The 107,805-nt window shown below is 69.3% G+C and carries 115 protein-coding genes, 4 tRNA genes, 1 pseudogene and 1 riboswitch (2 of these 121 cut by a window edge); of the genes and pseudogenes, 44 read left to right on the top strand and 76 right to left on the bottom strand.

The annotated features are described in order from the left end of the window. The 7 genes from E8A49_RS06610 to E8A49_RS06580 all read right to left on the bottom strand — a co-directional run. Positions 1 to 1,172 carry the 5' portion of a Do family serine endopeptidase gene (locus E8A49_RS06610; RefSeq protein ID WP_293377921.1) on the bottom strand. It extends 316 nt beyond the left edge of the window, so 1,172 of the gene's 1,488 nt are visible here — the first part of the coding sequence; the start codon lies at positions 1,170 to 1,172; its stop codon lies off the left edge, out of view. A 163-nt stretch (positions 1,173 to 1,335) separates the two neighbouring features. After that, positions 1,336 to 1,638, bottom strand: a complete 303-nt coding sequence (locus E8A49_RS06605; RefSeq protein ID WP_293377917.1) for a hypothetical protein — start codon at positions 1,636 to 1,638, stop codon at positions 1,336 to 1,338. A gap of 100 nt (positions 1,639 to 1,738) precedes the next feature. Further along, positions 1,739 to 2,374 (bottom strand): MarC family protein, encoded by a 636-nt coding sequence (locus E8A49_RS06600; RefSeq protein WP_293377914.1) that lies wholly within the window; start codon positions 2,372 to 2,374, stop codon positions 1,739 to 1,741. Between the two features lie 12 nt (positions 2,375 to 2,386). After that, a complete protein-coding gene (locus E8A49_RS06595; RefSeq protein WP_293377911.1) occupies positions 2,387 to 2,719 on the bottom strand; it encodes a hypothetical protein in 333 nt (110 codons plus the stop codon). Between the two features lie 98 nt (positions 2,720 to 2,817). Further along, complete coding sequence (locus tag E8A49_RS06590) at positions 2,818 to 3,489, bottom strand: hypothetical protein (protein WP_293377908.1); 672 nt, start codon at positions 3,487 to 3,489, stop codon at positions 2,818 to 2,820. Between the two features lie 87 nt (positions 3,490 to 3,576). Beyond that, on the bottom strand, positions 3,577 to 4,059 hold the full coding sequence (locus tag E8A49_RS06585) for an Hsp20 family protein (RefSeq protein WP_293378030.1): 483 nt from the start codon (positions 4,057 to 4,059) through the stop codon (positions 3,577 to 3,579). A 370-nt stretch (positions 4,060 to 4,429) separates the two neighbouring features. Further along, positions 4,430 to 5,113 carry a hypothetical protein gene (locus tag E8A49_RS06580; RefSeq protein WP_293377905.1) on the bottom strand — a complete coding sequence of 228 codons (684 nt, stop codon included), beginning with the start codon at positions 5,111 to 5,113 and terminating at the stop codon, positions 4,430 to 4,432. A 469-nt stretch (positions 5,114 to 5,582) separates the two neighbouring features. Between E8A49_RS06580 and E8A49_RS06575 the strand changes: the two genes are divergently transcribed. Further along, on the top strand, positions 5,583 to 6,314 hold the full coding sequence (locus E8A49_RS06575; protein WP_293377902.1) for a hypothetical protein: 732 nt from the start codon (positions 5,583 to 5,585) through the stop codon (positions 6,312 to 6,314). Positions 6,315 to 6,369: 55 nt separating this feature from the next. On the opposite strand, the gene E8A49_RS06570 is transcribed toward E8A49_RS06575, so the two are convergent. The 3 genes from E8A49_RS06570 to E8A49_RS06560 are packed head-to-tail and all read right to left on the bottom strand — an operon-like array spanning position 6,370 to position 8,487. Further along, the gene (locus E8A49_RS06570; RefSeq protein WP_293377899.1) at positions 6,370 to 6,822 is read right to left on the bottom strand and encodes a hypothetical protein; all 453 of its coding nucleotides are present in this window, start codon (positions 6,820 to 6,822) and stop codon (positions 6,370 to 6,372) included. Positions 6,823 to 6,831: 9 nt separating this feature from the next. Continuing rightward, a complete protein-coding gene (locus E8A49_RS06565; RefSeq protein WP_293377896.1) occupies positions 6,832 to 7,959 on the bottom strand; it encodes a HigA family addiction module antitoxin in 1,128 nt (375 codons plus the stop codon). 12 nt (positions 7,960 to 7,971) lie between these two features. After that, positions 7,972 to 8,487, bottom strand: coding sequence for a ParA family protein (locus E8A49_RS06560; RefSeq protein ID WP_293377894.1), 516 nt, complete (start codon positions 8,485 to 8,487; stop codon positions 7,972 to 7,974). A 38-nt stretch (positions 8,488 to 8,525) separates the two neighbouring features. Here E8A49_RS06560 and E8A49_RS06555 point away from each other — a divergent pair, with 38 nt between their 5' ends. Then, a complete protein-coding gene (locus E8A49_RS06555; protein ID WP_293377891.1) occupies positions 8,526 to 9,152 on the top strand; it encodes a hypothetical protein in 627 nt (208 codons plus the stop codon). Between the two features lie 11 nt (positions 9,153 to 9,163). Here E8A49_RS06555 and E8A49_RS06550 read toward each other — a convergent pair whose 3' ends face one another. Further along, positions 9,164 to 10,273, bottom strand: coding sequence for an S-(hydroxymethyl)glutathione dehydrogenase/class III alcohol dehydrogenase (locus E8A49_RS06550; protein ID WP_293377888.1), 1,110 nt, complete (start codon positions 10,271 to 10,273; stop codon positions 9,164 to 9,166). Positions 10,274 to 10,436: 163 nt separating this feature from the next. On the opposite strand from E8A49_RS06550, the gene E8A49_RS06545 reads away from it, so the two are divergent. From E8A49_RS06545 to E8A49_RS06530, 4 genes are all read left to right on the top strand, one after another. Then, entirely contained in the window at positions 10,437 to 10,709 is a 273-nt protein-coding gene (locus tag E8A49_RS06545) for a hypothetical protein (RefSeq protein ID WP_293377886.1), read from the top strand. 16 nt (positions 10,710 to 10,725) lie between these two features. Then, a complete protein-coding gene (locus E8A49_RS06540; protein ID WP_293377884.1) occupies positions 10,726 to 11,418 on the top strand; it encodes a hypothetical protein in 693 nt (230 codons plus the stop codon). Between the two features lie 148 nt (positions 11,419 to 11,566). Continuing rightward, on the top strand, positions 11,567 to 11,854 hold the full coding sequence (locus E8A49_RS06535; protein WP_293377882.1) for a hypothetical protein: 288 nt from the start codon (positions 11,567 to 11,569) through the stop codon (positions 11,852 to 11,854). Positions 11,855 to 11,962: 108 nt separating this feature from the next. Then, positions 11,963 to 12,193: a sulfurtransferase TusA family protein gene (locus tag E8A49_RS06530; protein WP_293377879.1), complete on the top strand. Its 231-nt coding sequence runs from the start codon at positions 11,963 to 11,965 to the stop codon at positions 12,191 to 12,193. Here the strand turns inward: E8A49_RS06530 and E8A49_RS06525 are convergent. Then, positions 12,168 to 13,118, bottom strand: a complete 951-nt coding sequence (locus E8A49_RS06525; protein WP_293377876.1) for a YihY/virulence factor BrkB family protein — start codon at positions 13,116 to 13,118, stop codon at positions 12,168 to 12,170. The genes E8A49_RS06530 and E8A49_RS06525 overlap by 26 nt on opposite strands. Before the next feature lie 149 nt (positions 13,119 to 13,267). Between E8A49_RS06525 and E8A49_RS06520 the strand changes: the two genes are divergently transcribed. Next, positions 13,268 to 13,708, top strand: coding sequence for a YciI family protein (locus E8A49_RS06520; RefSeq protein ID WP_293377873.1), 441 nt, complete (start codon positions 13,268 to 13,270; stop codon positions 13,706 to 13,708). 158 nt (positions 13,709 to 13,866) lie between these two features. On the opposite strand, the gene E8A49_RS06515 is transcribed toward E8A49_RS06520, so the two are convergent. Then, positions 13,867 to 15,012, bottom strand: coding sequence for a CaiB/BaiF CoA-transferase family protein (locus E8A49_RS06515; RefSeq protein ID WP_293377870.1), 1,146 nt, complete (start codon positions 15,010 to 15,012; stop codon positions 13,867 to 13,869). Between the two features lie 80 nt (positions 15,013 to 15,092). Further along, positions 15,093 to 15,869: an SDR family NAD(P)-dependent oxidoreductase gene (locus tag E8A49_RS06510; protein WP_293377867.1), complete on the bottom strand. Its 777-nt coding sequence runs from the start codon at positions 15,867 to 15,869 to the stop codon at positions 15,093 to 15,095. A 127-nt stretch (positions 15,870 to 15,996) separates the two neighbouring features. Between E8A49_RS06510 and E8A49_RS06505 the strand changes: the two genes are divergently transcribed. Both E8A49_RS06505 and E8A49_RS06500 read left to right on the top strand, forming a co-directional pair. Continuing rightward, a complete protein-coding gene (locus E8A49_RS06505; RefSeq protein WP_293377864.1) occupies positions 15,997 to 17,322 on the top strand; it encodes a diguanylate cyclase in 1,326 nt (441 codons plus the stop codon). Positions 17,323 to 17,355: 33 nt separating this feature from the next. After that, complete coding sequence (locus E8A49_RS06500) at positions 17,356 to 17,868, top strand: CcdC protein domain-containing protein (protein WP_293377861.1); 513 nt, start codon at positions 17,356 to 17,358, stop codon at positions 17,866 to 17,868. 6 nt (positions 17,869 to 17,874) lie between these two features. Here E8A49_RS06500 and E8A49_RS06495 read toward each other — a convergent pair whose 3' ends face one another. The 3 genes from E8A49_RS06495 to E8A49_RS06485 all read right to left on the bottom strand — a co-directional run bounded on the left by E8A49_RS06495 (position 17,875) and on the right by E8A49_RS06485 (position 24,264). Further along, on the bottom strand, positions 17,875 to 20,370 hold the full coding sequence (locus E8A49_RS06495) for an ATP-binding protein (RefSeq protein WP_293377858.1): 2,496 nt from the start codon (positions 20,368 to 20,370) through the stop codon (positions 17,875 to 17,877). Between the two features lie 107 nt (positions 20,371 to 20,477). Next, positions 20,478 to 23,933: a transcription-repair coupling factor gene (mfd, locus tag E8A49_RS06490; RefSeq protein WP_293378027.1), complete on the bottom strand. Its 3,456-nt coding sequence runs from the start codon at positions 23,931 to 23,933 to the stop codon at positions 20,478 to 20,480. 43 nt (positions 23,934 to 23,976) lie between these two features. Beyond that, the gene (locus E8A49_RS06485) at positions 23,977 to 24,264 is read right to left on the bottom strand and encodes a succinate dehydrogenase assembly factor 2 (RefSeq protein ID WP_293377855.1); all 288 of its coding nucleotides are present in this window, start codon (positions 24,262 to 24,264) and stop codon (positions 23,977 to 23,979) included. 60 nt (positions 24,265 to 24,324) lie between these two features. On the opposite strand from E8A49_RS06485, the gene recG reads away from it, so the two are divergent. After that, on the top strand, positions 24,325 to 26,403 hold the full coding sequence (gene recG / locus E8A49_RS06480) for an ATP-dependent DNA helicase RecG (protein ID WP_293377852.1): 2,079 nt from the start codon (positions 24,325 to 24,327) through the stop codon (positions 26,401 to 26,403). Between the two features lie 67 nt (positions 26,404 to 26,470). Further along, a complete protein-coding gene (locus tag E8A49_RS06475) occupies positions 26,471 to 26,821 on the top strand; it encodes a YciI family protein (protein ID WP_293377849.1) in 351 nt (116 codons plus the stop codon). 66 nt (positions 26,822 to 26,887) lie between these two features. Here E8A49_RS06475 and E8A49_RS06470 read toward each other — a convergent pair whose 3' ends face one another. Genes E8A49_RS06470 through kdsA form a run of 4 tightly spaced genes read right to left on the bottom strand, consistent with a single transcriptional unit; the run spans position 26,888 to position 31,350 of the window. Further along, a complete protein-coding gene (locus E8A49_RS06470; RefSeq protein ID WP_293377847.1) occupies positions 26,888 to 27,991 on the bottom strand; it encodes a DUF3089 domain-containing protein in 1,104 nt (367 codons plus the stop codon). A gap of 2 nt (positions 27,992 to 27,993) precedes the next feature. After that, complete coding sequence (gene rfaD, locus E8A49_RS06465) at positions 27,994 to 28,995, bottom strand: ADP-glyceromanno-heptose 6-epimerase (RefSeq protein WP_293377844.1); 1,002 nt, start codon at positions 28,993 to 28,995, stop codon at positions 27,994 to 27,996. Then, positions 28,992 to 30,518, bottom strand: a complete 1,527-nt coding sequence (gene rfaE2, locus E8A49_RS06460) for a D-glycero-beta-D-manno-heptose 1-phosphate adenylyltransferase (protein ID WP_293377841.1) — start codon at positions 30,516 to 30,518, stop codon at positions 28,992 to 28,994. The genes rfaD and rfaE2 overlap by 4 nt, the downstream gene beginning before the upstream one ends. Further along, positions 30,496 to 31,350, bottom strand: a complete 855-nt coding sequence (gene kdsA, locus E8A49_RS06455) for a 3-deoxy-8-phosphooctulonate synthase (RefSeq protein ID WP_293377838.1) — start codon at positions 31,348 to 31,350, stop codon at positions 30,496 to 30,498. The genes rfaE2 and kdsA overlap by 23 nt, the downstream gene beginning before the upstream one ends. 290 nt (positions 31,351 to 31,640) lie before the next feature. On the opposite strand from kdsA, the gene E8A49_RS06450 reads away from it, so the two are divergent. The 3 genes from E8A49_RS06450 to sseA are packed head-to-tail and all read left to right on the top strand — an operon-like array spanning position 31,641 to position 34,696. Continuing rightward, the gene (locus tag E8A49_RS06450; RefSeq protein WP_293377835.1) at positions 31,641 to 32,807 is read left to right on the top strand and encodes a cyclopropane-fatty-acyl-phospholipid synthase family protein; all 1,167 of its coding nucleotides are present in this window, start codon (positions 31,641 to 31,643) and stop codon (positions 32,805 to 32,807) included. Between the two features lie 45 nt (positions 32,808 to 32,852). Next, complete coding sequence (locus E8A49_RS06445; RefSeq protein WP_293377832.1) at positions 32,853 to 33,854, top strand: cysteine synthase A; 1,002 nt, start codon at positions 32,853 to 32,855, stop codon at positions 33,852 to 33,854. Then, positions 33,851 to 34,696 (top strand): 3-mercaptopyruvate sulfurtransferase, encoded by an 846-nt coding sequence (gene sseA, locus E8A49_RS06440; RefSeq protein ID WP_293377829.1) that lies wholly within the window; start codon positions 33,851 to 33,853, stop codon positions 34,694 to 34,696. The genes E8A49_RS06445 and sseA overlap by 4 nt, the downstream gene beginning before the upstream one ends. A 9-nt stretch (positions 34,697 to 34,705) precedes the next feature. Here sseA and E8A49_RS06435 read toward each other — a convergent pair whose 3' ends face one another. Next, positions 34,706 to 35,797 (bottom strand): amino acid ABC transporter substrate-binding protein, encoded by a 1,092-nt coding sequence (locus tag E8A49_RS06435; RefSeq protein WP_293377826.1) that lies wholly within the window; start codon positions 35,795 to 35,797, stop codon positions 34,706 to 34,708. A gap of 81 nt (positions 35,798 to 35,878) precedes the next feature. Between E8A49_RS06435 and metC the strand changes: the two genes are divergently transcribed. The 3 genes from metC to E8A49_RS06420 all read left to right on the top strand — a co-directional run bounded on the left by metC (position 35,879) and on the right by E8A49_RS06420 (position 38,532). Further along, the gene (gene metC / locus E8A49_RS06430; RefSeq protein ID WP_293377823.1) at positions 35,879 to 37,048 is read left to right on the top strand and encodes a cystathionine beta-lyase; all 1,170 of its coding nucleotides are present in this window, start codon (positions 35,879 to 35,881) and stop codon (positions 37,046 to 37,048) included. A gap of 112 nt (positions 37,049 to 37,160) precedes the next feature. After that, complete coding sequence (locus E8A49_RS06425; RefSeq protein WP_293377820.1) at positions 37,161 to 38,012, top strand: kinase; 852 nt, start codon at positions 37,161 to 37,163, stop codon at positions 38,010 to 38,012. Positions 38,013 to 38,103: 91 nt separating this feature from the next. After that, positions 38,104 to 38,532, top strand: a complete 429-nt coding sequence (locus E8A49_RS06420; protein ID WP_293377817.1) for a hypothetical protein — start codon at positions 38,104 to 38,106, stop codon at positions 38,530 to 38,532. A 28-nt stretch (positions 38,533 to 38,560) separates the two neighbouring features. Here E8A49_RS06420 and E8A49_RS06415 read toward each other — a convergent pair. The 8 genes from E8A49_RS06415 to recJ form a co-directional block, all read right to left on the bottom strand. Further along, positions 38,561 to 38,637, bottom strand: a tRNA-Arg gene (locus E8A49_RS06415). Positions 38,638 to 38,683: 46 nt separating this feature from the next. After that, a complete protein-coding gene (locus E8A49_RS06410; RefSeq protein WP_293377814.1) occupies positions 38,684 to 38,989 on the bottom strand; it encodes an ETC complex I subunit in 306 nt (101 codons plus the stop codon). 28 nt (positions 38,990 to 39,017) lie between these two features. Beyond that, positions 39,018 to 39,094 (bottom strand) — tRNA-Pro (locus tag E8A49_RS06405). A 69-nt stretch (positions 39,095 to 39,163) separates the two neighbouring features. Next, a complete protein-coding gene (locus E8A49_RS06400; protein ID WP_293377811.1) occupies positions 39,164 to 39,604 on the bottom strand; it encodes a PaaI family thioesterase in 441 nt (146 codons plus the stop codon). Beyond that, positions 39,601 to 40,365 (bottom strand): glutaminyl-peptide cyclotransferase, encoded by a 765-nt coding sequence (locus E8A49_RS06395; protein ID WP_293377809.1) that lies wholly within the window; start codon positions 40,363 to 40,365, stop codon positions 39,601 to 39,603. Before E8A49_RS06395 ends, E8A49_RS06400 begins: the two co-directional genes overlap by 4 nt. A gap of 90 nt (positions 40,366 to 40,455) precedes the next feature. Continuing rightward, complete coding sequence (locus E8A49_RS06390; protein WP_293377806.1) at positions 40,456 to 41,055, bottom strand: cold-shock protein; 600 nt, start codon at positions 41,053 to 41,055, stop codon at positions 40,456 to 40,458. Between the two features lie 152 nt (positions 41,056 to 41,207). After that, positions 41,208 to 41,282 (bottom strand) — tRNA-Glu (locus tag E8A49_RS06385). Positions 41,283 to 41,347: 65 nt separating this feature from the next. Continuing rightward, positions 41,348 to 43,147 (bottom strand): single-stranded-DNA-specific exonuclease RecJ, encoded by a 1,800-nt coding sequence (gene recJ / locus E8A49_RS06380; RefSeq protein ID WP_293377803.1) that lies wholly within the window; start codon positions 43,145 to 43,147, stop codon positions 41,348 to 41,350. 245 nt (positions 43,148 to 43,392) lie between these two features. Between recJ and E8A49_RS06375 the strand changes: the two genes are divergently transcribed. Genes E8A49_RS06375 through E8A49_RS06365 form a run of 3 tightly spaced genes read left to right on the top strand, consistent with a single transcriptional unit; the run spans position 43,393 to position 44,988 of the window. Further along, on the top strand, positions 43,393 to 43,746 hold the full coding sequence (locus E8A49_RS06375; protein WP_293377800.1) for a metalloregulator ArsR/SmtB family transcription factor: 354 nt from the start codon (positions 43,393 to 43,395) through the stop codon (positions 43,744 to 43,746). A 19-nt stretch (positions 43,747 to 43,765) separates the two neighbouring features. Further along, the gene (locus E8A49_RS06370) at positions 43,766 to 44,275 is read left to right on the top strand and encodes an arsenate reductase ArsC (RefSeq protein ID WP_293377797.1); all 510 of its coding nucleotides are present in this window, start codon (positions 43,766 to 43,768) and stop codon (positions 44,273 to 44,275) included. After that, positions 44,275 to 44,988, top strand: coding sequence for an MIP/aquaporin family protein (locus E8A49_RS06365; protein ID WP_293377795.1), 714 nt, complete (start codon positions 44,275 to 44,277; stop codon positions 44,986 to 44,988). The genes E8A49_RS06370 and E8A49_RS06365 overlap by 1 nt, the downstream gene beginning before the upstream one ends. A gap of 117 nt (positions 44,989 to 45,105) precedes the next feature. Here the strand turns inward: E8A49_RS06365 and E8A49_RS06360 are convergent, their stop codons facing one another. Then, complete coding sequence (locus tag E8A49_RS06360) at positions 45,106 to 45,657, bottom strand: TetR/AcrR family transcriptional regulator (RefSeq protein WP_293377792.1); 552 nt, start codon at positions 45,655 to 45,657, stop codon at positions 45,106 to 45,108. A gap of 219 nt (positions 45,658 to 45,876) precedes the next feature. Here E8A49_RS06360 and E8A49_RS06355 point away from each other — a divergent pair, with 219 nt between their 5' ends. Continuing rightward, positions 45,877 to 47,952, top strand: coding sequence for a hypothetical protein (locus tag E8A49_RS06355; RefSeq protein ID WP_293377790.1), 2,076 nt, complete (start codon positions 45,877 to 45,879; stop codon positions 47,950 to 47,952). 19 nt (positions 47,953 to 47,971) lie between these two features. On the opposite strand, the gene E8A49_RS06350 is transcribed toward E8A49_RS06355, so the two are convergent. After that, positions 47,972 to 48,625 carry a hypothetical protein gene (locus E8A49_RS06350; RefSeq protein ID WP_293377787.1) on the bottom strand — a complete coding sequence of 218 codons (654 nt, stop codon included), beginning with the start codon at positions 48,623 to 48,625 and terminating at the stop codon, positions 47,972 to 47,974. Positions 48,626 to 48,769: 144 nt separating this feature from the next. On the opposite strand from E8A49_RS06350, the gene E8A49_RS06345 reads away from it, so the two are divergent. Both E8A49_RS06345 and E8A49_RS06340 read left to right on the top strand, forming a co-directional pair. Continuing rightward, entirely contained in the window at positions 48,770 to 49,108 is a 339-nt protein-coding gene (locus E8A49_RS06345) for an autorepressor SdpR family transcription factor (RefSeq protein WP_293377784.1), read from the top strand. Beyond that, positions 49,105 to 49,527, top strand: a complete 423-nt coding sequence (locus E8A49_RS06340; RefSeq protein ID WP_293377781.1) for a hypothetical protein — start codon at positions 49,105 to 49,107, stop codon at positions 49,525 to 49,527. The genes E8A49_RS06345 and E8A49_RS06340 overlap by 4 nt, the downstream gene beginning before the upstream one ends. A gap of 13 nt (positions 49,528 to 49,540) precedes the next feature. Here E8A49_RS06340 and E8A49_RS06335 read toward each other — a convergent pair whose 3' ends face one another. Beyond that, positions 49,541 to 50,116 carry a TetR/AcrR family transcriptional regulator gene (locus tag E8A49_RS06335; RefSeq protein ID WP_293377778.1) on the bottom strand — a complete coding sequence of 192 codons (576 nt, stop codon included), beginning with the start codon at positions 50,114 to 50,116 and terminating at the stop codon, positions 49,541 to 49,543. Positions 50,117 to 50,260: 144 nt separating this feature from the next. Here E8A49_RS06335 and E8A49_RS06330 point away from each other — a divergent pair, with 144 nt between their 5' ends. Then, the gene (locus tag E8A49_RS06330) at positions 50,261 to 51,235 is read left to right on the top strand and encodes an SDR family NAD(P)-dependent oxidoreductase (RefSeq protein WP_293377775.1); all 975 of its coding nucleotides are present in this window, start codon (positions 50,261 to 50,263) and stop codon (positions 51,233 to 51,235) included. Here E8A49_RS06330 and glpX read toward each other — a convergent pair. The 4 genes from glpX to E8A49_RS06310 all read right to left on the bottom strand — a co-directional run bounded on the left by glpX (position 51,232) and on the right by E8A49_RS06310 (position 55,317). Next, positions 51,232 to 52,185 carry a class II fructose-bisphosphatase gene (gene glpX / locus E8A49_RS06325; protein ID WP_293377772.1) on the bottom strand — a complete coding sequence of 318 codons (954 nt, stop codon included), beginning with the start codon at positions 52,183 to 52,185 and terminating at the stop codon, positions 51,232 to 51,234. The two genes, E8A49_RS06330 and glpX, sit on opposite strands and share 4 nt — an antisense overlap. A 58-nt stretch (positions 52,186 to 52,243) precedes the next feature. Then, complete coding sequence (locus E8A49_RS06320) at positions 52,244 to 53,536, bottom strand: homoserine dehydrogenase (protein ID WP_293377769.1); 1,293 nt, start codon at positions 53,534 to 53,536, stop codon at positions 52,244 to 52,246. Then, positions 53,533 to 54,753 carry an LL-diaminopimelate aminotransferase gene (locus E8A49_RS06315; RefSeq protein WP_293377766.1) on the bottom strand — a complete coding sequence of 407 codons (1,221 nt, stop codon included), beginning with the start codon at positions 54,751 to 54,753 and terminating at the stop codon, positions 53,533 to 53,535. The genes E8A49_RS06320 and E8A49_RS06315 overlap by 4 nt, the downstream gene beginning before the upstream one ends. A gap of 129 nt (positions 54,754 to 54,882) precedes the next feature. Then, positions 54,883 to 55,317 carry a hypothetical protein gene (locus tag E8A49_RS06310; RefSeq protein ID WP_293377764.1) on the bottom strand — a complete coding sequence of 145 codons (435 nt, stop codon included), beginning with the start codon at positions 55,315 to 55,317 and terminating at the stop codon, positions 54,883 to 54,885. Positions 55,318 to 55,416: 99 nt separating this feature from the next. Here E8A49_RS06310 and phaC point away from each other — a divergent pair, with 99 nt between their 5' ends. The 5 genes from phaC (at position 55,417) to E8A49_RS06285 (ending at position 60,094) form a co-directional block, all read left to right on the top strand. Next, a complete protein-coding gene (gene phaC, locus E8A49_RS06305; RefSeq protein ID WP_293377761.1) occupies positions 55,417 to 57,420 on the top strand; it encodes a class I poly(R)-hydroxyalkanoic acid synthase in 2,004 nt (667 codons plus the stop codon). 54 nt (positions 57,421 to 57,474) lie between these two features. Next, a complete protein-coding gene (locus E8A49_RS06300) occupies positions 57,475 to 58,260 on the top strand; it encodes a CatB-related O-acetyltransferase (protein ID WP_293377758.1) in 786 nt (261 codons plus the stop codon). Between the two features lie 111 nt (positions 58,261 to 58,371). After that, the gene (locus tag E8A49_RS06295) at positions 58,372 to 58,698 is read left to right on the top strand and encodes a PadR family transcriptional regulator (protein ID WP_293377755.1); all 327 of its coding nucleotides are present in this window, start codon (positions 58,372 to 58,374) and stop codon (positions 58,696 to 58,698) included. Next, positions 58,695 to 59,276, top strand: coding sequence for a DUF1700 domain-containing protein (locus tag E8A49_RS06290; RefSeq protein WP_293377751.1), 582 nt, complete (start codon positions 58,695 to 58,697; stop codon positions 59,274 to 59,276). Before E8A49_RS06295 ends, E8A49_RS06290 begins: the two co-directional genes overlap by 4 nt. Continuing rightward, on the top strand, positions 59,273 to 60,094 hold the full coding sequence (locus E8A49_RS06285) for a DUF2807 domain-containing protein (RefSeq protein WP_293377748.1): 822 nt from the start codon (positions 59,273 to 59,275) through the stop codon (positions 60,092 to 60,094). Before E8A49_RS06290 ends, E8A49_RS06285 begins: the two co-directional genes overlap by 4 nt. Positions 60,095 to 60,206: 112 nt before the next feature. Here the strand turns inward: E8A49_RS06285 and msrB are convergent, their stop codons facing one another. The 8 genes from msrB to E8A49_RS06245 form a co-directional block, all read right to left on the bottom strand. Further along, a complete protein-coding gene (gene msrB, locus E8A49_RS06280; RefSeq protein WP_293377745.1) occupies positions 60,207 to 60,698 on the bottom strand; it encodes a peptide-methionine (R)-S-oxide reductase MsrB in 492 nt (163 codons plus the stop codon). A gap of 72 nt (positions 60,699 to 60,770) precedes the next feature. Then, positions 60,771 to 61,205, bottom strand: a complete 435-nt coding sequence (locus E8A49_RS06275; protein WP_293377742.1) for a GNAT family N-acetyltransferase — start codon at positions 61,203 to 61,205, stop codon at positions 60,771 to 60,773. Positions 61,206 to 61,207: 2 nt separating this feature from the next. Beyond that, positions 61,208 to 61,744, bottom strand: coding sequence for a hypothetical protein (locus E8A49_RS06270; protein WP_293377739.1), 537 nt, complete (start codon positions 61,742 to 61,744; stop codon positions 61,208 to 61,210). 39 nt (positions 61,745 to 61,783) lie between these two features. Next, a complete protein-coding gene (gene argC / locus E8A49_RS06265; RefSeq protein WP_293377736.1) occupies positions 61,784 to 62,764 on the bottom strand; it encodes an N-acetyl-gamma-glutamyl-phosphate reductase in 981 nt (326 codons plus the stop codon). An 83-nt stretch (positions 62,765 to 62,847) separates the two neighbouring features. Continuing rightward, positions 62,848 to 63,354: a 30S ribosomal protein S9 gene (rpsI, locus tag E8A49_RS06260; RefSeq protein WP_293377733.1), complete on the bottom strand. Its 507-nt coding sequence runs from the start codon at positions 63,352 to 63,354 to the stop codon at positions 62,848 to 62,850. A gap of 2 nt (positions 63,355 to 63,356) precedes the next feature. After that, positions 63,357 to 63,830, bottom strand: a complete 474-nt coding sequence (gene rplM / locus E8A49_RS06255) for a 50S ribosomal protein L13 (RefSeq protein WP_293377730.1) — start codon at positions 63,828 to 63,830, stop codon at positions 63,357 to 63,359. Positions 63,831 to 63,976: 146 nt separating this feature from the next. Further along, positions 63,977 to 64,588, bottom strand: coding sequence for a cytochrome P460 family protein (locus tag E8A49_RS06250; RefSeq protein ID WP_293377727.1), 612 nt, complete (start codon positions 64,586 to 64,588; stop codon positions 63,977 to 63,979). A 94-nt stretch (positions 64,589 to 64,682) separates the two neighbouring features. Continuing rightward, positions 64,683 to 65,714 (bottom strand): COX15/CtaA family protein, encoded by a 1,032-nt coding sequence (locus tag E8A49_RS06245; RefSeq protein WP_293377724.1) that lies wholly within the window; start codon positions 65,712 to 65,714, stop codon positions 64,683 to 64,685. A gap of 90 nt (positions 65,715 to 65,804) precedes the next feature. Here E8A49_RS06245 and E8A49_RS06240 point away from each other — a divergent pair, with 90 nt between their 5' ends. Beyond that, positions 65,805 to 65,999 (top strand): DUF2842 domain-containing protein, encoded by a 195-nt coding sequence (locus E8A49_RS06240; RefSeq protein WP_293377721.1) that lies wholly within the window; start codon positions 65,805 to 65,807, stop codon positions 65,997 to 65,999. On the opposite strand, the gene E8A49_RS06235 is transcribed toward E8A49_RS06240, so the two are convergent. Beyond that, entirely contained in the window at positions 65,996 to 66,460 is a 465-nt protein-coding gene (locus tag E8A49_RS06235) for a hypothetical protein (protein ID WP_293377718.1), read from the bottom strand. The genes E8A49_RS06240 and E8A49_RS06235 overlap by 4 nt on opposite strands. A 71-nt stretch (positions 66,461 to 66,531) precedes the next feature. Between E8A49_RS06235 and E8A49_RS06230 the strand changes: the two genes are divergently transcribed. Continuing rightward, positions 66,532 to 66,608, top strand: a tRNA-Pro gene (locus E8A49_RS06230). Positions 66,609 to 66,668: 60 nt separating this feature from the next. Here E8A49_RS06230 and E8A49_RS06225 read toward each other — a convergent pair. The 6 genes from E8A49_RS06225 to E8A49_RS06200 form a co-directional block, all read right to left on the bottom strand. Further along, entirely contained in the window at positions 66,669 to 67,070 is a 402-nt protein-coding gene (locus E8A49_RS06225) for a MerR family transcriptional regulator (RefSeq protein WP_293377715.1), read from the bottom strand. 14 nt (positions 67,071 to 67,084) lie between these two features. Further along, entirely contained in the window at positions 67,085 to 67,387 is a 303-nt protein-coding gene (locus E8A49_RS06220; protein ID WP_293365954.1) for an integration host factor subunit alpha, read from the bottom strand. A gap of 95 nt (positions 67,388 to 67,482) precedes the next feature. Further along, entirely contained in the window at positions 67,483 to 68,463 is a 981-nt protein-coding gene (locus tag E8A49_RS06215; RefSeq protein WP_293377712.1) for a beta-ketoacyl-ACP synthase III, read from the bottom strand. Next, complete coding sequence (gene plsX, locus E8A49_RS06210) at positions 68,460 to 69,533, bottom strand: phosphate acyltransferase PlsX (RefSeq protein ID WP_293377709.1); 1,074 nt, start codon at positions 69,531 to 69,533, stop codon at positions 68,460 to 68,462. Before plsX ends, E8A49_RS06215 begins: the two co-directional genes overlap by 4 nt. Before the next feature lie 89 nt (positions 69,534 to 69,622). Next, positions 69,623 to 70,141, bottom strand: a complete 519-nt coding sequence (locus E8A49_RS06205; RefSeq protein WP_293377706.1) for a DUF177 domain-containing protein — start codon at positions 70,139 to 70,141, stop codon at positions 69,623 to 69,625. Continuing rightward, positions 70,138 to 70,698, bottom strand: coding sequence for a ubiquinol-cytochrome C chaperone family protein (locus tag E8A49_RS06200; RefSeq protein ID WP_293377703.1), 561 nt, complete (start codon positions 70,696 to 70,698; stop codon positions 70,138 to 70,140). The genes E8A49_RS06205 and E8A49_RS06200 overlap by 4 nt, the downstream gene beginning before the upstream one ends. A gap of 106 nt (positions 70,699 to 70,804) precedes the next feature. On the opposite strand from E8A49_RS06200, the gene bamE reads away from it, so the two are divergent. Beyond that, the gene (gene bamE / locus E8A49_RS06195; RefSeq protein ID WP_293377700.1) at positions 70,805 to 71,311 is read left to right on the top strand and encodes an outer membrane protein assembly factor BamE; all 507 of its coding nucleotides are present in this window, start codon (positions 70,805 to 70,807) and stop codon (positions 71,309 to 71,311) included. A 101-nt stretch (positions 71,312 to 71,412) separates the two neighbouring features. Here the strand turns inward: bamE and E8A49_RS06190 are convergent, their stop codons facing one another. The 11 genes from E8A49_RS06190 to glyA all read right to left on the bottom strand — a co-directional run bounded on the left by E8A49_RS06190 (position 71,413) and on the right by glyA (position 80,936). After that, complete coding sequence (locus E8A49_RS06190; RefSeq protein ID WP_293377697.1) at positions 71,413 to 73,539, bottom strand: sodium-translocating pyrophosphatase; 2,127 nt, start codon at positions 73,537 to 73,539, stop codon at positions 71,413 to 71,415. A gap of 226 nt (positions 73,540 to 73,765) precedes the next feature. Then, positions 73,766 to 74,227 carry a hypothetical protein gene (locus E8A49_RS06185; protein WP_293377694.1) on the bottom strand — a complete coding sequence of 154 codons (462 nt, stop codon included), beginning with the start codon at positions 74,225 to 74,227 and terminating at the stop codon, positions 73,766 to 73,768. A gap of 59 nt (positions 74,228 to 74,286) precedes the next feature. Next, complete coding sequence (locus tag E8A49_RS06180) at positions 74,287 to 74,793, bottom strand: isoprenylcysteine carboxylmethyltransferase family protein (RefSeq protein ID WP_293377691.1); 507 nt, start codon at positions 74,791 to 74,793, stop codon at positions 74,287 to 74,289. After that, complete coding sequence (locus E8A49_RS06175) at positions 74,790 to 75,842, bottom strand: 3-oxoacyl-[acyl-carrier-protein] synthase III C-terminal domain-containing protein (RefSeq protein ID WP_293377688.1); 1,053 nt, start codon at positions 75,840 to 75,842, stop codon at positions 74,790 to 74,792. The genes E8A49_RS06180 and E8A49_RS06175 overlap by 4 nt, the downstream gene beginning before the upstream one ends. A gap of 73 nt (positions 75,843 to 75,915) precedes the next feature. Continuing rightward, positions 75,916 to 76,857 carry a thiamine-phosphate kinase gene (gene thiL / locus E8A49_RS06170; RefSeq protein ID WP_293377685.1) on the bottom strand — a complete coding sequence of 314 codons (942 nt, stop codon included), beginning with the start codon at positions 76,855 to 76,857 and terminating at the stop codon, positions 75,916 to 75,918. Beyond that, positions 76,857 to 77,324 (bottom strand): transcription antitermination factor NusB, encoded by a 468-nt coding sequence (nusB, locus tag E8A49_RS06165; protein WP_293377682.1) that lies wholly within the window; start codon positions 77,322 to 77,324, stop codon positions 76,857 to 76,859. Before nusB ends, thiL begins: the two co-directional genes overlap by 1 nt. Then, complete coding sequence (gene ribH, locus E8A49_RS06160) at positions 77,321 to 77,785, bottom strand: 6,7-dimethyl-8-ribityllumazine synthase (protein WP_293377679.1); 465 nt, start codon at positions 77,783 to 77,785, stop codon at positions 77,321 to 77,323. The genes nusB and ribH overlap by 4 nt, the downstream gene beginning before the upstream one ends. Positions 77,786 to 77,818: 33 nt before the next feature. Continuing rightward, the gene (locus tag E8A49_RS06155) at positions 77,819 to 78,409 is read right to left on the bottom strand and encodes a riboflavin synthase (RefSeq protein ID WP_293377676.1); all 591 of its coding nucleotides are present in this window, start codon (positions 78,407 to 78,409) and stop codon (positions 77,819 to 77,821) included. After that, a complete protein-coding gene (locus E8A49_RS06150; RefSeq protein WP_293377673.1) occupies positions 78,409 to 79,053 on the bottom strand; it encodes a RibD family protein in 645 nt (214 codons plus the stop codon). The genes E8A49_RS06155 and E8A49_RS06150 overlap by 1 nt, the downstream gene beginning before the upstream one ends. 102 nt (positions 79,054 to 79,155) lie before the next feature. After that, positions 79,156 to 79,623, bottom strand: a complete 468-nt coding sequence (gene nrdR, locus E8A49_RS06145) for a transcriptional regulator NrdR (RefSeq protein ID WP_293377670.1) — start codon at positions 79,621 to 79,623, stop codon at positions 79,156 to 79,158. A 29-nt stretch (positions 79,624 to 79,652) separates the two neighbouring features. Further along, positions 79,653 to 80,936, bottom strand: a complete 1,284-nt coding sequence (glyA, locus tag E8A49_RS06140) for a serine hydroxymethyltransferase (RefSeq protein ID WP_293377667.1) — start codon at positions 80,934 to 80,936, stop codon at positions 79,653 to 79,655. 238 nt (positions 80,937 to 81,174) lie between these two features. Between glyA and E8A49_RS06135 the strand changes: the two genes are divergently transcribed. The 3 genes from E8A49_RS06135 to E8A49_RS06125 all read left to right on the top strand — a co-directional run bounded on the left by E8A49_RS06135 (position 81,175) and on the right by E8A49_RS06125 (position 82,775). Further along, the gene (locus E8A49_RS06135; protein ID WP_293377664.1) at positions 81,175 to 81,609 is read left to right on the top strand and encodes a MucR family transcriptional regulator; all 435 of its coding nucleotides are present in this window, start codon (positions 81,175 to 81,177) and stop codon (positions 81,607 to 81,609) included. Between the two features lies 1 nt (position 81,610). Further along, positions 81,611 to 81,841, top strand: a complete 231-nt coding sequence (locus E8A49_RS06130) for a hypothetical protein (RefSeq protein ID WP_293377661.1) — start codon at positions 81,611 to 81,613, stop codon at positions 81,839 to 81,841. A 91-nt stretch (positions 81,842 to 81,932) separates the two neighbouring features. Next, entirely contained in the window at positions 81,933 to 82,775 is an 843-nt protein-coding gene (locus E8A49_RS06125) for a hypothetical protein (protein WP_293377658.1), read from the top strand. 42 nt (positions 82,776 to 82,817) lie between these two features. Here E8A49_RS06125 and hemA read toward each other — a convergent pair whose 3' ends face one another. The 5 genes from hemA to E8A49_RS06100 all read right to left on the bottom strand — a co-directional run bounded on the left by hemA (position 82,818) and on the right by E8A49_RS06100 (position 88,171). Further along, positions 82,818 to 84,044 (bottom strand): 5-aminolevulinate synthase, encoded by a 1,227-nt coding sequence (gene hemA / locus E8A49_RS06120; RefSeq protein ID WP_293377655.1) that lies wholly within the window; start codon positions 84,042 to 84,044, stop codon positions 82,818 to 82,820. A gap of 223 nt (positions 84,045 to 84,267) precedes the next feature. Beyond that, on the bottom strand, positions 84,268 to 85,158 hold the full coding sequence (gene mmsB, locus E8A49_RS06115) for a 3-hydroxyisobutyrate dehydrogenase (protein ID WP_293377652.1): 891 nt from the start codon (positions 85,156 to 85,158) through the stop codon (positions 84,268 to 84,270). Between the two features lie 22 nt (positions 85,159 to 85,180). Next, positions 85,181 to 85,939 (bottom strand): methyltransferase, encoded by a 759-nt coding sequence (locus E8A49_RS06110; protein ID WP_293377649.1) that lies wholly within the window; start codon positions 85,937 to 85,939, stop codon positions 85,181 to 85,183. 43 nt (positions 85,940 to 85,982) lie between these two features. Then, positions 85,983 to 87,035: an enoyl-CoA hydratase/isomerase family protein gene (locus tag E8A49_RS06105; RefSeq protein WP_293377646.1), complete on the bottom strand. Its 1,053-nt coding sequence runs from the start codon at positions 87,033 to 87,035 to the stop codon at positions 85,983 to 85,985. Then, positions 87,032 to 88,171 (bottom strand): isobutyryl-CoA dehydrogenase, encoded by a 1,140-nt coding sequence (locus tag E8A49_RS06100; protein WP_293377643.1) that lies wholly within the window; start codon positions 88,169 to 88,171, stop codon positions 87,032 to 87,034. Before E8A49_RS06100 ends, E8A49_RS06105 begins: the two co-directional genes overlap by 4 nt. A gap of 104 nt (positions 88,172 to 88,275) precedes the next feature. Here E8A49_RS06100 and hemB point away from each other — a divergent pair, with 104 nt between their 5' ends. Continuing rightward, positions 88,276 to 89,292, top strand: a complete 1,017-nt coding sequence (hemB, locus tag E8A49_RS06095) for a porphobilinogen synthase (protein WP_293377640.1) — start codon at positions 88,276 to 88,278, stop codon at positions 89,290 to 89,292. On the opposite strand, the gene E8A49_RS06090 is transcribed toward hemB, so the two are convergent. The 5 genes from E8A49_RS06090 to E8A49_RS06070 form a co-directional block, all read right to left on the bottom strand. Beyond that, entirely contained in the window at positions 89,289 to 92,426 is a 3,138-nt protein-coding gene (locus tag E8A49_RS06090) for an efflux RND transporter permease subunit (RefSeq protein WP_293377637.1), read from the bottom strand. The genes hemB and E8A49_RS06090 overlap by 4 nt on opposite strands. Positions 92,427 to 92,584: 158 nt before the next feature. After that, complete coding sequence (locus E8A49_RS06085; protein ID WP_293377634.1) at positions 92,585 to 93,463, bottom strand: SMP-30/gluconolactonase/LRE family protein; 879 nt, start codon at positions 93,461 to 93,463, stop codon at positions 92,585 to 92,587. Between the two features lie 50 nt (positions 93,464 to 93,513). Continuing rightward, a complete protein-coding gene (locus E8A49_RS06080; protein WP_293377631.1) occupies positions 93,514 to 94,386 on the bottom strand; it encodes an alpha/beta hydrolase in 873 nt (290 codons plus the stop codon). Next, positions 94,383 to 94,892, bottom strand: coding sequence for a GNAT family N-acetyltransferase (locus E8A49_RS06075; RefSeq protein WP_293377628.1), 510 nt, complete (start codon positions 94,890 to 94,892; stop codon positions 94,383 to 94,385). Before E8A49_RS06075 ends, E8A49_RS06080 begins: the two co-directional genes overlap by 4 nt. Then, the gene (locus E8A49_RS06070; RefSeq protein ID WP_293377625.1) at positions 94,893 to 95,750 is read right to left on the bottom strand and encodes an NAD(P)-dependent oxidoreductase; all 858 of its coding nucleotides are present in this window, start codon (positions 95,748 to 95,750) and stop codon (positions 94,893 to 94,895) included. 92 nt (positions 95,751 to 95,842) lie between these two features. Here E8A49_RS06070 and E8A49_RS06065 point away from each other — a divergent pair, with 92 nt between their 5' ends. The 6 genes and pseudogenes from E8A49_RS06065 to E8A49_RS06040 all read left to right on the top strand — a co-directional run bounded on the left by E8A49_RS06065 (position 95,843) and on the right by E8A49_RS06040 (position 103,086). Further along, entirely contained in the window at positions 95,843 to 96,739 is an 897-nt protein-coding gene (locus E8A49_RS06065; protein WP_293377622.1) for a flagellar motor protein MotB, read from the top strand. A 114-nt stretch (positions 96,740 to 96,853) separates the two neighbouring features. Next, positions 96,854 to 97,607: pseudogene (locus E8A49_RS06060) on the top strand (arginyltransferase); the annotation flags it as partial. Positions 97,608 to 97,640: 33 nt separating this feature from the next. Beyond that, complete coding sequence (locus E8A49_RS06055) at positions 97,641 to 98,315, top strand: DnaA/Hda family protein (RefSeq protein ID WP_293378024.1); 675 nt, start codon at positions 97,641 to 97,643, stop codon at positions 98,313 to 98,315. Positions 98,316 to 98,380: 65 nt separating this feature from the next. Next, positions 98,381 to 100,609: an RNA degradosome polyphosphate kinase gene (locus E8A49_RS06050; RefSeq protein ID WP_293377619.1), complete on the top strand. Its 2,229-nt coding sequence runs from the start codon at positions 98,381 to 98,383 to the stop codon at positions 100,607 to 100,609. After that, on the top strand, positions 100,590 to 102,089 hold the full coding sequence (locus E8A49_RS06045; protein ID WP_293377616.1) for a Ppx/GppA phosphatase family protein: 1,500 nt from the start codon (positions 100,590 to 100,592) through the stop codon (positions 102,087 to 102,089). Before E8A49_RS06050 ends, E8A49_RS06045 begins: the two co-directional genes overlap by 20 nt. Positions 102,090 to 102,093: 4 nt before the next feature. Then, the gene (locus E8A49_RS06040) at positions 102,094 to 103,086 is read left to right on the top strand and encodes a D-2-hydroxyacid dehydrogenase (protein ID WP_293377613.1); all 993 of its coding nucleotides are present in this window, start codon (positions 102,094 to 102,096) and stop codon (positions 103,084 to 103,086) included. Positions 103,087 to 103,555: 469 nt separating this feature from the next. On the opposite strand, the gene rnd is transcribed toward E8A49_RS06040, so the two are convergent. Continuing rightward, the gene (gene rnd, locus E8A49_RS06035; RefSeq protein WP_293377610.1) at positions 103,556 to 104,737 is read right to left on the bottom strand and encodes a ribonuclease D; all 1,182 of its coding nucleotides are present in this window, start codon (positions 104,735 to 104,737) and stop codon (positions 103,556 to 103,558) included. Between the two features lie 80 nt (positions 104,738 to 104,817). Here rnd and purM point away from each other — a divergent pair, with 80 nt between their 5' ends. Together purM and E8A49_RS06025 are read left to right on the top strand one after the other, a co-directional pair. After that, positions 104,818 to 105,846: a phosphoribosylformylglycinamidine cyclo-ligase gene (purM, locus tag E8A49_RS06030; protein WP_293377607.1), complete on the top strand. Its 1,029-nt coding sequence runs from the start codon at positions 104,818 to 104,820 to the stop codon at positions 105,844 to 105,846. A 7-nt stretch (positions 105,847 to 105,853) separates the two neighbouring features. Further along, positions 105,854 to 106,261, top strand: a complete 408-nt coding sequence (locus E8A49_RS06025) for a hypothetical protein (protein WP_293377604.1) — start codon at positions 105,854 to 105,856, stop codon at positions 106,259 to 106,261. A gap of 4 nt (positions 106,262 to 106,265) precedes the next feature. On the opposite strand, the gene E8A49_RS06020 is transcribed toward E8A49_RS06025, so the two are convergent. After that, complete coding sequence (locus E8A49_RS06020) at positions 106,266 to 107,273, bottom strand: sodium:calcium antiporter (RefSeq protein ID WP_293377601.1); 1,008 nt, start codon at positions 107,271 to 107,273, stop codon at positions 106,266 to 106,268. Positions 107,274 to 107,293: 20 nt separating this feature from the next. Next, a riboswitch (yybP-ykoY riboswitch) is annotated at positions 107,294 to 107,480 on the bottom strand. 60 nt (positions 107,481 to 107,540) lie between these two features. After that, positions 107,541 to 107,805, bottom strand: the 3' portion of a protein-coding gene (locus E8A49_RS06015) for a 2-oxoacid:ferredoxin oxidoreductase subunit beta (protein ID WP_293377598.1). 791 nt of this gene lie beyond the right edge of the window; the window shows 265 of its 1,056 coding nt (coding positions 792–1,056); its start codon lies beyond the right edge, outside the window; the stop codon is at positions 107,541 to 107,543.

Here is a 107,805-nt window from a genome sequence, read left to right as displayed (position 1 = left end):
TCCGAGGGCCGGACACCCGAGGTCACCGCGATCTGGCGCGTCTGCCCGTCGCGCCGGACTTCGAGCCGCACCGAAGCGCCGGCCCCGTCCTGGGCCACCTGGCGGGTCACGTCCGCGGCGCCGGCGACAGGTTGGCCATCGACCTTCAGGATCAGGTCGCCCGAGCGCAGGCCCGCAGCCTCCGCCGGCCCGCCGGGAACGACCTCGGCGACAAGGGCGCCCTTCCCGGTCAGGCCGAGGCTCTCGGCGATGTCCGGGGTGACGTCCTGCACCGTGGCCCCGATATAGCCGCGGCTGACCCTGCCCTTGGCGATGAGTTGCTTGCTCACCGAGGCCACGACGTCGGCCGGGATGTCGAAGCCGATGCCGACCGAGCCGCCGGAGGGCGTGAAGATCGCGGTGTTCACACCGACCACGCGGCCCTCGAGGTCGAAGGTCGGCCCCCCGGAGTTGCCGCGATTGATCGGCGCGTCGATCTGCATGTAGTCGACGTAGTTGGAGTCCGAGACGCCCCGCCGACCCAGCGCCGAGACGATGCCGGCGGTCGCTGTCCCGCCGAGATTGAAGGGGTTGCCGATCGCCACGACCCAATCGCCGACCCGCGGCTTTGCACGGTCCTCGAAGCTCACGAAGGGCACGCCGGTCGCCTGCACCTTGAGCACCGCAAGGTCGGTGGCCGGGTCGCGGCCGACCACCTGGGCTTTCAGCGTCCGGTCGTCGGCGGTGTGGACGGTGATCCGCTCGGCGCCCGCCACGACGTGGTTGTTAGTGACGAGGTATCCGTCACGGGAGATGAAGAATCCCGACCCGGCGCCGCGGAAGGGCGTGCGCGACGGAGCCTGCAGCCCCGGCCCGAAGAAACGGCGCAGGTCGAACGGCAGCCCGTCGCTGTCTGAATCGTCGGGATCGGCGAAGGGCGAGGTTTCGTCGGGCGCGAGTCCGATGGCCTGCGGACCGCGCCGGCCTTCGACCTCGATGGAGACCACCGCCGGCGCGACGCGCTGGATGATGTCGGCGAAGGTGTTCGGGGTCGCCGCGGCGGCGATCGGATGGGCGTTCACCGCGCCGTCGGCGGCGATGCCCGCGTGGGCCATGTAGCCGCCGGCGGCGGCCAGGCTGAGGGCGATCGCGCCGGCGCCAGCGCCAGCGAGCAGCTTGCGGGATATCGTCATGTTCAGGTCCTTCAACTGATCTGGGCCGCGGCCGCGTCGCGCCACGGCAGAGGATGGGATGCGGTTGGATGGGATCGGGCGCGCCTAAGGGCCCCTGAGCGCAGCGGCCAGCGCCACAAGGCCCGCGGCGGCCGGGATAAGGACCAACAAGAGCTTGCCGAGGCTAGTGAACCTCACCGCCATCGGCGCCCTCCCAACGGTCCAGCCGCGCCAGCGCCTCGCGCACGTCGTCGAGAGGAACGGGCTCTGCGGTCCCGAGCAACCAGCGGAGCTTCGGCTCGTCCTGGACGGCCGAGGCGTCGGAGGCCCAGGACGCCAGGATGGCGCGTTTGTCAGGGAGGTCGAGGTGCGGGTCCTTGAGCACATCGCGGGGATGGCTAAACCCGACGGCGGGGCGAAGCCACCGCTCAAGGGCGGCGCCCAGGCCTTGCGATTGGATGAGCTGTTCTGACGTTGCGAGCCGCATAGGCCCATCTCCTGAACCTGTCCTTTCTCGTTCGCCCGGACCGGGCGATCCCGCCGGGCGGCGAATTATTTGGAAGCCGCCGAAAAGGTTTCAAGGGGTCTCATGCGAAGAGGCGCGCTCCGCGAAGACCGTCGAAAATGAACTGCACGGCGAGCGCCGCGAGGATCATGCCGGAGAGCCGCGCAACGACATTGGAGGCGGTCGTGCGCAGAATGCGATGCAGGATGTCCGTAGACACCAGGCAGACGTAGGTCAGCGCCAGGCAGGCCAGCATGCAGGCCACGACCACCCCGGCCTTCACCGGGTCCGCCTCCGTGCGGCCCATGAGCAGGACCACTGCGGTCAAGCTGGCCGGGCCGGCGATCAGCGGGAACGCCAGGGGAAAGACCGCGATGTCGCCGGGTTCCAGCGCTTCCCGCTCCTCGGTACGGGTCAGCGCCGACAGGCCGATCCCATGGGCGAAGATGAGTTCGGTGGCCTGGATCAGCAGCAGGATGCCCCCGGCGACGCGGAAGGCGTCGAGGCTGATATGCAGGGCCGCGAGCATCGCCACCCCAAACAGCGCGAAGGCGATCAGCACGGCGCCCGCGATCATGACGGCCTGCCAGGCGAGCCGCAGGCGTTCGGGGCGATGCACGCCGGCGGTCAGGCTCCCGAAGACCGCGGCGGTTTCCACCGGCCCGAACGCGACAAGCAGGGTGGCCACCGCCGTCGTGGCGAGCTCCGCGATAGTCATCAGTCCACCGTCTCACGAGACCAGAGCGAGGCCTGAAGCAGCGAGGGCCCGTCGAAAGACGCCGGCCGCGCCGGGATCCACCCGGTCCAATTCCGCGAGGGCCGGCGCCGCCTCCGCGCTCAGAAGGCCGTCGCGACCCTCAACGAGAAGGGCGTGCAGCCATGCGCAGAGCGCGACGCGTTTTTCGTCGGGCGACAGGCTGACGTGACGCGCGAGCCACTCCGGGCGGCTGAAGGCGTCGTGGGGAGCGCGCAGTATGTCGGCGAGACGCGGCGGCGTGACCGGCGTGGCGATATCGTCTCGCCACGCCGCCGAATGCGCCCGCGGTTCGAAGGTCGATGTCATGGCTTGTCTCCTGGAAGATCGGGCGCCCGGCCCCTGCAGGACCGGGCGCCACCTCGGACGGCGCGAGCGATCTGGACCGCCGTCGCGCCCTCATCACCTCACCAGCGGTGTCCGTAGTAGCGCCAGTGCGCCGGGCGCCAGTCGGGCCGCCAGTAGGCGTTGTGGTCCCAGTACCAGTAGCGGTAGGGCCGATAGACCCAACGGCCGTCCACCCACACCCAGGGCTGGTACCAGTCCGGGCCGTAGACCGCCGCCGGGGCGACCGGGGGTCCAGCGTAGGCGAACACCGGCGCGCCGGCGGCGACCGCATAGCCGGGCGGACAGGCCGCGCCCGGCGTCGCGCTGGCCCCTAGGGCCGCGCCAGCGGTGGCGCCCAGGGCGCCGCCGAGCACGGCGCCGCCGACCTTTTCGCCATGACCGGCGAGGCCAGAGCCGGCGATCGCGCCCAGCACGCCGCCGATGGCGGCGCCGGCGGCGGTGTTGTTGCGCTTGTCGACGCAGTACTGCGCGGCCCACCTGCTGTATTGGTCGGCATAGGTCCGATCGGCGTCCTGCGCGGCGCGGTCGTAGATCGATCCGGTCGCTTCGGCGCCCGCCGGCGGCGGGGCGTATTGGCCGCTCGGCGGCGCGGTCGCCTGCGGCGTGGGCTGTGCGGCTGCAGCGGTCTGCAGGCCGACGCTCAGCGCGAGGCCAGCGGCCAAGGCCTTCGCGCTTGCGGAGCCCAGGCGTTCGCGCCCGGTGCGGGGTTTCGACGAGACATGCACGTTCATGGCGATCCTCCTTTCAGGACGTGCAAAAGGGAGCCCTGGCCCGGTCGGGCCGAGCCAAGGCGCCAAGCTATGGAGTCGGAGTTGGGACTAGGCGGCGCGGCGGCGCGGTCGGGTGTCCTGCAGTTGCCGCTCCGCGCCCGCCGAGGCTTGCGCGGCGATCTCGATCCGCCGCGGCTTCATGGCCTCCGGCACCTCGCGCGCGAGGTCGATCGACAGCAGGCCATTGGCGTAGTTCGCGGCGCGAACGACCACGTAGTCGGCAAGCTCGAAACGATGCTCGAAGTTCCGGCCGGCCAGACCGTGATGCAGGAACTGGCGGCCGTCGTCGGCCTCGCCCTTGCGCCCGGCCACCACCAGAAGGTTGGGCTGGGCCGTGATCTCCAGGTCTTCGGGCCGGAAGCCCGCAGTGGCGATCGTGATCCGGTAGGCGTCGTCGCCGATCTTTTCGATGTCGTAGGGCGGATAGGCCCGATCGCTGGCGGTCTTCATCGACATTTCGATGAGGTCTGCCATCCGGTCGACGCCAATCATCGACCCATACAGGGGAGAGAAGTCAAAAGCCGTTCTCATTTCCATCTCCTCGAACGAGCAAGTTGGACGTGAAGAGCGCCCGGACGCGGACGCCCTGACCTTTGCCGAGCCCTTCCGGCGCTCGACGGCGGGGGATTTAATTCAAGGCGTTTGAGCGTCAAGAGGCCTGCCGAAAAAATTTCTTGGGGCGGAGAACGGCCCAACCGTGCCCTTGATCGCGCCGAGCCAGTCTCGTGAAAGCGCGCTTGGTTCGCGACCGGAACCAGACGTCCCGAAGGTGTCCTTAGAGTCAGGGCCGGTCCAAGCGCCAACGTCTCAGATGCGCCACGAGCGGACCTTAGGACCGGTCCGGAAACAGGACGTCCGCCGCGGCTAACAGGGCTGATAGTCGGAATGCTGCATCGACAATTCAAAATTGGCGCTTCACCTCTGCGATGCAACTCGCCCATGCGAGTTCCACCTCGTCCTTCGTAACGCCCGCGACGATCTCGTGGTTGTTGCGGTGACGCGCGGTCCCGAACTGCTCGAGAACGGCCTGCTCCATGCGGAAGGCGGCCATGGCGGTAGGCCAAAGATGCTTCATGCCCGGGCCATAGGTCAGCCCGCCGAGCGCCGGCATAGCGGCATGATTGAACGTGCGCATCCGAGCTTCCCAGTCGAAGGCCCAGCCGATCTTGTAGCCGAGCTGCGTGGGCATCCGCGCACCCAGTCCCGGCGCGGTTAGCGCCAGCGCATAGGTGAAGGCGGGGGCTCGGCGCATGTGCATCACGCCTGCGCGGGTGGTTGTCGGCGGCGGAGCCCCTCTCCGTCGGGCGACATCATCCCCTTCGATCCGAGCCGTCTCCACGATCGACTGCGCCAGGGCCGCTGGCGTGCGTGGCAGCGCCAGCACCCGTGCGGCTTCATCCGGCGTCAGGGGGACGATCCCTTGCGCGGAATCCATAGCAAACGATCTGTCGCTAATGTCCGCCAGCTTTACGCGGGGCTCATCGAACCGCCACGCCGCCCTGTTGAGCAGGCCGAAGGGCCACTTGTATTCGCCGCGTTCGTTGAAATCCTCCGCGCGGTCGGCCTTCAAGTAGTCGAGCGCCATGACCGGCTCGGTCGTCGGCTCCATGAGGCCTAGGAGCCTATTTTGCTCGCCTTCCTCGGTCTCCGGACCCATGGTCCCAACGAGCGCGACGGTGTCGCCAGGCTGCAGCTGCGAGCGCGCCCGCCGGCGCCAGCCTTCGGTGGAAAACTGTAGAGGGCCTACGGGCTCGCCGTACCCCCAGACCTTAGTCATCCAGACCGTCAACGTCGCCGCTCCGGAAAGCCTAGCCTGGTGCAGGCAAAATCCACCATAGAAGACGGAATTCACCGCCACTATGCCAGAACGCACCTAGTACGGATACGCGCGTTCCGTATGCGTGCCGCCACTTTGGCGGCTGACCCGGCTCTCTAGAACTTTGGAAGTCACCATCCACACCTTTTTCCACTGAAATTCCGCTCAATCCTCGGCCGCGGCGGGACTCGTAACGAGCGAATCGTGTATGCGTGTATTCGTTCGCAGGAGGCTCGGGATGGCTCTCAAAGATTTGGTCGCGCAGAAATCGGCTCTGACTGAAGAGGCTATCGAGGCGATCATCAAGGACTTCGTGCGTTATGATCCGGAGGAGCGCGACATTGCGTTCACCCCGGAGTTCGCCGCCCTGGGCAACAAGGGGAAAATCCTTGTGTATCTCGTTGCCCTCCAAGGCTGGTCGTTCGTCGTCGACGATCTGGTCACGGTTGAAACGAAGCCAGCCGACCTCGACGAAAAGCTAGGCATCCCTGGTGGGTCACTGCGCCCTCTCCTTAAGGACCTGAAGGACCGCCACTTGGTGGTCTCCAAAGGCGCTGGATACTCGGTCCGCGCTTCCAGCCTCGCGGCGATCCAACGTGAACTGGAGCAGAAGGCGGGTTTATCTGCCCCGGCCCGCCGCCGGAAAAGCCAGAAGCGCACGAAGTCGACCAATAATGACGACGCTTCGTCTCGCGAGGATGCGCAAAAGCCGGACATCAAGGGCGATCGGAAGCGGGCCAGTGGCAGTGACTTGGGGGAGACCTTCCGCAGCTGGATCGCCGAAGGATACTTCGACAAGCCAAAGACCCTGTCCGACGTTCAGGCCCGCTTCCACCAAGAAGCCATTCTGATCCCGCGCACGAGCATCCCGAAATATTTGCTGTCGGGTGTAAGGGACAAACTGCTGTCCCGCGAAAAGCAGGACGTTAGCGGTAAGCAACTTTGGGTCTATCAGACGAAGAAGAAGTAGCCATTGCGCTCCGTCATTCAAAAAAACCTGTCGTCGAAGATTGATCCTGCGGTCGTCAAAGCCCTTCTCGACACGTACGAGAAGATGGTGGCGGAACGTCGTAAATGGGCGGCTGCCCCGTGTTCATGTCGTTGTAGACTTCGACGTCCGTAGATAGCTGCACGCAGTCTCCGACAATCTGCTCCCGGCGCTGCACAAACGCCTTCTGCATATGCTCGCGCGGGGCCTCGCCCATCATGGCCCAGAAGGTGAGCTGCACACCGCCCTTGGTGACCCTGACAGCATGGTTCTTGCGGTAGCGCCGACCCAGGTGATCGGTGCCGTATTCCTCCCGCAACGCCCGCGCCATATCTTCAGCAAGCTTGTCGTAAGGGTCGGGCGGCCCGACTACGATCATCCCCCGCTCAACGCCCCATTTCACGGCGTCGCGCGCGGACGATGGCAGGAAGCCATTGGCCTCCTCAAAGGCGTGCCAGACCCGCTGTAGCTGTTCGTTATAGGTGGCCACTTTTGGCTCCTAAAGGGTTACGGGCGCCGCAACGCCCCATCCGTCAACCATGCTCCCAGGCAGCAGGTGCTGCCTGATCTTGACCTTGTGCCGAGTGAGGTAGTCGTAGCGGCCCATCCGGCGCTGTAGTTGTCCGACGACAATGCCGGGATGCCGCTGCAAGCGCCGCGCGAACCCAAGAACATCGCGCTCGTAGAAGTAGGGGTTCTTCCGAATATAGAAGGACTCCAAGTCATCAGCGGGCACGCAGAGGTTCGCCGCCGCAGCGTTTGCCTTCCGCTCTTCAAGCGGCAAGTCATCGCCCTGGCCGGCGGCTTCCCCTTCAAGATCCACGTCAACCATGGGTTCATCTCGCCCATCTCCGTTCAGGGCATGGGCGCACTCATGCCCCAAGACGAACCAGAAGTTGTCGATGCGGTCGAAGCGCGTCGTCAGGCCAATGACAGGTGCGTCGTCGAGCCAAAAGCAGACGCCATCAATGTTGGCCTTGGGCAGCGTTTCCACGACGGCGAAACGCACTCCGCAGTCGCCCAGAAGCCGCGGAACATGGCGGATTTCTTCGGGGTCCATCATGTACCGAGGAAACTCCGCGACGAGCGCCTTGAGTTTACTTTCCGAGTAGGTCGGGACGACCATCTCGGCTGCGATCTGCTTCACGCGAAATAGCCACGCCAGCTGCGAAGGCGTCGTTTCGGTGTAGTCCTGCTTCTTGGCGGCATGCGCCAGATGGGGGATTTGCCCCACGTCGTTGACGTGAAAGAAGCGCATCATCTGCGCTTCGAGCATGGCGACGTCGGTATCCTCCAGCCAGCCGCGCCTGATCATCTCGCGGATAGGATAGGACCCCTGAAGCAGTGCCCGGCGCGCAATGGCCGGGTCAGGTTCCCTGGCGTTCGCCATCTCATACATCTTCTGGAGATTGGCGAAGTATTCCGCCGACACATCCAAGGCCCCGCCAAGGGCCTTGGCCATCTCCGGGCTGATGCCGCGCTTACCGCCCAGGATCAGATTTATCGTCTGTTCCGGCACACCAAGGATGAAGGCGAAGTCGCGTTGCGACCACCCACGCTCCTCCAACTCCTCCCGAAGAAATTCCCCGGGATGAGGGACGTCAGTAAGACAAGATGCGAAACTCATTTTACCTCCTCCTCAGTGCGGGTCGCCGATGAAATTGATGGTGACGACATGCGGTCTTTGCGTGTCGTCGAGCGTAAAGCGTATTCTGTACTGGTCGTTCACTGCAATCTGAGTTTCATTCTCGGCTAGGTCTATATTACCAGCCAATAGAAATAGGTTTTCGTGAGTGGTCTTAGTAATTGTCGCGGGCTTTAGAGGATTGCCAGTTGCCTTAAATATGGGATCCAAAGACTCGGCGATATTGGCGTTTGGATTATTCTTGTAGAAATCACTGAAATCTTCGACCCCATCAAACCCAAGAACCGTTCCAGTCAGGTTACATTGGGGATCGCCATCTACTATTAGTACGCGACGACCATGCTCGGCCATGGCCCAGCCAAGATTGAACGTGGTTGTAGTCTTGCTGACGCCGCCCTTGTGGTTGAACAACGATACAATAGGAACCATTTTTCGCACCCCCCTCACCCTGGGGGAAAACCTACCACCTTTGCGCGCATGACGCCCAGCAATGTCTGAATCGGCGATCATTTGCGAACGGCACCAACATCGCGGAGTGGGTGCGCACCGTGACGGCCGTTTCGCAGCTGAAATTCAAACTGACCCACTACCCCGTTTCATCGGAAAAACAGGCCCGGGCGGAGGCCATGCTGGGCGAGGTCGCCGAGCTGGCGCTGGCGATGGCGCGGGAGTTGGCGGTGCGGGCGCGGGCCAGCGAGGATCTCGACGAGACCCTCGCGCTGACCGAGGCCTTCCAGAAGACCACGCGGGTGCTGCGCCTGACGCTCGCGCTGGACGTCAAGCTCGAGCGCGCGGCCGCCCGCGACGCGAAGGACGCGGCCCGCGAGGCGGAAGCCGCCGCGGCGCGGGTCGAAACCATCGCCGCCATGGCCTCGGCGCTGCCGGTCCGCGATGACGTCTGGCGCCGCAAGGGCCGGGTGAAGAACCTCCTGAACCGCCTCCTCTGGACCGAGTCCGAGGGCGACGAGGAGGACTTCGAGGTGCTGACCGACGACCTCGCCGCGCGCCTCGACGAGGCCGCGCTCAGCCCAGATTTCGAGGCGCTGCCCATCGAGGTCCTGGCCCGGCGCATGATCGCCGACATGGGGCTGTCCGGCGCGGTGACCCTGAGCCTCTGCGAGCCGCCCCTTCAGGACGCCGGAGGCTCCCCGCCCCCGCTCGCCGACACCGGCTGAGGCGCGAGGCCCTAGTATACCACCACGCTGCGGATGCTCTCCCCCCGATGCATCAGGTCGAAGGCCTCGTTGATGCGGTCGAGCGGTAGGGTGTGGGTGATCATCGGGTCGATCTCGATCTTGCCGTCCATGTACCAGTCGACGATCTTCGGCACGTCGGTGCGCCCGCGCGCGCCGCCGAAGGCCGTGCCTTTCCAGACCCGGCCGGTGACCAGCTGGAAGGGCCGCGTGGCGATCTCCCGGCCGGCCTCGGCCACGCCGATGATCACGCTCTCGCCCCAGCCGCGGTGGCAGGCCTCCAGCGCCTGGCGCATGACCTCGGTGTTGCCGGTGCAGTCGAAGGTGTAGTCGGCCCCGCCGTCGGTGAGCTGCACCAGATGCGCCACCAGGTCGCCGTCGACGGTCTTCGGATTGACGAAGTGGGTCATGCCGAACCGGCGGCCCCATTCCTCCCGCGCAGGGTTGATGTCGACGCCCACGATCATCCCCGCGCCCACCAGCTTGGCCCCCTGGATGACGTTGAGGCCGATGCCGCCCAGGCCGAACACCACGACGTTGGCGCCGGCCTCCACGTCGGCGGTGTTGACCACCGCCCCGACGCCCGTGGTCACGCCGCAGCCGATGTAGCAGGCCTTGTCGAAGGGCGCGTCGGTGCGGATCTTCGCCACCGCGATCTCCGGCAGCACGGTGTGGTTCGAGAAGGTCGAGCAGCCCATGTAGTGGAAGACGGCCTGGCCTTTGTAGGAGAAGCGGCTGGTCCCGTCGGGCATCAGGCCCTTGCCCTGGGTGGCGCGGATCGCGGTGCAGAGGTTGGTCTTGCGGGAGAGGCAGCTTTTGCACTGGCGGCATTCGGGTGTGTAGAGCGGGATCACGTGGTCGCCCGGCTTGACGCTGGTGACGCCCGCGCCGACCTCGACCACCACGCCGGCGCCCTCATGGCCCAGGACCGAGGGGAACAGGCCCTCCGAATCCAGGCCGTCCAGGGTGTAGGCGTCGGTGTGGCAGACGCCCGTCGCCTTGATCTCCACCAGCACCTCGCCGGCCTTGGGGCCCTCCAGGTCCAGCTCCACGATCTCCAGCGGCCTCTTGGCCTCGAAGGCGACGGCGGCGCGGGTCTTCATGGCGGCTCTCTTTTGTTTGATGGCTTTGGGGGGACGGTTTGGGGCGATTTGCGCGGCGCGACCATTTCCCATGCGCACGGGCTTGTGAAGACCTTCCGGCGGTCCGGCGCGCTTCAAAGGCCCCGCTTCGGCAACAGAGCAGCCCGATCGGCGTTAGCGGAACATGAGCGAGCGCCAAACCCCATCCCAGCCGGACCTCACCGAGACCGAACGCAAGGTCCTGCTGGAGGCTTTGCGGGCGCCGGTGTTCGACAACGACCCGGCCGTGATGGGCGCCTGCCTGCGGCTCTGCGGCCGGCGGCTGCTGCAGCGGGCCGGCGGCGCCTCGGCCGCCAACGGCTGGCGCGGCTCGCTCCACGCCTTTGTCCTCACCCGCGACGGCTGGAACCTGCTGAAGGCCGAACGCGGCGGGATGCCGATCCGCCGGGCGGGCTGAGCCCAGGAGACCTGCCATGACCCAACGCCCTGTCCGCCTGACCCTCTTGGCCTCGGGCGCCGCGCTCGCCGCCGCCGCCCTGCTCGCGGCCGGCTGCTCGCGGACCAGCTCGGACGCCGCCGCCACCCAGACCGCCGTCAACGCCCCCCCGTCCGGCGGCTATGGCTCCGGCGGCATCGGCGCCAGCTCCGCCGGCCCGACCTCCGTTCCAACGGGCACGGCCGGGACGACGCCCGCGGCGACGAACACGGCGGTGGACGGCGGCGCCAATGTCGCGGCCAACGCCGCGGCGGCCTCGGCCAACGCGCCCACGATGATCAGCGAAGCCAGCCAGACCGCGGCGGTGACCCCGCTCAGCAGCGCCAACGGCACGGTCCCCGCCAGTCCTGGGGTCGGCGTCGCCGGCGGCTTCGTGATGGCGTCCGCCGCGCCGGGCTCGGCGGCGGCCTCGACCAGCGCCGCGCGTGGCGGCGCCGCGGGCGTCGGCGCAACCAATTCCGGACGGACCGGCGTCATTCCCGCCGTGGGCGGCGCGCGCGGCGGCAGCGGCGTCCTGGGCGCGCCCGGCCCCACCGCCGCCGGCTCATCTACGACCACCCTGGGCGGGGCGCCCGCCGCGGCCGCCGCCAGCACCGGCGTCCCAGCCTCGGCCTCGGCGCCCGGATCGGTCGCGGCCGGGTCCGTCGCGGGTGGCGCGGCCCCACGCTGATCCGGCCTCCGGAAGGGCTATTTAGGCCGGACCCAGTCGGTTCAACCGGTGTTCTTCACATTTTCGGGAACCGGATCCGCCTAAGACGGTTCCAGCTCTGCAGGGGGCTGACGTCGGTCCACTGATCGAAACAATGGAGACTTGCGAAATGCACATCGGGTTCTCACGCGGCGCCATGGTCGTCGCCGCCGGCCTCGCCGCCGTCAGCCTGGGTCTGGCCGGCTGCCAAAAGAAGGCCGACGACAGCACGACGACGAGCAGCACCACCACGCCGGCCACGGACAGCACGGCTCCGGCCGCGACGCCGCCGGCCTCGGGCGATGCCTCCTCGACCACGACGACCACCACGACGCCGCCGGCCGACGCCAGCGCCACGCCGCCTCCCGGCGGGTCTTCGACGACCAGCTCCACCACCACGACCACGCCGCCGAAATAGGCGAAGGGTCAGCTTCCTCCCCTGGAAGCCGACGGGGCGCGGACCGATCCTCAAGGGGGTCGGGCCGCGCCTTTTGCGTTTGGGCGCCGGCGGTGTATGCGCCAGGCCATGACCTCCGAAGACATCCTGGTCGACGCGCGCGGCCACCGCTGCCCGGTGCCAACCCTCAGGCTGCGCAAGGCGCTGGAGGCCGCGCCGGCCGGGTCGCGGGTGCGCCTGCTGGCCGACGATCCCATGGCGCGGATCGACGTGCCCCACTTCGCCGCCGAGGCGGGCGCCCAGATCCTGGCGCGCGAAGAGGCCGACGGCGGCTTCAGCTTCCTGGTGGCGAAACCATAGGCGCCTCGCCGCGCAGGTCCTCCAGAGCCGGAGGGCTCTCGTATTCATCCAGGACGATCTCCGCCTCGGTGGCGAGCGCGCCGCCGAAGAAGATCGCGTTCACGTTCCACGACAGCCAGATCAGGAAGATCACCACGGTGGCGATCGAGCCGTAGGTCGCCCCCAGATGGGCGATCTCCTGGACATAGAAGGCCGTCGCCCAGGAGGCGAACAGGCAAAGGATCGCGGCGCTGAAGCCGCCCAGGATCGAGGCCCGCCAGCCGATCGGCCGGCGCGACATCGCCCAACGGTAGATCAGCCCCATGCCCAGCGTGATGGCCGCGCTGCCCCAGGTCCATTCGCTGTAGAGCCAGGATACGCCCCGCAGAGGCCGCAGGTCGAAGGCCGAGGCCAGCACCCGCAGGCTGAAGAAGGCCGCGGAAACCACCGCCAGGAGGGCGAAGGTCGCCAAGAGCACCGCGAAGGCCAAGAGGTTGAAGCCTACGAAACCGTGCGGTTGATCCTCGTCGTGGATGAAGGAGAGCCCCGCCAGCATGGCCTTGAAGCCGCGGTGCGCGGCATAGAGGCCGATCAGCAGGGCCAGGCCCCCCTGGGTCGACATGGCCAGGTGCGGCGCATGCGCCAGGCGCACCAGCTCCTGCTGCACGATGCTGCGCGCGCCTTCCGGGATGAACAGGGCCAGCACCTCGCCCTCGCGCTCGGCCTGCTCCGGATTGGAGAGCAGGCTGTAGAGGGTCACCAGGATCGCCAGCGCCGGGAAGATCGCCAGGAGGCTGAAGAACGAGACCCCGCCCGTGTAGAGCATCACGTCGCGGCCCCAGAGCCGGGTCAGCGCGCGCCACACCGTGCGCAGCGAGAGCCGCAACCAGAGCAGCGGATTCCAGCGGACCGCCCTCAGGCGGGAGATGATCCGGGGCGGCGCCATCGCTCGCGAGGGTGCGGAGGAAGCTGCGCCAGCGCAAGGCGGGGCGTCCAAGAATTCCACTCGACCTGTCGGGCCGGGCGGGTTTGGTTCGTCGTTCCGGTCGAAAGCCGGGCGCAACGGCCGGTTCGAGACCAGTGGGAGAGATCGCGATGCGGGTGATGGTGATCGTGAAAGCGAGCGAACAGTCGGAAACCGGCGCCCTGCCCGACCCCAACCATTTGGAGGCCATGGGCGCCTTCAACAACGAGCTGATCGCCGCCGGTGTCATGCTTGACGGCGGCGGCCTGAAGGCCAGCGCCAGCGGTGCGCGGGTCAGCTTGCAGGCCGGCCGTGCGCCGATGATCACCGACGGCCCCTTCGCCGAGACCAAGGAATTGATCGCCGGCTACTGGATCTGGCAGGTCGATTCACTGCAGGCGGCTGTCGATTGGGCCAAGCGCATCCCGCCAGGCGACGGCGAGTTCAACGCCGAGATCCGTCCTTACTTCGAGCCCGAGGACTTCGCCGGCGTCGCCTCGCCGGAGGAGATCGCCCAGGAACAGGCCTGGCGTGAAGAGCAGGCCCGCAAAGCGCCCAAGGCCGACGCCTGAGCCCAAATGGAAACGGCGCGCCACCCGGTCGGGTGACGCGCCGCCGATGGGCGTGTCGTTCCATCAGGCTACTCGACGCTTCGAGGGACGGGAGAGCGCGCCGAACAACCTGGAGCCACTCTGGCGGGCGGCGGCTGAACCCAACCTGAACGTGTCGGTCAGGAAACCGAATCCGCGACCGGTGTGTCCGCGCCGATCACCGCGGCGACCTCGCTGGGCGTGAAGCCCCAATCCAGCAGGGCCTCGCGGTCGTGGGCGCCGACGGCGGGCGGCGGGCCCTGGATGGCGCCGGGCGTGGCGGAGAAGCGCGGCGCGGGCGCAGGCTGGGTGACGCCCGCCACCTCCACGAAGGTCTGGCGCGCGGTGTTGTGCGGATGCCTCGGCGCCTCGTCGAGGTCGAGGACCGGAGCGAAGCAGACATCGGTGCCGTCCATGATCGCGCACCACTCGGCTTGGGTCTTGCCGGCGATCGCCGCCGCCAGCTTCTCGCGTAGCTGCGGCCAGGCGGAGCGGTCCATCTGGCGGGCGAAATCCGGGTCGTCGATGCCAGTCTTCTGGAGCAGCAGGGCATAGAACTGCGGCTCGATGGAGCCGATCGAGATCCACTTGCCGCAGCTGCACTGGTAGGTGTCGTAGAAGTGGGCGCCGCCATCCAGCAGGTTGGACCGCCGCTCTTCCTGCCACATGCCCGAGGCCTTGAAGCCGTAGAACATCGCCATCAGCGAGGCGGCCCCGTCGCTCATGGCGCAGTCGATCACCTGGCCCTCGCCGGTTTCGCGCGCATGGATCACCCCGGCCAGCAGGCCGAAGGCCAGGTAGAGCGCGCCGCCGCCGAAGTCGCCCACCAGGTTCAGCGGCGGGATCGGCTTCTCGGCCGTGCCGATGGCGTGCAGGGCGCCGGTGATGGCGATGTAGTTCATGTCGTGGCCGGCGGCGTTGGCGTAGGGGCCGTTCTGCCCCCAGCCGGTCATGCGGCCGAACACCAGCTTCGGGTTGCGCTTCAGCGCGACGTCGGGGCCCAGGCCCAGCCGCTCCATCACCCCGGGGCGAAAGCCCTCAATGATGGCGTCGGCCTTTTCCATCAGCTTCAGGCAGGCCTCGATGGCGCCGGGGCTCTTGAGGTCCAGCGCCACCGAACGGCGGCCGCGGGCGGTGATGTCCGAAGGCGCGCCGCCCCGCCCGCCCTTGCGGTCGATGCGCACCACGTCGGCGCCCAGATCGGACAACAGCATGCCGCAGAACGGCCCCGGCCCAATGCCGGCGAACTCCACGACTTTCAAGCCGCTCAGCGGTCCCTGGCGCATAGCCTCACTCCCTTACTTCGTTGACGCGCGAGTAAAGCGCCCTACCCCCCGGTCAGCCAAGAGGGGGCAGCCAAGGCGGTTCAACCGCCGCCCGGCAGGGTCTGACCGTCGTCGATGATGATCAGCTGGCCGGTGATCGCCGAGGCGGCGGGGCCGGCCAGCATCAGGAGCGCCGCGTCGAGGTCGGTCTCCTGCATCAGCCGCCGCTTCGGGAACCGCTTCAGCTGCGCCGCGCCGCCCTCGGTCTCGAACCAGTCGGCGTTGATGTCGGTGAGTACGTAGCCGGGCCCCAGCGCATTGACCGAGATGCCGCGCCGGGCCCACTCGCGCGCCATCACTCGGGTCATCATCGCCACCGCGGCCTTCGAGGCGCAGTAGGCGGACAACCCCGGCAGGCTGGTCTGGGCGGCCACAGAGGCGATGTTGACGATCCGCCCTACCCCGCGCTCCGCCACGCCCGAGGCCATCATCAGCCGGGCCGCAGCCTGGGCGGCGAAGTAGACGCCGCGCACATTGGTGTCGAAGGTGGTGTCGAAATGCTCGACAGTCATGTCGAGGGCGAGGCCCTCGCCGCCGACGCCGGCGTTGTTGATCAGGATCGAGATCGGGCCCAGCGCCGCCTCGATCTCGTCGAAGGCCTCGGGAATCGTCTCGGGCTTTGCGACGTCCAGGCGCACCGCCATGGCGGTGCGGCCTTGCGCCGCAAGCTCGCCGGCCAAAGCCTCGATCTTGTCCAGCCGCCGCGCCGTCAGCGCCACCCCCGCGCCCTCCGAGGCCAGGACCCTCGCGAAATGGGCGCCCAGGCCGCCCGAAGCGCCCGTGACGACGGCAACCTGGCCTTGTAGACTTGCGCCCATCTTCAACCTCCTTAACCCTTCGCCCGCTGTCGCGACTTACGGTGTCCGTCTATCCTGACGTGTCGGAGTCGCCTATGCGGACGTGTTGGTCGGGCGTAGCCGGGTTGCAAGGAAGGGAGTTGATGGCGTGAACGTCCAGGCGCGGATTCTGATCGTCGCGCGGGACGACACCTTGGCGGGGCCCCTCGCCGAGGGGCTGGACCGTCTCGGCTGGCGCACCATCACCGCCCGCGGCCGCTTCGCCGCAGTCACCGCCATCTCCGACCTGCAGATCGAAGGCGCAATCATCGACCTGCGCGGGGTGGGCGAAGAGGCCCTCGGCCTGGCGCGCCGCCTGAAGGCGGCCTGCGCGCCGCGCCGCCTGCCGGTGATCGCCATCGGCGACCCCGACCCGATCCTGGAGACGTACGGTTTCGACGTCACCCTGGCCGCGCCGCTGCATCCCGCCCAGGCTGCCATGCGCCTGGAGACCCTGGTGCGCACCGCCGTCGCCGAGGAGGAATTCGAGCTGCGCTCGGAGACCTTCGCCGAGTTCGGCCGCACCTTCGCCGCCCCGGAAGTCGACACCAGTCCTTACCGCGTCCTGGCCATCGGGGAGCCCGCGCCGCAGTTCCTGGCGCTCTCCAACGCCCTGCTGCGCAACGGCGCCGACGTGGTGGGCGCGTTCACCGCCTACACCGCCTTCGACTACCTGCATGAGCGAATCTTCGATGCGGTGGTGCTGTGGGCGGGGGACAATCCGCAGGAGGCGCTCAGCATCGCCGCGGGCCTGCGCCGCAACACCCGCCTCTACCACACGCCCGCCCTGCTCTACATGCGCAAGGAAACCTACGTCACCACCTCGGAGGCCTTCCACCGAGGCCTGTCGGACGTGGCCTCGCCGGAGACGCCGGAGAGCGAGACGGCGCGCCGCATCGTCGAGCTGGCCCGCAGCTACCGCCGCCAGATGGGCGTGCGCCAGGCGCTGGAGCAGGCGCGCACCTCCGGCCTGATGGACGCCGCCACCGGCCTCTTCACCCGCGACCTGTTCGCCGCCCACCTGGGCCGCCTGGCCCAGGCGTCCAAGCTGCGCAACCGCGCGCTGAGCGTCTGTGTCCTAAAGGTCGCCGACAAGCCCGAGCTTAAGGCCCCGCGCGCCGCCGGTTGGCTGGACAAGGCGGTGCCGCAGATCGGCTCCATGGTCGGCCGCCTGGTGCGCGTGGAGGACACCGCCGCGCGCCTCGGCCCCGAGGTGTTCGCCCTCGCCTTGCCCAACACGCCGGGGCCGAAGGGCCGCCTGGCCGGCGAGCGGATCGCCGCGGTGATCGGCTGCACGGCCTTCGAGGCCGGCGAAGGCAATACTCCGTTTGTGGTGGAATTCGACCTGGGCGTCGCCCCGGTGACCTCCGCCGAATCCGCCGGGCGCGCGCTCGAAGAAGCCGCCGCCCATGCCCAAGGCCTCAAGGCGAGCTAGAACATGCCGACACCGCCCCCGAATGGCTCGCCCATGGCGACCCTGGTCCCGGTTGCGATCGTGATGGTGCTGGTGATCCTGCGCAATTCGCGGGCGCGGCGGCTGCGGATCGAAGCCATGTGGGTCGCCCCGGTGATCATCGTGGCCATGATCGGCTTGGCGCTCTTCCAGGAAACCCGCGTTTCGGTCGCCAACGGGGGCCCGTCGATCTCGCCGCTCAGCATCAGTCTCGACCTCGCCGCCGTGCTCGTCGGCGCGCTGCTGGGCTGGTGGCGCGCTCGCTTCACCCACATCACCATCGACCCGGTCACCCACGAATTGACCAGCCGCGCCTCGCCCATCGGCATGGTGGTGATCCTGGGCATACTGGTGCTGCGCATGGCCCTGCGCACCTATGTGACGCAAGGCGCACTCGGCGAATGGGGCCCGCCTGTCGCAGACGCCCTCCTCGTGCTGTCGGTCGGCCTGGTCTGCGCCCAGCGCCTGGAGATCTTCCTGCGCGCCAACCGTCTGCTCCAAGAGGCCCGCGGCAACGCCGGGCTCTAGCCGTCCTCAGGCGGCGGCGCTGCGGCGCGGGTCCGCGGCCAGGATCTCGGCGATGATGTCCACCAGCGCCTCAGGCCGGATCGGCTTGGCGAGGTGATGGTCGGCCCCCGCGGCGCGGGTGGCGGCCACGTGCTCGGCAAGCGCGTCGGCGGTCAAGGCCACGATCGGCGTGCGCGACGAGCCCCGCGCGGTCTCCGCGGCGCGGATGGCGCGGGTGGCGCTGAGGCCATCCACCCGCGGCATATGCAGATCCATCAGGATCAGGTCGAAATTGCCGGCGGCCTCCGCCTCGATCGCCTCGGCGCCGTCGCCGACGGTGGTCAGCACGACGCCCAGCGGCTCCAGGATCAGGGCCACGACCCGCTGGTTCACCGGATGGTCTTCGGCCAGCAGCACCCGGGCGCCGGCCAGGAGCGCGCTGTCATCCTGCGCCGTGTCCGCCTCGCCATCCGACAGCAGACAGAGTTCCGGCAGGACGAGCTGGGCGTAGAAGGCCGAACCCACGCCCGGCTCTGATTCCGCCCAGACCCGGCCGCCCATCAGCTGGGCCAGGGAGGCGCAGATCGCCAGGCCCAGGCCTGTGCCGCCGAACCGCCGGGTAATCGAGACATCCGCCTGCTCGAAGCGTTGGAACAGCCGCTGCCCCACATCCGGCGCGAAGCCGATCCCGGTGTCGCGCACGGCGAACAGCACGCCCTCGGCGTTGCGGCTCACCTCCAGGGATACCTGGCCGTGCTCGGTGAACTTCACGGCGTTCGAGAGGAAGTTGGACAGCACCTGGGTGATGCGCAGTTCGTCGCCCAGCACGCCGCCGACCGCGTTCTCATCCACATGCCAGGACAGCGCCAGGCCCTTGGCCTCGGCGGCGGCGCGGTGCAGCGCGGCCACCCGGCGCACGCAGACCTCCAGCTCGAACGGCGCCTCGTCCAATGAGAGCTGCCCCGCCTCGATCTTGGAGAAGTCGAGGATGTCGGTAAGCACCTGCTCCAACAGGCGGCCGGAGGAGATGATCAGGGCGGCCATCTCCTTGTCCTCGGGCGTGGTCTGCCGTTCGGCCAGCAGGTGCGATAGGGCCACGACGCCGTTCAGCGGCGTGCGCAGCTCGTGGCTCATGGTGGCCAGGAAGGACGACTTGGCCTGGTTGGCCCGGTCCAGCTCGGCGGTGCGCTCACGCACGCGGTCTTCCAGGCCGTTGGTCAGCTCCTGGGTGCGTTCGCGCTCGCCGGTGAGCGCGCGGGCCAGCTCGCCGATCTCGTCGTGCCGGGCCTCGAGCCGCGCCGACTCCGCGCCCTGGCCGCCGGTCTTGGCGTCCTCCACGAGCTGCTCCAAGGGTTTCACGAAGAGGCTGCGGGCCCACAGCAGGATCAGCGCCGCCTGAGCCATGGCGCCGAACAGGCCGATCACCAGCAACGGCAGGGCCGAGACCGAGGCGGCCCGATCCACCACCGCGTGCGGCAGGGTCATTAGGAAGTACCAGCGCGCGTCGATATGGCCATAGGCGACGAGGTCGCGGCCGTCGGGGCTGGTGACCACCCCATATTCGCGGTTCTGGGCGCGGATCACCTTGGCGACGTCGCGCAGCTTCAGCTTCGTCTCGTAAGTGTGGATCGCCGGCGCGGTGACGTACTTGGTGGTCACGAAGCCGGGATAGGCGATCAGCGAGCCCTGCTCGTCGATGATCAGGTTGGTCGCGCCGGGCACGGTGTCGCGCAGGGCCGCCAGGAAGTGCGAGCCCATCTGCATGGTGTCGGCCCAGGCGCCCACATAGCGGCCCTGCAGATAGATCGGCGTCACGCAGGCCGACACCATGGACTTGTGGCTGCGGTCGGTGAGCAGCGGGGTGAGCCGGGTGCAGCCGGTGGCGCCGGTCGGATTGTTCTGCGGCAGGCTGATGTTCACCAGGTCGACGTGGCCCACGCTGAAGGTCGCCGGCGCGTCGTGATTGTAGAAGCTGATCTTCTCCGGATGGTCCGGCGTGAACATGATCAGCCGGTTCGACGGCGCGGCGTAGTAGAAGTTGTCGAAGCCCGACCGGTCGGCCTCGCCCGAGGCGCGGATGACGTAGGTCATCGCCATCATCAGGCGTTTGTCGTCGTCGCTGACGCGCGCGCCGTCGCCGATGAAGGCAGTCAGGCCATAGAGCCGGTCGCCGCCCTCCGCCACGCCCTTCGCCAGGGCGCCCGAACCGCGCCGCGTGCCGTCGGCCTGCAGGGGGAAGAAGCGGTCGAAGTCGCGGACCGCCTGTTTCGGGTCCTGACTCTCCAGCCGGACAGCGAGCGCGCGGGTCGCCGAGAGATGCTTGGTGCGCACCTCCTCGAAGACCGCCTGCTCGGCTTTGGTGCGTTGCTCGACATAGAGCTTGAGGTCGGCGACGCGCATCTGCTCGGCGCGGTCGCGGAACATCACATAGGCGGCCACCGTCCCCGTCGCCGTGAAGGCGAGCGAGATCGCCAGCAGGCCGCCCAGCAGCTTCTGCGACAGAGACAGGGACTTAAGCCGCATGGTCGAACAGGTCCCCCAAGGACCGGCGGATCATGCGCCCACAAGCTTTGCGATTGATTTAATGGACCGCCGTTCATCGAGTGCGGCAATTTGTCCGCCTGCGGACGTCAGGCGGCGAGCCTGGCCAGCTCCGTCAGGATGCGCTCGGCCGCGCCCAGCCGCTGCTCCGGCGTTTCCCACTCACCCTTCACGACCACCTTCTGGTCAGGCCGCACGCGCCAGGCGACCTGGTTCTTCTGCACGAACTGGACGAGGCCCATTCCGTTCTTGAAGTCGTCGTTGCGGAAGGTGACGACCGCGCCCTTCGGCCCGACGTCGATCTTGGCCACGTTGGCCTCGCGGCAGAGGCCCTTGATGGCGACGACCTTCAGCAACTGGCCGGCCTCCGGCGGCAACGGGCCGAAGCGGTCGATCAGCTCGGCGGCCAAAGCCTCGCGGTCCTGCGCCTTCTCGGCCTCGGACAGCCGCCGGTAGAGCGACAGGCGCACGTTGAGGTCGGGGATATAGTCCTCGGGGATCAGCACCGCAGCGCCGGTGTTGATCTGCGGCGACCAGCCCCGGTCGGAGTCGGCGGTGTTCTCGGCCCCAGCCAGGGCCTTCAGGTCGTTGACCGCGTCCTCCAGCATCTGCTGGTAGAGCTCGACCCCGATCTCGCGGATGTGGCCGGACTGCTCCTCGCCCAGCAGGTTGCCGCCACCGCGGATGTCGAGGTCGTGGCTGGCCAGTTGGAAGCCCGCGCCCAGGCTGTCGAGCGACTGCAGCACCTTCAGCCGCTTCTCGGCCGACAGCGTGATCTGCTTCTCAGCCGGCGTGGTCATGTAAGCGTAGGCGCGGCTCTTGGCCCGGCCTACCCGGCCGCGCAGCTGGTAGAGCTGGGCCAGGCCGAACATGTCGGCGCGGTGGATGATCAAGGTGTTGGCCGTCGGGATGTCGAGGCCGCTCTCCACGATGGTGGTCGAGAGCAGCACGTCGTACTGGCCGTCGTAGAAGGCGCTCATCACCTCCTCGAGCTGGGTCGGCGCCATCTGGCCGTGGCCGACCACGAACTTCACCTCCGGCACCTGCTCGCGCAGGAACCGCTCCAGCTCCGGCAGGTCGGAGATGCGCGGGGCGACGTAGTACGCTTGGCCGCCGCGGTACTTCTCGCGCAGCAGGGACTCGCGGACCACCACAGGATCCCACGGCGTGATGTAGGTGCGCACGGCCAGGCGGTCGACCGGCGGGGTGGCGATGATCGACATCTCGCGGATGCCGGAGAGCGACATCTGCAGGGTGCGCGGGATCGGCGTGGCGGTCAGCGTCAGCATGTGCACGTCGGCGCGAAGCTCCTTGAGCTTCTCCTTATGCTTGACCCCGAAGTGCTGCTCCTCGTCGACGATCACCAGGCCGAGGTTCTTGAAGCCCACCTGCTTGGAAAGCACCGCGTGGGTGCCGACGACGATCTCAACCTCGCCGGCCTTCAGCGCCTCGCGCGTCTCGCCGGCTTCCTTGGCCGGGACCAGGCGCGACAGGCGCCGCACCTTCACCGGCCAGCCCTCGAAGCGCTCGGAGAAGGTCTTGTAGTGCTGGCGCGCGAGCAGCGTGGTGGGCGCGACCACGGCCACCTGCTGGCCGCTCATGGCCACCACGAAGGCCGCCCTCAGCGCCACCTCGGTCTTGCCGAAGCCCACGTCGCCGCAGATCAGCCGGTCCATCGGCTTGCCGGCGCCGAGGTCCTCCAGCACGTCGCCGATGGCCGACAGCTGGTCGTCGGTCTCCTCGTAGGGGAAGCGGGCGCAGAACTCGTCGAAGACCCCGTGCGGCGGCTCGACCGGATCGGTGGTCTTGGTGGCGCGCTCGGCGGCGATGCGGATCAGGCCCTGGGCCATCTCGCGCAGCCGCTCCTTGGCGCGGGCCTTACGCGCCTGCCAGGCCGCCCCGCCCAGCCGGTCGAGCACCACGCCCTCGCTGTCGGCGCCGTAGCGGGTCAGGAGATCGATGTTCTCCACTGGCAGGTAGAGCTTGGCCTCGCCGCCGTAGTGGATCTCCAGGGTGTCGTGCGGGGCGCCGGCCACGTCCAGGGTCTTCAGCCCCTCGTACCTGCCGATTCCGTGGTCGATGTGCACCACGAGGTCGCCCTGGGTCAGGGCCGAGGCCTCCGCCAGGAAGTTGGACGCCCGCCGCCGGCGCCGGGGCCGCGACAGCCGGTCGCCCAGGATGTCGGTCTCGGAGATGACCGCCAGGCTGTCGGTCTCGAACCCGGCGTCGAGTGGCAGAACCACCCGCTGCGGGACCTTCGGGCTCGCCGCCTTGGCCGCGTCCCAGTAGGGCGCGTAGGGGATGTTGGAGAGGCCGTGGTCGGCCAGCATCGAGCCCAGGCGGTCGGACGAACCCTCCGACCAGGAGGCGAACAGCACCCGCTTGCCGGCGGTGGACAGCGCCTCAGCGTGCTGGGCTGTGGCCTCGAACAGGTTGACGCTGTCGCGTTGGCGTTCGGGGGCGAAGCTGCGCCCGGCGCGCGCGCCCATGTCGATGACCGTGTCGCCCTCGGCTTCCTGGAAGGACGAGAACCGCCGCGTGGCGCGCTTGGCCAGCCGCTCGCCCCATTCGTCGGCGGTCAGGTAGAGCTGGTCCGGCTCCAGGGGATGATAGTGGATGCGCCGCTCGGTGTTCGAGCGCGCGTCATAGGCGTCGGCGATCATCGCCAGCCGCTCGTCGCGCGCCTCGCGGGCCAGGTGGTCGAGCGCGATGGCGGCGGCGTCCGGCAGGTAGTCGAAGAGCGTCGCCATCTTCGGATAGAACAGCGGCAGCCAGTGCTCCATGCCGGCGCGCCGGCCGCCCTCGGAGACCGTGGCGTAGAGCGGGTCGTCGCCCGCCGCCCCGAAGGTCTCCAGATAGCCGGACCGGAATCGGGAGATGGCCTCCTTGTCAAGCAGGGCCTCGCTGACCGGCAGCAGGCTGACGTCCTTCAACTGCCGGGTCGAGCGCTGGGTCTCCGGATCGAAGCCGCGGATGGATTCCAGGGTGTCCCCGAACAGGTCCAGGCGCACCGGCTCCTCGGCGCTGGGCGGGAAGACGTCGATCACCCCGCCGCGGATGGCGAACTCGCCCTTCTCCGACACGGTGGAGGCGCGCTGGTAGCCGTTGATCGCGAAATAGGCCTCCAGGTCGGCGATCTCGACGACGTTTCCGACCTTGGCCGAGTAGCCGGCGCGCTTCACCGAACTCTGCGGCGGCACGCGCTGCAGCAGGGCCGGCACGGTGGTCATCAGCAGGCGCGGCGTCTTGTCGTCCGCGCCGTCGACCAGCCGAGAGAGCGTGGTCATCCGCAGCGCCGCGATCCCCGCCGAGGGGCCGATCCGGTCGTAGGGCAGGCAATCCCAGGCCGGGAAGATCAGGACCTCGACCTCGGGCGCGAAGAACCGGAAGGCCTCGGCGAAGGCCGAGAGCCGCGCCCCGTCGCGGGCCACGAACACCGTCAGGCCTTTGCGGGCGCGCACGACGTCGGCCATCACCAGGGCGTCGAAGCCCTCAGGCGCGCCGACCAGGTCGAGGCGTCCGGGGTCCTCGGCCACCCGGCGCATATCGGCGGCGCTTAAGGGCCGGGCCGCACTGGGGCGGGAAGCGTCATCCGCCACGGGGTTCGCCTGCGCCAATTTCGAACCGGAACGCCTTGATCTGGTTCATGATCGGGTGGTCGAACTGAGCCGGGGTCGCCACCGTGCCGATGATCCAGGCGTAGAGATCCTGGTCCGGCTGCTCCAGCAGGTCCTCGAAGATGTCCAGGTCGGCGGGGGTCATGGCCGCGACGTGCTTGTCCGCGAACGGCCCCAGGATGAGGTCCGCTTCCCGGAAGCCCCGGCGCCACGCGCGGAACTTCAGCTTCTTCAGCCGGGCGTCGTCGTTTGTCGTCATTGAAGAGGCGCCGGATATAGAGCGCGCGTGGGGTCAGCGCCAGTCGAGTATGCTGCAATCATGCGGCCGGAGATTCTGTTCCCGCTTTTCGCGCCTGTGGGCACGCTGAAAGGCGTGGGCCCGCGTGTGGCCCCGTTGCTGGAGAAGCTGGCCGGGCCGATCGTGCGCGACGTGGCCTTCCTGCGCCCGCATTCACTGGTCCGCCGCACGCCCGCCGACCTCTCCGCGGCCCTCGACGGCCAGGTGATGACCTTCGAGGTCACGGTCGACGAGTATCAGCGCCCGCGCAGCCAGGCCCAGCCCTGGCGAGTGCGGGTCAGCGATCCCACCGGCTTCATGACCCTGGTGTTCTTCGGCCGCTACGCCGACCAGCTGGAAAAGCGCCACCCGCCGGGCGCGAAGCGGATCATCTCCGGCAAGGTCGAGGACGACCGCTTCGGCCGCCAGATGGTCCACCCCGACTACATGGTCGCCCCCGACAAGCGCGAGGAGATCCCGCAGCTCGAGGCGATCTATCCGGCCACCGAGGGCTTGCCGGCGCGGCGGGTGCGCACTTTCGCGCTCGAGGCCCTGGAGCGCGCGCCGGAGCTGCCGGAGTGGCAGGACCCCGCCTGGCTGGCCCGCGAGCGGTTCCAGCCCTGGCGCGAGGCGCTGGAGCGCCTGCACAATCCGCAGGGCGAGGCCGACATGTCGCCCACCGCCCCTCACCTGCGCCGCCTGGCCTACGACGAGTTGCTGGCCCAGCAGCTGGCCATGGCCCAGCGCAAGGCCGCGCGGCGCCGCGAACCCGCCGCCCGGATCGCCGCCAGCGAGATCGCGGCCCGCATCCAGGCCGACCTGCCCTTCGCCTTCACCGGCGCCCAGACCCGCGCGCTGGGCGAAATCCGCGCCGATCTTTCCGCCGGGGAGCGGATGAGCCGGCTGATCCAGGGCGACGTCGGCTCCGGGAAGACGGTGGTGGCCATGTGCGCCATGGCCGACGTGGCCGCGGCCGGCGGCCAGAGCGCCCTGATGGCGCCGACCGAGATCCTGGCTCGCCAGCACTACGAGACCATCTCCGGCCCGCTGACCGACCATGGCACAGGCGTGATCCTGCTGACCGGCCGGGACAAGGGCGCGGCGCGCGCCGAGAAGCTGCGGGCGCTGGCCTCGGGCGCCGCCAAGGTCGCGGTCGGCACCCACGCCCTCTTCCAGGACGACGTGGTCTTCGACCGGCTGGAGCTGGCCGTGATCGACGAGCAGCACCGCTTCGGGGTCAGCGAGCGCCAGCGGCTGCAGACCAAGGGCCAGGCGGTCCACCTGCTGGCCATGTCGGCGACACCGATCCCGCGCACCCTGGAACTCACCATGTACGGCGATCTCGATGTCAGCCGTATCGACGAGAAGCCGCCGGGCCGCACGCCGGTCGCCACCCGCGCCGCGCCCATGACCCGCATCGCCGAGGTCGAGGCGCGCCTGCAGGAAGCGGTGAAGGCCGGCGCCCAGGCCTTCTGGATCTGCCCCCTGGTCTCCGAGTCCGAGCTCATCGACCTGAAGGCCGCCGAGACCCGCGCAGCGGAGCTGCGCGAGACCCTCGGCCCCAGCGTCGGCCTGATCCACGGCAAGATGCCCCCGGCCGCCAAGGACGCGGTGATGGCCGAATTCGCCGACGGCAAGCTGTCGGTCCTGGTGGCCACCACGGTGGTCGAGGTGGGCGTCAATGTGCCCAACGCCACCATCATGGTCATCGAACAGGCCGAACGCTTCGGCCTGGCCCAGCTGCACCAGCTACGCGGCCGGGTGGGCCGGGGCGTTCGCGAGAGCTCCTGCGTCCTGCTCTACGACCCGCCGCTGTCCGAGACCGCCCAGAAGCGGCTCGACATCCTGCGGCGCACCGACGACGGCTTCCTGATCGCCGAGACCGACCTGGAGCTGCGCGGCGGCGGCGATGCGCTGGGCCTCAAGCAGTCCGGCTTCCCCGACTATGTCTTCGCCGACGTCCTGGGCCCGCACCGCGACCTGATCGCCGCCGCCGGCGATGACGCCCGCCTGATCGTCACCCGCGACCCGGAGCTGAAGAGCGAGCGGGGCAAGGCCCTGCAGGTGCTGCAGGAACTGTTCGACTGGAAGGCCGGCCTCGGCCTGCGCGACGCCGGCTGACGGCAAGTGTCGGATCGGGGCGCGCCCGTTCGACCTAGGGCCGAGCCCAAGCGAAGGAGCAACGCTCATGAAGTACGTCTGCCTCGTCTACGCCGTCCCCGGCGCGCTCTCCGGCCTCAGCGCTGAGGAGAAGGCCGCGCTCGACCGCGACTCCCTCGCCTACGACCGTGAGCTTGAGGCCCGTGGCCATTTCCTCGCCGCCTCGGCGTTGCAGGGCGTGGACACGGCCAGCACCATCCGCGTCCGGGGCGGCGGCGTGCTGGTCAGCGACGGCCCGTTCGCCGAGACCAAGGAAGTGCTCTGCGGCTTCATCTTCATCGAGGCGGCGGACATGCAGGAAGCCAAGCGTATCGCAACCGGCATCCCGATGGCGCGTCACGGCTCGATCGAGGTCCGGCCCGAGCTCGATTTCGGCTAGCCGCCGCCTCAAAGCTCGGGAGTTCAAATCAACTTCCGGGCAGGCGCTGCCAGCAGGACGCCAGGCTCAACGCCGCGTCAACGCCGCCACCCGGGCGCGGGCGTCCGCCTCCAGGTCGGCGTAGAAGAGGTTGAAGTCCGGCGCCATACGCTGCTCGATCCATGAGCCGGATGGCTTCAGGGACGCCGACTTGGGCGAAGACACCCTCAGCACCCCGCCTTCGCACTTTGCCGAGACTTGGCGGGTCAGGAAGGCCGGGCGCAGACCCCACTCCAGCCCGGTGGCGTTGGCCGCGCCCTCGTGCATGCGCGCGGGCGCCGGCTCCTCGGTCGTGGCGCCCAGGATCGGGTTGAAGCAGAGCGCCGGGCCTTCGAGGTTCACCAGCTCGCCGCCCTGGCCCCAGACCAGCGCCCGCTCCAGCAGGATGCGGCCGCGGTCGATCTCCATGGCCGGCACGCTCGCCCAGGCGGCGATGCAGCCGGCTTCGTCCCGGCGCATGCAGGGCTCCAGCGGCGGACGGGTCGCCGGGACCACGGTTTCGATCAGATAGGCGCCGGCCAGCCGCGCGCGCAGCGCCGGATTGGGCGCGACCTCCTCCGCCACCAGCCGCGCCGCCAGCGTGCCGCCCTGCTCCACGCCGACGACAAGGAACGGCCGGTTCCCGCCGTCATGGTCGCGCCACTCGCGAAAGGCCGCCGCCACGTCGCCATAGGCGAAGCGCCGCGCATCCTTGGCATCGTCGCGCAGGGTCATCAGGCTGTAGAATCCCGCCTGCCGGTAGCGCGGAGCGAAGATCCGGCCCACCCGATAAAAGGGCCCGGCGTAGTTCGGCGCCATGACCCGCCGGAACACCCGCTCGGCGCGCGGGTCGTCGATCCGGTCGTTCCACTGCTTGCCGCCTTCGAAGGTGGTCGACCCGACGAAGAAGACGTCGACGGGCGGGTCGCCGGCGGCCGGGGTCTGCGGATGGTCCGGCAACAGGTACCAAGCCTGCTTCTGGGCGTAATCCGGCGCGGGCGGCGGCCGATAGGTCTGGTAGGGCGTCTTCGGGTCCAGCGACCAGCGGATCAGGTCGCCGCGGAAGATGTCATAGGCCATGACGAAGAGCGCGATCAGCACCGCCAGGCTGCCCAGCAGCCACCGCCGCGGCCGTGGCCGGGCCTCGCTCATGCTCAGCGGTAGGGATCGGGCTGGCTGAGGTAGTTTCGGACGTAGTCGCCGATGCCCTCCTCCAGCGGGGTCATGGGCTTGGCATAGCCGGCCGCCTTCAGCCGATCCATCTTCGCCTCGGTGAAGTACTGGTACTTGTCGCGGATCGCCGGCGGCATGGGCGTGTAGTCGATCCGGGCGTCCTTGCCGGCCGCGGCGAACACGGCGCGGGCCATGTCCTCGAAGGTGCGCGCCTCGCCGGAGCCCAGGTTGAAGACGCCGCTGACCTCGGGCGCCTGGACCAGCCATTCGGTGATGTCGGCCACGTCGCGGACGTAGACGAAGTCGCGCTTCTGGCCGCCGTCCGGCACGCCCTGGCGGTAGCTCTTGAACAGCTGCACGCTCTGGCCATCGCGCACGTGCGGCCAGATTTGCGAGGCCACCGACTTCATGGAGCGTTTGTGCTCCTCGTTCGGGCCGTAGACGTTGAAGAATTTCAGCCCGACCCACTGCGGCGGGGCGTAGTCCCGGGCCGCCTGACGCACGGCGAAGAGGTCGAACAGCGCCTTCGACCAGCCGTAGGTGTTGAGCGGCCGCAGAGCCGCCAGGGCCTCATAGCCGTTGTCGTCGTCAAAGCCACGATCGCCCGCCCCATAGGTCGCCGCCGAGGAGGCGTAGATCAGCCGGCGCTGCCGGTCAGCGCACCATCGGAAGAGGTCGCGGCTGAGCGTGAAGTTGGAATGGACGATCTTGTCGGCGTCCGGCTCGGTGGTGGACGAGACGGCGGCCATGTGGACCACCACCTCCACGTCGCGCCAGCGCTTCTCCAGCCAGTCGAACATCGCCTCGGGCGCCACGAAGTCGCCGATCGGGTGCTTGGCTATGTTGCGCCACTTGCCGAGTTCGGCCTCGCGCAGGCGGTCGCAGACCACCACGTCGAGGCCGCGGTCCTCGGCCAGCTTGGCGGTGATGTTCGAGCCGATGAAGCCCGCGCCGCCGGTAACGAAGGCGATGCGCCGGGTCATCTCGAGCCCACCTTCAGCTTGGCGATGGCCGCGGTGGTGGAATAGCCCTCGACAATGGCCGCCAGCTTCACCTCGCCGCCCCAGCTCTTCACCTGCTCGCCGCCGACCACTTCGCTTTCGGCGTAGTCCGCGCCCTTGATCAGCACGTCCGGCCGGGCCGCCTCGATCAGCTTCAGGGGCGTATCCTCCTCGAACGGCGCGACCAGGTCGACCGAGCCCAGGCCCGCCAACACCAGGGCGCGGGATTCCAGGTCATTCACAGGGCGGTCGGGGCCTTTCAGCCGCCGCACGCTCTCGTCGGAGTTCAGGCCGACGATCAGCCGGTCGCACCAGGCGCGCGCCTGGGCGAGGTAGGCCACGTGCCCCTTGTGCAGGATGTCGAAGCAGCCGTTGGTGAAACCCACCTTCAGCCCCTTGGCGCGCCAGCGGGCGACCTCGTCGACCATCCGCTGCTGGGTCGCCACCTTGGCCTCGGCCGGGGCCATGTGGGCCGAGAGCGCGGCCTCCACCAGCTCGTCCGGCGAGACTGTCGCCGTGCCGACCTTGCCCACGGCCACGCCGGAGGCGAGCTGGGCGAAGGCGATGGCGTCCTCGATGGGGACGTCGGCCGCCAGCGCCAAGCCGAGCGCCGCGATCGTGGTGTCGCCGGCGCCGGAGGCGTCGAACACCTCGCGCGCCAGGGTCGGGAAATGCCGGACATCCTCGCCGCGCACCGCCAGCGAGATGCCCTTCGAAGCGCGGGTGACCAGGATCGCCTTGGCGTCCCAGAGGCCGAGCGCGGCCAGCAAGGCGCCCTCGATCTCTTCATCCGTCTCGGTGGGCATGTCGGTGGCGTGAGCCAGTTCGGCGGCGTTGGGCTTGATCATATCCACCGCGCCGTAGCGGGCGAAGGAGCGGGCCTTGGAATCCACCACCAGCTTGCCGCCGCTTTCCGCCGCGGCTTCGCGGCAGGCGGCGATGACGGCGTCGGTGATGACACCCTTGCCGTAGTCGGAGAGCAGGATAGCGCCGGCGTCCTTGGCCGCGTCGCGGATGGTGCGCACCAGGCGCTGCTCGACCTCGCCGCTGACCGCGCGGCTGGTCTCCAGGTCGACGCGAAGGAGCTGCTGGCCGCTGGAAACGAAGCGGGTCTTGAGCGTGGTCGGTCGCTCTTGGTCGGTGACCAGATAGCCCTCGACGCCAGTCTCTTCGCCCACCAGGCGCAGCGCCTCCTTGCCCTCGCTGTCAGCGCCGATCACGCCCACCAGCGAGACCTCGCCGCCCAGGGCCGCCACGTTGCGGGCCACATTGCCCGAGGCGCCCAGCATCATCAGCTCATGCGAACGGGCCAGGACGGGCACGGGCGCTTCGGGCGAGACGCGCGTCACCTCGCCATACACGAAGCGGTCGACCATCAGGTCGCCGACGCAGGCGACACGCCGGCCGGGCGCCAGGCCCAGAAGGTGCTGCAGCGCGGAGAGATCCATGGCGTTCAGGGTGTGCGGCGCGTTGGCGGCGGGGTCAAGCGGGCTGCACGGCGGCATGGACCGCCTTCAGCGTCGCCAGGAGCCCCCGGGCGCTGTCCAGCGGCAGGCAGCTCGGTCCGTCGCAGAGCGCCTTGTCCGGCTCAGGATGGAACTCCAGGAACACGCCGTCGGCGCCGGCGGCCACCGCCGACTTGGCCAACAGCGGCACCCCGAACCGCCGGCCGCCGGTGGAGGCTGAGTTGCTGCGCGGATCGGCGCCGGGCAGCTGCACGGCGTGGGTCGCGTCGATGGTCACCGGCGCGCCGAGCTCTTTCATCTCCTGGATGCCCAGCATGTCGACCACCAGGTTATTGTAGCCGAAGGAGACGCCACGCTCGCAGAGGATGGTGAAGTCGCGGCCGGTCGCCTCGCGGATCTTGTCGAGGATGTTCTTGCAGTCCCAGGGCGCCAGGAACTGGCCCTTCTTGACGTGCAGCAGGCCGCCGGCCGCCAGCGTCGCCCTGGCCGCGGCGATCACCAGGTCGGTCTGGCGGCACAGGAAGGCGGGAATCTGCACTATGTCGGCCACGGCGGCGACCGCCTCGGCCTGGTCGATCTCGTGCAGGTCGGTGACGATCGGCACGTCGAACTCGCCCTTCACCTTCGCCAGGACCTTCAGGCCGGCCTCCAGCCCGGGGCCGCGGTAGCTGTGGATCGAGGAGCGGTTGGCCTTGTCGAAGCTCGCCTTGAACACATAGGGCAGGCTGAGGTCGGCGCAGACGTCCTTGAGGTGGCGCGCCGTCTCCAGCGCCAGGCCCTCGTCCTCCAGGACATTGAGGCCCGCCAGCACGACCAGTGGTTGGCCGTCGCCGATGGCGATGTTCCAGCGATCCAGCTTCAAGACGGCCATGGGCTTCCCCGACATTGCGACGACGCCGGCTAAGTGGCGCGGCGCGCGGGGCTTCACAAGCCTCGAATCCGCGGCCCTCCCGCGTCCGGCGGACGAGCGGCGGCGTATCTCCAAAGCATTTCCCGCAGCTCTCGCCTGCGAAACCATAGGTGATATGTTTGGACAGTGAGCGTTCGGGGGATGCGATCATGAGCATGGCGCAGGGACAACCAATCGGGCCTTCGCCAGCGGGGCTTGCCGCCGACCGCCGCGCGTTTGGCCGGCTGCCGGAGCTGAGAGGCGCGCCGCCCGTGTTCCGCGCCGCCGTCCAGCTCATCGCCCGCAACTGGGCGATCGGCTCGGTGACCTTCGTCATGCCGTCCGGCGGCGAGCTGCACATCGCAGGCTCCGAGCCCGGGCCGGACGCCCGCCTCGTCATCCGCGACTTCCGCTTCATCCGCCGCGCCCTGGCCGCCGGCGACATCGGTTTCGCCGAGGCCTACATGGCCGGCGAGTTCGATACGCCCGACCTGCCGGACCTGCTCTACGTCTTCGCCGCCAACTGGGACCGGGTGCACCACGTCACCATGGGCAATCCGGTGACCTGGACGATCAACCGCATCCGCCACGCGCTACGGCCCAACAGCAGGCGCGGCTCGAAGAAGAACATCCACGCCCACTACGACCTGGGCAACGGCTTCTACGAGCGCTGGCTGGACCCGACGATGACCTATTCGTCGGCCAAGTTCGACCGCCCCGGCCAGCCACTGGCCGACGCCCAGACCGCCAAGTACCGCACGCTGGCTGAGGGTATGGGCCTGGAGGCGGGCCAGAGCGTTCTGGAGATCGGCTGCGGCTGGGGCGGCTTCGCCGAGTACGCCGCGCGCGAAGTGGGCGCCAAGGTCACCGCCATCACCATCTCCGAGGAGCAGTACGCCTTCGCCCGCCAGCGCATGTTCGAGCAGGGCCTGAACGAGCGCGCCGACATCCGCATGGTCGACTACCGCGACGTGGGCGGACGCTTCGACCGCGTCGCCTCCATCGAGATGTTCGAGGCGGTGGGCGAGCGCTACTGGCCTGCCTACTTCGGCAAGATCCAGGACTCGCTGGCCCCCGGCGGCCGCGCCGGCCTGCAGATCATCACCATCAAGGACCAGTACTTCGAGGAGTATCGCAGCCGCGCCGACTTCATCCAGAAATACATCTTCCCGGGCGGTATGCTGCCCTCGGAGGAGCGGCTGAAGAAGGTGACGGACAAGGCCGGCCTGATCTGGACCGGGATCGAGCGCTTCGGGCGCGACTACGCCGACACCCTGGCCGAGTGGCACCGGGCCTTCGACGCGGCCTGGAACGACATCCGTCCGCTGGGCTTCGACGAGCGCTTCCGCAAGCTCTGGAAGTTCTACCTGAGCTACTGCGAGGCGGGCTTCCGCACCGAGCGGACCAGCGTGGTGCAGCTGTCGCTGGCGAAAGCTTAGGCCGCGCCTCTTCCGCAACGGCGCCGCCCGGCTTAGGTAGCGGCCATGACCGTCGCAAAGTCCGTCCTCGAGGCCATCGGCAACACCCCGCTGATCCGGCTCAACCGCGCCAGCGCCGCCACCGGCTGCGAGATCTGGGGCAAGGCCGAGTTCCTCAACCCCGGCCAGTCGGTCAAGGACCGCGCGGCGCTCTTCATGGTCCGCGACGCCGAGGCCCGGGGGACGCTCAGGCCCGGCGGGCGGATCGTCGAGGGCACCGCCGGCAACACCGGCATCGGCCTGGCCATGGTGGCCAAGGCGCTGGGCTATTCCTGCACCATCGTCATCCCGCGCACCCAGAGCCAGGAGAAGAAGGACGCCCTTCGGCTCTATGGCGCCCAGCTGGTCGAGGTCGACGCGGTCCCCTACGCCAACGAGATGAACTATGTGAAGGTTTCCGGCCGCTTGGCTCAAGAGCTTAACGAGATCGAGCCGGCCGGCGCGGTCTGGGCGCAGCAGTTCGACAACACCGCCAACCGCCAGGCTCACGCCGAGACGACCGGCCCGGAGATCTGGGCCCAGACCGGCGGCAAGATCGACGGGTTCGTCAGCGCCATCGGCTCCGGCGGCACCCTGGCCGGCGTCGCCCAGGCGCTGCGGGAACGGAACCCGGGCGTGGTCATCGGCATGGCCGACCCCGACGGCTCGGCGCTCTACAGCTACTACACGACGGGCGAACTGAAGGCCGAAGGCAGCTCGATCAGCGAGGGCATCGGCCAGGGGCGCGTCACCGCCAACCTGGATGGCCTGACCATCGACAAGGCCTATCGGGTCTCCGACGCCGAGATGGTGGAGGCCGTCTTCGACCTCGTGGAGCATGAGGGCCTGGTGATGGGCGGCTCGACCGGCGTGAACGTCGCCGGCGCGATCCGGCTGGCCAAGGACCTCGGCCCCGGCAAGACCATCGTCACCGTGCTGGCCGACTACGGACAGCGCTACCAGTCGAAAATCTACAACCCGGCCTTCCTGAAGGAACACGGCCTGCCGACGCCCGGTTGGATGGCATGAGCAACGATCCCCTCGTCTCCACCGCCTGGCTGGCGGAGCGGCTGGGCTCGAATGACCTGTCGATTGTCGACGCGAGCTGGTTCATGCCCGGCGAGGGCAAGACGGGCGCGGCGTCCTATGCTCAGGGGCACATTCCGCGCGCTGTGTTCTTCGACATCGACGCCGTCGCCGACCACTCGACCGATCTGCCGCACATGCTGCCGAGCGACGCGGCCTTCGCCGAGGCCGCCGGCGCGCTCGGCCTGCGCCGCGACCTGATCACCGTGGTCTATGACGCCCAGGGTATCTTCTCCGCGCCACGGGTCTGGTGGACGCTGCGGGTCATGGGCTTCCCGGAGGTCTTCGTCCTCGACGGCGGCCTGCTGAAATGGCGCGCCGAGGGACGGCCGGTCGAGACCGCCCTGCCCCAGGTCGATCCCACCACCCTGGAACCCGCCTTCGATCCCAGCCTGGTGCGCGACCTGGCGCAGGTGGAGGCGACGCTGGCCGCCCACGACGCCCAGGTGATCGACGCCCGCTCGGCTCCGCGCTTCCGCGGCGAGGCGCCGGAGCCTCGCGCCGGCCTGCGCAGCGGCCACATGCCGGGCGCGTTCAATGTCCCTTGGGGCGGCCTGCTCAATCCCGATGGTACGATGAAGGACGGCGCGGCGCTCAAGGCCGCCTTCCAGGCCGCCGGCGTCGACCTCGACGGCCCCATCGTCACCACCTGCGGCTCCGGCGTCAGCGCCGCCCTGCTGACGCTCGCCCTGGCGCGCCTGGGCCGTGAGGACGTCGCGGTCTACGACGGCTCCTGGACCGAATGGGGCGGCCGCGCCGACACGCCGATCGTCACGGGCGCCTAGCGGACGCCTCTAGCGGAAGGGCGGCGCGTAGAGCAGGCCGGGCTTGGGCGCGTTCCAGAGCGCGTTCAGCCCGCGGTCCAGCTTCAGCGACGAGTTCGAGCCGACGTTGCGGGCGAAGATCTCGTGATAGGCCCCGACCTGGCGGATCACCTGGTAGGCCCAGTCGCGGTTGAGCCCCAGGAGCGCGCCGTAGTTCTCGTCGACGCCCAGCAGGCGCCGCGTCTGCGGATCGACCGCCGTCTGCCGCGCCTCGGCCACCGTCTTTGAGGTCAGCCCCAGTTCCTCGCCCAGGATGGTCACGTAGACCGTCCAGCGCACGATGTCGGCCCACACCGGATCGTTCTGGCGCACGACCGGTCCCAGCGGCTCCTTTGAGATCACGTCGGGCAGGATGACGTGGGCGCTCGGGTTGTTCAACACCGAGCGGGAGCCGGCGAGCGCCGAGATGTCGGCGCTGAACACATCGCAGCCGTCGTTCTCGTAGAGCCGACGCGCCTCGGCCTCGGAGGCCACGACCACCGGCTTGTAGGCGATGCCGCGGGCGCGGAACCAGTCGGCGAGGTTGGCCTCGCTGGCGGTCCCGGCCTGGACGCAGATCCGCGCGCCGGAAAGCTCCTGGGCGCTGGCCAGGCCCAGCGCCTTGGGCGCCAGGAACCCCTGGCCGTCGAAATAGGTGGTGGCGGCGAAGTCGAGGCCAAGCCCTGAGTCGCGGGAGAACGACCACGAGGTGTTGCGCGACAGGATGTCGATCTCGCCCCGCTGCAGGGCGCCGAAGCGGTCCGGCCCGCCGATCGGGGTGAAGCGCACCTTGTCGGCGTCGCCTAGGACCGCCGCGGCCACCGCGCGGCAGAAGTCCACGTCGAAGCCGCGCCAGGCGCCGCGGAAGTCCGGGTAGGCGAACCCCGGCAAACCCGGATTGACCCCGCAGGAGACGTAGCCGCGCTTGCGCACCGCGTTCAGCACCTTGCTGGGCGTGGCGTGGTAGCGGACCGTGAAGGTCGCGGCGGCTTTCGGCGCGGGCGTGGCGGCGGGCTTCGAGCCGCTGTCGCAGGCGGTCAAGGTCAGGATCGCCAGGCTGGCCGCGGCCCACCGCCGGATCATCGCTGCTCCTTGAAAGAGCCTCCCCGCAAGGCTCTAAGTGCGCCGGTACTGTCACCCGCAAGCCCAGGCGCCGCAACCTCTATGCCCCCGAAGGACGAGACCCGCCTGATCCGCGCCGGCCACGGCGCTGGGCGTCCGGCGAAGACGGTGGGCCCGGCGGTGCAGAAGGGCTCGACCGTCCTGCTGCCCGACGCGGCCAGCCTCTATCCCACCGATGGGCGACTGACCTACGGCCGCCAGGGGCTCTCCGCCCAGTTCGCGCTGCAGGCGGCGCTCTGCGAGCTGGAGAACGCCCGGGCCGTCGCCCTCTATCCGTCTGGCCTCGCCGCCCTCACCGGCGCCCTGCTGGCCGTGCTGAAGGCCGGCGACGAGGTGCTGGCGAGCGACGTGATCTACCGGCCGACCCGGCGGTTCTGCGAGCAGGTGCTGAAACGGTTCGGAGTGGGCGTCCGCTATTTCGACTCGCGCCAGGATCCGACCGAATTGGTCGCCGGCGCCTCCGACGCCACGCGCCTGATCCTGATGGAATCGCCGGGGTCGCTCAGCTTCGAGATGCAGGACGTGGCCCAGGTGGCCGAGCTCGCCCGGGCGCGCGGCATCCTGACTGCCGCCGACAATACCTGGGCCGCGGGCCTGCTCTACCGGCCGCTGGATCACGGCGTGGACATCTCGATCCAGGCGCTGACCAAATATGTCGCCGGCCACTCGGATGTGTTCATGGGCTCGGCGGCCGTGGCCGACGCCAAGCTGGCCCACGCCCTGGACGACGGCGTCCACAACCTGGGCTGGTCGGTGGCGGGCGATGAGGCCTACCAGGTGCTGCGCGGCTTGCGCACCCTGCCTACGCGCCTGGCGCGACATGGGACGAGTGGCCTCGCGGTCGCCGACTGGCTGCGCGGCCGCCCCGAGGTGGTCCAGGTCTTCCATCCCGCCCTGCCCGGAGCGCCCGACCACGCGCTCTGGGCGCGGGACTATTCCGGCGCCTGCGGCCTATTCGGCTTTTCCCTGCGGCCAGCGCCGTCGGCGGCCGTGGACGCCTTCCTGGACGCGCTCAGCCTGTTCGGCCTGGGCTTTTCCTGGGGCGGCTTCGAGAGCCTGGCGATCTCCTGCGACCACCAACTCAAGGTCCGCAACTTCCACCCCGACTACGGCGGGCCGCTGATGCGGCTGCACATCGGCCTGGAAGACCCTGCCGACCTGATCGCCGACCTGGAGCAGGGCTTCACCGCCTATCGGACCGCCAAGGCCTAGGCCTACGTCTTCCTGGCCTCGCCCCAGACCTCCAGCTACATCACCGGCGAGATCCTGCCGATCATCGGCGACTATACCGGGGGCTGAGCTTCGCCTCCCTCAAGGGGTGCGGATGGACGACGGCGATCTTGAGCGGTTCATGGCCGAGGAAGGCCTGCCCGACAGCTTCCGCCGGACCGCCGAGCTGGTCTGCGAGCCGCTGGCGGCCCGCGCTCAGCGCCGGCGGATCGACCGCAAGCGCTGCGCGGTGATCGGTCTCTGCGGCGCCCAGGGCTCCGGCAAGAGCACCGTCGCCGCCTATGTCGTGCGCCTGCTGGAGGCGCGCGGCCTGCGCGCCGTCGCCCCGTCGCTGGACGACTTCTACATGACCCACGAGGCGCGCCAGCGGCTGGCGCGGGAGGTGCATCCGCTGCTGGCGACCCGTGGGCCGCCGGGCACCCACGACGTGGGCATGGCCAGCGCCGCCATCGACCAGCTGCGGTCCAAGGGCAAGGCCGTGCTGCCGCGCTTCGACAAGGCCGCCGACACCCGCGCGCCCCGCGCCGCCTGGCCAACAGTGGCCACACCGGTGGACGTGATCCTGCTGGAAGGCTGGTGCGTGGGCGCGGTGGCGCAGGGCGCGGCGGCCCTCGCGACGCCGGTGAACGCCCTGGAGCGTGACGAGGACGCGGCGGGCGTCTGGCGGACCTATGTCAACGACCAGCTCGACGGGCCCTATCAGGAGCTGTTCGGCAAGCTGCACGACCTGATCCTGCTGGCCGCGCCCAGCTTCGAGGTCGTCGCCGGCTGGCGCGCCGAGCAGGAGGCCAAGCTGCGAGCCAAGGATGCCGGCGGCATGAGCGAGGCCGAGATCGCCCGTTTCGTCGCCCACTATGAGCGGCTCACCCGCTGGATCCTGGCCGAAATGCCGGCCCGTGCGGCCTGGACGGTCAGCCTCGACGCCAACCGAAGTCCGTTTGAATAACGCCGGCGCCCGGCGTCGTGTAACGAGGCGAAACAGAGGCCGACATCCATTCGCCAGAGTTCAGCTCTACCTTGAGCGTCTCGGAGGACAGATGAACAAGCTCGCCGTAGCGCTTCTGATCTCGGTCAGCCTCGTCGCAGGTGAGGCCCTTGCCCAAGGGGCGGACATTCCGACGGTGGAGGCCGTCGGCGACGCGCCCGCCGCGCCGCCCAAGACGCCCGCCACCAAGCCGTCCGGGAACACGGTGAGCGGCGTCACGGTCGCCCCGCCCAAGGCCGCGCCGAAGGCCTGCTCGTCCCGTGACCCGGCGTGCGTCGCCTCGGTGGTGGCCGAGCTGAAGGCGCGCTATCCCAAGGAACTGCAGCGGTGGTGCGCCAGCGTCGCCTGGCGCACGGCCGCGACCAACATGGCCATCGACGGCCTATCGGGATCCGGCCCCGGCGTGCTCTCCGAGGCCGGCCTGTTCTACGCGCCCCAGGTCACCAAGGTCGCCTGCGCGTCCGATCCGAAGCCGAAATAGCCGCTTGGCGCGGCCTTCCGCGACAGCTTGGCGCGCCCTGCAGGATTCGAACCTGCAACCGCCCGCTTAGAAGGCGGGTGCTCTATCCGGTTGAGCTAAGGGCGCTGGTGTGGCCAGCGTCGGTGCGTCCCAATCTCAGCGTGTCCCCATCTCAGTGAGTCCAGGGGACCTTGCGGCCGAAGGCGAAGTTGTCTGCGTAGGCCTTGATGATCCGTTTCGCGGGCTTGGGATCGACGAGCTGGAAGGCGATGCCGTGCTGGTCGGCGTAGCGCACGGCCTCCTCCTTGGTCTCGAAGGAAAGCCGCACCTGGCCCTCGGTGTCCGCCGTCTGGGTCCAGCCCATCAACGGGTCCTGCCGTCTGGCGGACGCCGGTTCGAATTCCAGCACCCACTCATGGGTCTTGGCCTTGCCCGACTGCATGGCGGTCTTGGCGGGGCGGAAGATGCGCGCGAGCATGGTCGACCTCGAAATCCTTTCGCCGGCGTGGTCGGGGCGGAGAGATTCGAACTCCCGACCCTCTGCTCCCAAAGCAGATGCGCTACCAGGCTGCGCTACGCCCCGAGGGCGCCGGCGTGGCCTGCGATATAGGCGTTTTCCGGCTTCGGCAACGGAGGCGGCGCGCTTGAACGCCTAGCGGTCGCGGCTCATCAGCTTGAAGACGCCCGAGCAGCGGACCACGTCGTGGCCGCCGACATAGGCGCGGCCTTCGGCGAAGGCGACCTCGCGGGTGGCTCGCGTCATCTTCGCCTCGCCCATCACCCACTCGCCGACCCGGGCCATGTGCAGGAAGTCGATGGAGAGGTGGATGGTCACCGCGGTCTTGCCCGCTCCGCGCCAGACCGCGCCGGCCAGCACGCCGTCCATGAAGGCCGAGAGCATGCCGCCGTGCACCAGGCCGAGGCCGTTGGCGTGGCGCGGCAGGGCAAAGAAAGCCTGCTCGGACAGCGGGCCATCGCCCAGGCGATGGAAATAGGGCCCGTTGAGCGTCGAGAAGCCGCCGCGTCCCTGGGCGGGGACATAGCCGTCGGGCGCCGCGGGCTGCGGCTGGCCGTCCTCCGGCGCACGGCTCAAGGCGCCGTCCTCGCGGGCGGCGTCAGCTTCACCTCGTAGAGGTGCGGCCAGTACTTGCCGGTGACGAACAGCCGGTCGTGCTCGCGGTCGTAGGCGATGCCGTTGGCCACGGCGTCGGGATTGCCGCCGCCCTGGGTCTCCGGCAGGGCGAAGAGGTCGATCCAGCCCTTCACATGGCCGGTGGCCGGGTCGATACGGGCGATCCGCTTGGTCTGCCAGATGTTGGCCAGGATCTCGCCCTTCACCCATTCCAGCTCGTTCAGCTGGTCGACCGGGCGGCCATCGGCGGTGACCGGGATGCGCTTCAGCTCCTTGAAGGTCAGCGGGTCCAGCACCCGCAAGGACGCGGTGCCGTCGCTCATGATCAGGTGCTTGCCGTCCTGGGTCAGGGCCCAGCCTTCGCCGGGATAGGAGAAGGTCTTCTTCTGGGTGAGCGTCTTGCGGTCCCAGCGGAAGCCGATGTGGTTCTGCCAGGTCAGGCTGACGATTTCGTCGCCCCAGTTGACGATGCCCTCGCCGAACAGGTTGGGCGCGATCGGCGCCAGCTGCAGCACCGCGCCGTCGGCCAGGCGCACCCGGCGGACATTGGACTGACCGGGCATGCCGGTGCTCTCGAAGAGCTCGCCTTTCAGGTAGAACAGGCCCTCGGTGAAGGCGCCCGGATCGTGCGGATAGGCGCGGACCACCTGCACGCCGCCCACCGGCACGGCCGCGGCGGCGGGCCAGGCCAGCAGGGCGGCGATGAGCGCGGCGCCAAGCATGGTCGGGGGGCGTCGGAACGGATGCGGCAAGCCGGGCTCCCGGAGGTTGGCGCCCATCCTTAGGGCCGCCCGCTTTCCCCAGGCAAGATGTCAGTCGGCCTGCGGGGCCTCGATATCGGCCACCACCAGCCCCTTGGGGCCCTCGGCGAAGCGCACCATGACGTCGTCGCCGGGCTGCAGGTCCTCCATGCCCGAGCGGCGCAGGGTCTCGATATGGACGAAGATGTCGCCCGGCTCGGTGTCGCGCACCACGAAGCCGTAGCCCTTGGTGCGGTTGAACCACTTCACCTTGGCCCGTTCCAGGGGCCCGGTGGCCGGCGGCGGACGCCCGGGCGGCGCGCGGTTGGCGAAGTCGCCGCGCAGGAAGGCCTCGCGCGCGCCCTCGCGGGCCGGCCGGCGTTCGGTGGGCGGCGGGGCGCAGCTCTCGTCGATCTCGACGACCTCGGCCACCTGCCAGCCCTTCGGCCGGCGGACCACGTCGCAGGTGATCATCGAGCCCTCGACCGCATTTTCGCGGCCGGAGTTGCGCAGGCTGGTCACATGGAGCAGGACGTCCTTCAGGTCGGTCTGGCTGGGATCGTCCGGCACGATGAAGCCATAGCCCTTGCCAGCGTCGAACCACTTGACGCGGCCGCTGATACGCAGGGCCTCACCCTGCGCGTCCACATGCTCGAATTCGTAACCAGCCATATGCCCCTCGGCCCGTTACTTCCCCGTCCCCCGAACACGTCGGGCTGAGCCAACTATAACACTGTTCTGGTAACATGGCGTGCGTCAACGCCCAAAATGCACGCGACAGGGGAATATTGTCGCGGCGGCGGCATGACCTTGGGGAAATCGCGTGGCAGTCCCTAGGGGAGTCGAACCCCTCTCTCCAGGTTGAAAACCTGGCGTCCTAACCGATAGACGAAGGGACCGCATGGATCGCGAAGGGCGGCTCTATATCCGCCTTCCCTTGGGGGTGCAAGGTGGTCGGAAGGCCTCAAGCCCGCCGCGGATCGGCGACGTCCTCGATCTCGAATTCCACGCCTTGCCGCCCCTGCCAGTCGTCCGGCTTCAGACGACCCGCCACATGGATCGCGCCGCCCTCGGCGAGCAGGCGGCGGCCGGCCTCTGTGCCTTCGACTCGCCAGGCGACCGCCTTCAGCCGCCCGCCTGAGCCGTCGGTCAGGGTGCAACGCACATGACCGCCCCGCAACGCCATGGGCCGCTCGACCCGCACGTCGGCGGCGGCGAACAGCGGCTCGGGGTTGCCGGGGCCGAAGGGCGCCATCCGCTGGAAGTCCTGCCAGAGCGACCGGTCACAACCGAGAGTTGTGACAAGCGCGTCCACATCCAGCGCGTCCTCGGCCGCCGCGACGGCGGTTTCGGCCGCCAGGCGCTCGCAGAGGAAGGCGCGCAGCTCCGGGATCGCGTCCGGCCGCACCGACAGGCCCGCGGCCATGGCGTGGCCGCCGCCGGTCAACAGCAGGCCCTCGTCGTAGGCCGCCTGCACCGCGCGGCCGAGGTTCACGCCGGGCTGCGAACGGCCGGAGCCCTTGCCGACGTTGGCGGCGCGGTCGACGCCGACCACGATCGCGGGCTTGCGGTATTTCTCCCGGAGGCGGCCGGCGACGATGCCGATGACCCCAGGATGCCAGCCGTCGGCGGCCACCAGCAGCATGGGCGCCTCGGGCGCGTTCATCTCCCGCTCGATATGGGCGATCGCCGCCTCGGTGACCTCGCGCTCCACCTCCTTGCGCGAGGCGTTGAGGCCGTCGAGCTCCTCGGCCAGCGCCCTCGCCTCCTCCGGGTCGTCGGTGGAAAGCAGGCGCGCGCCCAGGTCGGCGCGGCCGATGCGGCCGCCGGCGTTGATCCGCGGCCCCAGGATGAAGCCCGCGTGGAAGACTGAGGCCGGCCCCTCGGCGCCCGCCACCGCCATCAGCGCCGCCAGGCCCGGATTGCGCCAGGCCGACATCACCTTCAGCCCCTGGGCCGCGAGCGCGCGGTTGAAGCCCACAAGCTGGGTCACGTCGCAGACCGCGCCCATGGCTGCGAGGTCCAGCCATTGGCGCAGGTCCGGCTCGGCCCGCTCGGCGAAGAGGCCGCGCCGCCGCGCTTCGCGGTTGAGCGCCGCCAGGAGGACGAAGGTCACGCCCGCCGCCGCCAGGTGCCCCTGCCCCGAGCCGCAGTCCGGCCGGTTGGGGTTCACCAGGGCCGCGATCCTAGGGATCTCATCGCCGCGCATCAGGTGGTGGTCGATCACCACCACCTCCAGGCCGATCTCGGCGGCGCAGGCCAGCGCATCGTGCGCCGCGGCCCCGCAGTCGACGGTGACCACCAGCTCCGCGCCCTCGGCCTTCAGCCGGCGGAAGGCGGCGGGCGACGGGCCATAGCCTTCAAGGATCCGGTCGGGGACATAGATCGGCAGGTCGCCGCCCAAGGCCCGGAACCAGCGCACCAGCTGGGCGGCCGATGAGGCGCCGTCCACGTCGTAGTCGGCGAACACCACGCAGGGCCGCTTGCGCTCCAGGGCGTCGACCAGGACGGCGGCGGCGCGGTCCATGTCGGCGAAGCTGGACGGGTCGGGGAACTGCGCCTTCAGGCTGGGGGCGAGATAGGTGTCCGCGCCCTCCGCAGTGACCCCACGGGACGCCAGCGCCCGGGCCAGGGGCTCGGAGAGGCCGTGGCTGAGCTGATGGCGGCGCACCAGCTTGCCGTCGGCCGCGCGCTCGCGCCAGGCCCGCCCGCTGAGCGAGCGGGAGACCCCGAGATAGCCGAATGAGGCGCCACCGTCCGCCAACTGCCGTTCCTTGAGGCCCCGAAGCGCCCACTATCGGCTCGCCCACGGCGAGTCGCCAGGACTGGATAGCCGCAGCCTGCGTCAGAATCGGACGTCGACCCAGCCTCAGCTGCTGTCTGGAGGCCAGCGCCTCGCAAACAGGCCACGCGCATGACGGCGGCGCAGCTCTGTTTGACTCTTCGAATATTCTGGAAATATTGAACAGGATGCCGTTTCGGGAGCCCCCCAACGGCGAGGATGGACCCATGGAAAGCCCCGCCGCCGTCACCTCGCTGAGCGCGCTGGCCCATCCCGGCCGGCTGGAGGTCTTCCGTCTGCTGGTCCGCGCCGGGCCCGAAGGCCTGGCGGCCGGGGAGATCGCGCGGGCCACTGACAGCCTGCCGAACACCCTGTCAGCCAACCTGAACATCCTGGCCGCCGCAGGCCTCGTCGATTCGCGCCGCGACGGGCGATCGATCATCTACACCGCCGGCTACGACCGAATGCGCGAGTTGCTGGCTTTCCTCATGGAGGACTGTTGCGGCGGCAACCCGGAGATCTGTGGCCCGCTCGTGGCGCTGGCGAGCCGCGCCTGCGCCGCCGAAGGCCGCGCCTGCTGATCCCGCAAAGGAGCTTCCGATGAGCGCGCGCCCGATGAACGTCCTCTTCCTCTGCGCCGGCAATTCGGCCCGTTCGATCCTGGCCGAGGCCTTGCTGACGCGGCTGGGCGCGGGCCAGTTCAAGGCCCATTCGGCGGGCTCTTTCCCGGCCGGCTTTGTCAACCCGAACACCTTCACGATCATCGAGAGCCTGGGCCTCGACCCGAAGGACTTCCGCTCCAAGTCCTGGGACGAGTTCGCCGGTCCGGACGCGCCGCCGTTCGATTTCATCTTCACCGTCTGTGACAACGCCGCCGGCGAGGTCTGCCCGATCTGGCCGGGTCGGCCGATCACCGCGCACTGGGGCGTCCCCGACCCCGCCACCGTCATGGGAACGCCGGACGAGATCACCACCGCCTTCGGCAATACCGCCCGTCTGCTGAAGAACCGCATCGGCCTCTTCGTCGACCTGCCGTTCGACAGGCTGGACGAGACGTCGCTCCGATCGCACCTGACCTACATCGGCAAATCGGCCGAACAACTCGCCTGATGGCCGAAGCCGACGCCAGCCTGGAGGCGCCGCTCCGGGTTGCCGATCCGGCCCGCCGCCTTGTGGCGGAAGCCCTCGGGACGGCGATGCTGCTCGCCATCGTGGTCGGCTCGGGGATTATGGGCCAGCGGCTCTCAGGCGGAAACGACGCCATCGCCCTGCTCGGCAATACCCTGGCGACCGGCGCGGGGCTGGTGGTGTTGATCGAGGTTTTCGGCCCGGTCTCCGGCGCGCACTTCAATCCGGCCGTGACCCTGGTCTTCGCCCTGCGCCGGGAGATCGGCGTGCGCCTCACCCTGGCCTACGTCGCCGCTCAGCTTGTGGGCGCGGTGCTGGGCGTCTGGGCCGCGCACGCCATGTTCGCCGAGCCCATCTTTCAGGTCTCGACCAAGTTACGCGAGGGGCCATCTCAAGCTTGGTCGGAGGCGGTCGCGACCTTTGGCTTGATCCTGACCATCCTCGGAACGCTGCGCTTCCGTCCTCAGGCCACACCCATGGCGGTCGGCCTCTACATCACTTCGGCCTACTGGTTCACCGCCTCGACCTCGTTCGCCAATCCGGCGGTCACGCTCGCGCGGTCGATATCCAACACCTTCGCCGGGATCGCTCCGGCGAGCGTGCTCAGCTTCTTGCTCGGACAGTTCGTGGGGGCTGTCACGGCCACGGCCCTTTCCGGTTTGCTGTTTCGACACGCCAAAGGGCGCACTTCCTGACCGTTCTTGAGGTCGGTCGCCCCAGCCGGCCGCCAACGACCGGCCAGCCGTGCGCCGCGCGCGGAAACCGACGTCCCATCCCCTGCCGGGACACAGCCCGCCGTCAACGGCCGCTCTCTACGACGAGAACGCCTGGCGCAGCGTCGCCAGGTAGGTGGCGCGGATCGGGTCGAGGTCCATCGCCGGGTCGATCAGCACCTGGATCGAGAGTCCCAGAAGTTGACCGCCGACCATCAGGGCGGCCGCAGCCGCGTCCAGGTCCGCCCGGATCTGACCCTCGGCCTGGCCTTGCCGGATCCAACCTTCGAACCGGCCGCGGATGCGGTCGTGCTCGACGGCGAACACCGAGCGGAACGCCGAGATGTCCGCCACCGCCCAGGACAGGAGCCGGAAATAGGCCCGGACCTCGCCCATGTGGGAGAGCCGCTGAAGATAGTGGTCGGCATAGGTGACCAGCGCTTCCAGGCCCGGCAGCCCGTCGAGCTTCCGCGCCTCGGCGAAGTTCTCACGACCGTCGTGCAGGTAGGTAATCACCGCCTCGACCAGGCCAAGTTTCGAGCCGAACCGTTGCCCGACCAGTCCGCGGCTGTAGCCGCTGCGCCGAGCGATCGCCTCGAAGGTGCTGGCGCTCACCCCTTCTTCGGAGACCAGGGCGACCGCGGCCTTCACCAGTCCCCGCTCGGATTCCTCTCGTCGTTCCGCCTGCGTCCGGCGCCGCCGATTCGTTTTCTGCGATGTCTCTTCCATCTGGGCGGGAAGCTACCCTCTGAGGTCCCGACCGCCAAACCACTCCGGGGCCAGGCCCTTGCGCGCGGGCTCCGGAAATGCATTATTGTTGGCTGTCCAGCCAGTAAATTGAACAACATCGGCGGACCGGGGAGATGCGCCATGAGGACATCACTGAAGGCGATCGCTGGACTGGGCCTGTTGGCGACGACCGCCAGCGCCCTCGCGCTGATGGCCTCTCCGCACGGCGCCTCCAGCGCCAAGGCCGAGGCGCCGAAGGCCGCGGGCCCGGCGCGGGTCGACGACTTCCTGCTGGCGGACCAGAACCTGTTTGGCCGGCAGCTCTACTGGATGGGCCAGGACAAGGCCGTGGTGCTGGTGACCTACGCCTTGGGCGACAAGCAGCTGCATGCCGACGCGCCGGCGCTAATGGCCCTCAAGACCGCCTACGCCGACAAGGGCGTGGAGGTGATGGCGGTGGACAGCCGCATCGGCGACCGGCGCGGGCCGGTGACCGCCGACGCCAAGGCCGCCGGGATCGATATGCCGATCCTGTTCGACTACGAGCAGCTGGTGGGCGAGGCGTTGGGCGTCACTCGCGCCGACGAAGTGATCGTTGTCGATCCGCGCGGCTGGACCATCGCCTATCGCGGGCCGGTGGATGGCGCGAAGGCGGCGGTTGACGCCCTGGTCGCCGGCCAGAAGGTCGCGCTCAGCGCTGTCGAGGCCAAGGGCGAGCCGATCGCCTTCCCGGAACGGGCCAAGTCCGCGGCATTCGCCCAGATTTCCTACGCCAAGACCATCGCGCCCATGGTCGAGGCCAAGTGCTCGACCTGCCACCAGCCCGGCGGGATCGGCCCGATGCCGCTCACCAGCTACGAACAGGTCAAGGGCTTCGCCCCGATGATCCGCGAGGTGATCCGCACTCACCGCATGCCGCCCTTCGAACCCGACGAGACGGTCGGCCAGTGGAAGGACGACGGGCGCCTGTCGCCCGACCAGATGAAGACTCTGGTCCACTGGATCGACGCCGGCGCGCCGCGCGGCGAGGGCGAGGATCCGCTGAAGAAGATCGACTTCAAGGCCCCCGAGTGGCCGCTCGGCAAGCCCGACAAGATCGTCGAGATCCCCACCGTCAAGATCCCGGCCAGCGGCGTCATCGACTACCAGTACCCGGCGGTGAAGAACGTCATGACCGAGGGCCGTTGGCTGAAGGCCTCGGCCTTCCAGATCAACGACCGTCAGGCGGTGCACCATATCCTGTCAGGAGTGGCGCCCAGCGACATGCCCGCGGGCGATACGGTCGCGAGTTCTCCGTTCACGACGCTGCTGCAGGGCTATGTGCCGGGGGTCGGCTATCAGAAGATGGCGCAGGACTCAGGCCTGTGGATCCCGCCCGGCAGCGGCCTGGCCTTCCAGGCCCACTACACGACCTATGGCAAGGAAACGGTCGAGAACACCAAGCTCGGGCTCTACTTCTATCCCAAGGGCGAGGAGCCGAAATATCCGCGGCGGACCTTCGGCATCTTCGACTTCTCCATCGAGATTCCCGCCGGCGAGCGCGAGCACAAGGAAGTCGCCTACATTGAATTCCCCAAGGACGCGGTGGTCTACGCTTTCACCCCGCACTCCCATAAGCGCGGCGTCGCCGCCAACGTCTCGATCCGCTATCCGGACGGCCGGGAAGAGACGCTGCTCGCCATGCCGCGGTACGACTTCAACTGGCAGTGGGACTATGTGCTGGCCAAGCCGATCAACGTCCCGGCCGGCTCCAAGATCATCACCCACTGGGTCTACGACAACTCGAGCCGCAACCCCGGCAATCCCGACCCGACCAAGACGGTCTATTGGGGCGAGCAGTCCTTCGAGGAGATGCTGGCGGTCTACATCCATTACCACTGGGCGGGCGAGACCGCGAAGAACCCCCGGGACGACTACGACAAGCTGATGCAGGCCAACCTCATGCTGGACGTCATGGACGACAACATGGACGGCAAGCTCTCGCTTGCCGAGCTGAAGGGCGGCCCGCAGAGCCCCGGCACGATGCTGAAGAAGTACTTCAACGTGATCGACACCAACCACGACGGCTTCATCGACGCCAGCGAGCTGGCGGCGGCCATGAAGCTGTTGCCGAAGCGGGGCGGTGGTCGACCGGCGGCGGCGGGACCGGCGCCGGCCGCTACGCCCGCGGTCGCGTCAAGCGAGGCGAAGGCGGCGCCAGCGGGCGGCGGGCGCTGAGGAGCGTCTCCGCCAACACTCACCCCTCCCGCGACGCCGCTTCCGTCGGCGTCCAGCGGTCCAGCCACTGCAGTCGCCGGGCGAGGTCGGGCGCGCGCCCTTCCCGCTCGGCCACGCGGCGCAGGGTGGGCAGGACGCGGGCGATGGCGGCGCGGACATCGGCGGCGCTCGCCGGGCGGCCGGCGGCGTACCATTCCAGGCGCTCCGGACCTTCCAGGCCGAAGAGCAGGCCGCCGCCGGCGTGGAACGGGGTCGCGCCGCGGCCTCGGGTCACCCAGATCGCCGTGGCGCCCGAGCGGAGCTTTGAGACGTTCGCCTGGGCCGCGTAGCCTTCGGCTTCGCCGTATCGCGCGCTGGGCTTGGCCGTGGGCGTCGACAGGTGCGGGCAGCAGCGGACCGAAAACCGGGCGCAGTCGTAGTGCGACGGCGGCTCCGGCGTGGCGCCCTCGAGCGCCGACATCGGACCGACCACCCAGCCGCGCAGGGCGCCCAGCTTGTCGCCACAGACCCAGCACAGCTCACCGGCCCAGGCGACGCCCAGCTTGGCCGCGTCGACGACGGGAAACTGCGGCTCGCCGTCGCGCCAGGCCACGAACCAGGGGACCGGAAAGCCGCGGCGATCGGTCGGCAGGCGCTGGACGCGTTTCGGCAGGTCGGAAAATCGCGTGGTCACCAGCTCGGCCTGATCGGATTCGGGCCCGCTAACTTCACCGAGCCCCGCGAAATCAGGGGCCGATTCCGCGCCGGCGAGAAGGTCGGGGCCGGCGACCGGGCAGTTGGATTGACTTCATTTCGACGTTTAGCTAAACATCATCCCATGAACGCCGTCTTCAAGGCCCTGTCCGACCCGACGCGCCGCCACGTTCTGGAGCTGCTGCGGGACCGGCCGATGACGGCGGGCGAGCTGGCCGACCATTTCCCGGTCTCCAAGCCCACCATGTCGACCCACTTCGCCGTGCTGCGCGAGGCCAATCTCGTCGACGCCCAGAAGCTGGGGAAGACGGTGATCTATCGCCTGAAACTGTCGGTGCTGGAGGATGCGCTCCTGGGCTTCGTCGGAGCGTTCAGCGCCGTCGCGCAGGCGGCCAAGCCGGCGGACGACGCCGCGTCCGTCGCAAATTCCGCCCCTAAGTCCGCCGGGAGGCCCACGTCATGATCCACAGGAACCTCGCCATCGCCCTCGCCACGGCCGGGACCTACATCGGCGGCGCCCTGGCGCTGAAGGCCGCGGAGAAGCTGGGCTTCACCTCGCACGACATGGCGGTCCGCGCGCTGGCGGTGTTCACCGGCCTGGCGCTGGCGGTCTACGCCAACTTCCTGCCGAAGATGCTGGGGACCTACCGCAGCCCGGAGCAGGCCCTGCGCATGGAGCAGGTGCTGCGGGTCAGCGGCTGGGCCTACATGCTGGGCGGGTTGGCCTATGCGCTGACCTCGCTGCTGCCGGTGTCCGACACGGTCCCGCTCGCCCTCCTGGGCACGGCGACGGCCTATGTGATGGGCTATTCCATCTGGGCGTTCATGGAGCACGGCCCGCGCAAAGGCGGGTCCGCGTCGACCCCGAGTTGCGGGACCTGACAGGCCGGCCGCCTCAAGCCTCCGGGCGCAGGCCGTTCATCAGGACGTCGATGAGCCGCAGGGTGCGGGCGTCCCACCCGGGAGCTGAAGCGCCGTAGGAAAGCCCGGAGAGCGCCTGCATCAGGTCTTCGGGCTCGATATCCGCGCGGATGTCGCCGGCGGCGATGGCCCGCTCGATCAGCAGGGTCACGGCCGCGCGGATCAGCGAGCCAGACGTCTCGTAGAGCGCCGAAACCCCGCCGGCCATCGCGCCCAGGGCCGGTGCGATCACCCGCTTGGTGGCCATGTATTCGACGAAGAGCCTGAGCCAGGCCCGCAAGGCTTCGGCCGGCGGCAGGGTCTCCAAAAGGCTTTGCGCGGCCTCAGCCAGCTGGCCGACCTCGTGGCGGTAGACGGCCTCCACCATGGCGTCGCGGGTCGGGAAATGCCGGTAGAGGGTGCCGATCCCCACCTCGGCGCGGCGGGCGATCTCCTCGAGGGTGACCTCCGGCCCGATCTCGGTGAAGGCCTGCTTGGCCACCCCGATCAAGCGGGCGCGGTTACGGAGCGCGTCGGCGCGCGGCTTGCGTCCCTCACTCTCGCCAATCACGAACCCGGTGCCCTTGATAAACGGAGGAGCCCTCCGTATATATTCGGAGCCATCCTCCGCTTATAGTGGATCGACGGCGGCCCGACAACCGCGCGCCAAGACCGTCGCGCGCAAGGCAAGCCCTTTCCAAGCAGGAGTCCTCCCATGCCCGCATCCTTTGGCGCCACTTCCACCACCGAAGACGTCCTCTCCGGCGTCGATCTGAAAGGCAAGCGGGTCCTGGTCACCGGGGTCTCCGCCGGCCTGGGCGTCGAGACCGCCCGCGCGCTGGCCGCCCACGGGGCGCAGGTGGTGGGCGCGGCCCGCGACCTCGCCAAGGCCAAGACGGCCACGGCGCAGGTGCTGGCCGACGCCGCGAATGGGGGCGGGCTGGAGTTGGTCGAACTCGACCTCGCCGACCTGAGGAGCGTGCGGGCGTGCGCCGACGCGTTGCTGGCGGACGGGCGGCCGTTCGACCTGGTGATCGCCAACGCCGGCGTCATGGCGACGCCCTTCGGCAAGACCACCGACGGCTTCGAGACCCAGTTCGGCACCAACCACCTGGGCCACTTCGTGTTCGTCAACCGTATCGCCTCGCTGTTCGCCCCAGGATCGCGGCTGGTGAACCTGTCGTCCTCCGGCCACCGGTTCTCCGACGTCGACCTCGAGGACCCCAACTTCGATCACACGGACTACGCCGAGTTCGTGGCCTACGGCCGGTCCAAGACCGCCAACATCCTGTTCGCCGTCGAGTTCGACCGGCGGCACAAGGCCCGCGGCGTGCGCGCCACGGCGGTCCACCCCGGCGGCATCCAGACCGAACTCGGCCGATACATGACCCACGAGGTCATGCAGGGCCTGATCGAGAGCATCAACGCCACCAACGCGGCCTCCGGCCAGCCGGCCTTCGAATGGAAGACCGTTCCGCAAGGCGCGGCGACCTCGGTCTGGGCCGGGGTGGTGGCGCCGGCGGACGCGGTCGGCGGCCTCTACTGCGAGGACTGCCATGTGGCGGAGGTCGTCGAGGGCGGCGACATGCTCGCCGTCCGCGGCGGGGTGCGCCCCTACGCCCTCGACCCCGAGCACGCCAAGGCGCTCTGGGCCAAGAGCGAAGAGATGGTCGGCGAGCGGTTCGCCTAAACCGGCCGCTTCATCCGGACTTCCCGGGCTGTGCGGGTGGCCGAGTTCAGCACCAGGGTATGGGTGTGGACGAAGCCGCCCTCCAGCTTCACCCCGTCGAGCAGGGCGCCGTCGGTGACGCCGGTGGCGGCGAAAATGGCGTCGGCGCGGACCATCTCGTGCAGGTCGTACTTGCGGTCGAGGTCGGTGATGCCGACCCGGGCCGCGCGGGCCCGCTCATCGGCGTTGCGGAACACCAGCCGGCCCTGGAACTGGCCGCCGACGCATTTCAGCGCCGCACAGGCCAGCACGCCCTCCGGCGCCCCGCCCTGCCCCACATAGAGGTCGACGCCGGTCGAGGGGTCGGCGGTGTTCATCACCCCGGCCACGTCGCCGTCGGTGATCAGGTAGATGCGGCAGCCCACCGAGCGCAGGCTGGCGATGATCTCGGCGTGGCGTGGCCGGTCGAGGACGCAGACCGTCAGCTCTTCCGGCGCCACGCCCTTGGCCTTGGCGAGCGACTGGACGTTCTCGGCCGGGGTCTTGTCGAGGTCGATCACGCCGGCCGGATAGCCCGGGCCGCAGGCGATCTTGTCCATGTAGGTGTCAGGCGCGTTCAGCATGGTGCCCTTGGGCGCCCAGGCCATCACCGCCAGCGCATTGGCCATGGCCTTGGCGGTCAGCGTGGTGCCTTCCAGGGGATCGAGGGCGATGTCGATCTTGTGCTTGCCGCCCTTGCCGACCTTCTCGCCGATGTAGAGCATCGGCGCCTCGTCGCGTTCGCCCTCGCCGATGACGATCTCGCCATCCAGCTCCAGGTCGTTGAGCGCCGTGCGCATGGCGTCGACGGCGGCTTGGTCGGCGGCCTTCTCGTCGCCGCGGCCGACCATCTTCCAGGCGGCGATGGCGGCGGCCTCGGTGACACGGACCGCGTCCAGCACGAGGCTGCGGTCCAGGTTTTCGGAACTCATCTCTTGGATGTCCCCAGCTTTTCTAAGTTCGAGCCCCGCTGCAAATTCGGGCCCAGGTCTAAATTCGGGCGATGCGTAGCAGCCTTGGACGGTCGAGCACAGCCGGCAGGCTGGCGATGCGCTCGATAGCCGCCTTCAGCACGGATTCGGCCACCGCGTGGGTGGTCAGCACGATCGGCACGCCGCTGGCGTTCTCCACCAGCTTCTGCAGGAAGCTCTCGATTGAGACGCCGGCCTCGGCGAGGGTCTCGGAGACCGCGGCGATCACCCCGGGCTCATCCTTCACCGACAGGCGAAGGTAGGCGCGGCCGATGCTCTTCGAAGGATCGACAGGCGTGAAGGGCGAAAGGCTCGCGGCCGGGGCCTGGAAGACCGGGCGGACGGCGCCGGCCATCACATCGGCGAGGTCGGCGGCGACCGCCGCGGCGGTGGGGCCGGCGCCTGCGCCCGGACCCTGGACGAAGATGCGGCCGGTGCGGCGGCCTTCGATGAAGAGGGCGTTCAGCGCCCCGCCCGCTTGCGCCAACGGATGCGCCAGCGGGGCGAGCGACGGATGCACGCGCACCAGCACCCCGTCCGGTGAGCGGTCGGCGGAGGCCACCAGCTTGATCCGGTAGCCCAGGTCGCGGGCGAGCTGGATGTCCAGAAGCTCGACGCCGGCGATGCCTTCGATCTCGGCGGCGGCGTAATTGGGGGCGCAGCCGAAGGCCAGCGCCGCCAGGATGGAGATCTTGTGGGCCGCGTCGAACCCGCCGACGTCCATGGTCGGGTCGGCCTCGGCGTAGCCCAGGCGCTGGGCCTCGGCCAGGACCTCGGCGAAGGCGCGGCCGGTCGCCTCCATCTCGGTCAAAATGTAGTTGCAGGTGCCGTTGAGGATGCCGGCCACCGACTTGATCTCATCGCCGACCAGGGCCTCGCGGACCATCTTCACCGCCGGGACGCCCCCCATCACCGCGGCCTCGAACAGCAAGGGCGCCCCCTTGGACTCGGCCAGGGCGGCGAGTTCGGCGCCATGCTCGGCGATCAGGGCCTTGTTGGCGGTGACCACCGGCTTGCCGGCGGAGAGCGCGGCCTCCACCGCGGCCTTGGCCGGGCCGTCGGAGCCGCCGATCAGTTCGACGAAGACGTCGGTCTCGGCGGAGGTGGCGAGCGCCACCGGATCGTCGAACCAGGGCAGGCCCGAGATGTCGAAGGGCCGCGGCCGTGAGCGCGAGCGCGCCGAGACGCCCGTGACGCTGGCCCGCCCGCCCGCCGGGGCGAAGTCGGGATGCTCGGCCAGGAAGGTCAAAAGGCCCGCGCCCACCGTCCCCAGGCCGGCGACGCCGACGCGCCAGGTTTTCTGCTGAGTCATTGCGCGGCCAGGGCGTTGTGGTGGCGGGCCAGGACGTCGTCGGCCTGGCTGAGGAACTTCTTCACGTTGCGGGCGGCCTGGCGGATGCGGTGCTCGTTCTCGACCAGGCCGACGCGGACGAAGCCCTCGCCGTACTCCCCGAAGCCCACGCCCGGCGCCACGGCGACGCCGGCCTCCTCGACCAGGAGCTTGGAGAACAGCAGCGAGCCGGCGGCCTTGAACTGTTCCGGCACTGGCGCCCAGGCGAACATCGAGGCGCTGGGCGACGGGATGTCCCAGCCGGCGCGGGCCATGGTCTCGACCAGCACGTCGCGGCGGGACTTGTAGATGCCGCGGATCTCCTCAACGCAGTCCTGCGGGCCGTTCAGCGCCGCGGCGGCGGCGACCTGGATCGGGGTGTAGGCCCCGTAGTCGAGGTAGGACTTCACCCGCGCCAGCGCCGCGCAGATACGGGCGTTGCCCACCACCATGCCCACCCGCCAGCCGGCCATGGCGTAGGTCTTAGAGAGCGAATTGACCTCGACGGCGATGTCCTTGGCGCCATCGACCTGCAGCACCGAGGGCGGCGGGGCGCCGTCGAAATAGATCTCCGAATAGGCGATGTCGGAGATCACCAGCATCTCGTGCTTCTTCGCGAGTGCGATGGCGTCCTTGTAGAAGTCCAGGTCGACGCACTGGGCCGTCGGGTTCGACGGATAGCTGAGGATCAGCACCGTGGGCGGCGGCACGGAGTGCTTCACCGCCCGGCTGACGCCCGCCAGATAGTCCTCCGGCGACAGCGCCGGCACGTGGCGGATCACTCCGCCGGCCATGATGAAGCCGTAGGCGTGGATCGGATAGGCCGGGTTCGGGCAGACGATGACGTCGCCCGGCGCGGTCAGGGCCTGGGCGAGGTTGGCGAAGCCTTCCTTGGAGCCCAGAGTCGCGATCACCTCGCTGTCGGGGTCGAGCTTCACGCCGAAGCGGCGGTCGTAGTAGCCGGCCATGGCGCGGCGGAGGCCCACGATGCCCTTGGAGGCGGAATAACGGCCGGCCTTGGGGTCGCGGGCGGTCTCCACCAGCTTGTCGACGATATGCTTGGGGGTGGGCATGTCCGGGTTGCCCATGCCGAAGTCGATGATGTCGACACCCTGGGCGCGCAGCCGCGCCTTGATGCGGTTGACCTCTTCGAGGACGTAGGGCGGAAGCCGGCGAATGCGATGGAAATCGGGGGTCATGGTGAAATCTTGCGCCGCGAAAGGCCCGTGCGGCTTCTTCGAAGGTGAAGGCGGGCATGGATAGACTCCGGGCGGGAGCCAGCCAAGCCATGGTTCGATGAAATTTTCAGCCTCCGCAGGCCCTTAAGCTTAGCGCTTGGGCGGCGGAGGCGGCGTAGCTCGGGCCCTCTGATCCTTGGCGAAAGCCGCGGTGTCCGCCGGGTCCGGCGGCGGCAGCTCGGGGCCGGCGTCGGCGCGGGCCTGCATGGCGAAGGCCTCGGTGTCGCTGAGCGTCCAGGTGGAATCCGCCGTGCCGGCGACGATGGCGGCGGCGTCGAGCTCGACCTGAGCGGCGGCGTACCCATATTGCCGGTGCGGTCGGACGTCGGTCGGCTTTTTCGGGAAGTTGACGAAGGTCGGGAACGGCGCGTCGGGCCTGACGGTCCGGGCGACCTCCGCGGCGATCGGCGAGCGCGGATCGACCTTGGCGTCGTGGAAGGGCGCGGTGATGCAAGCGCCGGCCAGACCGCAGACGCAGAGGCTCGCCAGAAGCTTCGCAGCCGCAAGGCCGGGGCGGGCGTTCATAAAAGGGCTCGACCGGACTGGCATTTTCCGGTCCGGTTTATGCGATCATCGAGATCGGCGAAAGGGCGCGCGCGCTTTCGCCGCCGGGAGGACGATCCAATGAGCGGGCAGAACTCGCCGACCAAGGCCGCCAAGACGCCGAAGGCCGCAAAGGCTAAGGCGTCCAAGGCTGAGATGAGCGGCGGCAAACCGCCGAAGACAAAGGGCAAAGCCAACGGCAAGGCGAAATCGCCCCGGCCGGAACAGCTGCCGCCGGCCACGGCGTCTACCGCGACGGCGCCGCAGATTCCCCCATTCGCGCCCTCGCCGCCCGAACCCATCTCGCTCAGCGCCGAGCAGCGGGCGGTGGTGGAGAAGCTCTCGATGAACTTGGCGCGCGCGGCGCTGACCGCCCAGGGCGCGATCGCCGAGATGGCTCTGCGCCAGGCCGACCGGCCGGCCGCGCTGTCGCCCGATCCGTTCCATGTGGCCCCGGCGCTGACCGAGGTCATGGGCCGCCTGGCCGCCCAGCCAGACCGGCTGATGCGCGCCCAGGCCGACCTCTTCTCCCGCTATCTCGACCTGTGGCAGGCCACGGCCCGGCGCATGGGCGGCGAGACGCCCGACCCGGTCGCCGAGCCGGCGCGCGGCGACAAGCGATTCGCCGATCCCGACTGGTCGGAGAACCCCGTCTTCGACGTGATGAAGCAGTCCTACCTGCTCACCGCCAACTGGATGAACAGCCTGGTGGCCGAGGTCGAGGACGTCGAGCCGATGACCAAGCGGCGGGTCGAGTTCTTCATGAAGATGCTGACCGACGCCTTTTCGCCCTCGAACTTCCTGGCGTCCAACCCCACGGCGCTGCGCGAGGTGATGGCCACCGGCGGTGAGAGCCTGGTGCGCGGCATGGCGAACTTCGCCTCCGACCTGGAGCGCGGCGGCGGCCAGCTCTCCATCGCCCAGACCGACTATGAGATGTTCAAGATCGGCGAGAACGTGGCCACCGCCCCCGGCAAGGTCGTGTTCCGCAACGAAATCATAGAGTTGCTGCAATTTTCTCCGACGACGGAGAGCGTCAGCGAGATCCCGTTGGTGATCTTCCCGCCGTGGATCAACAAGTTCTACATCCTCGATCTGCGGCCCGAGAATTCGATGATCCGCTGGCTGAGCGCCCAGGGCATCACGGTGTTCGTGGCCTCCTGGGTGAACCCGACGCCGGAACTCTCTACCCGCACCTTCGAGGACTATATGCGCGAGGGCATCTACGCCGGGACGCAGGCGGCGATGGACCAGTGCGGCGTCGATCGGGTCAACACCGTCGGCTACTGCATCGGGGGCACCCTGCTCTCGGCCACCCTGGCGCACATGGCGGCCAAGGGCGACGAGCGGATCGCGTCGGCCACCTTCTTCGCCGCCCAGCAGGACTTCTCCGAGGCCGGCGACCTTCTGCTGTTCACCAACGAGGACTGGCTGAAGGATCTCGAAGGCAAGATGGACGAGGGCGGCGGCGTGCTGTCGGGCCAGGCCATGGCCGACACCTTCAACTCCCTGCGCGCCAACGACCTGATCTGGTCGTTCTTCGTGAACAACTACCTGATGGGCAAGGAGCCGAAGCCCTTCGACCTTCTGTTCTGGAACTCCGACCAGACGCGGATGCCCAAGACCCTCCACCTGTTCTATCTGCGCCGCTTCTATGGCGACAACGCGCTGGCCAAGGGTGAGCTGGAGCTGGACGGGCTGAAGCTGGACCTGAAGACGGTGAAGACGCCGGTCTTCGTGCAGGCTTCGCGGGAGGACCACATCGCGCCGGCCCGTTCGGTTTATCGCGGCGCGCAGCTGTTCGGCGGGCCGGTGGTCTTCAACATGGCCGGCTCCGGCCACATCGCCGGCGTGATCAATGCGCCCGCGGCGAAGAAGTACCAGTACTGGAGCAACGACAAGCTGCCGGCGACGCTCGAGGACTGGCAGGCCGGCGCGACCGAGACGCCCGGCTCCTGGTGGCCGCACTGGATCGAGTGGCTGAAGGCCCGCTCCGGCGGCCAGGTCCCGGCGCGCGACCCCGCCAAGGGGCCGCTGAAGTCCCTGGGCGACGCCCCCGGCGACTATGTGAAGGTGCGCAGCTGAGCCGGCGGCCACGGCCCTTGGTTCGGCGCGGCCGCCTCGGTTAAGGGTCAGGGCATGCACGTCCTGCGCGTCACCCCGGAGCTGCTGGCGCTGCTTCGCGAAAAGCACGTCTATCAGTCGCTGAACGGCAGGGACCGTTGGGCGGTCGGGGGACAGATCGGCGTTCCCGACGCCTGCCTCATCGAGCCCTTTACGGAGCTGCTGGCCGGCGCGACCTTCCCGCGCGTGCTCGGGGCCTTTTCCTACAGCGTCTCGGCGATACGGGAATGGGTCGCGGTCGGGCGCTATTGTTCGCTCGCCAGCAACATCGCCTGGATGGGCGGCGACCACCCCGCCGATTGGGCCAGCACCTCGCCAGCTCTGCTGAAGGGCGACGAGCATCGGGCGGTGACGGCGTTCCGCGCCCAATTTGGGCTCGCCGACCTGGCCGAGGAATTCGTTCCGACGGAGCTGAAGGTCGACATCGGCCATGACGTCTGGATCGGCGACCAGGCGATGATCGCGCCGGGGGTCACCATCGGCGACGGCGCGGTGATCGGGGCCCGAACCCTGGTCCTCAAGGACGTCCCGCCCTACGCGGTGGTGGTTGGCCACCCCGCGCGGATCCTCCGCTACCGCTTCTCGGAGAATCTGGTCGCGCGGTTCCAGACAGCGCGCTGGTGGCGCTTCTCGCCCGCGGTCGTGGCCTCCCTGCCCGTCTCGGACCCCGAACGGTTCCTCGACGCCTTCGAGGAGAAGATCGCGCGGGACAAGCCTGCGCCGATGTTGCCGGTCTGCCTGACGGCCGAGGATATCCTCGCCGCCTGCGCGCCCGCCCCGGCCTCCGGGGCCCCGAGGTAGCGCCGTTCCTTCCGCTCAAGCCACGAGGAAGGATTGCCAAAGTTTAATGCAAGCTACCTTGCACCGCCCAGTACCTTGTCATAGTTTTTGGGCCACGCAAGGAGGGCCGCCGTGCCTGAAGCCATCGAAATCCAGCTGAAGAAGGGGGCCCTCGAGCTTTGCGTGCTCGCCCTCCTCGAACAGCATGACAGTTACGCCTACGAGATCGCCAGCCAGCTCTCCGAATCCATCGGCATGGGCGAAGGCACGATCTATCCCCTGATGCGCCGGCTGCAGGCCGACCGCCTCGTCGAGACCTATCTCGTTGAGAGCCCGGCCGGGCCGTCGCGCAAATACTACCGGCTCACCGAAGCCGGAAAGGCGAGCCTCGCCTCGCAGAAATCCGCGTGGAGCTCGTTCTCCGGCGCGGTCGAAACCATCCTTGGAGGGGTGAAATGACCCGGCAGGCGTTCATGGCCCGGTTGCGGGAGGGCCTTCGCGGCTTGCCCCCGTCAGCCCAGGCCGACATCGTCGCGGACTACGAGAACCATTTCAACGAAGGCGCGGCCGCCGGCCGCAGCGAGGCCGACGTGGCCGCGGGCCTCGGCGATCCGGGCCGCCTCGCACGCGAGCTGCGCGCCGAGATCGGCCTGAAGCGCTGGGAAGAGGAACGCAGCGCCTCGGCCGGCGCCTCGGCCGTCTTCGCGGTCCTGGGACTGGGCGCCATCGACATCCTGGTCCTGCTGCCGATTCTGATGGCGGTGGGCGGGACGATCTTCGGCCTGGCGATCGCCACCGTGGCGGTGTTCTTCGCCGGCGGCGTGGTGTTCGCGGCCGGACCCTTTTCCGGCATCCCCGGCGGGCCCGCCGCCGCCGCCCTGGCCGGCATCGGCCTGATGGCCGGCGCGGCTTCCGGCGGCGCGGTCCTGGCCATCGTCACCATCGGCCTGGTCAACGCCCTGGTCTGGTACGGCCGCCTGCACTACCGGCTCCTGAAGCCGGCCCTCGAACCGCAAACCCTGGGAGGCGTGCGATGATCCGCGTGCTCGTCCTGATCGCCGTGACGGGCTTCCTGGTCTCGGTGGTCACTCTGTCCAGCGCCATCGCCATCGGCGGTCCGGAAATCCTCACCGACAGCGCCCTGAACCGCTGGGGCGACTTCGGCGGCCTGCACTGGAGCTGGAACGGCCGGGACGGCTGGGACGATGACGACGGCCACGACTCCGGCCCGAAAGGCAGCCGCGAGATCGCCTGGACCGGCGGCGACACCCTCGACATCGATGTCCCCGCTGACGTCACCTACACCCAGAGTTCGGGCCCGGCGAAGCTGACCGTGACCGGCTCGCAAGAGGCGGTCGAGGGCCTGGTGCTGGAGGGCGGAGAGCTGCGCTACGAAGGCCGGCGCCATCGCTATCACCACGGCCGGGTGAGCATCGTCATGACCGCGCCCGGGGTGACCCAGTTCAACATCCGCGGCTCCGACACCCTGGCCATCGCCGACTACAAGCAGGACAAGCTGGGCGTGGACCTGTCGGGCGACGCCTCGGTGAGCGCCAAGGGCGAGGCCCGCTCGGTCGCGATCTCGGTGTCCGGCTCCGGCGAGACCGACCTCAGCGATCTGAAGGTCTCCGACGCCGACGTCAGTATCCGGGGCTCCGGCCGGGCGACGCTGGCGCCCACCGGCGCGGCCAATGTGGATATCTCGGGCTCCGGCGACGTGACCCTGCTGACCCGGCCGGCGAAGCTGGAGAGCAATGTCTCAGGCTCCGGAAGCATCCATCAGAAGGACGGCGCAGACGCCCCTGTCCCGCCGGTCCCGCCCGAGCCGGCGCATCGGAAGGCGAAAAGGACCTGAGGCCTCCTCTCCGCGGAGCGAAGCGACAGAGGGAGAAGATCGAGGAGAGGGAGAGCTCGAAACCGCCCTCTCCCTACCCTCTCCCTCTCGCTTCGCGGGGGAGAGGCGGGCCCTACGCCGGGATGAACTTCAACGCGACGCCGTTGTTGCAGTAGCGCAGGCCCGTTGGCTTGGGCCCGTCGGGGAAGACGTGGCCGTGGTGGCCCAGGCACTGGGCGCAGTGGTACTCGGTGCGCGGCACGCCGATGGCCAGGTCGGTCTTCCTGATCAGGGCGCCGGGAAGCGCCGTGTAGAAGCTGGGCCAGCCGGTGCCGCTCTCGAACTTCCACTCCGACTTGAAGATCGGCAGGCCGCAGCCCAGGCAGGCGAAAGTGCCCTTGCGGTGCTCATTCAGGAGCGGGCTGGTGCCCGGCCGCTCGGTATCCTCGTGGCGCAGCACTTCGTAGGAGGCCGGCAGCAGCCGCACCTTCCATTCGCTGTCGCTGATCTTGCGGTACGGCGAGTTGGCGTAGGGGTCGTCCGCGGCGAAGGCGAGGCCCGGGGCCGCGGCGACAAGGGCCGTGGCCATCAGGAAGCCGCGGCGGGATGGGTTGAGCATGTTCATGACCGGAATTACGTGGCGCCGTTGGGGAAAGTTACAAGCCTTGATCGGTTTCTGGTCCGTTACCGCACGCCGTCAGGGCCGCCATTCGTAGCGGACGTCCGGGGTCTTCTCCTCATTGCCGCCGCCATCGGTGAACGACACGGCTCGGAAGCCGCGCGCTTCGTAGAGGCCGCGGGCCCGGGCGTTGGCCTGGAAGGTCCATAGCTGCTTCGGGCGGCCATCGGCCAGCGCATGGGCCAGCAGCGCCGAGCCCACGCCCCGCCCCTGGCGGTCGGGACGCACGTAGAGCTGTTGGATCCAGTCGCCGGTGAAGACGACGTAGCCGGCGATCTCGCCCTCGGCCTCGGCGATCCAGGCCTGGCCGTTCGGCAGGACGTCCGTGGCCATCCACGCCATCGCCTCGTCCACGGTGTGCATCTGCGGCAGGAAGGTCAGGGTCCGCATCGCGGCGATGTGGAGCGCGCCCATCGCCGGCGCATCGTCCGCCGTCGCGGGCCGCAGGCGCATCCCTATTTGATCTCGAAATTGAACTGCCGCAGCTGGCCGTCGATGGTGGCGCGGATCACATACTCACCCAGCGGATCGCCGGCGGCGATGGCCCAGCCGCTGATGATCATCCCGCTCGTGGGGGTCACGTCGCGCTCATAGACGGCGGAGCGGTGATCGGCGGCGATGGTCATGCCCTGGGGGAGCTTGACCTTGTCGCTCCAGCTCTTGGCGGGCGCCGGCGCCCGGACCTCCTCGCGCACGTGGATGGTCGGCTTGTTGGTGCGCAGGTGGGCGAACCAGCCGTAGGACTGGCCCACCTTGAACGGCACGGTGTCGGTGGGCTCGAAGGACTTGCCGTCGGGGCCGGCGTTGAACAGGCCGAACCGGCTGTCGAGCAGCTCGACGAAGCCCATGTCTCCCGGCGGCGGCGTGACGGCCAGCGGAGCCGCCGCTGCGGGCGGCTTCGCCGATGGCGGCGGCGGCAATAGTGGTGGCGACTGGGCCGCGGCGGACGTGGCGAGGAGCGCCGTGACGGCCAGGATCGGGAGGATGCGCATGATCCCGCGAGCTAAGCCCGCGCCGTGGGCCGGCGCAACCTAAAGGCCGGCGGCCTCGTCCAGGCCCAGCATCAGGTTGAGGTTCTGCACCGCCGCGCCGGACGCGCCCTTGCCCAGGTTGTCGAGCTGGGCGACCAGGCGCGCCTGGGTCCCGTCGGCGCTTCCGAAGACGAAGAGGCGCATGCGGTTGGTGCCGTTCAGGGCCTCGGGATCCATCGCCGCCACGTAACCGCCGGCCCCGGCGCGGGTCTCCTGCAGCTCAGCGCATTCCGCGCCGCCGGCCACCTCGACGAAGCGTTCGCCGGCGTAGAAAGCCTGCAGCGCCACGTGCAGGTCGGCAGGCGTGGGCTTACCCGGCAGCGCCCAGAGCTGGAGGGGAACCTCGACGATCATCCCCTGGGCGAACCGGCCCACCGCCGGCGCGAAGACCGGCGTGTGCGCCAGGCCCGTGTGGGCGGCCATCTCCGGCAGGTGCTTGTGCGCCAGGTTGAGGCCATAGATCCGGAAGGCGTCGGCGGTGCCGGCGGGCGGGTCCGCCCCCTCGAACTCTGCGATCAGCCCCTTGCCGCCGCCGGAGTAGCCGGAGACGGCGTTGACGGTCAGCGGAAAGGCCGGCGGGACCAGCCCTGCCTCGACCAGCGGCCGCACCAGGCCGATGAAGCCGGTCGGGTAGCAACCGGGGTTGGCGACGCGGTTGGAGCCGGCGATGGCGGCGCGCTGGCCGGTGGCCATCTCGGCGAAGCCGTAGGCCCAGTCCGGCGCCACCCGGTGGGCGGTGGAGGCGTCGACGATCTTGACCCGGTTGGAGGTGACCATGGCCACCGCTTCGCGCGCGGCGTCGTCCGGCAGGCAGAGCACAACGGCGTCGACGCCGTTCAGCAGCTCGGCGCGGGAGGCAGCGTCCTTGCGCCTCGCCGGGTCGATGGAGACCACCTCCAGGTCGGCGCGGCCGGCCAGCCGCTCGCGGATCTGCAGGCCGGTGGTGCCGGCTTCGCCATCGATGAAGACTGTGTGGGCCATGGGGTGGATATCCGGACAAAGAGAAAGGGCGCCTCGGTTTCCCGAAGCGCCCTTCGCAAACGCGGGTTTTCGGCCGCGCGGCTTTAGCGCTTCGAGAACTGGAAGCTGCGTCGGGCCTTGGCCTTGCCGTACTTCTTCCGCTCGACCACGCGGCTGTCGCGGGTGAGCAGGCCGTGCGGCTTCAGCACGCTGCGCAGTTCCGGCTCAAAATAGGTGAGCGCCTTGGAGATTCCGTGACGGATCGCGCCGGCCTGGCCGGAGAGGCCTGAGCCCTGCACGGAGACCACCACGTCAAACTGGCCCGCGCGGTCGGCGAGGTCCATCGGCTGGGCGATCATCATCCGCAGCACCGGGCGGGCGAAGTAGACCTCCTGGTCGCGGCCGTTGATGGTGATCTTGCCCTTGCCGGGCTGGATCCAGACACGGGCGATGGCGTTCTTGCGCTTGCCGGTGGCGTAGGCGCGGCCCTGGGCGTCGACCTTGCGCTCGTGGACCACGACGTCCTCGGCTTGTGTGCCCATGCCCTTCAGGGCGTCGAAGCCCTTGGCCTCGGTGTCCGCGGCTTCTTCAGTCGTGACAGCTTCCGACATACTCAGGCGCTCCGCACGTTCTTGGCGTTCAGATCGGCGAACGCGATAGTCTCGGGGTTCTGGGCGGCGTGCGGATGCTCGGCGCTCGTGTAGATACGCAGGTGGGTCAGCTGCTTGCGGGCCAGGGGGCTTTCCTTGGGCAGCATGCGCTCGACGGCCTTCTCGAGCACGCGCTCAGGGAAGCGGCCGCCCAGCACGGCGCCGGCCGTGCGTTGCTTGACGCCGCCCGGGTGGCCGGTGTGCCAGTAATAGATCTTGTCGGTGAGCTTCTTGCCGGTGAACTTCACCTTGTCGGCGTTGATCACGACGACGAAGTCACCGCAGTCGACATGCGGGGTGTAGGTGGGCAGGTGCTTGCCGCGAAGACGGTTGGCGATGAAGGACGCGAGACGGCCGACCACGGCGTTCTCGGCGTCGATCACGATCCACTTCTTCTCGACCTCGGCGGGCTTCAGCGAAGCCGTGGTCTTCATCATGGGACGGGTTCCGTATAGCTGGCGGAGCTTTGCGGCCCCGACGTGAGCGGGCGCATATGCCGACAACGCCAGACGCTGTCAACTCACCCGCGCCAGATTTCCCTCACCCCTCTGAAAAGACTGAAGATTCTTGATACGGTATTATATTACCTCTTCTCGCTTTCCGCCTTCTGCTCGGCCAGGTACGCGGCGCTGAGGGTCTTCATCTCCTCAGCCTTGGGCATCAGCGTCGGGTAGAACTGCACGAAGGTGGTGTCCACCGCCCCGTGCTGCTCGTGGCACGCGTTGCAGCCGGAGGTCTGGGGCAGCGCGGTCGCCGGCTGCTCGCCGCCGGCGAAGGGGAAGAAGGCCCAGCCGGACTTGAAGCGCGTGGTGTCCTTCACGTGCGCCTCGCGGCCCATGGTGTCGCCCTGGAAGAGGCCCTTCTTGTTGATCGAGCCCCGCTGTTCACCCGCCCGGGCTTCCAGCATGAAGATGGTCTTATCCGGCCAGGTCCCGGTCTTCTGGAAGACCGCATAGGCCTCGCGGTTGACGAAGACGTTGTCGAACATGTGGTGGTCGGCCATGCCGGGACTGTCGGTGTAGGCCATGTCCATGCCGCTCGAGAGGTAGACCCAGCTACGGTAGTCCTTGGGGAACTGCAGCTTGCCGTCGGCGGTGTAGGCGACCGCTGGAGTCTGGGGCTGGGCGTGCGACGCCGCGCTCACGGCGAGCCCGCCGGCCAGGAACGCCGCGGCGATGAGAACGCCAGACTTCATTTGAAACCCCCGAAAGCCGCCGGACCTGGCCGCCTTTGTGGGCCACAGCGGTGAGCTGCACAATGACGTGGAGCCGACGATTCCAGCCACCGTCTTAGAGGCGGCGCACCCGCCAGGCGAAGGCGACGGCGAGGCTGAGGGTCAGGGCCGCGATGAGCTGGTGGGCGACGCCCAGGCCGATCGGCACGCGGGCCATCAGGGTCGCGATCCCGAGGCCTGCCTGGACCAGCACCAGGGCCGAGACCATGACGCCCAACAGCTTCGATTCCGGCGGCAGGTAGGATGAGCGCCAGGCCCCGACGCCCAGCGCCAGCGCCGCGAACGCCAGGACATAGGCGACCAGCCGGTGATGCAGCTGCACCGCGCCCTGGCTGTGCGCCAGCGTCGCCCAGAGGCCGTGGCCGGCGTAGTCCTGCGGCAGCAGATGGCCGGCGAACAGCGGCCAGTCGTTGTAGACTAGCCCGGCCTGGTTGCCCGCCACCAGGGCCCCCAGCAGGATCTGCAGGTAGATCAGCGCCACCAGGCCCAGCGCGCGGCCGCCCCATGGGCTGGGCAGGGTCTGGCGCGCCGAACCCGCCCAGGCGTCGAGCGCCGTCCAGACCAGCGCGCCCAGCAGGGCGAAGGCGATGCCCAGATGCATCATGAGACGCTCCGGAGCGACATAGATCCGGTGCGCCAGGCCGCTCGCCACCATCCACCAGCCGACCAGGGGCTCCAGTCCGCAGAGCACGACGATGGCGCCGAACTGCCACCAGAGCCGGCGCGGCAGGTCTCGCCGTACGGCGAACCAGATCAGCGGGACGAGGAACACCGCGCCCAGCAGCCGCGCCAGGAAGCGGTGCGACCACTCCCACCAGTAGATGAAGCGGAACTGCTCCAGGGTCATGCCCGGGTTCACGAACTGGAACTGCGGGATCGCCCGGTAGCCGTCGAACGCCGCGCGCCAGTCGGCCTGGCTGAGCGGCGGCAGGGCGCCGGAGACCGGCTTCCACTCGGTGATCGAGAGGCCCGAGCCGGTCAGGCGCGTCGTGCCGCCCAGCACCACCATGCCGAGCACCAGGGCGGCGACCGCCAAAAGCCAGGCGGCCACGGCGCGGGAACGGTCGGAACGCAGGAACGACGTCATCGCGCCTGCGCTACAGCGGAAAGGGCCGTCCGTCCACGTCTGCGCCCCTTGCGGCTTTCAACGGCCCGCGCCCACGGCTAAGCAGCGGCGATGAACCCGCGCCTGCGCAAGCTGATCGGCCTTTTCGGCATCCTGGGCTTCCTGGTCCTCTATATCGGCCTGGTGGTGCGCGTGGCGCTGCTCGTGCCCGACCACGGCCCGCTGCAGTTCGCCTTCTACGCCCTGGCCGGCGTGCTCTGGGGCGTGCCGATCCTGCCCCTGATCCGCTGGATGAACCAGCCCTAGCCCTTCTTGAGCGCCGCCAGGCAGGCTTCGCGCGCCCAGCGCAGCCGCGGGCTGCGGACAGCCTGGACGGCGGCGATGGCCTTGGGCTTGTAGGCCTCCACGACGCCGGGCTTGGGCTCGACGAAGGGGATGGAGCAGACCCGCGAGGCGCCCAGCACCGGGCCGTCCTTGGGGTCCAGCACGTGCAGCACCGCCGCCGGGGCGCGCGGCAGGGCCTGGGCCAGGGCGATGCCCAGGCCTTCCGACGGGCCGGCGTCCGTTCCTTCAGCCAGTAGAGGCGCGATGGCGATCCAGGCCGGCTCCCCGTTGGCCATGCCGTCGAGGATGACGTCCCACTGCCCGGCGCGGTTCAGCCGGTTGACGGTGGCCGCCGCGCCCTCGCGCTCTATGCTGGCGCGCACCTCCGGCAGGTTCGGCCGCACCTGGGCGTGCGCCATCGAAGCGGCGAGCGCCGCGGCCATCACGATCGTTCCGAATTTAGCGTTTGCCGTCATGCCATAAGCCGCTAGAAGACCCGCTCGCCGCGAGGCGTCGGAGCGTAGCGCAGCCTGGTAGCGCACTTGACTGGGGGTCAAGGGGTCGCAGGTTCAAATCCTGTCGCTCCGACCATCGCAATCCTCATTGAAGCGATGTCGTAGGCCGTTTCGGCGGCGGGCGGGCTCGGATGGGCTAGCCGAGCAGCCGGTCCAGGTCGCGTTTGGCGGCTTCGAGGTCTTCGAGGGCGCGCAACAGGCTGGGCCGGTCGCCGACGGGCGCGGAAGCCTGGCCGGGAGCCGGCGGCTTCGCACCCTCGCCGCCTTCACCGCCGCCCGCGCCCACCAGGCGGCGCAGGCCTTCCTCGCGGTGCAGGCGCTGGACGCCCTTGATGGTGTAGCCCTCGTCGTGCAGCAGATGGCGCACGCCGCGCAGCACAGCGATGTCCGAGGGACGGTAGAACCGCCGGCCGCCCGCCCGCTTCATCGGCCGGATGAAGGCGAACTTGGTTTCCCAGAACCGCAGGACGTGTTGCGGCACGTGAAGCTCGTCCGCCGCTTCGGATATGGTCCGAAAGGCTTCCGGCCCCTTGGCCACCTGTCAGTGCGCCTTCAACGCGCGAGCGCCCGGTCGACGCGGGCCTTCATCACCTGGGAGGCGCGGAAGCCGATCACCCGGCGCGGCTCGATGGCGGCGGGCTCGCCCGTCTTGGGGTTGCGACCCATGCGGGCGCGCTTGGCGCGGACCTGGAAGACGCCGAAGCCGGAGAGTTTGACCTGCTCGCCCTTCTCCAGGGCCACGGCCATCAGTTCGAGGACGCGCTCCACCAGTTCGCCGCAATCCTGGCGAGTCAGGCCGACTTCCTCGTGAACCGCCTCGCACAGATCGGCTCGTGTAACCGTCGCGCCCTTCATCCTCGCCTGCTCCCCTAGACGGTAGCGTCACCGTGCCTTGATTGTCCTATCCCGTCAAAGACTTCAAGCGTCGGATTGCCGACTTTCCTTAAGCGCTAGAGTCGGATGACGCAGGCACCCCAAGTGAGGCCTCCGCCCATGGCCTCCAGCAAGAGCAGCTGGCCCGGCTTGATTCGGCCGTCGCGCACGCCCTGGTCGAGGGCGAGCGGGATGGAGGCGGCGGAGGTGTTGGCGTGCTGGTCCAGGGTGGTGATCACCTTGGCCTCGTCGATTCCGACCCGCTTGGCGACGCCCTGCAGGATGCGCAGGTTGGCCTGGTGCGGTACGAACCAGTCGACGCTGGCCACCTCGACGCCGGCGTCTTCAGCCGCGGACGTGATCGCCTCGGAGATGTTCACCACCGCGTGGCGAAACACCTGATTGCCCTGCATCCGCAGCTTGCCGACCTGGCCGTTGGTGGACGGGCCGCCGTCGACGTAGAGCAGCTCCTGCTTCGTCCCGTCGGCGCGCAGGGCGAAGCCCAAGAGGCCGCGGTCGGCGGTGGTCCCCTGCCCGGCCTGCGGCTCCAGCACCACTGCGCCCGCGCCGTCGCCGAACAGGACGCAGGTGCCGCGGTCGGCCCAGTCCATCAGCCGGGTCATGGTCTCCGCCCCGATCACCAGGGCGCATTTGGAGCGGTTGCGGGCCACGAAGCCGTCGGCCACCGACAGGGCGTAGACGAAACCCGAGCAGACCGCCTGGACGTCGAAGGCCACGCCCACCGGGCAGCCCAGCTTGCGCTGCACGATGGTGGCGACCGCGGGGAAGGTCAGGTCCGGCGTGGTGGTAGCCACGATGATCAGGTCGACCTCGTCCGGCGTGCGGCCGGCCATCTCCAGCGCCTTGCGCGCCGCGGCCACGGCCAGGTCGGAGACCGGCTCGTCGTCGCGCACCTGGTGGCGCTGGCGGATGCCGGTGCGCTCGACGATCCATTCGTCGGAAGTGTCCACAAATTTGGCGAGGTCGTCGTTGGTGACCACCTTCTCGGGCAGGTAGCCGCCCACGCCGGTCACCACGCTACGCAACACGCTCGTCAACCTTCGGCTCCTTGAGACGCGCCCGCGTCGGCGGGCGCCGGCGCGGCCTCGGCCAGCGCATCGGGGAGCCGTCTCATATTCCGTTCGATCTCCGCGGAGAAGCCACTGCGCGCCAGATCGACCGCCAGGCGGATCGCCAGGTCGAAATCCCGGGCGCTGGCGCCGCCATGGGCCTTGAGCACGATGCCGTTCAGGCCAAGCAGCGGCGCGGCCGGCGTCGGGCTCATCCGTTCCCGGAACTTTTGCAGGGCCGGCCGGGCCAGGATCGCCCCCATTGAGGCCAGCAGGTTGGAGGTGAGCGAGGTGCGCAGCTCGCTGGTGATGAACCGCGCCGCGCCCTCCATGGCCTTCAGCGCCACATTGCCGGTGAAGCCGTCGGTGACGACGACGTCGACGCCGCCGCGGGTGATGTCGTCGCCTTCCACGAAGCCGCGGTAGTCGAGGTCGATCTTGCCTTCGCGCAGAATGCTGTGCGCCTCGCGCACCTCTTCGTGGCCCTTCATCTCCTCGGCGCCGACGTTCAGCAGGCCGACGGTGGGCTTCAAGGTGCCGTGGGCGGCGCGGTGGAAGGCCTCGCCCATGATCGCGAACTCCACCAACCGGGCGGCGTCGCAGTCGATGTTAGCGCCCACGTCGAGGAAGGTGGTCACCCCGCGCGGCGTCGGGATCGAGGTGACCAGCGCCGGGCGCTCCAGGTCGCCGCTCATCCGCAGGATCAACTTGGAGATGGCCATCAGGGCGCCGGTGTTGCCGGCCGAGACCGCCGCCTGGGCCTGGCCTTCGCGCAGGGCCTCCACGGCGTTCCACATCGAGGTGCCCTTGCCGCGGCGCAGGGCCTGGGCGGGTTTCTCGTCCATGGCGATGACCCGCTCGGCGTGACGGATCTCCACCCGCTGGCGGGCCTCGTTGTGACGGGCCAGGCCCTGGGCGATCGCCGCCTCGTCGCCATGCAGCAGGAAGCGCACGTCCTGCGGCAGGGCCGCCGCGGCGCGGATCACGGCCGGGAGGATCACGGGCGGCCCGTGGTCTCCGCCCATGGCGTCGATCGAAATCACCAGCGGTTGGGTCAAGACGGCGCTTTGGTCCTTCGACGGGTCCCGCCGGATTCGGCGGCGACGATAGCCCTCAGGCTCGGCAATGCAAACAAGGCCTTAAGGCCCTACGGCCCGTCGTCCTTCAACTTCTTGAGCACGGCGAAGGGCGAGTCCGGTTCCGGCGGCGGCTCATAGGCGAATTCCACCCCCGGCTTCCGGGCGAAGGGGTTGATCTCCAGCGCCAGATGCTCGACCACATAGGCCGAAAGGTCGATGGCGTCGGTCTCCGAGATGTCCGGCGGATCGGGCGCGTCGAGGTCCAGCTCAAGCTCGCCGCTGGGGGCCTCGTCCGCCTGGGGACTGCCGGCCGGGACGACGCGGACGTCGATGTCGCCGGCCAGCGGATGCTCGAAGGGCTCCGCCGACACGGCGCAGAGCTGTTCCACCACAGCCTCGAACCGGCCGGTGATCTCCACCCCGTCCATCCAGGGCTTCAAGGTGAGGTCGGCGGTGAGCGCCGGCAGGCTTTCCAGGCCGAGCGTCTTGGCGACCTTGGCGCGTTCGACGGCGTCGGGCTCCAGGCGCAGGCGGCGCGTATCCCGCATCTCGGAGAGCCGCACCGGCGTGGTCCAGGCCTCCGTCATGGCGTCCCGTCGACCTTGGGCGCGGCCCAGTCGACCTCGCCGGCTTCCAGCCGCTCCAGGGACTGGCCGGCCAGGGCGGCGCGTTGGTCCAGGACGTAGGCCGCCAGCCGGGGCGCGGGGGTCGGGTCGGCTTCGGCGTAGACCGTGCGGGCCAGCAAGGCTTCGAGCGGAGCCGGGTCCGGCAGGGCCTGGATCGCGGCGTCATAGGACTTGCCGCGGCCAAAGATCGCCTCGCCCAGCTTGCGCATCTTGCGGCCCACGGCGAGATCGCCGACGCCGAGCTCGCGGAGCGCGTGGTCCAGGTCCTTCACGAAGGTGTCGAACAGGGCCTGGGAGACCTCGACCGCCCGCTCGCCGCCCTCCGCGGCCGGGCCCTGCAAACGTTCGATCAGCAGCACCACGTGCAGGCTGTAGATCTCGAATCGCCCCTCCACCGTGTCGGGCGCGCCGAGATCGGAATAGAGCGCGGGTTCACGCGACTGCTCCACCGCCCGGGCGTAGAGCGCCCGGCCGGCCAGCAGCGTAGGGCGGGGTCGGAACAGTCGGTCCAGCAACATGACGCCTCGATTTCGCCCGATCCGGCCCATAAAGCCGCATTGAACTAAGGGGCGAGCGACGATAGGTCAAAGGCCTCACGCATCAGATCAGGTTCCAACGTCGCCAATGACCTCCCGAGCCGCCTACGCCGCCCTAGCCGCCGGCCTGCTGATCCCAGCCGCCGCGGCCAGCCTGACGGCCTGCGCGCCGGTGACCAGCTATTCCGGATTCCAGGCGATCGAGTCCGATCCGAAAGAGGTGAAGATCGGCACCGACACCATGTCGACCGTGCGCGGCCGGCTCGGTTCGCCCTCGGCGGTGGGCACCTTCGACAGCAACACCTGGTTCTACATGAACCAGCTGAAGTCCCGGGTGGCCTTCAAGCGGCCTGAGGTGATCGCGCGCAACGTGACGGCGATCACCTTCAACAAGGACTCGGAACTGGTGGAGAGCGTCAACACGCTCACCCTGAAGGACGGCAAGGTGGTGGCCTTCAACGACCGCGAGACCCCGACCCGCGGCCGCGAGCTGAGCGTGCTGGAGCAGATCCTCGGCAACATTGGCCGCGGCGGCTTCCTGCCCAACCAGGACCAGGACGCCCCCGGCAACCGCCCGGGCCAAGGCCGGAACTGAGCGCGCAGCGCTCATCCCCGCGAAAACGGGGATCCCGATCCAAAGAAAAACGCCCCGGAGATCGCTCTCCGGGGTGTCTTCGTGTCAGCCGTGGCTGAAGCCTAGTGGATCACCCCGTGGGCCAGGACCGCCAGGAGCAGCAGGGCCACGATGTTGGTGATCTTGATCATCGGGTTCACGGCGGGACCCGAGGTGTCCTTGTAGGGGTCGCCGACGGTGTCGCCGGTCACGGCCGCCTTGTGGGCTTCCGAACCCTTGCCGCCGTAGTGGCCCTCTTCGATCAGCTTCTTGGCGTTGTCCCAGGCGCCGCCGCCCGAGGTCATAGAGATGGCGACGAAGAGGCCGGTGACGATCACGCCCATCAGCATGGCGCCCAGGGACGCGAAGCCGTTCACCTTGCCGGCGATGGCGCGGATCACGAAGAACAGCACGATCGGCGAGAGCACCGGCAGCAGCGAGGGGACGATCATCTCCTTGATCGCCGCCTGGGTCAGGATGGCCACGGCGCGGCCGTACTCCGGCTTCACCTCGCCGGTCATGATCCCCGGGTTCTCACGGAACTGACGGCGGACTTCCTCCACCACCGCTTCCGCCGCCCGGCCCACCGCGGTCATCGAGAGGCCGCCGAACAGGAACGGCAAGAGGCCCCCGAACAGCAGGCCCACCACGACGTAGGGGTTGGAAAGGTCGAAGGCGACCGGTCCCAGCTGGTCGAAGAAGCTCCCCGGGGCGGCGTTGGCCGCGAAGAACTTCAGGTCCTCGGTGTAGGCCGCGAACAGCACCAGGGCGCCCAGGCCGGCCGAGCCGATGGCGTAGCCCTTGGTGACCGCCTTGGTGGTGTTGCCGACCGCGTCGAGGGCGTCGGTGGTGACGCGGACTTCCGGGGGAAGGCCGGCCATCTCGGCGATGCCGCCGGCGTTGTCGGTGACCGGGCCGAAGGCGTCCAGCGCCACGATGAAGCCGGCCAGCGACAGCATCGAGGTGGTGGCGATAGCGATGCCGAACAGGCCCGCCAGGTTGTAGGTGACGATGATGCCGACAATGATGGTCAGCGCCGGCAGGGCGGTGGACTCCAGCGACATGGCCAGGCCCTGGATCACGTTGGTGCCGTGGCCGCTCACCGAGGCCTTAGCCACCGACTTCACCGGGCGGAAGCCCGTGCCGGTGTAGTACTCGGTGATCACCACGATCAGCGCCGTCACCACCAGGCCGGCGATGCCGCACCAGAACAGGCTGTCGGCGTCGAAGGTCTTGGTCCCCACCGTCAGCGGGGCGGTGACCAGGGCGTGCATCACCCACCAGATCGCGCCGATGGACAGGACGCCGGTGACGATCAGGCCCTGGTAGAGCGCGCCCATGATATTGTTGGACTTGCCCAGGCGAACGAAGAACGTGCCGATGATCGAGGTGACGATGCAGACGCCGCAGATGGCCAGTGGCACCAGCATCATGTTGCTCACCGCCTCGGTGCCGCGGAAGAAGATCGCCGCCAGCACCATGGTGGCGACCGTGGTCACCGCATAGGTCTCGAACAGGTCGGCGGCCATGCCGGCGCAGTCGCCGACGTTGTCGCCGACGTTATCGGCGATGGTGGCGGCGTTACGCGGGTCATCCTCGGGGATGCCGGCCTCGACCTTGCCCACCATGTCGCCGCCAACGTCGGCGCCCTTGGTGAAGATGCCGCCGCCCAGACGGGCGAAGATGGAGATCAGCGAGGCGCCGAAGCCCAGGGCCACCATGGAGTCCACCACCTCGCGGCTGGTGTTCTCGTGACCCAGCGGGCCGGTCAGCACGGCGTAGTAGCCGGCGACGCCGATCAGGGCGAAGCCCGCCACCAGCATGCCGGTGATGGCGCCGGAGCGGAAGGCCAGCGACAGGCCCTTGGCCAGGCCCTCGGACGCCGCCTGGGCCGTGCGCACATTGGCGCGGACCGAGATCAGCATGCCGACGAAGCCGGCCGCGCCCGACAGGATCGCGCCGGTGGCGAAGCCGATGGCCGCCAGCGGGCCGATCAGGAAGAAGACGGCGATCAGGATCACCACGCCGACCACGCCGATGGCGGTGTACTGCTTGTTCAGATAGGCCTGCGCACCCTCTTGGATGGCGGCGGCGATCTCCTGCATCTTCGCATTGCCGGGCGAGGCCCGGAGCAGCGAGGCGGTCTGCACGGCGCCGTAAAGCACCGCGAGCAGGCCGGCGGCGATCACCAGCATCAGAATCGAACTCATATCGTGCGCACCCCTTTACGATCGCGCGGAGGGGGAGCGATCGCCGTCGAAATGAGACGGCCCCGGCTCGTTCCCAGCCCCTGGTTTCCCCAAATGCGGGACGCGCTCTCCGACGCGACCCCGACAAGAGGCGCGAAAGTGCCAAAGTTGGCCGGTGGGCGCAACCTGCGGCGCGGCTTGAGATGCTTAAGGCCGTTCCAAGGGATGGTCCGGCGCAGCCGGCCCCTTACCCTTCGGGCTTGTCTGGCGCAGCCGGACGGGGCGGCATCACGTGCTTCTGAGGCGTCTGCGAGGTGAGCGTCACCGAGGCCACCGCGCCGGGGGCGATGGCGTTGGCCTCGCGGGTCATGACCGCCAGGAGCTTGGCCTCGTCCACCTTCTGCCAGTCGTTCGCCAGCACGAAAGGCGTCTTGTGGCCGTCGCGGACCAGGGCGTCGCGGAACATCGGCTCCTTGTCGCGGACCTTGGTGATGTCGGCGCTCGCCTTCAGGTTCACCCGGACATAGACGAAGACGTAGTTGACCAGCCGCCCGTCGGCGACGATCGGCAGGGCCACCGGCTGCAGGTCGACGTACTGGCCGGCGGGCGCCTTGTCCTTAGGCTTCTCCGCCGCCTGCGCGGCGCCGGCGGCGAGGCTCATCGCGGCAAGTATCGGGGCAGCCAACAGTATCAGGGGGCGTCGGGTCATGGCGAAAGCCTACGCCCGGGCCCCTTGCTGGAAGGTTGCCGGCCCAGGAGCCGAGGCGCTCAGGCCTCCAGCGGCGCGGCCGTCTCGCCCAGAGCCGCGCTCTCCGCCCGGATGCGCAGCCACAGCATCGAGGCGTTTAAGAGGGAGAACACCACCGCATAGGCCGTCAGGCCGAACACCAGCGGCAGGACGGCGATCTCGCCTACCACCACGGCGTAGTTCGGGTGCGGGATGAAGCGGTAGGGCCCCTTGCGCACCAGGGTCTCGCCGGGGACAACGATGATCCGTGTGGTCCAGCGCCGGCCAATCGAGGCCAGGACCCAGACGCGCAGGGCCTCCAGCACGACATAGGCCGTGAGCCAGGCGAGGTTCGCCGGCCGGTCCCAGGCCAACCACCAGAGGCCCGCCAGCCAGGCGGCGTGAAGGCCCACCATCAGCGGATAGTGCTCCGCCCCGCGCTCGACCCCGCCCATCGCCAACAGGCGCCGGGTGTTGCGCCGCGCCAGCACCAGCTCGCCCAACCGCTGGGCGGTGACCAGGCCGAGGATGACGACCGAGAGGATCATGCCGCTTCCAGGGTCACCGCGGCGGCGGTGAAGCCCGGACCCATGGCGGTGAGCACCGAGCGCCTGGGCAGGCCGGCCTTGCGCGCCCGGTCGAGGATGAAGAGCACGGTGGGCGAGGACATGTTGCCGTGGTCGGCCAGCACCTCGCGCTCGTGGTCGAGGGCGCCCTGCCCCAGGTCGAGGGCCGCTTCCAGGGCTTCGATCACCCGCATGCCGCCCGGATGGCAGATAAAGCGGCCGACGTCCTCGAGACCGAAGCCCTGGCGGGCCAGCATGGCCTCCATCACGGGCCTGACCTCCCGGCGGACGAAGGGCGGCAGGTCGCGGGCCAGGACCACGCCCAGGCCGTCGGGATCGACCCGCCAGCCCATGATGTCGAGGGTGTCGGGGAAGGTGTGCTCGCCGCAGCCCGTGATCGCCGCGAAGCCGTCGGCCGCCTTGCCGCCCAGCACGCAGGCCGCTGCCCCGTCGCCGAAGATCGCCGTGGAGACGATGTCGGCCTTGCCGACGGCGTCCAGGTGGAAGGCCATGGAGCAGAGCTCGACGCAGACCAGCAGCACCCTGGCGCCGGGCTGGGCCCTGGCGATCCGCCAGGCCAGCGCCAGGCCGCCCGCCCCGCCCGCGCAGCCCAGGCCGAACAGCGGGACGCGGATGGCGTCCGGCCGAAAGCCCATCCGGCCCATGGCGCGGGCCTCCAGGCTGGGCGTGGATATGCCGGTGGTGGAAACGGTGACGATGGCGTCGACCTCGCCGCCGGTCAGGCCGGCCTCGGCCAGGGCCGCCGCGGCCGCCCGGCAGAAGAGGTCGAGGGCGGCGGCGTCATAGGCCTGGGCGCGCTCCGGCCAGCCGCGCGGCTCGAGGTACCATTCGGCGGGCATGGCGAGCTGGCGGTTGTGGACCCCGGCATGGCGGTAGACCGGCGCCATGCGCTCGAAGTTGGCGGCGCGGCCGTCGAACACCTGGCCGGCCGCCGCGATCATCTCGTCCTGGCTGAGGTTGTGCGGCGGCGAGGCCGTCGCCAGGGACAGCAGTTTCACGGTGGCGGTCATGGTGGTCCTGACTCGGGCTGTCCCCCCTGAGCCAACCCCCTCAAAAGACGGAGGTTCCTTTTACGTTGTCCGGCTAAAGATGCCGCCAGCCGGCCTGGGCGATCTCGACCGTCCGGCCGCCCGCCAGCACCCGCACGCCAGGCTCGGCCGTGATCTCGCCGATGGCCGTGAAACCTGCGGGCGGCGGGCCGGGAAACGCCGCCGCGACCTCGTAGTCGTCGCCGCCGGTCGCCAGCCGCACCAGGGCCGCCGTCCGGTCGGGCTGGACGCCGAGCCAGGCGCGCGCCGGCGGCGAGAGCGGCAGGGCGTCGAGGTCGAGGGTCAGGCCCGTCCCGCTGGCCTCGGCGATGTGCCCCGCGTCGGCGATCAGGCCGTCGGAGACGTCGGCGGCGGCGTGGGCGTGGCCCGACAGAGCCTGGCGCAGGTCGAGCCGGGGGTTCGGCAGCCGGTAGCGGCCGGATAGCCAGCCGTCGGGGTCGGCGAGCTCGCCCCGAACCGCCGCCAGGCCCAGGACGCCGTCGCCGATCGTCCCGCTGACCGCCAGGACGTCGCCGGCCCGGGCGCCGGCCCGGCGCACCATGCGGCCTTCGGGGACCCAGCCCAGCGCGGTCAGGCTGGCGGTGAAGGGCCCGGGCGTGCCGACCGTGTCGCCGCCTAGCAGGGCGACGCCGAACGCCCGCAGGTCTTCGCCCAGGCCCCGGGCGAAAGCCTCGCGGTCGGCCACGCCGTAGGCCGGCGGCCAGGCGACGGCGAGAAAGACGCCGAAGGGCTCGGCCGCCTTGGCCGCCAGGTCGGAGAGGTTCACCCGCACCAGCTTGCGGGCCACGAGGTCGGCGGCCTCGCCCAGCGGCACATGGACGCCTTCGACGAGGGCGTCCTTGGTGACCACCAGGTCGAAGCCCGGCCGTTGCGGGACGATCGCCGCGTCGTCCAGGAGGTCGAAGGCCCCGACCGCGCCGCCGGTCAGCGGCCGGAACAGCCGCGCGATCTCGGAGAACTCGCCGCCGCCGGACATCAGCCCCGGGTTTCTTGCGCCACCGAGTCCAGGGCGCCGTTGACGAAACCCGGTTCCGGCCCCTCGAAGAAGGACTTCGCCAGCTCGACATATTCGTCGATGACCACCTCGGTGGGCACGTCGGGCCGTTCGATCAGCTCATAGGCGCCGGCCCGCAGGATGGCGCGCGCCGTGGCGTCGAGACGGTCAAGCCGCCAGCCGGCCGCCAGCTTGCGCGCGATGGCCGCGTCGACGGCCTTCTGCTTGGCCACCACGCCGCGCACCAGGTCGGCGAAGAAGGCCTCGTCGGCGGCGGCGAGCGGGGCCTCGTCCTCGTCGGCGTCGCGGTCGAAGCGGTGCTCGGCGAACTCGCGGATGACGGCCTCGGCGCCGACGCTGGAGACCTCCATCTGGTAGAGGGCCTGCACCGCGGCCAGGCGCGCCACCGAGCGCGGCTTCGGTGTGTCGGCTTTCGAGGAATCGCTCATCGCGCGCCGGCCAGGAACTGCTGGCGCAGCTCCACCATGGTGAGCGCCGCGCGCGCCGCGCCGCCGCCCTTGTCGCCCTCGCTGGCGCGGGCCCGCGCCCAGGCCTGCTCCTCGTCCTCGCAGGTCAGGATGCCGTTGCCGATGCACAGCCGCTTGCCGACAGTCAGATCCATGATCCCGCGGGCGCTCTCGTTGGAGACGATCTCGAAGTGGTAGGTCTCGCCGCGGATCACCGTGCCCAGGGCCACATAGCCGTCGTAGGCCGTACCCGCCGTACGGTGGCCGCCCTCCTCCGCCAGCGCGATGGCGCCGGGGATCTCCAGCGCGCCCGGCACGGTCACCACCTCATAGGCCGCGCCGTGCGCCGTCAGGGCGTCAACCGCGCCCTTGAGCAGCTCGTCCGCCAGATCGGAATAGAAGCGCGCCTCGACGATGAGGATGCGGACGGTGTCTTCGCTCAAGGCGCGGGCCCCTTCGGTTCTGAAGGCAACCCTTTAGGCGGTTTCTTGGAAGCGCGCGAGATAGCGCGCCAGCATGTCGATCTCCAGGTTGACCCGCGAGCCCGCCGTCAGCTCGCCCAGGGTGGTCGCCTCCCAGGTGTGCGGGATCAGGTTGACGCCGAAGACGTCGTCCTTGACCTCGTTGACCGTCAGCGACACGCCCTCGACGGTGATCGAGCCTTTCGGCGCGATGAAACGGTGCAGCGGCCGGGGCGCGCGGATGCGCACCCGGTGCGAGCCGCCCTCGGCCGCAACGCTCAGGACCTCGCCGATCCCGTCCACATGGCCGGAGACGATATGCCCGCCCAACTCGTCGCCCACCTTGGCGGCGCGCTCCAGGTTGACCCGGCGGCCTTCCGTCCAGGCATCGAGGGTGGTGAGGCCCAGGGTCTCGCCGGAGACCTCGACGGCGAACCAGCCCTCGCCCTTCTCCACCACGGTCAGGCAGCAGCCGGCGTGGCTGATCGAGGCGCCGATGTCGACGCCCGCGAGATCATAGGCCGTCTCGATCTCGAAACGGCGGTCGCGGTCGGTGTCGCGCACGGCGCGCACGCGGCCGACGTCGGTGACGATCCCGGTGAACATCAGGCTTTCTCGTATCGCTCCCAGAGGTCGGGACCCAGCTCGCGGACCTCGACCCGCCGGAAATGGGGCGCCGCGGCCAAGCTCGCAACCGCCAGCGCGCCGAGCCCCGGCCGCCCCTCGCCCCCGATCAGCACGGGGGCGCGGAACCACTCCAGCGCGTCCACCAGGCCGCAGCGCACGAAGCTCGCTGCCACCTGGCCGCCGCCCTCGACGAAAAGCCGGCCCAGGCCCTCGGCGGCCAGCGCCGCGACCACGGTCTTCAGCTCCGGCCGGTCCTCGCCGACCGCGCGGACGGTGAGCACCCGGACGCCGGCCGCGACCAGGGCCGGGTCGGGCTCGGTGGTGGCGATGATGTAGGTGGGCGCGTCGCGGGCGGTCTTCACCAGCTTGCAGTCGGGCGACAGCCGCTGGCGGCTGTCCAGCACCACGCGGGCCGGCTGGAGGCCGTTGTAGCCCGGCAGGCGCACGGTGAGCTCCGGATCGTCGGCGAGCGCGGTCTCGACGCCCACGACCACCGCGTCATGCTCGGCGCGCAGCCGATGGACCGCCTCGCGCGCCGCCTCGCCGGTGATCCAGCGGCTCTCGCCCGACGCCGTGGCGATACGGCCATCCAGGGACGTGGCGAGCTTGAGAGTGACGGTCATTTCGATTTCCGCTTCCCCGGCGAAAGCCGGGGTCCAAGCTGAGGTTCCGCATCAAGATCGCAAGGCCGCTTGGATCCCGGCTTCCGCCGGGACGATCGGATCTTACTCCTCCGCCACCTCGGCCAGGCCCTCGTCGCCGAGGAACTTGGCGAAATCGGTGGTCTCTTTGAAGTCGCGGTAGACGGAGGCGTAGCGGACATAGGCCACGTCATCGAGGGCCTTGAGCTGCTTCATGACCAGCTCGCCCACCGCCGAGGACGGCAGTTCGGTCTCGCCCATGCTTTCGAGCTGGCGGACGATGAAGGAGATCATCCGCTCGACGCGTTCGGGATCCACCGGCCGCTTGCGGATGGCCACCGAGATCGAACGGGCCAGCTTGTCGCGCTCGAAGGGGGTGCGGCGGCCCGAACGCTTGATGATGGTGAGTTCGCGCAGCTGCACACGCTCGAAGGTGGTGAAGCGGCCGCCGCAGTCCGGGCACAGGCGGCGGCGGCGGATGGCCGCGCCATCCTCCGACGGACGGCTGTCCTTCACCTGGCTTTCGGCGTGGCCGCAGAACGGGCAGCGCATGATCTGGCCCCCTTTCGGCCGACTGACCCCTATCCGTTGTAGATAGGGAAGCGCTGCGTCAACTGAAGAACTTCGCTGCGGACCTTCTGCTCGACGGCGGAATTGTCGCCGCCGGCTTTCAGGCCGTCGAGAACTTCTCCGATCCAGGTCCCGATCTGGCGGAACTCGGCGGGGCCAAAACCGCGGGTGGTGCCGGCCGGCGTGCCGACCCGCAGGCCGGACGTCTGGACCGGCGGCAGCGGGTCGAAGGGGATGCCGTTCTTGTTGGTGGTGATCCCGGCGCGCTCCAGGGTGATCTCGGCCTGCGCGCCCGTGACCGACTTGGGCGTCAGGTCCACCAGCATCAGGTGGCTGTCGGTGCCGTTGGAGACGATCTTGAAGCCGGCGCTCTGCAGGCTGTCGGCGAGCGCGCGGGCGTTGTCGATCACATTGCGGGCATAAACCTTGAATTCTGGCCTCAGCGCCTCGCCGAAGGCCACGGCCTTAGCGGCGATCACGTGCATCAAGGGTCCGCCCTGCAGGCCGGGGAAGACCGCCGAGTTGATCTTCTGGGCCCACTTCTTGGAGTTGGTCAGGATCATGCCGCCGCGCGGGCCGCGCAGGGTCTTGTGGGTGGTGGTGGTGACGATGTCGGCATGCGGGAACGGGTTCGGATAAACACCGCCGGCCACCAGGCCCGCGTAGTGGGCGATGTCGACCATCAGCAGCGCCTCCACCTCATCGGCGATGGCTTTGAACTGCTCGAAGTCGATGTGGCGCGAATAGGCCGAGCCGCCGGCGATGATCACCTTGGGCTTGTGCTCGCGGGCGACCTCCCAGGCCTGGTCGTAGTCGATCAGGTGGTCCTGGGGGCGGACGCCATAGGCCACGGGATGGAACCACTTGCCGGACTGGTTGATCGGCATGCCGTGGGTCAGGTGGCCGCCCGCCGCCAGGTTCATGCCCATGAAGGTGTCGCCGGGGGTCATGGTGGCCATGAACACCGCCTGGTTCGCCTGGCTGCCGGAGTGCGGCTGGACGTTGGCGAATTCACAGCCGAACAGCTGCTTCGCGCGCTCCTGGGCCAAGGTCTCGGCCTCGTCCACCACCTCGCAGCCGCCGTAGTAGCGCTTGCCCGGATAGCCCTCGGCGTACTTGTTGGTGAGCACCGAGCCCTGGGCCTCTAGGACGGCGCGCGAGACGATGTTCTCCGACGCGATCAGCTCGATCTGGTCCTGCTGCCGCTTCAGCTCCGCGGCCAGGATCTTCGCCAGGTCCGGATCGCCCTCGTCGACGCCGGCGCTGAAGAAACCGTCGGGAGACTGGGCTTGCATCTGGAGCGTCAAGGGCGGCGCCTTTCGGGTCGGTGGAAGGATCTGGCGTGAGAATCTGGGAGCGGAGTGCGCTCTTTACCCCCAAAGGCCCCTGGCCTCCAACGCCAGGACCGGCGCTTGCGAACGATCCGCAAAAAGTCCGGAACAATCTTCCGCCCGCGGCGTTGTCCCTTCGCCCGCCGTGCCGGTCCTGCGCTGGCGTCAGGGCATTGTCGTGTCAGCAGTTTGGGGGATTCCAATGAGCGCTGGACCGGACCCGGAGGGGCCTTCGGGCGAGGATCTGATGCGGTTGGGGACGGAGATCGTATCCGCCTTCGTCAGCCGCAACGCGGTGCCGGCGGACGCCCTGCCCGATGTGATCCGCACCGTTCACCAGGCGCTGGAAGGGCTGTCGCGCGACACCGCCGCCCCGGTCGTCGAGGAACGCTCGAAGCCGGCGGTCTCCATCGGCCGCAGCGTGCAGCACGATTTCATCGTCTGCCTGGAAGACGGCAAGAAGCTGAAGATGCTGAAGCGCTACCTGCGCTCGCGCTACAACATGAGCCCGGACGACTACCGCAAGCGCTGGGGCCTGCCGCCGGACTATCCGATGGTGGCGCCGGCCTATGCGGCGCGGCGCTCCGACTTCGCCAAGCAGATCGGCCTCGGCCGCGGCGTCAGGCGGCGCAAGTAGGATGGACCACCCGCACGGCGGACTGCGCCCGTTCCACGCCTCCGGCTACGAGATCTTCGACGACTTCGCCGAAGCTGGCGAGGTGACGATCTGGTCGCGTTCAGCCCTGCCGCCCCGGCTGGGCGACCTGTTCAACATCCAGACCCGCGGAGCTCTGCGGGAACTCTGCGTGGACGAGGTGCGCACCTTCACCGGCGGCTGGTCGGCCACCTGCCGCGCCGAACAGCCCTGAAGCTGGGCTGAAGAGACCGCTTCCGCCCCTGCCTCCGCGGGTCTAGCCTTCCGGGAAAACCTCCTTCCCAAGGATCCCAGGGAGGACGCCCATGAGCGTCGCCGATCGGCCCAAGGCCTGGACCAGCGAATTCCGCCAACCCCGCAATTCGGCCGCCGAGGCCAAGGGCTCGATCCACGACGACGCCACGGCCGCGAAGCTGGGCTTCAAGGGCGGCACGGTGGCGGGCTCCATCCACATGGACCAGTTCGTCCCCGGCCTTCTCGCCTTCATGGGGGAGCGCTGGTTCGAGATCGGGGCGATGTCGCTCTACTTCGCCCAGGCCACGGTGGACGCCGAGGCGGTGCAGGCCCAGGTCGAGGCCGGCGAAGACCGCTGCCGGCTCACTATGCGCAACGAAGCCGGCGCGCAGATCTGCGAGGGCACGGCGAGTTTCGGCCGCGACCCGGAATCCGAGCTCGCCCGCCGCCTGGCCGCCCAGACGCCCGCCGATCCCGAAGCCTTGCGCATCCTGAAGGCGATGCGGGTGGGGGAAGAGCATCACGGCATGCCGGTGCGCGTCGAAGCCGACTATCTGGCGAAGTCCTTGGAGCGGTTGACCGAGCCCCTGCCCGCCTACCGCGACGAGCTAGTGCTGCCGCCCTCGCACGTGGTGCACCTGGCGCACCAAACCCGCACCCGCGTCCTGGCCAACTCCGCCCGGCCGTCGGTGGGGCTGTTCGGTGCGCTGGAGGTCGAGCAGTTCCACGGGCCCTTACGCGCCGGCGTCGACTACCGGGCGCGCAGCAAGGTGCTGAAGCTTACCGAGAGCCCGAAGACCGAGAACGTCTGGTACGAGGTGGTCTTCACCCACCCAACCGACGGCCCCGACCTCGGCCGGGTGCTCTACCTGCTGCGCTTCATGAAGGCGTCGTCGCCGCTGTGGGCGAGCTAAGTTCGTAATTCATGCCGCTCATCCCGGTGGGATGAGCGGGAATTAGGCCGCGACCCCGCCGACGCGTTGGATGTTGCAGTGGACCCAGAGCTGCTCCAGGGCCGCCACCAGCTTGTCCATCATCTCGTCGGTGTGGGCCGGCGTGGGCGTGAAGCGCAGGCGCTCGGTCCCGCGCGGCACGGTGGGGTAGTTGATCGGCTGGACGTAGATACCGAAGTCCTCGAGCAGGATGTCGGAGATCATCTTGCAGTGGACCGCGTCGCCAACCAGCACCGGCACGATGTGGCAGACGCTGGGCATGACCGGCAGGCCGGCCTTGATCAGGCGCGCCTTCAGCGAGGCCGCCCGCTCCTGGTGGGCCTCGCGGATCTCGTTGTGGGCCTTAAGGTAGCGGATCGAGGCCACCGCGCCCGCGGCCAGCGCCGGCGGGATCGAGGTGGTGAAGATGAAGCCGTCGGCGTAGCTGCGGATGGCGTCGCAGATCACCGCGTCGGCGGCGATGTAGCCGCCCATGACGCCGAAGGCCTTGCCCAGGGTGCCTTCGATGATGTCGATCTCGGCCATCACGCCGTCGCGCTCGGCGACGCCGGCGCCGCGCGGCCCGTACATGCCGACCGCGTGGACCTCGTCGATGTAGGTCATGGCGCCGTACGCCTTGGCCAGCGCTACGATGGCCGGGATGTCGGCGATGTCGCCGTCCATGGAATAGACGCTCTCGAAGGCGATCAGCTTCGGCAGGGCCGGATCGGTCGCCGCCAGCAGTTCTTCCAGGTGCTCCAGGTCGTTATGGCGGAAGATCTTCTTCTCGCCCTTGTGGGCGCGGATGCCGCTGATCATCGAGTTGTGGTTCAACGCGTCGGAGAAGATCACCAGGCCCGGCAGGATCTTGTGCAGGGTCGACAGCGACGCCTCGTTGGAGACGTAGCCAGAGGTGAAGAGGAGCGCGGCTTCCTTCTGGTGGAGGTCGGCGAGCTCATGCTCCAGCTCGACGTGGTAGTGCGTCGTGCCCGAGATGTTGCGCGTGCCGCCCGAGCCCGAACCGGCCTCGTCGATGGCCTTCTTCATGGCCTCGGTGACCACGGGGTTCTGGCCCTGGCCAAGATAGTCGTTGGAGCACCAGACGGTGACGTCGCACTGGCTGCCGTCGTCGCGCGTCCAGGTGGCGCGCGGGAACTGGCCGCGATGCCGCTTGAGGTCGGCGAACACCCGGTATCGGCCTTCCGACCGAACCTTCTGCACTGCGTCTTCGAATGCGGCCTTGTAATCCATCGACGTCTATACCCGGGTCCCGCGTCGGTTTTGGTCGCGCGGGCGGCCGGTTCCCTCTGATGCGCCCCCTTTATAGATGCGCCAGGGGGTTTTGGCGCCGTTGGCCTGCGATGTCCATAAGACGGGCGGTCGCGAATTATGACCTTTCGTCACGGACTCTGACAATTCGTGAACAATGGTTACCTGGGACGTATTTCAGTCGCATTGCGCCAGGTTCAAGGCCTCAGGCGGGCGCGCGCCCCCGGAACAGTTCCAGAATCGCCGAGAAGTCCTTGCCGCCGCCGCCGAGGCGCTCGAACAGGGCGTAGAGCCCCTCGGCCTGGGCGCCTAAGGGCGTGGCGGCGCCGGCCTTGGCCGCAGCGTCCTGCGCCAGCTTCAGGTCCTTCAGCATCATGGCCGTGGCGAAGCCGCCCTCGTAGTTGCGATTCGACGGCGCCGTGGGCACCGGACCCGGCCAGGGGCAGTAGCTGGTCAGGCTCCAGCTCTGGCCCGAGGACTTCGACGCGATCTCGAAGAACCGCTCCGGCTCCAAGCCGAGCTTTTCGGCGAGCGCGAAGGCCTCGCAAGTGGCGATCATCGTCGCGCCCAGCACCATGTTGTTGCAGATCTTGGCCGCCTGCCCCGCGCCATGGTCGCCCGCGCGGATGGTGATGCGCGACATCGGCGAGATCAGGGCCTCGACCGCCGTGAAATCCTCATCGGCGCAGCCGACCATGAAGGCCAGGGTCCCGGCCTCGGCGCCGGCCTGGCCGCCGGAGACGGGGGCGTCGGCGAAGCGGAAGCCGCGCCCGGCCATGCCGCCGGCGACGGCGCGGGCGCTCTCCACGTCGATGGTGGAGCAGTCGATCATCAGCGTGCCGGGCTTCGCATTGGGCGCGATCGCCTCGTCATAGACGGCGCGCACATGATGGCCGGCCGGCAACATGGTGATGATGGCGTCAGCGGCCTTCGCCGCCTCGGCGGCAGAGCCGGCGGCGATGCAGCCCGCGCCCACCGCCTTCTCCAGAGCGGCCTTCGACAGGTCGAAAGCCAGGACTTCATGACCCGCCTTGGCTTGGTTGGCGGCCATGCCGCCGCCCATGTTGCCGAGGCCGATGAAGGCGATGCGGGTCATGAAATCCTCTTAAGCTGCTGTCTTACTTGGGTTTGCGGAACTTGTAGATGAACTGGTCCGTCTGCCCCTGGGAGAAGCCGTCGCGGATGCCCTTGGTGTGGTCGTCGGCGGGGTTCTTCAGCACAGTGCTCTCGCCTTCGTACTTGAAGCCCGCGGCGGTGACTTCCTGCTTCACCACGGCCGGATCGATGCGGTGGAGGGTCTTGGTGGAGTTCGGGTCGCCGGCGTTGGCCACGTGGTCGAGCACGATGAAGACGCCGCCCGGCTTCAGGGCGTCATAGATCGACTTGTCGAAGGCCAGCATATCGATGCCCGGCGCGTTCTTCACGTCGTGATAGTTCTGCGAGGTCCAGACGACGTCGGCCTTGGTGGGGATCACCACGCCGCCGGTCAATGGCGCATGGATCGACTTGACGTTGGCGTAGTTCGGATCGGCGGCGATCACGTCCTGGGCCGGCGTCGGCGCGGGCTTGGCGGGATCGTTGGAGACCCGCGGCGGGCCGCTGACGGCGTAGACCGTCCCTTTGGCGCCCACGGCCTTCGAGAAGATGCGGGTGAAGTAGCCGCCCCCCGGCAGGAAATCGACGACTGTCATGCCGGGCTTCACCCCGGCGAATTCCATCATCTCGGCGGGCTTGCGGTCGGCATCGCGCTTGGTGTCCGCCTCAGGGCGGCCCTTGTCGGCGACGGCGGCGGCGATGTAGGCCGCCGGGGCGGCGTAGGCGGCCGCGGCGGTGACGACGACGGCCACGGCGGCCGCGAGCATCAGCTTCGATTTCATCTGGGTGGTCCCTCCAAGGACGGGCGTTCGCTCCGCCGTGCGGTCAAGGTAAAGGCGACCATTCCTCAGCGGAAGCCAACGGCGCAAAAATCTCGTCGAGAATGGCGTCAGTGACGCCCTCCAGCCTCGGCGGATCCCATTTCGGCGCATTGTCCTTGTCGACGATCACCGCACGCACGCCTTCCAGGAAGTCGTGGCGCTGCACGACGCGGGCGCCGATCCGGTACTCCATGGCCATGTTGTCGGCGAAGCGGGTCATGCCGCGCCCGAGCTGGAGCTGGCGGAAGGCGACCTTCATCGTCTGCGGCGACTTGGTCTTGAGGACGTCGAGCTGGGCCTTGGCCCAATCGCCGCCGTCGGCTTCCAGGGCGGCGAAGATCGCCTCGACGCTGTCGCCGGCGAAGAGGCGGGAGATGTCGTCCACGTGGGCGGCCAGCGGCGGGCGGCCTGCATCGGCCTCGAACTCGGTCAGCAGCGTCTCGATGGCCGCCGGATCGGCGACGACGGCGGCCTTCAGGTCGCCGACGCGGGCGCTTTCCACATAGTCGGTGGCGATGCCGGCCAGCTCGCAGTCGGCGGCCTTGATCCGCGCGCCGGTGAGCGCCAGCCACAGGCCGATGTGGTCGCTCATCCGCGACAGGAACCAGCCGCCGCCGACGTCCGGGAAGAGGCCGATGCCGGTCTCCGGCATGGCGAAGGTGGTCCGCTCGGTGGCCACCCGGAAGCGGCAGGGCCGCGAGAGGCCGACACCGCCGCCCATGGTGACGCCGTCCATGATGGCGACCAGGGGTTTTTCGTAGTCGTGCAGCAGGGTGTTCAGCCGGTACTCGGTGAAGAAGAACTCCCGCGCCTCGGCGCCGTCACCCGCCCCGCTCCGCGCCAACATGCGGATGTCGCCGCCCGCGCAGAAGCCGCGCTCGCCGGCGTGGTCGATGAGCACCAGCTTGACCGCGGGGCCGACGCGCCAGGCTGAAAGCGCCTCGATCATCAGCCGGCACATGTTGGTGGTGAGCGCATGCAGCGCCTGCGGCCGGTTCAGCGTGATGCGGCCGACCGCGCCCTCGATCCGGGTGATGACTTGGGGCTCGTCACTCATTGCCGGAACAGCTCCCGGGCGGTGATCACCCGCATGATCTCATTGGCGCCTTCCAGGATCTGGTGGACCCGCAGGTCGCGCACGATCCGCTCCAACGGGAAATCCTGAAGGTAGCCGTAGCCGCCGTGCAGCTGCAGCGCCTGGTTGGCCACTTCGAAACCGGCGTCGGTGGCGAAGCGCTTGGCCATGGCGCAGTACTGGGTGGCCCTGGGATCCTTGCTGTCCAGGGCGTGGGCCGCGCGGCGCACCATCAGCCGCGCGGCCTCCAACTCCGTCGCCATGTCGGCGAAGCGCCATTGCAGGCCCTGGAAGTCCTTCAGCGGATTGCCGAACTGCTTGCGGGTCTCCAGGTGCGCCTTGGCGGTGTCGAGGGCGAGCCCCGCGCCGCCCAGCGAGCAGGAGGCGATGTTGATCCGCCCGCCGTCGAGGCCGGCCATGGCGAAGCGGAACCCCTCGCCTTCCGCGCCGATCCGGTTCGCCACGGGGACGCGGCAGTCGTCGAAGTTGACCTGGGCCGTGGGCTGCGACTTCCAGCCCATCTTCTTCTCCTGGCCGCCGAAGGAGAGCCCGGGCGTGCCGTTCTCCACCACGACCGCCGAAATCCCTTTCGGCCCCGGCCCGCCGGTGCGGACCATGGCCACATAGATGTCGGAGGTCCCGGCGCCGGAGATGAAGGCCTTCGAGCCGTTCAGGACATAGTGGTCGCCGTCCAGCCGCGCCGTCGTCGCAAGCGCCGCGGCGTCCGAGCCCGAGCCCGGCTCGGTCAGGCAGTAGGAGGCGATCAGCTCCATGGTGGTGAGCTTCGGCAGGAACCGGTTGCGAATCTCGTCGCCGCCGAAGCGGTCGATCATCCAGCTCGCCATGTTGTGGATCGAGATGAAGGCCGCGGTGGAGACGTCGCCGTAGGAGAGCTGTTCGAAGACGATGGAGGCGTCGAGCCGGCTGAGCGCCGAGCCGCCCACGTCCTCCTGCACATAGAGGCCGGCGAACCCCAGCTCGGCGGCCTTCTTTAGGACGTCGACGGGGAAGTGGCTCTCGGCGTCCCAGCGCGCGGAATGCGGGGCCAGCTCGGCTGTGGCGAAGGCGCGCGCGGCGTCCTCGATGGCCCGCTGGTCGTCGGTGAGGTTGAAATCCATGGGCGGGGAGTCAGCGCGACGCGGGCGGGCTGTCAATCGCGGCGGCGCTCCATTTTTCCCGAAGGGGTTGCGCGGCGGCGCTAAGCGGGTGCAAACGCCCGCCCATGACCAAAGCGCCCCTCGCCGCCTACCCTGCCCTGCGTCTGCGCCGCCTGCGCCAGGCGGACTGGATCCGACGGCTGGTGCGCGAGACGGTGCTGACCCCGGCCGACCTGATCTGGTCGATGGTGGTGCACGAGGGCGAGGGCCAGGTCCCGGTGGCCGCCATGCCCGGCGTCTCGCGGCTATCGGTGAAGGACTGCGCGGCGGCGGCGAAGGAAGCCCGCGCGCTGGGCATCCCGGCCATCGCGGTCTTCCCGCACATCGACGGCTCCAAGAAGGACGCCACCGGCGCCCAGGCGCTGGACCCCGACGGCGTGGTCGCCCGGGCGGTGAAGGCCATGAAGGACGCCGCCCCCGAGGTCGGGATCATGTGCGACGTGGCGCTCGACCCTTTCACCGACCATGGCCACGACGGCCTGATCGAGAACGGCCGCATCCTCAACGACCCGACCATCGAACGCCTGGTCGCCCAGGGCCTGATGCAGGCCAAGGCCGGCTGCGACATCCTCGCGCCCAGCGACATGATGGACGGCCGTTGCGGGGCGCTGCGGGCGGCGTTGGAGGCCGAGGGGCTGCAGGACGTGATGATCATGTCCTATGCGGCCAAGTACGCCTCGGCCTTCTACGGCCCCTACCGCGAGGCGATCGGCTCCGGGAAACTGGGCACGGGCTCGGTGGAGAACCCAGGCGACAAGAAGACCTACCAGATGGACAACGCCAACCACGCCGAGGCGCTGCGCGAGGTGGCCCTCGACATCGCGGAGGGCGCCGACGTGGTGATGGTCAAGCCGGGGATGCCCTACCTCGACATCGTCCGCCAGGTGGTCGACGCCTTCGCGGTGCCGACCTTCGCGTTCCAGGTCTCGGGCGAGTACGCCATGCTGATGGCCGCCGCGCGGAACGGCTGGCTGGACGAGGAGCGCGCCATCCTGGAGAGCCTGGGTGGCTTCAAGCGCGCCGGCGCGGCGGGCGTCATCACCTATTTCGCCCCGCGGGCGGCCCGGATGCTGGGCGCTTAGGCCGCCGGTTCGACCGCGTCGGGCGGGGTCTCTTCCGGAGGCTTGGCGGGGAAGAAGCGGAAGACCAGCACGAAGAACAGCGGCGTGAAGAAGATCGCCAGCACCGTCGCCGACAACATGCCGCCGATCACGCCGGTGCCGATGTCGTTCTGGCTGCCCGCGCCAGCCCCGGTCGAGATGGCCAGGGGGAAGACCCCGGCCATGAAGGCGAGCGAGGTCATCAGGATCGGCCGCAGGCGCTGACGCGAGGCATGCAGCGCCGCCTCCAGGGTGCTCATCCCCTGCTGCTGCCCGGCGAGCGCGAACTCCACGATCAGGATGGCGTTTTTCGCCGCCAGCCCCATGGTGGTCAGCAGGCCGACCTGGAAATAGATGTCGTTGTAGAGCCCGCGCAGGCCGGCCGCGAGCAAGGCGCCGACCACCCCCAGCGGCAGCACGAGGACGACCGCGAACGGCACCGACCAACTCTCGTAGAGCGCGCAGAGGCACAAGAAGACCACCAGGATCGACAGGCCGTAGAGCAAGGGCGCCTGGGCGCCGGCGGCCTGCTCCTGCAGCGACAGGCCGGTCCACTCCGAGCTCACGCCCTTCGGCAGCTTGGCCACCATGGCCTCGATCTTCGACATGGCCGCGCCGGAGCTCTTGCCGGGCGCCGCCTGGCCCTGGATCTCGAAGGACGGGACGCCGTTGTAGCGCTGCAGCTGCGAGGGGCCGTAGATCCAATCGACCGTCGAGAAGGATGAGAACGAGGCCATGGTCCCGCCCGCGTTGCGGACGTACCAGTCGAAGATGTCGCTGGGCTTGGTGCGATAGGGCGCGTCGCCCTCCAGGTAGACGTGCTTGACGCGGTTGTTGTCGACGAAATCGCCGATGTAGTTCGCCCCCCAGATGCTGGTCAGGGTGGTGTTGATGTCGTTCTGGTTGACGCCCATGGCGGCGGCTCGAACGGTGTCGACGGCGACGTGGATCTGCGGGCTGTCCTCCAGGCCGTTGGGCCGCACGGCCACCATGTCGGGGTCGGCCTTGGCCATGCCGAGCAGCTGGTTGCGGGCGGCCAGGAAGGCCTGGTGGTCGAGGCCGCCGCGGTCCTCCAGTTGCAGGTCGAAGCCGGTGGCGTTGCCGAGTTCCTGCACCGCCGGCGGCACGATCACGAAGATCTGCGCGTCGCGGACGCTGGAGAACACCCGCATGGCGCGCTGCACGATGCCGGGTGCGCGGTTGGCGGCGCCCTTGCGGACGTCCCAGCCCTTCAGCTTGAGGAAGCCGATGCCCGAGTTCTGACCCGACCCCGCGAAGTTGAACCCGGCGACGGTGAAGAGGGCCGCGACATTGTCCTTCTCGTCGACCAGGAAGTGATGCTCGACGGTCTTCAGGGCGTCGAGGGTGCGGGTCTGCACCGCGCCCACCGGCAGCGTGATCTGGACGAACATCGCACCCTGGTCTTCTTCTGGCAGGAAGCCCGTGGGCATGCGGACGAACAGCACCGCCATGACAACGACGATCGCCCCATAGGCCACGAGCGGCCACAACGGCCTGCCGATCAGCCCCTGGACGGCGCGTTCGTAGGCGGTGCGGGAGCGGTCGAAGTTCCGGTTGAACCAACCGAAGGGGCCGTGCTCGGCCGCCTGGCCCTTGCGCGGCTTCAGGAGGGTCGCGCAGAGCGCCGGCGTCAGGATCAGGGCCACCAGGACCGAGAGCACGATGGCCGCGACCATGGTCACCGAGAACTGGCGGTAGATGACGCCCGTCGAGCCGCCGAAGAAGCCCATGGGCGCCAGCACCGCGATCAGCACCAGGGCGATGCCGATCAGGGCGCCGGTGATCTCGTCCATGGATTTGCGGGAGGCCTCCTTGGGCGAGAGGCCCTCCTCGTCCATCAGCCGCTCGACGTTCTCCACCACGACAATGGCGTCATCGACCAAGAGGCCGATGACGATGACCACGGCGAACAGGGTCAGCGTGTTGATCGAATAGCCGAGGATCTCCAGCACCCCGAAGGTGCCCAGCAGCACGACCGGAATGGCGATGGCCGGCACCAGGGTCGCGCGCCAGTTCTGCAGGAAGATGAACAGCACCGCTGTCACCAGCACCATGGCCTCGACCAGGGTCTTGATGACCTCCTGGATCGAGATGCGCACGAAGGTGGTGTTGTCCACCGGGAAGGACAGCTGCAGGCCTGGCGGCAGGTTGGCCGCGAGCTCGGTGGCGCGGGCCTTCACCGCGTCGGCGGTGGTCAGCGCGTTAGCGCCGGGCGCGAGCTGGACGGCGACGCCGGCGGCGGGATGGCCGTTCAGCCGGCTGATCGAATCGTAGCTGTCGCTGCCCAGTTCGACACGCGCCACGTCGGCCAAGGTCACCAGGCCGCCGTTGGTCTCGCCGCGCACGACGATCTTGCGGAACTCCTCGGCGGTGGTCAGCCGCGACTGGGCGGTGACCGTGGCGTTCAGCTGCTGGTCCTTGACCGTCGGCAGGCCGCCGACCTGGCCGGCGGAGACCTGGATGTTCTGCGACTGGACGGCGGCCTGCACATCGGCCGGCGTCAGTTGGAAGCTGTTCAGCTTGTAGGGATCGAGCCAGATCCGCATGGCGTGCTGGGCGCCGAAGGTCTGGATCGCGCCCACCCCGTTCACCCGCGACAGGGGGTCCTGGAAGTTGCTGACCATGAAGTCGGAGATGTCGAAGTTCGTGTAGTGCTCGGTCGGGTCCGAGAGCGCCACGATCAGGAGGAAGTTGGTCTGGCTCTTGGCCACGGTGACGCCCAGCTGCTGCACCTGCGGCGGCAGCAGCGGCGTGGCCGCCTGGACCTTGTTCTGCACCTGGACCTGGGCGATGTCGGGGTTGGTCCCGGCCTTGAAGGTCGCGGTGATGGTGACCTGGCCGCTGGAGCTGCTGTTTGACGAGAAATAGAGCAGCCCGTCGAGGCCGTTGAGCTGCTGCTCGATCACCTGGGTGACGGAGGTCTGCAGGGTCTCCGCCGAGGCGCCGGGATAGGTAGCCGCGATGGTCACCGCCGGCGGGGCGATGCTGGGGTACTGCGCGATCGGCAGGCTGCGGACAGCGAAAACCCCGGCCAGCATGACGACCAGGGCGATGACCCAGGCGAAGATCGGGTGGTCTATGAAGAAGCGTGACATCGAGGCGGGCCTAAGTCGCGCCCACGGGCGACACGCGTTTCATAGGGATATCTTGTTAGCTGCAGCGTTTGGCAGGTAGTCCTTACCGGCCACAGGTCAAGCCATTACGACAGCGAAACTTGCCGACCGGTGGTGGGCCAACGAGGGCTTGGCGCGGTCTAGGGCCGTCCCGCGTGCGGGCTCTCGACGGTGGCGATCAGCACCGCGCCGCTGGGCGAGGCCGCCGCCTGGTGCGAGTTCGAGCTCGAGGCGGTGAACATGAAGAGGGTGCGGCCGTCGTCGCCGCCCAGCATGCAGGCGTAGCAGGGCGCGGCGGTGTCGATGACCTCCAGCACCTCGCCGCCCTCCGTGACCCGCAGGCACTCCGGCGCGAAAGGGTTGGCGACCCAGATGGCGCCGTCGGCGTCGAGCGCGATGCCGTCCGGGATCCGGGGCGAGAGCGTCGCCCAGACCCGGCGATTCGAGAGGCCGCCGTTGGCGGCGATATCGAAGGCTGTCAGACAACCGGCCAGGGTCTCACCGAGGATCAGGGTCTTGCCGTCCGGGGTGATAACCGTGCCGTTGGGAAAACTCATGTCGCTGGCGGCGACCGTGACCGCGCCATCGGGCGAGACGCAGGCCAGCTTGGCGGTCGGATGGTCGGCCAGCACGCCCGGGACGCCGCGGTCGGCGATGCCGGCGTCAAGGTCGAAGCCGAAGTTGCCGACATAGGCGCGGCCCGCCGCGTCGACGACCATGTCGTTGCAATGGAAGCCGGCGACCTGGCCCAGGTCGGCATGCACGCTCATCTGGCCGTCCGCCGTGCGGCGCAGAACCTGGCGCCTGGTCATAGAGACGATCAGCATGGAGCCGTCCGGCAGCCAGCCGAGGCCCGAGGGCTGGTCGTCGATCTCGAATTCCGTGCGCACATCGCCGGCCAGAGACACCGACTTCACGGCGTGGGCGTAGAAGTCGCTGAACCACATGCGGCCGTCATGCCAGCGCGGCGCTTCGCCGAAATAGATGCCGTCCGCCAGAACCCGGGTGGTGCGTCCCATCGCTCGTCCTCCGCGCCGATGTCAGCCTCGGCCTGCGAGCGAACCTAGGGTCAGACGCGGGGCGCCGCCAGCCATTCGGCGAGGATCGGGTTCACCGTCTGCGGCGCCTCCTGCTGCACCCAGTGGGAAACGTTCGGCAGGCGGCGGATGGTGAGGTCGCGGACGTAGGCGTCCGTGCCGTCGAGCAGCTCGACGCCCAGCGCCGCGTCCGCCTCGCCCCAGATCATCAGCGTCGGCGTCTCGATCACCGGCCAGGGGCCGCGCAGCTTCCCGCCCAGGCGAAAGGCGGCGCGATACCAGTTGATCATGCCGCGCATGGCCCCCGGTCGCTGAGCGTCCGCGGCGTAGCGGTCCAGCACGTCCGGCGTGAAGTTCGACTTGTCGATGGCCATGCCGTGGAAGGCGCGGCGGATCGCGCGCCCGTCGTTGGCGGTCGCGCCCCATTCCGGCAGGCCGGGAAGCTGAAAGAAGAACATGTACCAGGACTTCGTCAGCTGCGCCCAATTCCGGCGGAGCTGCGTCGCCATGATCGCCGGATGCGGGACGTTCATGATCACCAGCCGCTCTAGCGGACGCACCCGGTTGGCGGCGAAGGCCCAGGCGACGCCCGCGCCCCAGTCGTGGCCGATCAAGGTGATGGACTTCGCCCCGCTGGCGTCAATAAGGGCGGCGACGTCCTCCATCAGCCGGTCGATCAGGTAGGCCGAGACCTCGCGCGGCTTGGGCTCGGTCTCGCCATAGCCACGCAGGTCGGGGGCCCAGACGCGGTAGCCCATCTCCGCCAGCAACGGCAGCTGATAGCGCCAGGAGAAGCGGCTCTCCGGGAAGCCATGCAGGCATAGCGCCAGCCGGTCGCCCTCGCCCGCCTCGTCCACGGCGAAGTCGAAGCCGTTGGCGGCGATCCGGCGGGTGGCGACGGTCATTCCGGCGCCGTGGTGAAGTAGGCGCTGTCGTAGTCGTTCCCCGGCAGGCGGATCGTCCCGGCGTCGCGCAGGCCAATCTTCTTCAGGACGGCGATGGAGCCGTGGTTCTTCGCCGTGGTGATGGCGACGATGACCGGCAGGCCCAGCGTCTCGCGGCCATAGGCCAGGCTGGCGGCGGCGGACTCCGAGGCGAGGCCCTGCCCCCAGAACCGCTCTAGGAAGGCGTAGCCGACATCCGGGTGGTCGAGGCCGTCGCGCTTGACCAGGCCGCAGAGGCCAGTGGGCTTGCCGGTCGCGGTCAGATCGCAACGCCAGAGGCCGAAGCCGTTGGCCGCGTAGCCGCTCCGGACGCGGTCGATGTAGCCGCCGGCGCTTTCCAGGTCCGTGACCCCGCGGTCGCCGATGTTCTCGCGGAAGCCGCGGCTCAGCAGCAGCTCCAGGATGAAGGGCGCGTCCTCAGGGACCAGTTCGCTCAGCGTCAAGCGGGCGGTTTCGAGGACCGGCATTTAGGGTTTCTCCAGCCGCGCCACCAGGCTGGAGGTGTCCCAGCGGCGGCCGCCTTGCGCCTGCACCTCGGCGTAGAAGCCGTCGACCATGCGGGTCATGTCGAGCGCCGCGCCGTTGCGGCCCGCCTCGTCCAGCACCAACCCCAGGTCCTTCCGCATCCAGTCGACCGCGAAGCCGAAGTCGAACTTGCCCTCGGTCATGGTCTTCCAGCGGTTGTCCATCTGCCAGGACTGGGCCGCGCCCTTGGAGATGGCGTCGTAGACCAGCTGGGGGTCGAGGCCGGCGCGTTTCGCAAAATGCAGGCCCTCGGCGAGCCCCTGGACGACGCCGGCGATGCAGATCTGGTTGACCATCTTGGCGAGCTGGCCCGCGCCGGAGCCGCCCATCAGCTTGGTGGCCTTGGCGTAAGCGGCGATCACCGGCTCGGCCTTGGCGAAGGCCTCGTCCGTCCCGCCGCACATGATGGTGAGCTGGCCGTTTTCCGCGCCCGCCTGGCCGCCGCTGACCGGGGCGTCGACGAAGGCCCGGCCGCCCTCGGCCGCCAGCGCCCCCATCTCGCGCGCCACGACGGCGGAGGTCGTGGTGTGGTCGACCACCACCGCGCCCGGGGCGAGAACCGGCAAGGCTTCCGCCACCACCTGGCGCACGTCGCCGTCGTTGCCGACGCAGAGGATGAAGAGCTGGGCGCCCTTGGCCGCCTCCGCCGCCGTCGCCCCGGCCCTGCCGCCGTGGCTCCCGACCCAGCGCGCCGACTTTTCCGGGCTGCGATTGTAAACGGCCATCTCGTGGCCGGCCTTCGCCAGATGCCCCGCCATGGGGAACCCCATCACGCCGAGACCGGCGAACGCGACCTTCATCGTAACCCTGCTCCTTAACCGTGCGCGCAACGCCATCTTAACGAGGGCCTGCGCAAGTGAGTCCCTCGTAACAGTCTTACCCGGGGCGGGCCATGTCGGTGAGCGGCGAACGGCCGATCATCATCAAGCGGATCAAGAAGAGCGGCGGCGGTGGTCACCACGGCGGCGCTTGGAAGGTGGCGTATGCGGACTTCGTGACCGCGATGATGGCCTTCTTCCTCCTGATGTGGCTGATCAACACCACGAGCCCCGAGCAGAAGCGCGGCATCGCCGACTACTTCGCCCCGGCCAGCGTCTCAGAGACCACCTCCGGCGCCGGCGGCATCCTGGCCGGCACGGCGCTGGGCGACGATGGCACCAAGCAGAACGGTTCGCAGTCTGTGGTGCAGGACGCCAGCCCCGACGTGAAGAACCCCGACAACGGCAAGGCCAAGGACGCGGCCAAGTCCGCCGCCGACCAGGCGAAGGCCGATGAGGCCAAGAAGGAAGAGGCCGCCTTCCAGTCGGCCCAGCAGTCCCTGCGCCAGGCGCTGCAGGACATGCCGGAGCTGGCCGAGCTGTCGAAGAACATCATCGTCGACGAGACCCCGGAAGGCCTGCGCATCCAGCTGGTCGACCAGGAAGGCCGCTCGATGTTCAATCAGGGCACCGCCGTCCCCAACGACCGCGCCAAGCTCTTGCTGCGGGCGATCTCCAAGGTGATCAACCAGCTGCCCAACCGGATCAGCATCTACGGCCACACCAGCGCCACCGCAGGCGCCGCCCGGCAGCCCGACAGCGACTGGTCCCTGTCGCAGAACCGCGCCAACGCCTCGCGCGGCATCCTAGAAGGGGCCGGCGTCGAGCCGGACCGCATCTACCAGGTGAGCGGCAAGGCCACGAAAGAGCCGCTTTATCCGGACGACCCGACCCTGCCCGGCAACCGACGCATCGCTATCGTGTTGTTGCGTGAGGCGCCCGTGCTGCCGCCAGACCGCGCGGGGCCCTAAGGCGGCCGTCCGCGGCGCTTCGTCCCGCCCGGGTGACGAGCCTGCAACAACTCTTGCGCCCGCGCGCGGCATGACGCCTAATCGAGGTCTCGGCATGAGGGCGACGGCAATTCCGTGACGCAGCACTTTCCGTCCCGACAGCTCAGGTTCTTCCTGACCGCGCCGTCGCCTTGCCCCTATTTGCCGGAGCGCTTCGAACGCAAGGTGTTCGCCCACCTGCCGCTGTCCGACGGCGCCAGCGTCAACGACAGCCTGACCCAGGTCGGCTTCCGCCGGTCGCAGAACATCGCCTACCGCCCGGCCTGCGAAGCCTGCACGGCCTGCGTCTCGGCGCGGATCCCGGCGGCGGACTACGTCTTCTCCCGCTCCGAGCGGAAGACCATAGCCCGCAACGAGGACCTGGAGCGGCACCTGGTGGAGGCCGAGGCGACCATGGAGCAGTTCGACCTGCTCCGCCGTTACCTCACCACCCGCCATGCCGACGGCGGCATGGCCGAGATGACCTGGCCGGACTATGTCGCCATGGTCGAGGACACCGCCGTCCGCACCCACATCATCGAGTTCCGCAAGCGCCCCGTCGGGCGCAGCCCGGGCGAGCTGGTGGCCTGCGCCCTGGTGGACGTGATGAACGACGGCCTGTCGCTGGTCTACAGCTTCTACGACCCGACTCAGGGCCGCCGCAGCCTGGGCTCCTTCGTGATCCTCGACCACGTGATCCAGGCCTGCCTGACCAACCTGCCCTACGTCTATCTGGGCTATTGGGTGCGCGGCTCGGAGAAGATGGACTACAAGGTCCGCTTTTCGCCCATCGAGCTGCTGAAGCCGGAAGGCTGGACCCTGGTGGTCGGCGGGGCGGCGCGGGCGGCCAACGACGCGCTCTAGGACCCCAAGCGGACACAACATGGCCAGGCAGCTTCGGCTGAGCCTCCGCAGGCCCACCGCCCCTACCCGCGACGCCTTCATCCGCGGCGCATCCAACGCCCAGGCGCTGGCGGCGCTCGACGCCTGGCCGCGCTGGCCGGGCGGGACGCTCACGCTGTTCGGCCCGGAAGGCTGCGGCAAGAGCCACCTGGCGCAGGCCTGGGCGGCGTCGGCCGAGGCCGTGGTCCTCGATCGCGCCCAGCCGGACGTGGCCGCCGCCGCGGGCCGCGCGGCCCTGCTGGAGGACATTGACCGCGGCGTCGACGCCGAGGCCTTGTTCCACCTGATCAACCAGGCCGCTCGGGACGGCGCGAGCCTCTTGCTCACCGCGCGGACGGCGCCCGCCGCCTGGACGGCGGAGCTGCCCGACCTGCGCTCGCGGCTGAACGCCCTGATGGCGGCCGAGATCGCCGCCCCCGACGACGAGGTCCTGGGCGGCGTCCTACGGAAGTTCTTCCGTGAACGGAATATCCGCCCACACGACGACGTCTATCCCTACCTGCTGCGCCGCATGGAGCGGTCGATTCCCGGCGCCCAGGAGATCGTGCGGCGGCTCGACGAGACAGAGGACGGGATGATGCGGCCGGTATCGCGCGTCCTGGCCCGCGAGATCCTGGAAGACGATATCGAGAATCTTGACCTTTTCGAGGGATGACTTGAAGCCGTCACATGCGCGGGCCAAGAGACATCTCGACCCTCATCGGACGCGGAGACGACGAGATGAGCCAAGCCGAGACCATCGCCGCCGCCGAGCCCGTCAAGGTCGAGACTCCCGCGGGCGAGACCGACGTCCTGACCTGGGACGAGGACCTGGCGGCCTCGCCGTCGCGCTTCTTCAACCGCGAGCTGTCGTGGCTGGCCTTCAACCGCCGGGTGCTGGCCGAGAGCAAGAACCCGCGCCACCCGCTGCTGGAGCGGCTGCGCTTCCTGGCGATCAGCGCCAACAACCTCGATGAATTCTACATGGTCCGCGTGGCCGGCCTGAAGGCGCAGGTGCGCGAAGGCGTGCGCACGGTGAGCCAGGACGGCCTGACGCCCGTTGAGCAGCTGGAGCGGGTCAACGCCGAGGCAGCCGACCTGATGGGTGACCAGCAGACCCGCTGGCGCGAGCTCTGCTCGGAGCTGACCGGGGAAGGCCTGCGGGTGGTGGCGGCCGGCGACGTGACCAACGCCGAGCTGGACGCCCTGGAGGAGCCCTTCGTCTCGCAGGTGTTCCCGGTGATGACGCCGCTGGCGATCGACCCCGCGCACCCGTTCCCGTTCATTCCGAACCTGGCCTTCTCGCTGGTGCTGAAGCTGCGCCGGCTGGCCGACAACCGCGTGCTCTACGCGCTGACGCCGATCCCGGCCCAGGTGGCCCGCTTCTGGGAGCTGCCGGTTCACCGCACCGGCCGGCGCAAGGTCGAGCGGCGCTTCGTGACCCTGGAGGCGCTGGTCAGTCTGTTCCTCGACCACCTGTTCCCCGGCTGCGAGGTGCAGGCGCAGGGCGTTTTCCGGGTGATCCGCGACTCCGACGTGGAAATCGAGGAAGAGGCCGAGGACCTGGTTCGCGAGTTCGAACTGGCGCTGAAGCAGCGCCGCCTGGGCAGCGTCGTGCGTGTGGAGATCGACGCCTCCATGCCCGAGGAGCTGCAAGGCTTCATCACCTCCAGCCTGCACGCCGAACCGCAGGACATCATCCAGATCGACGGCCTCCTGGGCCTGGACGAGCTGAGCCAGCTGATCCCCGCCGACCGGCCGGACCTGAAGTTCAAGCCCTTCGAGCCGCGCTTCCCCGAGCGCATCCGCGACCACGGCGGCGACTGCTTCGCGGCCATCGGCGAGAAGGACATCCTGGTCCACCACCCGTTCGAAAGCTTCGATGTGGTGGTGCAGTTCCTGCGCCAGGCCGCGCGGGACCCCAACGTGCTGGCGATCAAGCAAACCCTCTACCGCACCAGCCACGACAGCCCGATCGTCGCGGCCCTGATCGAAGCCGCCGACGCCGGCAAGAACGTCACCGCGGTGATCGAGATCAAGGCCCGCTTCGACGAGGCGGCGAACATGAAGTGGGCCCGCGACCTCGAGCGGGCGGGCGTCCACGTGGTCTTCGGCTTCGTGGAGTACAAGACCCACGCCAAGCTCTCCACCGTGGTGCGGCGCGAGGGCGACGTGCTGCGCACCTACTGCCACTTCGGCACCGGCAACTACCACCCGATCACCGCGCGCTTCTATACGGACCTGTCCCTGTTCACGACCGACCCGGCGCTGGGCCGCGACTCCACGCGGCTGTTCAACTTCGTCACCGGCTACGCCCAGCCGGAGGGCGGCCTGGAGAAGCTCTCCTTCTCGCCGATCACCATGAAGCGCGACCTCCTCGACCACATCGCCCGCGAGGTGCTGAACCGCGCCGAGGGCAAGCCGTCGGGCATCTGGGCCAAGATGAACTCGCTGGTCGACCCCCAGATCATCGACGCCCTCTACGCCGCCAGCCAAGCCGGCGTGGAGATCGACCTGGTCGTGCGCGGCATCTGCTGCCTGCGCCCGGGCATCAAAGGCCTGTCGGAGAATATCCGGGTGAAGTCGATCGTCGGCCGCTTCCTGGAGCATGGCCGCATCTCCGCCTTCGCCAACGGCGCGCCCCTGCCCTCGTCGGAGGCCCGGGTGTTCATCTCCTCCGCCGACTGGATGCCGCGCAACCTGGACCGCCGCGTCGAGGCCCTGACGCCGGTGGAGAACCCGACGGTGCACCAGCAGGTGCTGCAGCAGATCATGCTGGCCAACCTGAAGGACGAGGCCCAGAGTTGGATCCTCGACTCCGACGGCCACTTCACCCGCGATCCCTCCTGGGATCACCCCGGCGCCTTTTCCGCGCACGAGTATTTCATGACCAACCCCAGCCTTTCGGGTAGAGGGCAGAAGGTGAAGGACATGCCGCGCGCGATCGATCATGTGGCCTCGCGGGGATAGCAGGCCGGAGTCCCGTCAGGCCGCCGTCATCGACGTCGGTTCGAACTCGGTCCGCCTGGTGATCTACCGGCTGGACGGGCGCGCCATCTGGACCGTCTACAACGAGAAGGCCCTGGCGGGCCTGGGCCGCGACCTGCCGTCGACGGGGCGGCTGTCGCCCGAGGGCGTGGAGATCGCGCTCACCGCCATCCGACGCTTCCGCGCGGTGCTGGACGGCTGGCGCGCCGAGGACGTCACCGCCGCGGCCACCGCCGCGGTGCGCGAGGCCGCCGACGGCCCGGCCTTCCTGAAGCGGGTGCGCGAAGAGACCGGCCTTGTCGTGCGCACCCTCACCGGCGACGAGGAGGCCCGTTACGCCGCCCTGGGCGTGATCGCCGGCCAACCGGACGCCGAGGGCGTGGTGGGCGACCTGGGCGGCTCCAGCCTGGAGCTGGTGAAGCTGGGCGGCCTCGGCGGCGCCGACGACGGGGCGACCCTGCCGCTTGGACCCTTCGCGCTCGGCGCGCCGCGGCCGCTGGACGCCGAGCGTACGCGCCGGCTGGTCGACGCGGCCATCGCGCCCCACGTGGAGCGCTTTTCCACCAAGCATTTCCATGCGGTCGGCGGCGCCTGGCGCAACCTGGCGCTCTTCCAGATGGAGCTGATCGACTATCCTCTGCACGTCGCCCACCAGTACGAGATGAGCCGGGCCGACGCGCTCAGCGTCTCGCGGCTGATCGGCCGGCAGTCGCGCGCCTCGCTGGAGCGCATGCAGGGGCTGTCCAAGAAGCGGATCGAGACCCTGCCCTACTCCGCCGTGGTGCTGGAGGCGCTGATCGAGCGCCTGGGCTTCGAGCGGATCACCATCTCGGCCTTCGGGGTTCGCGAAGGCATGCTGCTCGACGCCATGGCGCCGGAGGTGCGCGAACGCGACCCGCTGATCGAGGGTTGCGAGGCCCTGACCGCCGCCCGCGGCGTCCCCTCCGAGCTGGGCGGCGCGCTGGAGGCCTGGCTGACCCCAGCCTTCGAGAAGCTGACCCCGGTGTTCGCCGGGCGCGACGCGGTCCTACTGGCCGCCGCCTGCCGGCTGGCCGACCTGGGCGTGCGCCTGCACCCCGACCACCGCGCGGACCTGGCCTTCGAGCAGGTGCTGCGGGCGCCCATCGCCGGCATGAGCCATGCCGAGCGCGCCTATCTGGCCAGCGTCGCCTTCGCTCGTCATACCTCGGCCACCACGCCGCCGGAGGCCGAAGCCGTGGCCCGGGTGATCGGCGCGGACCGCCGCCAGCGCGCCCGCGCGCTCGGCGCCGCCATCCGGCTGGCCTGCGACCTATCCGGCCGCAATCCCAGGCTGCTGGAAAAGTCGTCCCTCAGCATCCAGGGTGACAAGGTGGCGCTGACCGCCGCCACCGGCTGGGAGGACATGCTGCTGGGCGAGCAGACCGCCAAGCGGGCCCAGACCCTGGCCTCGGCCCTGAAGCTGAAACTCGAACTCGGGTGAGCCCATGCAGATCCTGATGACCAAGGCGGCCCACGGCCGCGTCGCCGAGCGCCTGGCCAAGGTCGCGCCGGACGCCCAGGTGGTCACCGCGGTCGACAAGGACGCCTACGAGCTGGACGGCCGGTCCATCGCCGCCGAGGACATCGACCCGGAGGTGGTCTGGCTCAGCCTGGATTCCTACGCCTCCGGGACGCTGGGCCAGCTGTTCGGGCGGCTGATGAAGACCGACGCCCCGCGCTGGACCCAGATCATGGCCGCCGGCATCGACAACCCGATGTTCCGCTCGATCATGGAAAAGGGCGTGCGGATCTCGAAATCCAGCGCTCAGGCGACCCCGATCGCCGAATATGTGGTCGCCCACGCGCTCAGCCTGCAGGTCCCCATCGCCGAGGCCGCCGCCCTGCAGGCCAGGCGCGAGTGGAAGTCCACGCCCTATCACGAGGTCGCCCGGACCCGCTGGCTGATGGCCGGCTTCGGCAACATCGGCCACGAGATCGCCAAGCGCATCAAGCCGTTCGGCGTCCACCTGACCGTGGTGCGCCGCAGCCCGGCGGCCGAAGGAGACCTCGTCGATAAGGTCATCACGCTGAAGGAGATCGGTTCGGCGCTGCCGGACGCCGACGTGGTCGTGCTGGCGCTGGCGCTGAACGACGAGACGCGCGGCATGTGCGACGAGCACTTCTTCCGGGCCATGAAACCGGGCGCGGTGCTGATCAACATCGGCCGCGGCGGCCTGGTGGACGAGGATGCGCTGAAGGCCGGGCTCGACCGCGACCAGCCGGGCCATGCGGTGCTGGACGTCTTCCAGACCGAGCCCCTGCCCGCCGACGCCTGGTTCTGGGACCATCCGAAGGTGCGGGTCACCGCCCACACCTCCAACTCCGGCGACGGAAACCTGGACCGCGGCGACAATCTGTTCCTGGAGAACCTGCGCCGCTACCTGGCGAAAGAGCCGCTGCTCAACGAGGCGGACAGGAGTGAGGTGGGGCTCACCTAGCATCTCCTCTCCCCCGCGACGCGAGAGGGAGAGGAAGATGGCGCATAGCAAGAGGGCGGCGCCCCGGTTTCCCGGAACACCGCCCTCTGAACCAGATCCGTTGGGGGACCTGAGCCTTCAAGGTCGAGGAGGGTCTCGGCTTTACTGGGTCGCCCCAGCTGGGCTTCGATCCGGCCTCGGTGTCCCCCTGAGCTCGTAAGGATCTGGGTCGCCCCTGATCCTTCGTGACCCCGGAAGCCTTCCGCCCGCTTTCGGCCCGGTCGCCCGGTCCGCCGCGCCGCAGTCCCTCTTGGCAAGTGGAGAGTTGCAACGATCCGGATCGGGCGCAACGGGCGCCCCGACGCCGGCTGTGGGCGGAGTTCCGGACGCCCGGTGGACGGCCTGTGGAGAACCGCAGGACGGAGTTCGAATAGCCCGTTAGATCAGAGCTTTGCGCTTATCCTCAGGCCACTGCGGGGAAAGCCCGGACTCAGCCGTTGGCGGCGGCCTTGGGCGCGCGCCGGACCTCGACGACCCGCACCCGGGCGCCGTCCAGCACCAGGGCGAGCTCGCCGCGCTTCAGCTTGAGCGCATCCTCCCCGAACGCCTCGCGCCGCCAGCCCTTCAGGGCTGCGTTGTCGGCGTCATCCTCGTTGGCGATCTGCTCCAGGTCGGAGACGGTGGCAATCAGCTTGGAGGCCACGCCGGCCTCCTCCGCCCGCGCCTTCAACAGCACCTTGAGCAGTTCGACCACCGCGCCGGCGGCGGGCGATGGCGGGGTGCGGCTGCGCTCGATCACCGGGGCGTAGGCCTCCGGGTCCTTCAGCGCCTCGCGGATCGCGGTCAGGAGGTCGGGCCCGAAGCGCGAGCCGGAGAAGCCCTTGGGCACCGAACGCAGTCGGTCGAGCTGATCGGCGTCGGTGGGCGCCTGGGTCGCGACCTCGTCGATCGCCTCGTCCTTGAGGATGCGGCCGCGCGGCTGGTCGCGGGTCTGGGCGGTGCGCTCGCGCCACGCGGCGACCGCCTTGTAGACCGCCAGGTATTTGGCCGTGTGCCGGCGCGGCCGCAGCCGCTTCCAGGCGTTCTCCGGCTCCACGTCGTAGACGGCGGGGTCGGTCAGGCTGGTCATCTCGTCGGTGACCCAGGCCAGGCGGCCCTCGCCCTCCAGCCGCTCGCGCAGCATGGGATAGAGCTTGGCCAGGTGGGTCACGTCGGCGAGCGCGTAGGTGAGCTGGTTGTCCGACAGCGGCCGGCGGGCCCAGTCGGTGAAGCGCGAGGACTTGTCGAGCTCGATCTTCAGCATCTGGCGCACCAGGGCGTCGTAGGCGATCTGCTCGCCGAAGCCCGCGGCCATGCCGGCCACCTGGGTGTCGAACAGCGGCCGCGGCATGGCCTCGAGGTTGTTGAAGATCTCCACGTCCTGCCGTGCGGCGTGGAACACCTTCAGGATCGTCTCGTCGCGCAGGATCGCCAGGAATGGCTCCAGGTCGATATCCTCGCTCAGGGGATCGATGCAGGCCTCGGCGCCATTGCCGGCGGCGGCCTGGATCAGGCACAGCTTGGGCCAGTAGGTGGTCTCGCGCATGAACTCGGTGTCCACGGCGACGAACGGCTGGCCCTTGAGCTTGTCGCAAAACACCGCCAGTTCCGCGGTGGTCGTAATCGGCGTCATCGACTAGCTATAGCCCCGCGAAGCGGCGAGTCTGCAAGTCCGCGTTGCTCGCGCCGTGCATTTCTCTCGAAGGCCTCCAGATGTCCGACCGGCCCAATGGCCTCACCTACGCCCAGGCCGGCGTCGATATCGACGCCGGAAACGCCCTGGTGGAGCGCATCAAGCCGCTGGCCAAATCGACCCGCCGCGCCGGGGCGGAAGCCTCGCTGGGCGGCTTCGGCGCGCTCTTCGACCTGAAGGCCGCCGGCTATGACGATCCGCTCCTGGTCACCACCACCGACGGGGTCGGCACCAAGCTGAAGGTGGCGATCGAGACCGGGATCCACGACACGGTGGGGATTGACCTGGTGGCCATGTGCGTCAACGACCTGCTGGCCCAGGGCGCCGAGCCGCTGATGTTCCTGGACTACTACGCCACCGGCAAGCTGGACGTGGAGGCGGCCGCCGCCGTGGTGGCCGGCATCGCCGAGGGTTGCCGCCAAGCGGGCTGCGCCCTGGTGGGCGGCGAGACGGCCGAGATGCCGGGCATGTACGCCGAGGGCGACTACGACATGGCGGGCTTCTGCGTCGGCGCGGTGGACCGCGACAAGGTGCTGCCCCGCCTGGACGCCCAGAAGCCCGGCGACATCCTGATCGGCCTGGGCTCCTCCGGCCCGCATTCCAATGGCTATTCCCTGGTGCGCCGCATCGTCGAGCGCTCGGGCCTCGCCTGGGACGCGCCCGCGCCGTTCGAAGAAGACGGCAAGACCCTCGCCCAGGCCCTGCTCGCGCCCACCCGCATCTATGTGAAGACCGTGCTGAAGCACCTGAAGGCCGGCCGCATCGAGGGCCTGGCGCACATCACCGGCGGCGGCCTGATCGAGAATCCGCCGCGCGCGATCGCCGAGGGCCTCGTCGCCCGCTTCGACTGGAACGCTTGGGTCCCGCCGCCGGTATTCGGCTGGATACAGGAGACGGGCGGCGTGCCGGAGCTGGAGATGCGCCGCACCTTCAACTGCGGCGTCGGCCTGATGCTGATCGTCGACCCGCACGACCTGCCGGAGGTGCTGGAAGGCCTGGTCCGGGACGGCGAGGACGCCTTTGTGGTCGGCGAGCTGGCGGCGGCCTGAGGCGCGGATGCTGAAGCTCTCCTGCGTCTGCGGCCGGGTCCGCGTCGAAACCTCGAAGCGGCCCGGCTTCGTCCACGAGTGCAACTGCACCCTGTGCAGCGGGTCGGGCGCCCGCTGGGCCTATTTCCATCCCGCCGACGTGGTCGTCGAAGGCGCCACGAAGGGATTTAGCCGGGAAGACAAGGAACACCCGGCCGCTGAAGTCCACTTCTGCCCGAATTGCGGCGCCACGACCCACTTCGTCCTGACCCCAAGCGCTGTCTCGAAGTTCGGAAACGTCCAGATGGGCGTCAACGTGCGCCTGGCGGACGAGACCGATCTCGCCGGGATAGAGCTGCGCTATCCCGACGGACGCGCCTGGTCGGGCGCGGGCGGCTTCGGCTATGTGCGGGAGGCTCGCATCCTCGGCCAGTGAGCGCCTAGAAGAGCTTCAGCGCAATCACCAGCACCGCGAACAGGCCGTAGAACCCCGCCATCGACGCCAGGAAGGCTCGGCTGATAAAGCCGCGGCGGAAGGCGACAAACATGGCGACGATCGCCAGCGCCGTGACGCCGGCGCCCACCAGCAGGGCCGGGTCGAGGATCCAGGGCGTGAAGAAGAGGCCGAAGGCCGTGGGCACGGTGGCCTGGATCATCATGGCGCCGGAGATGTTGGCCAGCGCCAGCCGATACTTGCCCTGACGCACCCAGATGATGGCGTTCAGCGTCTCCGGCAGTTCCGTGGCGATGGGGCTGAGCAGCAGGGCCAGGAGCTGCGGCTTCATGCCGAGCGCGGGGCCCAGGATGCCGAGCTGCTTCACGAAGAGCTCGCTCGCGGCGAAGATCACCGCGAGCGCCGCCAGGGTCTGGACCACCGCGGCCCAGGTGGGCGGTTCGGGCCTGCGCGGCATCAGCTTCAGCGGCTCGAGCTCTTCCGCCTCGATGTCGCTGGGGCCGCGCATCTCCTTCCAGAAGTAGGCGCCGTAGGCCGCCAGGAAGAGGAAGCCCAGCCAGGGCTTCACGGCGAACGCCACAAGGCCGAGGGCGATCTTCGCGGCGAAGATCAGCAGGAACCAGCCCTGGTCGCGGCTGAGCGCCAGGAAGTCGCCGCGGCAGGCCTCGGTCTTGGGCAACCGGGCGCGGCAGCAGATCAGCACCACGCCCACGGTGGCGTAGGCGATGGTCGAGAGCACCAACGGCCCGCCCAGCGCCGCGCCGACCCCGATCTGCTTCTGCGCCGCGCTCGCCCCGAACACCACGGCCACGAAGGTGACCACGCTCTCCGGCAAGGCCGTGCCGAACGCCGCCAGGATCGAGCCCGTCGCCTGCTCGCCCACGGCGAGCCGGCGGCCGACCCACTCGACGCCGTTCACGAAGACCTCGCAGGCGAGGTAGATCACCACGGCCGAGCCCAGCAGCAGGGCGGTCACGACAGGCAAGCTGGTCATCGGAGGCGGTCATCTCGGGGGGCCAGGCGCACGAGCCAAGGGATCGGCGCCCTCGCCCAACCCTGGTGCGAACGCCGAACCCTATGGTCTCGCCAAGTCGGACGGACTGCCCGCGCCACGGCCGTCATCTCCTAAGAGACTTGAGCCGAGTGTGTTGACGCAGGCGCCTCTGATACGCGAGGCCGGCTACTCCCCAAAGAGTGGGAGGGTCTTAGGCGCCGCGCCGCGTCAGGTCAACGAACAAGCTACCCCACTCCGCTCGGTTGGCTACCTGAGCTCGGCGTTGATCCTGGCGAGCGCCGCCGAGCCTGGGACCAGATCGGCCTGGCCCAGTTCGTTCAGGGGGGTCGCCACGGTGTCGAGGGCGTCATGGAGGTCGCCAGCCTCGGGGTCGACGTAGAGCAGGCCGGTGACGATCTCGCCCCTGGCCTGGCGCGACTGCAGGAAGCCGAGCGCCTGGGCGCGATCGGACGGATCGTAAAGCTCCGCCAGCTTGTGCAGCGACAGCACCGAGCCGTCGTGCTGGGTGACC

It is taken from the genome of Phenylobacterium sp. (assembly GCF_004799515.1).
In the GTDB taxonomy this organism is placed as follows: Bacteria; Pseudomonadota; Alphaproteobacteria; order Caulobacterales; family Caulobacteraceae; genus Phenylobacterium.
The sequence above is the reverse complement of the archived record's forward strand: the minus strand, read 5'-3'. Positions and strand labels throughout refer to the sequence as shown.

Bases quoted from the DNA above. Each gene is read 5' to 3' on its own strand.
- E8A49_RS06605 (WP_293377917.1), bottom strand. From the start codon at position 1,638: ATGCGGCTCGCAACGTCAGAACAGCTCATCCAATCGCAAGGCCTGGGC.
- E8A49_RS06600 (WP_293377914.1), bottom strand. From the start codon at position 2,374: ATGACTATCGCGGAGCTCGCCACGACGGCGGTGGCCACCCTGCTTGTC.
- E8A49_RS06595 (WP_293377911.1), bottom strand. From the start codon at position 2,719: ATGACATCGACCTTCGAACCGCGGGCGCATTCGGCGGCGTGGCGAGAC.
- E8A49_RS06590 (WP_293377908.1), bottom strand. From the start codon at position 3,489: ATGAACGTGCATGTCTCGTCGAAACCCCGCACCGGGCGCGAACGCCTG.
- E8A49_RS06585 (WP_293378030.1), bottom strand. From the start codon at position 4,059: ATGAGAACGGCTTTTGACTTCTCTCCCCTGTATGGGTCGATGATTGGC.
- E8A49_RS06580 (WP_293377905.1), bottom strand. From the start codon at position 5,113: ATGGCGCTCGACTACTTGAAGGCCGACCGCGCGGAGGATTTCAACGAA.
- E8A49_RS06575 (WP_293377902.1), top strand. From the start codon at position 5,583: ATGGCTCTCAAAGATTTGGTCGCGCAGAAATCGGCTCTGACTGAAGAG.
- E8A49_RS06565 (WP_293377896.1), bottom strand. From the start codon at position 7,959: ATGAGTTTCGCATCTTGTCTTACTGACGTCCCTCATCCCGGGGAATTT.
- E8A49_RS06560 (WP_293377894.1), bottom strand. From the start codon at position 8,487: ATGATCGCCGATTCAGACATTGCTGGGCGTCATGCGCGCAAAGGTGGT.
- E8A49_RS06550 (WP_293377888.1), bottom strand. From the start codon at position 10,273: ATGAAGACCCGCGCCGCCGTCGCCTTCGAGGCCAAGAGGCCGCTGGAG.
- E8A49_RS06545 (WP_293377886.1), top strand. From the start codon at position 10,437: ATGAGCGAGCGCCAAACCCCATCCCAGCCGGACCTCACCGAGACCGAA.
- E8A49_RS06540 (WP_293377884.1), top strand. From the start codon at position 10,726: ATGACCCAACGCCCTGTCCGCCTGACCCTCTTGGCCTCGGGCGCCGCG.
- E8A49_RS06535 (WP_293377882.1), top strand. From the start codon at position 11,567: ATGCACATCGGGTTCTCACGCGGCGCCATGGTCGTCGCCGCCGGCCTC.
- E8A49_RS06530 (WP_293377879.1), top strand. From the start codon at position 11,963: ATGACCTCCGAAGACATCCTGGTCGACGCGCGCGGCCACCGCTGCCCG.
- E8A49_RS06525 (WP_293377876.1), bottom strand. From the start codon at position 13,118: ATGGCGCCGCCCCGGATCATCTCCCGCCTGAGGGCGGTCCGCTGGAAT.
- E8A49_RS06520 (WP_293377873.1), top strand. From the start codon at position 13,268: ATGCGGGTGATGGTGATCGTGAAAGCGAGCGAACAGTCGGAAACCGGC.
- E8A49_RS06515 (WP_293377870.1), bottom strand. From the start codon at position 15,012: ATGCGCCAGGGACCGCTGAGCGGCTTGAAAGTCGTGGAGTTCGCCGGC.
- E8A49_RS06510 (WP_293377867.1), bottom strand. From the start codon at position 15,869: ATGGGCGCAAGTCTACAAGGCCAGGTTGCCGTCGTCACGGGCGCTTCG.
- E8A49_RS06500 (WP_293377861.1), top strand. From the start codon at position 17,356: ATGGCGACCCTGGTCCCGGTTGCGATCGTGATGGTGCTGGTGATCCTG.
- E8A49_RS06495 (WP_293377858.1), bottom strand. From the start codon at position 20,370: ATGCGGCTTAAGTCCCTGTCTCTGTCGCAGAAGCTGCTGGGCGGCCTG.
- mfd (WP_293378027.1), bottom strand. From the start codon at position 23,933: ATGCGCCGGGTGGCCGAGGACCCCGGACGCCTCGACCTGGTCGGCGCG.
- E8A49_RS06485 (WP_293377855.1), bottom strand. From the start codon at position 24,264: ATGACGACAAACGACGACGCCCGGCTGAAGAAGCTGAAGTTCCGCGCG.
- recG (WP_293377852.1), top strand. From the start codon at position 24,325: ATGCGGCCGGAGATTCTGTTCCCGCTTTTCGCGCCTGTGGGCACGCTG.
- E8A49_RS06475 (WP_293377849.1), top strand. From the start codon at position 26,471: ATGAAGTACGTCTGCCTCGTCTACGCCGTCCCCGGCGCGCTCTCCGGC.
- E8A49_RS06470 (WP_293377847.1), bottom strand. From the start codon at position 27,991: ATGAGCGAGGCCCGGCCACGGCCGCGGCGGTGGCTGCTGGGCAGCCTG.
- rfaD (WP_293377844.1), bottom strand. From the start codon at position 28,995: ATGACCCGGCGCATCGCCTTCGTTACCGGCGGCGCGGGCTTCATCGGC.
- rfaE2 (WP_293377841.1), bottom strand. From the start codon at position 30,518: ATGCCGCCGTGCAGCCCGCTTGACCCCGCCGCCAACGCGCCGCACACC.
- kdsA (WP_293377838.1), bottom strand. From the start codon at position 31,350: ATGGCCGTCTTGAAGCTGGATCGCTGGAACATCGCCATCGGCGACGGC.
- E8A49_RS06445 (WP_293377832.1), top strand. From the start codon at position 32,853: ATGACCGTCGCAAAGTCCGTCCTCGAGGCCATCGGCAACACCCCGCTG.
- sseA (WP_293377829.1), top strand. From the start codon at position 33,851: ATGAGCAACGATCCCCTCGTCTCCACCGCCTGGCTGGCGGAGCGGCTG.
- E8A49_RS06435 (WP_293377826.1), bottom strand. From the start codon at position 35,797: ATGATCCGGCGGTGGGCCGCGGCCAGCCTGGCGATCCTGACCTTGACC.
- metC (WP_293377823.1), top strand. From the start codon at position 35,879: ATGCCCCCGAAGGACGAGACCCGCCTGATCCGCGCCGGCCACGGCGCT.
- E8A49_RS06425 (WP_293377820.1), top strand. From the start codon at position 37,161: ATGGACGACGGCGATCTTGAGCGGTTCATGGCCGAGGAAGGCCTGCCC.
- E8A49_RS06420 (WP_293377817.1), top strand. From the start codon at position 38,104: ATGAACAAGCTCGCCGTAGCGCTTCTGATCTCGGTCAGCCTCGTCGCA.
- E8A49_RS06410 (WP_293377814.1), bottom strand. From the start codon at position 38,989: ATGCTCGCGCGCATCTTCCGCCCCGCCAAGACCGCCATGCAGTCGGGC.
- E8A49_RS06395 (WP_293377809.1), bottom strand. From the start codon at position 40,365: ATGCTTGGCGCCGCGCTCATCGCCGCCCTGCTGGCCTGGCCCGCCGCC.
- E8A49_RS06390 (WP_293377806.1), bottom strand. From the start codon at position 41,055: ATGGCTGGTTACGAATTCGAGCATGTGGACGCGCAGGGTGAGGCCCTG.
- E8A49_RS06375 (WP_293377800.1), top strand. From the start codon at position 43,393: ATGGAAAGCCCCGCCGCCGTCACCTCGCTGAGCGCGCTGGCCCATCCC.
- E8A49_RS06370 (WP_293377797.1), top strand. From the start codon at position 43,766: ATGAGCGCGCGCCCGATGAACGTCCTCTTCCTCTGCGCCGGCAATTCG.
- E8A49_RS06365 (WP_293377795.1), top strand. From the start codon at position 44,275: ATGGCCGAAGCCGACGCCAGCCTGGAGGCGCCGCTCCGGGTTGCCGAT.
- E8A49_RS06355 (WP_293377790.1), top strand. From the start codon at position 45,877: ATGAGGACATCACTGAAGGCGATCGCTGGACTGGGCCTGTTGGCGACG.
- E8A49_RS06345 (WP_293377784.1), top strand. From the start codon at position 48,770: ATGAACGCCGTCTTCAAGGCCCTGTCCGACCCGACGCGCCGCCACGTT.
- E8A49_RS06340 (WP_293377781.1), top strand. From the start codon at position 49,105: ATGATCCACAGGAACCTCGCCATCGCCCTCGCCACGGCCGGGACCTAC.
- E8A49_RS06330 (WP_293377775.1), top strand. From the start codon at position 50,261: ATGCCCGCATCCTTTGGCGCCACTTCCACCACCGAAGACGTCCTCTCC.
- glpX (WP_293377772.1), bottom strand. From the start codon at position 52,185: ATGAGTTCCGAAAACCTGGACCGCAGCCTCGTGCTGGACGCGGTCCGT.
- E8A49_RS06320 (WP_293377769.1), bottom strand. From the start codon at position 53,536: ATGACTCAGCAGAAAACCTGGCGCGTCGGCGTCGCCGGCCTGGGGACG.
- E8A49_RS06315 (WP_293377766.1), bottom strand. From the start codon at position 54,753: ATGACCCCCGATTTCCATCGCATTCGCCGGCTTCCGCCCTACGTCCTC.
- E8A49_RS06310 (WP_293377764.1), bottom strand. From the start codon at position 55,317: ATGAACGCCCGCCCCGGCCTTGCGGCTGCGAAGCTTCTGGCGAGCCTC.
- phaC (WP_293377761.1), top strand. From the start codon at position 55,417: ATGAGCGGGCAGAACTCGCCGACCAAGGCCGCCAAGACGCCGAAGGCC.
- E8A49_RS06300 (WP_293377758.1), top strand. From the start codon at position 57,475: ATGCACGTCCTGCGCGTCACCCCGGAGCTGCTGGCGCTGCTTCGCGAA.
- E8A49_RS06290 (WP_293377751.1), top strand. From the start codon at position 58,695: ATGACCCGGCAGGCGTTCATGGCCCGGTTGCGGGAGGGCCTTCGCGGC.
- E8A49_RS06285 (WP_293377748.1), top strand. From the start codon at position 59,273: ATGATCCGCGTGCTCGTCCTGATCGCCGTGACGGGCTTCCTGGTCTCG.
- msrB (WP_293377745.1), bottom strand. From the start codon at position 60,698: ATGAACATGCTCAACCCATCCCGCCGCGGCTTCCTGATGGCCACGGCC.
- E8A49_RS06275 (WP_293377742.1), bottom strand. From the start codon at position 61,205: ATGCGCCTGCGGCCCGCGACGGCGGACGATGCGCCGGCGATGGGCGCG.
- E8A49_RS06270 (WP_293377739.1), bottom strand. From the start codon at position 61,744: ATGCGCATCCTCCCGATCCTGGCCGTCACGGCGCTCCTCGCCACGTCC.
- argC (WP_293377736.1), bottom strand. From the start codon at position 62,764: ATGGCCCACACAGTCTTCATCGATGGCGAAGCCGGCACCACCGGCCTG.
- rpsI (WP_293377733.1), bottom strand. From the start codon at position 63,354: ATGTCGGAAGCTGTCACGACTGAAGAAGCCGCGGACACCGAGGCCAAG.
- rplM (WP_293377730.1), bottom strand. From the start codon at position 63,830: ATGATGAAGACCACGGCTTCGCTGAAGCCCGCCGAGGTCGAGAAGAAG.
- E8A49_RS06250 (WP_293377727.1), bottom strand. From the start codon at position 64,588: ATGAAGTCTGGCGTTCTCATCGCCGCGGCGTTCCTGGCCGGCGGGCTC.
- E8A49_RS06245 (WP_293377724.1), bottom strand. From the start codon at position 65,714: ATGACGTCGTTCCTGCGTTCCGACCGTTCCCGCGCCGTGGCCGCCTGG.
- E8A49_RS06240 (WP_293377721.1), top strand. From the start codon at position 65,805: ATGAACCCGCGCCTGCGCAAGCTGATCGGCCTTTTCGGCATCCTGGGC.
- E8A49_RS06235 (WP_293377718.1), bottom strand. From the start codon at position 66,460: ATGGCCGCGGCGCTCGCCGCTTCGATGGCGCACGCCCAGGTGCGGCCG.
- E8A49_RS06220 (WP_293365954.1), bottom strand. From the start codon at position 67,387: ATGAAGGGCGCGACGGTTACACGAGCCGATCTGTGCGAGGCGGTTCAC.
- E8A49_RS06205 (WP_293377706.1), bottom strand. From the start codon at position 70,141: ATGACGGAGGCCTGGACCACGCCGGTGCGGCTCTCCGAGATGCGGGAT.
- E8A49_RS06200 (WP_293377703.1), bottom strand. From the start codon at position 70,698: ATGTTGCTGGACCGACTGTTCCGACCCCGCCCTACGCTGCTGGCCGGC.
- bamE (WP_293377700.1), top strand. From the start codon at position 70,805: ATGACCTCCCGAGCCGCCTACGCCGCCCTAGCCGCCGGCCTGCTGATC.
- E8A49_RS06190 (WP_293377697.1), bottom strand. From the start codon at position 73,539: ATGAGTTCGATTCTGATGCTGGTGATCGCCGCCGGCCTGCTCGCGGTG.
- E8A49_RS06185 (WP_293377694.1), bottom strand. From the start codon at position 74,227: ATGACCCGACGCCCCCTGATACTGTTGGCTGCCCCGATACTTGCCGCG.
- E8A49_RS06180 (WP_293377691.1), bottom strand. From the start codon at position 74,793: ATGATCCTCTCGGTCGTCATCCTCGGCCTGGTCACCGCCCAGCGGTTG.
- E8A49_RS06175 (WP_293377688.1), bottom strand. From the start codon at position 75,842: ATGACCGCCACCGTGAAACTGCTGTCCCTGGCGACGGCCTCGCCGCCG.
- thiL (WP_293377685.1), bottom strand. From the start codon at position 76,857: ATGTCCGGCGGCGGCGAGTTCTCCGAGATCGCGCGGCTGTTCCGGCCG.
- nusB (WP_293377682.1), bottom strand. From the start codon at position 77,324: ATGAGCGATTCCTCGAAAGCCGACACACCGAAGCCGCGCTCGGTGGCG.
- E8A49_RS06155 (WP_293377676.1), bottom strand. From the start codon at position 78,409: ATGTTCACCGGGATCGTCACCGACGTCGGCCGCGTGCGCGCCGTGCGC.
- E8A49_RS06150 (WP_293377673.1), bottom strand. From the start codon at position 79,053: ATGACCGTCACTCTCAAGCTCGCCACGTCCCTGGATGGCCGTATCGCC.
- nrdR (WP_293377670.1), bottom strand. From the start codon at position 79,623: ATGCGCTGCCCGTTCTGCGGCCACGCCGAAAGCCAGGTGAAGGACAGC.
- glyA (WP_293377667.1), bottom strand. From the start codon at position 80,936: ATGCAAGCCCAGTCTCCCGACGGTTTCTTCAGCGCCGGCGTCGACGAG.
- E8A49_RS06135 (WP_293377664.1), top strand. From the start codon at position 81,175: ATGAGCGCTGGACCGGACCCGGAGGGGCCTTCGGGCGAGGATCTGATG.
- E8A49_RS06130 (WP_293377661.1), top strand. From the start codon at position 81,611: ATGGACCACCCGCACGGCGGACTGCGCCCGTTCCACGCCTCCGGCTAC.
- E8A49_RS06125 (WP_293377658.1), top strand. From the start codon at position 81,933: ATGAGCGTCGCCGATCGGCCCAAGGCCTGGACCAGCGAATTCCGCCAA.
- hemA (WP_293377655.1), bottom strand. From the start codon at position 84,044: ATGGATTACAAGGCCGCATTCGAAGACGCAGTGCAGAAGGTTCGGTCG.
- mmsB (WP_293377652.1), bottom strand. From the start codon at position 85,158: ATGACCCGCATCGCCTTCATCGGCCTCGGCAACATGGGCGGCGGCATG.
- E8A49_RS06110 (WP_293377649.1), bottom strand. From the start codon at position 85,939: ATGAAATCGAAGCTGATGCTCGCGGCCGCCGTGGCCGTCGTCGTCACC.
- E8A49_RS06105 (WP_293377646.1), bottom strand. From the start codon at position 87,035: ATGAGTGACGAGCCCCAAGTCATCACCCGGATCGAGGGCGCGGTCGGC.
- E8A49_RS06100 (WP_293377643.1), bottom strand. From the start codon at position 88,171: ATGGATTTCAACCTCACCGACGACCAGCGGGCCATCGAGGACGCCGCG.
- hemB (WP_293377640.1), top strand. From the start codon at position 88,276: ATGACCAAAGCGCCCCTCGCCGCCTACCCTGCCCTGCGTCTGCGCCGC.
- E8A49_RS06090 (WP_293377637.1), bottom strand. From the start codon at position 92,426: ATGTCACGCTTCTTCATAGACCACCCGATCTTCGCCTGGGTCATCGCC.
- E8A49_RS06085 (WP_293377634.1), bottom strand. From the start codon at position 93,463: ATGGGACGCACCACCCGGGTTCTGGCGGACGGCATCTATTTCGGCGAA.
- E8A49_RS06080 (WP_293377631.1), bottom strand. From the start codon at position 94,386: ATGACCGTCGCCACCCGCCGGATCGCCGCCAACGGCTTCGACTTCGCC.
- E8A49_RS06075 (WP_293377628.1), bottom strand. From the start codon at position 94,892: ATGCCGGTCCTCGAAACCGCCCGCTTGACGCTGAGCGAACTGGTCCCT.
- E8A49_RS06070 (WP_293377625.1), bottom strand. From the start codon at position 95,750: ATGAAGGTCGCGTTCGCCGGTCTCGGCGTGATGGGGTTCCCCATGGCG.
- E8A49_RS06065 (WP_293377622.1), top strand. From the start codon at position 95,843: ATGTCGGTGAGCGGCGAACGGCCGATCATCATCAAGCGGATCAAGAAG.
- E8A49_RS06055 (WP_293378024.1), top strand. From the start codon at position 97,641: ATGGCCAGGCAGCTTCGGCTGAGCCTCCGCAGGCCCACCGCCCCTACC.
- E8A49_RS06050 (WP_293377619.1), top strand. From the start codon at position 98,381: ATGAGCCAAGCCGAGACCATCGCCGCCGCCGAGCCCGTCAAGGTCGAG.
- E8A49_RS06045 (WP_293377616.1), top strand. From the start codon at position 100,590: ATGTGGCCTCGCGGGGATAGCAGGCCGGAGTCCCGTCAGGCCGCCGTC.
- E8A49_RS06040 (WP_293377613.1), top strand. From the start codon at position 102,094: ATGCAGATCCTGATGACCAAGGCGGCCCACGGCCGCGTCGCCGAGCGC.
- rnd (WP_293377610.1), bottom strand. From the start codon at position 104,737: ATGACGCCGATTACGACCACCGCGGAACTGGCGGTGTTTTGCGACAAG.
- purM (WP_293377607.1), top strand. From the start codon at position 104,818: ATGTCCGACCGGCCCAATGGCCTCACCTACGCCCAGGCCGGCGTCGAT.
- E8A49_RS06025 (WP_293377604.1), top strand. From the start codon at position 105,854: ATGCTGAAGCTCTCCTGCGTCTGCGGCCGGGTCCGCGTCGAAACCTCG.
- E8A49_RS06020 (WP_293377601.1), bottom strand. From the start codon at position 107,273: ATGACCAGCTTGCCTGTCGTGACCGCCCTGCTGCTGGGCTCGGCCGTG.